The organism is Terrabacter sp. LjRoot27 (genome assembly GCF_964254175.1).
Taxonomy (GTDB): Bacteria; Actinomycetota; Actinomycetes; order Actinomycetales; family Dermatophilaceae; genus Terrabacter.
Window position 1 is genome coordinate 2,601,885 of record NZ_CAXUSS020000001.1, and the last position, 114,586, is coordinate 2,716,470.

Genomic DNA, 114,586 nt, shown 5'->3' on the forward strand with positions numbered 1-114,586 from the left:
GTCCTCGCGCGGGTAGCCCTCGGCCCAGCCGGCCCGCCTCTCCCCCGCGCGCATCGCCGCGGCCTCCTCGGACGTGACGGGCACGAGCCGCGCCTCACGCGTCTCGACCGGGCCGGGACCGATCGGCTGCGCCGGCGCGCCGGACCGGACCCAGTGCCGCAGGACCCCGTCCCGCTCGTCCTCCAGGACGCCGCCGCAGGAGGTGATGGTCCTCGCGGACGCCGTGTTCGTCGCGTCGCACGTCACGAGGACCGGGTCGATGCCGCGGGACGCGGCGAGGCCCAGTGCGAGTCCCAGCGCCTCGCGGGCGATCCCCTGCCGCCGCACAGCCGGCGCGACGGCATACCCGATGTGGCCGCCCTCGACGAGGAGGGACGGGGTGAGCGCGTGGCGCACGGCGATCGTGCCGACGACGCGACCGTCACGGACGATCCACCGGTTCGACGACGGCACCCGGCCCTCCGGGAGGGCCTCGTCGGAGCGCTCCATCCGCCCGAGCCAGTCGACCCACTCCTCGAAGGCCGTGCGGTCGCGGAGCAGCTCCCGGTCGCTCGAGCGGTAGCTCGAGCCGTGGACGGTCTCACCGCCGAAGTCGTCGACCATCTCCCACCACGAGTCCGACAGGTCGACGGTGGGGCGCACGAGCTCGATCACCGTCCGACCCTAGGGACCACGCACCGCCGGGTGCCACCGGATTCGACTCCCCCCGCGACCCTGAGAGGATGGGGCCCATGACGCGCCACGCCCAGTCCGAACGCCTCCAGCTCTGCGACGAGCTCGACCGGCTCGGCCCCGACGAGCCGACGATGTGCGGCGGGTGGGCCACCCGCGACCTGGCGGCGCACCTCGTGATCCGTGAGGGCCGGCCCGACCTCGCCGTCGGCACCCTGGTGCCGTTCCTCGCGGGTCGGCTCGAGAGGGAGCAGCGCCGGATGGCGCACGGCGACTACCCCGCCCTCGTCGAGCGCGTCCGCAAGGGTGCCCCGGTCTGGAACCCGATGGCGCACCCGAAGGTCGACGAGCTGACCAACCTCATCGAGTACTTCGTGCACCACGAGGACGTGCGCCGCGCCCAGTCCGGCTGGGAGCCGCGCGAGCTGCCCGCGGCGCTGCAGGGCAAGCTGTGGTCGGCGCTCAAGCGCTCCTCGCGCCTGATGTTCCGCAAGTCGGCGACGGGCATCGTCCTCATCGGCGAGGGGCAGGGCCGGTACGCCGCCAAGCTCCCGGACGAGCACGGCACCGTCGTGCTCCGCGGGACGCCCGCCGAGCTCGTCCTCTACGCGTACGGACGCAAGAGCGTCGCGCGGGTCGAGTTCGAGGGGGACGCCGACGACATCGCCGCCCTCCAGAAGGCCGAGCTCGGCATCAGCTGAGCCGGCCGGCCCTCACGCTCAGCGCACGGTCACGCCGGCTGCCCGCAGGGCGTCCTTGACCTCACCGACGGTGAGCTCGCGGAAGTGGAAGACGCTCGCGGCGAGCACCGCGTCCGCGCCCGCCTCGACGGCCGGGGCGAAGTGCTCGACGCGCCCGGCTCCCCCGCTCGCGATGACGGGCACCGACACGGCCGCACGGACGCGGCGGATCAGCTCGAGGTCGAAGCCGTCCTTCGTGCCGTCGGCGTCCATCGAGTTGAGCAGGATCTCGCCGGCGCCGAGCTCGGCGGCGCGCGCGCACCACTCGACGGCGTCGAGGTCGACGGGCGTGCGCCCGCCGTGCGTCGTCATGACGAAGTCGTCCGTGGGGCGGCCGTCGGCGCCGATGCGCCGGCGGACGTCGGCCGACAGGACGAGCACCTGCGCGCCGAACCGCGCGGCGATCTCGGCGATCAGCTCGGGTCGGGCGATGGCGGCGGTGTTGACGCCGACCTTGTCGGCGCCGGCCCGCAGCAGCCGGTCGACGTCGTCGACGGTGCGGACGCCGCCCCCCACCGTGAGCGGGATGAAGACCTGCTCGGCGGTCCGGCGCACGACGTCGTAGGTCGTCTCCCGGTCTCCGCTGCTCGCCGTGACGTCGAGGAAGGTCAGCTCGTCGACGCCCTGGTCGTCGTAGAGCTTCGCCAGCTCGACGGGGTCGCCCGCGTCACGGAGGTTCTCGAAGTTGACGCCCTTGACGACGCGCCCCGCGTCGACGTCCAGGCAGGCGATGACTCTCGTGGCGACCGGCATACGACAAATCTAGGGCAGCCCGGGTGACACCCCGGGTCGGTAGGGTCGCGCCCATGTGGGACGAGGTGACGCGGCCGCCGCGCGAGGAGCACGTCGCCGCCGTCGTGTCCCTCGCGCTCGCGGCCCAGGCCCGCTGCGGCGACGTCGTCGTCATCGCCATCGACGGGCCGAGCGGCGCCGGCAAGACGACCCTGGCCCGCGGCATCGAGCTCGCGCTGGCGCCGTCGGGCCCGGTCGCCGTCGTGCACATGGACCACCTCTACCCGGGCTGGGACGGGCTGGCCCAGGCACCAGGGCTGCTCACGACGCAGGTGCTCGAGCCGCTCTCGCGCGGCGCGCGGGCGGCCTACCGGATGTGGAGCTGGGTCCGCGAGGAGTGGTCGGGCACGCGCGAGGTGCCACCGTGCCGCTTCCTCGTCGTCGAGGGGTGCGGTTCCAGCGTCGAGCCGGCGGGGTCGTATGCCGCCGTGTCCGTCTTCGTCGACGCCGACACCGCCCTCCGGATGCGCCGCGGGATCGAGCGCGACGGCGAGGCCTACCGGCCCCAGTGGCAGCGCTGGGCCGACCAGGAGGCGGCCCTCTTCAGCGCCGACGCCACGAGGGAGCGCGCGGACCTCGTCCTCGACACATCTAGTCTCTGATGGTGCTTCGACGAGACCGACCGCTCCGCCCGCTCCCGCCCGTCTGGGTCATGGCCATGGCACTGGTCGCCGTCGCCGCCAACCTCCGGATCGCGATCACGAGCGTCCCCCCGCTGCTCGACGCGATCTCCGCCGACCTCGGCCTCAGCCACGCCGCCGCCGGGGCGCTCACGACGTTGCCGGTCCTCTGCATGGGCCTCTTCGCCCCGGTCGCGAGCCGCATCGCCCACCACATGGGGGCGGCCGCCGCGGTCCTCGGTGCCGTCATCAGCATCCTCGTCGGCACGGCCAGCCGTTTCGCGGGCGACCACGTCGTCGTCCTCTATGCGGGGACCTTCCTGTGCGGCGTCGGGATCGCTGTCGCCGGCACCCTGCTGCCCCGGCTCGTCAAGACGTTCTTCCCACCCGAGCGGACCGGGCTCGTCACGGGCCTCTACATGCTCGCGATGATGGGCGGCGCGGCCCTCAGCTCCGCGGTCGCCGTGCCCCTGGCCGACCGCTTCGGCAGCTGGCAGGCCTCGCTCGGGTCGTGGTCGCTCGTCGCCCTCGTCGGCGCGCTCGCGTGGGCGCCGTTCACGGTCCGGGCCAACCCGCACCACACCCCCGACGAGGAGGGTCCGGGCCGGTTGCCCTGGCGGCACCCGACGGCCTGGCTCGTCGCCGGCTACCTCACCCTGCAGTCCTGGTGCTTCTACTCGGCCGTCACGTGGCTCGCGCCGACCTACGTCGAGCACGGGTGGTCGCGGGGCTCGGCCGGCTACCTCGCGGCGGTCTTCAGCGGGGCCCAGATCGTGTCGGGCCTGCTCGGACCCGTCCTCAGCGACCGGACCCGGGACATGCGCCGCCTGCTGTGGCCGGCCGCCGTGCTCGGGACCATCGGGTCCCTCGGGATCTGGCTGTCGCCCCTCACGGCGCCCTGGGTCTGGGCGGTCGTCACCGGGCTCGGCCAGGGCGCGGCGTTCTCCCTCGCGCTCGTGCTGCTCGTGCGCTACGCCGTCACCCCCGAGGCGAGCGGGCGCCTCACCGGGATGGCCTTCCTCATCTCCTACGGCATCGCCTCGATCGGACCGCTCGCGATGGGGCTCGTGCGCGACGTCACCGGCAGCCTGTCGCTCGTGTGGGGCCTCCTCGCCGCGATCGGGATCGTCCAGATCGTCGTCGTCGTGCGCCTGCGCCCCGACCTGCGTCGCGTGGAGTAGCCCGCCGGACCACTGTGCCGACCCCTACATCTGGGGCTCGTGGTGCGTCTGGGGCGACCCAATTAGGGCGAAACGGCGTACAAGGGACGATTTGCCTGTGCAGAATGCTCGCCGGACGTGCTGACTGCAAGGAGACGGACGAATGCTGCCCCGCCCCACCCCGCTGACCGAGCGTCACCGCGACGTCGACCGCAGGACGACGACCGGGCGCCTGCTCTCCGTCCTCGTCGTGACCGCCCTCCTCGCCGGCGTGCCCGGGCTCGCGACGGCACCGACGGCGTCCGCGGCCGTGCTGTCGGCGGCCCCGTCGCTGTCCGCCGTCACCGGCACCGCCCCGACAGCCGTCAGCCTCTCGGTCGTGGCGGGACCGACCCGAGGCGGCACGACGGTCGAGCTGTCGGGCACCGGCGTGGGGGCGACGACGACGGCCTGGTTCGGCTCGACCGCCGTCACACGCATCACGAAGGTCTCGAGCACCCGGGTCCGCGTCGTCACCCCGGCACACCCCGCCGGCGTGACCGGCGTCCGCGTCACCACCCCGGCCGGCACGTCGCCCCTCTCGTCGCGCGCGAGCTTCGCCTTCGACGCCGTCCCGACCGTCACCGCCCTGTCGTCCCGCACGGCAACGACGCGTGGCGGCACCACCGTGACGCTGACCGGCACCGGCCTCTACCGCACGAGCGTCGTGCGCTTCGGCACCACGCCCGCGACGGGCCTCACCCGTCTGTCCGCCACGCAGGTCCGCGTCACGGTGCCGGCACACACGGCCGGCGCCGTCGACGTCCGCGCCACGACGCCGGGCGGCACCTCGCCGGCGACCGTGGCCACACGGCTCACGTACACGACCCCGCCGGTGATCACTCCGCCCACGGTCACCCGGCTGTCCGTCACCGCCGGCCCCGTGCGGGGCGGCACCGCCGTGACCCTCACCGGCACCCGGTTCACGGGCGCGAGCGCGGTGACCTTCGGTGCGACCGCGGCGCGGTTCACGGTGCTGTCGAGCACCCAGATCCGCGCGACGTCGCCGGCGCGACCGGCCGGGCTCGTCAACGTGCGGGTCCGGACCGCGGCCGGCACGTCGTACGGCTACTCCGCGAACGCCTTTGCCTACGAGTCAGTCCCGACCCTCACCGGGATCTCCTCCACGACGGGCCCCACGGCCGGTGGCGTCACCGTGACCCTGACGGGCACCGGTCTCGGCCGAGCCACCAGCGTCGCCTTCGGCTCCACGACGACGACGAAGGTCGTGCCGGTCTCGGCGACGACGCTGCGCGTCACCACCCCCTCGCGCCCGGCGGGCACCGTCGACGTCCGCGTGAACACACCGGGCGGCACCTCGGCCGTCACCTCGCGAGCCCGCTACGGCTACCAGGCGCCGCCTGCCGTCGCGTCCCTGTCCACCACGGCCGGGCCGGTCCGCGGTGGCACGGTCGTCACGCTCACCGGGGCGAGGTTCACGGGCGCGACCCGGGTCGCCTTCGGCGGCACGGCCGCCCGCTTCACCGTCCTGTCGGCCACGAGCATCCGGGCCACGGCGCCGGCCCACACGGCCGGGGTCGTCCCCGTCACGGTGACGACCCGCTACGGGACGTCGGCCCAGCACACGTCGAGCACCTTCGCGTACGTCCCGGTCCCGACCATCACGTCGCTGACCCCCCAGACGGGCCCACCGGCCGGCGGCACCGTCGTGACACTGACCGGCACCGACCTGGGCCGCGCCACCGCGGTCCGCTTCGGCACGGCCGCCGCCACCACCGTCGTGCGGGTCTCGGCGACGACCGTGCGCGCCACGACACCGCGCCACGCATCCGGCCCCGTCGACGTCCAGGTCATCACCCCGGGTGGCACGTCGGCCACCGGGGTCGGCGCACGCTTCGCCTACGGCTCTCCGCCGGTGGTCACGGGGCTGTCCATCAAGGCCGGCCCGCTGCGCGGCGGCACGGTCGTGACGATCTCGGGTGCCCACCTGGCCGACGCCACGTCGGTACGCTTCGGCGCCGTCGCGGCCACCGGTCTCGTCCGGCTCTCCGACACCAGCATCCGGGTCACCGCCCCGGCACAGGCCGAGGGAACCGTGGCCGTACGCGTCACCAACCCCAACGGCACGAGCCCCGAGAGCGCGACCGGCCGGTTCACGTACGTCGGCGTGCCCGCCGTGTCCGCCCTGTCGGTCCCGGCGGGTCCGCTCCGCGGCGGTGCCGTCGTCACGGTGACAGGCACCCGGCTGGGCCTCGCGACCGGCGTCGACTTCGGCGGCGTGGCCGGGACCGGGCTCGTGTGGGTCTCCGACACGACACTACGGATCACGGCACCCGCCCACGCCGTCGGCACGGTCGACGTCCGCGTCACGACCCCCGGCGGCACGTCCCCCGTCATCCCGGCCGGTCGCTTCACCTTCCAGGCCGTGCCGACCGTCGTCGCCGTCTCCCCCACCCTCGCCCCGACGAAGGGCGGCGGCACCGTCGTCCTCACCGGCACGGCATACGACCGCGTCTCGTCCGTGACGTTCGGCGGTGTCGCGGCCACGGCGGTGACCCGCCTGTCCGCGACCCAGCTGCGGGTCACCCTTCCGGCCCATGTCGAGGGGGACGTCGACGTGCGCGTCACGACCCCCGGCGGCACCTCTCCCGTCGTCCCGGCCGGTCGCTTCAGCTTCCAGGACCCGCCCGTCGTCGCCTCGGTCTCGCCGGCCGCGGGGCCGCTCGCCGGTGGCACGGTGGTCACCCTGCGCGGCACGTCGTTCACCGACGTGCGCGACGTCCTCTTCAACGGCGTCGCGGCGACCGCGTTCACCCGGGTCTCGGCGACGCAGCTGACCGCGGTCGTCCCGGCGCGGATCGCGACCGGCACCATCCCGATCCGGGTCACGACCCGGGCGGGAACCGTCGTGCGTACCGACGGGTTCACGTACATCGCGGGGGCCACCCTGCGGACCGGGCAGTACCTCTCCTCCGCCACGGCCCTGCGCTCCTCGACGGGCGCGTTCGTCGCGACCATGCAGGCGGAAGGCAACCTCGTCATCAGCACCTCGGCGGGCGTCCGTCGGTGGTCGAGCGGCACGACGGGCGCCGGCAACCGCCTCGCCGTCCGGGCCGACGGCAACGTCGTCATGCTCCGCACCAACGGCACGGTCGCGTGGTCGAGCGGGACCAACAGCTGGACGGGGGGCCTGCTCACCCTCACCAACGACGGCCTGCTCCAGGTGCGCCAGGGCACGACGACGGTGTGGGACCACCGCGGCTACCGCTACGACCGGATGCTGCCGGGACAGGTGCTGCGTTCCGGTGAGTCGATCCTGTCCACGAGCCAGGCGTGGCGTCTGACGATGCGCTCCGACGGCAACCTCGTGCTGACGTCCGCCGCCGGTGTGCGGGAGTGGGCGACCTTCACCACGGGGACCGGCAGCACGGCCACGATGCAGACCGACGGCAACTTCGTCGTGCGCAACTCCCGCGGTGTGACGCTGTGGTCGACCGGGACGAGCGGGAGCGGGTCGGTCGTGCGCGTCCTCGGCAACGCCAACGTCGCCGTCTACCGCTCCACGACCGTCACGTGGGCCATCACCGGCGGCCCCGCACCGTCGAGCTGGAAGTGCTACTCGCGCGCCACCCAGGACTGCATCGAGCGGTTCGGCTACTACGGCCAGCGCGCGTGGAACTACCCCGTCGACCCGTGGGGCAACAACTGCACGAACTTCTCCGCGTACCGGCTCTCGCGGGACGGGGTGAAGAACCCGGGCAACCTCGGCAATGCCACGAGCTGGGACACGAACGCCCGGGCCAAGGGCTTCGCCGTCGACCAGAAGCCCCGCGTCGGCGACATCGCCCAGTGGAACTCCAACCACGTCGCCTACGTGGACTGGGTCAGTGCCGACGGCGACACCGTCGCGATCTCCGAGAGCGGTTACGGCGGAACGGTCCTCGGGGCGACGTACACGTCGATGAGCGGTCGCCGCATCCTCGAGCGCGGCAGCTACTCCTGGCCCTCGAACTTCATCCACTTCCGCTGACGACGAGGCCTCGGGACCCCGGACGGTCCCGAGGCCTTGTCGTGCGGCGCGCCGGGTGGGAGCCTGCGACGATGACCCGGACCCTCTACGGCGCCGTCGGCGGGATGCCCGCGCTCGTCTCCCTCGCGCACGCCTGGCACGAGCGCTGCCTCGCCGACCCGGTCGTCTCGCACGCCTTCTCGCACGGCTTCCACCCCGACCACACCGCGCGGCTCGCGGCCTACTGGGCCGAGGCGCTCGGCGGCCCACGGACCTACACGGAGTCCGTGACGAGCGAGTCGGAGGTCGTGCGGATGCACTCCGGCAACGGCCCGCACCGCGAGATGGACGAGCGTGCGGTCACGTGCTTCGAGCGGGCCGTCGAGGACGCCGGCCTCGCCGGCGACACGGACGTACGCGATGCGCTCGTGGCGTACTTCACCTGGGCCGTGGGCTACATGGGCTCCTACCACGGCTCGGCGGGCGAGGTCCCCGACGACCTGACCGTGCCCCGGTGGTCGTGGGACGGGCTCGTCGACGGCACCGACGCCCGTCTCCCGCGACACACCGAGTAGGTCACAACCCACCGCAATCCGATCCCGGTGGGCTGTGACCTGCTCGGTGTGTTGGCGGCGTTGCGTCGTGAGCGGGGTGGCGCTCGGCGGGTGGGGTCAGCCCCAGTAGTCGTCGATCGTCTCGGGTCCCTCGTCGGTCCCGGCAGACGTGCGCCGCTCGGTGACCGTCAGACGCCCGCGGTAGAAGAGCATCGGCCGGCCGGACTCACCGTCCTCGAGGTCGAGCACCCGACCGACGACGACGTCGTGGTCACCGGCGACATGGACCTGCTCGACCGAGCAGTGCACGCGCATGAGCACACCGGGCAGGCTCGGACCACCGTGCTGCGACGGCTCCCAGTCCAGGGACTCGAACCGCGCGCCGCCCGCGGAGCCGAACCGTGCGATGAGGTCGTGCTGCTCGTGCCCGAGGACGTTGACGGTGAAGCGCCCGTCGTCACGCATCCGCGGCCACGACCTGCCGCGGTGGTCGGCACAGAAGAGCACGAGCGGCGGGTGCAGGGAGACCGACGCGAAGGACTGGCAGGCGAACCCGACCGGCTCACCGCCGTCGGCGAACCCGGTCACGATCGTCACCCCGGTGGCGAAGTGGCCGAGCGCGTGGCGCATCCGCTCCGGAGTCGGCTGATGCGTCATGCCGGATCCTGCGGACGGCCGGGCTCCCGCGCCTCGCCGAACGCCTGCACAAGGGCTGCCAGGCGGGATGCCTCCCGGCCGGCGAGCGGACCGTCGGCCTTCTGGATCGCCATGACGGCGACCGTGTCGCCGTCCTCCAGGTCGAGGGTGACCCAGGGCTCTCCCCCACCGAACTGAATACCGACGATCTCGGCCCACTCGAGCGTGCGGGTGAGCACGAGGTTGCGCACGACGAGACCGGCGCGGCTCGGCACCGCGCGGATCGACGCGTAGCGCCAGGCGAGGAAGGCGACCACGACACCGAGTCCGAAGAACATGAGACGGTCGCCGAGGCCCCACCGGCCGTCGACCTGCGCCGGCATGACGACGGCGATGATGCCGAAGACGGCGAGCGAGGCCCAGACGACGCCGAGCGCGACGGCGCGACCCCGCTTGGGCCGGAAGGGTGCCCACGCGGCGGAGTCCGCAGCCGGGTCGTGCTCCGGCCGGGAGGAGGGTTGCTGCGTCATGGGGTCACGTCCGTCGCCCACCGTTGCCCACCCTTGCCCACCCTTGCCGACCGTCACAGCCGGCAGGCGGCGATGTCGGTCACGAGGATCGCCCGCGCGCCCAGGTCGTAGAGCTCGTCCATGAGCCGGTTACGGCCGACGCGCGGCACCATGGCCCGCACGGCGACCCAGGCCTCGTCCTGCATCGGCGAGACCGTGGGCGACTCGAGGCCCGGCGTCAGCCGGCAGGCCCGGTCGACGAGGTCCCGGGGGCAGTCGTAGTCGAGCATGACGTAGGTACGGGCCGTGAGGACGCCGGCGACGCGTCGCTGGAGCACCTCGATGGCTTGGTCCTCGCCGGGGCGGTCGCCGCGGATGAGGACGGCCTCGGACTGCAGGATCGGCTCGCCGAACACCTCGAGCCCCTGCTGGCGCAGGGTCGTCCCGGTCTCGACGACGTCGGCGATGCAGTCGGCGACCCCGAGGGTGATGGCCGTCTCGACCGCGCCGTCGAGGCGCACGACCTCGGCCGACAGCCCCCGCGAGGCGAGGTCGGAACGGACCAGGCCGGCATACGACGTCGCGACGCGCCTCCCGGCGATGTCGTCGACGGTGGCCACGTGGCCGGGCTTGCCGGCATAGCGGAAGGTCGAGGCCCCGAAGCCGAGCGACATGACCTCGACCGCGCTCGAGCCCGAGTCGAGGAGCAGGTCGCGGCCGGTGACGCCGGCGTCGACCGTGCCGGAGCCGACGTAGACCGCGATGTCGCGGGGGCGCAGGTAGAAGAACTCGACGTCGTTCTCGGCGTCGGTGACGACGAGCTCCTTGGTGTCACGGCGCACGCGGTAGCCCGCCTCGCGCAGCAGCTCGACGGTCGCGTCGGAGAGAGAGCCCTTGTTGGGCACGGCGATTCGCAGCATGGGGATGGGAGTCCTCAGAGGTGGGAGTAGACGTCGTCGAGCGAGATGCCCTTGGCGAGCATGAGGACCTGCAGATGGTAGAGGAGCTGGCTGATCTCCTCGGCGGCCTCGTCGTTCGACTGGTACTCGGCGGCCATCCACACCTCGGCCGCCTCCTCGACGATCTTCTTGCCGATCGCGTGGACGCCGGCGTCGAGCTGCGCGACGGTGCCCGAACCCTCGGGTCGCGTCTGCGCCTTCTCGGCCAGCTCGGCATACAGCTGCTCAAAGCTCTTCACGGTGCCCCAGCCTACGGGCCGGGCAGCCGTGCCCCCGACGGTGCTCACGTCGTGGCGACGCCACGGAGGGCGACGACGGTCGCCACGGCCGCCGACGCGGCCTCGTGACCCTTGTCCTCCGCGGACCCGGGCAGCCCGGCCCGGTCGAGGGCCTGGGCCTCGTCGTCGCACGTGAGGACCCCGAAGCCGACCGGCGTGCTCGTGCGCACCGAGACATCCGTAAGGCCGACGGTCGCGGCCTGGCAGACGTAGTCGAAGTGGGGCGTGCCACCGCGGATGACGACGCCGAGCGCGACGAGGGCGTCGTAGCGGTCGGCGAGGCTCGCGCACGCGACGGGCAGCTCGAACGTCCCGGGGACGCGGACGACGTCGACGTGCGTGACGCCGGCGTCGGCGAGGCCGCGGCGCGCGCCGTCGAGCAGGCCGTCCATGACCTGCTTGTGCCAGCTCGCCGCGACGACCGCGACCCGCAGCCCCGTGCCGTCGGTGGTGATGGTGGGGGCGCCGTCCTTCATGCCGTCTCCTTGCCGTGCCGGTCGGTCGTGACCGGGATGTCGTGACCCATGCGCTCGCGCTTGGTCGTGAGGTACTGCTCGTTGTCCGCGCCCATCGGCCCGTGCAGCCGCTCGACCGCGACGACGTCGAGACCGAGGTGCCGCAGGGCCGAGACCTTGTTGGGGTTGTTCGTCAGGAGCACGACCTGCGTCGCACCGAGGTCGTGCAGGATGGCCGCGCCCGCGGCGTACTCCCGCGCGTCGACGGGCAGCCCGAGCGCCGTCTGGGCGTCGACGGTGTCGGCGCCCCGGTCCTGCTGGGAGTAGGCGCGGAGCTTGTCGACGAGGCCGACGCCGCGGCCCTCGTGGCCGCCGAGGTAGACGACGACGCCCCCGTCGCGCCCGACGCGCGCCAGCGACGCCTGCAGCTGGGGCCCGCAGTCGCAGCGCAGCGACCCGAAGGCGTCGCCGGTCAGGCACTCGGAGTGCAGGCGCGTGACGACGGGCCCGCTGCGGCCACGGCCCTGCAGCCCGCGCGGGCCGACGAGGGCGACGTGCTCGTCGCCGGTGAGCGTGTCGCGGTACCCGTGCGCGGTGAACGTGCCGTGGACGGTCGGGATGCGGGTCGTCGCGAGCCGCTCGACCCGGTCGAGGCGCTGGCGGTGGTCGATGAGCTGCTCGATGGTGATGACCGGGAGGCCGAACTCGCGGCCGAGCTCGACGACGGCGTCGAAGCGCATCATCGTGCCGTCGTCGTGGACGAGCTCGCCGATGACCCCGACGGGCGAGAGGCCCGCGAGCCGGGTCAGGTCGACGGCCGCCTCCGTGTGGCCCGGACGCGTCAGCACGCCGCCGTGGCGGGCACGCAGCGGCAGGATGTGCCCGGGTCGGATGAGGTCGGCGGGCGTCGAGTCCACGTCGGCGAGCACCCGGACGGTGTGCAGGCGGTCGGCCGCGCTGATGCCGGTCGTGACGCCCGAGGCCGCGTCGACCGACACGGTGTAGGCGGTGCGCAGCGGATCGCGGTTCTCGGCGACCATGAGCGGCAGCTCGAGCCGGTCCGCGATCTCGTCGGGCATCGGCGCGCAGAGGTAGCCGGACGAGTGGCGGATCGTCCACGCCATCCAGTCCTCGGTGGCCGTCTCCGCCGCGAGGACGAGGTCGCCCTCGTTCTCGCGGTCCTCGTCGTCGAGGACGAGGACCGGCCGGCCGGCCTGGAGTGCCTCGAGGGCCACCTCCACGGTGGAGAGGCTGGTCATGACTCGACCTCCTGTCGGTCGCTCCGTCGGTGGGTGAGGAGTCGCTCGACGTACTTCGCGATGACGTCCACCTCGAGGTTGACGACGTCGCCGACTCCCTTGTGCCCCAAGGTGGTCAGGTCGAGTGTCGTGGGGATGAGCGAGACGCCGAACCCGTCGTCGCCGACGTGGGCGACGGTGAGCGAGACGCCGTCCACGGTGATCGAGCCCTTCTCGACCACGTATGCCGCGAGGCCGGGCGGGAGCGTGAAGTCGACCGTCTCCCAACGGTCCCCGGGCGTGCGCGCCGTGATGGTGGCGGTGCCGTCGACGTGCCCCTGCACGACGTGACCGCCGAAGCGGCCGTCGGCCGGCATGGCGCGCTCGAGGTTGACGCGGTCGCCGGGGGCGAGGGCCCCGAGGCTGCTGCGGTCGAGGGTCTCGGCCATGACGTCGACCGTGAAGCCCGACGCGTCGTGCTCGGTCACGGTGAGGCAGACCCCGTTGACGGAGATGGAGGCGCCGTGCGTGGCGTCGCTGACGACGAGGGGGCCGTCGATGCGCAGCACGGCCGAGTCGGCGCCGTGCTCGATGGCCACGACGGTGCCGAGCTCTTCGACGATTCCGGTGAACATGTCTGTCTCCTCAGGGTTCTGCGTGCACTCGCTGGGTGGCGCCGTCCGGCTCGTCCCTGGTCAGGGCGTCTCCCGTCGCGCCGTCAGCGCTCGGCTCGTCGGCGGCGGGCACGGCGTGGATGCGGACGTCTCCCCCGACGACCGTCACGTCGACGAGGTCGAGGCGGCGGACGTCCGCGATGGTGGCGATGCCCAGGTCGGCCACCGCGGCCCGGCCCGAGCCGAGCAGCGCGGGCGCGACGTAGGCGTAGACGTCGTCGACGAGCCCGGCCCGGAGGAACGCTGCCGCCAGCGTGGGGCCGCCCTCGAGCCACACGTCGCGGACTCCTCTGTGCCACAAGCGATCCAGGGCCTCGCGAGGGTCACGGGTGGTCAGGTGCAGCACCTCTCCCGGCCCGTCGTGGAGACGCGCCCCGGCCGGCAGGGGGCGCTCTCCCATGACGACGCGGAGTGGCTGCTGCGGCGCGAGCGCGCCACCCGGCATACGCACGGTGAGGCGGGGGTCGTCGGCGAGCACGGTGCCGGTGCCCACGAGGACGGCGTCGCGGGTGGCGCGCAGCGCGTGCACGTCGGCGCGAGCCGCGTCTCCCGTGATCCACTGGCTGCTCCCGTCGGCCGCCGCACTCCTGCCGTCGAGGGTCGTCGCGAGCTTCCACGTGACGAGCGGTCGGCCGCGGGCCACGCTGCGCGCCCAGCGCTCGTTGAGGGCGGCCGCCTCGTCGGCGAGCACTCCCCCGGTCACCTGGACCCCGGCTGCGTGCAACCGTTCGGCGCCGCCGGCGGCGTCCGGGTTGGGATCGGACTGCGCGAAGACCACGCGGGCGACACCGGCCTCGACGAGGGCCTCCGCGCACGGGCCGGTGCGGCCCGTGTGCGAGCAGGGCTCGAGCGTGACGTAGGCGGTCGCCCCCCGTGCGGCGGCACCGGCCGCGCGCAGGGCCTCGATCTCCGCGTGCGGCGTACCGGCCCCGTGGTGGTGGCCCTCACCGACGACGGCGCCGTCCGCGGCCACGATGACGCAGCCGACCCGCGGGTTGGGGTCGGGCCACGGCCCGGAGGCGGCGAGCCGGAGGGCTCGTCGCATCCACGCCGGGGCAGCCGTGTCACCCATGGGTCAGCTCGACGTCCCGGTCAGCTGCGGCTCGACGTCGGGCTCGCTGACCCGCGAGACCTTGACCCACTGGGTGAAGCCGTAGATGACGAAGAGGCCGTAGAACGTGTACAGGACGCCGGTCGGCACGTAGTCGGTCGCGAAGGCGAACGGCACGCCGACGAGGTCGACGGCGATCCAGGCCAGCCAGAACTCGTTCCAGCCGCGCGCCATGGCGTACGTCGCGACGATCGATCCGACGAAGATCCAGGCGTCGCACCAGTAGAACCACCACTCGGGCGTGAAGAACGGGTTCGGCGAGAGGTTCCACAGCCAGACGAACGCCTGGTGCACGACGACGGTGGCGACGAGCCAGAAGGCGACGACGGCGACGCGCTCGCGGGTCGTGGCCCACCGCGGGGTGATCGCGACGCCGCTCGAGTCGCCGGCGTGGTTGAGCCGGCGCACCTGCGACCAGCGCCACCAGCCGTAGATGCTCGTGATGATGAAGAAGACCTGCCGGCCGGCCTGCCCGAAGAGCGGGATGCGCTCGTCGGCGCCGAAGACGGCGCCCAGGTAGACGAAGAACAGCATGATGTTCGCGAGGATCCCGACGGGCCAGGCCCAGACCCACCGGCGCATGCCGAGGTAGGCGGAGGCGAGTCCGATGAGGACGCCGATCAGCTCGAGCCAGTGCAGCTGGTAGGGCCCGATCGGGATGGTGGCGTCGATGGCCTGTTGGAAGACGTTCTTCGTCTGGTCGGCCAGAGCAAGAGCCTGCATGTGGTGTTCGTCCTTGGTCGTTCGTCGTGGCACGGACGAACTCCGGGGTAACTCCACACGCCAACGTGGTCGAGCCGGAACGGACGACGCCGACGGCCCAGGCCACGACGGCCTGTTTCGTGCTGCCTCCCATCCGGACTTTCACCGTCGGTCCCGGAATTTCACCAGGTCAACCGGCCGCTGGATGCGGTCGGGTCGCGGACTGTAACCGCCGGCTCGGAATTACACCGACCCCGGAGCACGTACAGCCAGTATGCACCCGCGTCCGTGGGCGACGCACGTCGCGCCCGCGTGACGGCCACCACGACAGGTCTGCTCACCGTCCGTGGGCGCCCGCCCCCCTGTTCAGCGCTGCTGCCCCCGCTGCAGTGCCAGATGGACGGTGGTCGGGTCACCGGGGTCCACGAGGGCGTACCGGGACCACGCGGGATGCGTGGTCGAGGTGCTCGCGCACCATCGGGATCCCTCGGTCACGCGAGGACTGCCGAGGGCGGCCATGACGTCGTCCGACACGTCGCGAGGCACCGCGACCGCGCCGCCGAGACCACCCTGCTCGCAGAACGCGGTCGCTGTCGACCGGTCGACCCGGAAGGCGAAGAGATAGCTCTCGGTACCGATCGGACCGCCGTGCGTCCCGACCTCGGTGACCGTGGCCGTGGCCGGCAGTCTGAGCCCGGACCGCTCGACCGCGTCGACGGGTGTGCCGACCGGCCTGCCGGACGCGTCCGTCGCGCCGAGTGGCGCGTAGGCGAACCAGCCGAAGCCGACGCCTCCGTCCGGCACGGCCGTCGTGCTGCCGCCCGGCTGGTTCGGGGTGCCGCACCCGGCGACGGCCGCAGCGGTGGCGACGGACACGAGCGCGGCCATGAGGACTCGTGGCCCGCGTGTCATGTCTCCCCCGTCCCGGCCATGTGTGTCACCGCCCTGGGCTCCAGTGTGGCGCGCCGCGTCCACCGACCACGGCAAAACAGGATCCTCGATCGTGTCGAAATCGCCGTCAGCCGTTCGTGTAGTAGGCATGACGCGGACAACAGGGTCCGCCGCACAGAAGGAGCCCGTCGTGGCCGAGTACCTCCTCTACTTCAACCAGCAGTGGGTCGGTGACCACTCCGAGGAGTGGTTCCGTGGTCGCGGACCGCTCGCGATGGCGGTCGTCAACGAGATGAAGGCCGCCGGCGTGTACGTCTTCGCGGGGGGCCTCGAGGAGGAGGACGGTCCCGTCTACCACGCCGACCCCACGAGCGGCAGCGTGATGGTCACCGACGGGCCGTACGTCGAGACCAAGGAGTTCCTCGGTGGCTTCGCCATCGTGAGGGTGCCCGACGACGAGACGGCGAAGATGTGGGCTGGTCGGATCGCCGAGGCGTGTGGCTGGGCGCACGAGGTCCGCCGCTTCAAGCCGCAGCCGAAGGTCGACTGACCGCGGCGGTCGCCGTGGCCGGCGTCGTCAGTGCCGGTGCGTGAGCGCCAGCGCGCGCAGCTCGTCGACGGCGGCCGCGGCGTCCTCGGCCCCGTAGACCGCGGAGCCGGCGACGAACACGTCGGCGCCAGCCTCGGCGCACTGCTCGATCGTGTCGGCGCTGACGCCACCGTCGACCTGGATCCAGATCTCGCCGCCGTGGCGGCGCACCGCCTCGCGCACCTGGCGCACCTTCGGCATCTGGTCGGCCATGAAGGACTGGCCGCCGAAGCCCGGCTCGACCGTCATGACGAGCACCATGTCGAGGTCGGGCAGCAGGTCCTCGTAGGGCGCGAACGCCGTGCCGGGCTTGAGCGCCATCGACGCCCGGGCCCCCGCCGCGCGCAGGGTCCGCGCCAGCGACCGGGGGTCGCGGGCCGCCTCGACGTGGAAGGTCACCGACTGGCAGCCGGCCTCGGCGTAGGCCGGCGCCCACCGGTCCGGGTCCTCGATCATCAGGTGCGCGTCGATCGGGACCGGGGTCACCCTCAGCAGCGCCTCGACGACCGGGAGTCCGAGGGTGAGGTTCGGCACGAAGTGGGCGTCCATGACGTCGACGTGCGCCCAGTCGGCGTTCGCGATGCGCCCCAGCTCCGACTCGAGGTTGGCGAAGTCGGCGGAGAGGATGCTCGGTGAGATCTGCACGCGCACAGCCTAGGGGCCGGTGGCCGGCGTCAGGCAGCACCCTTCGTCCACACCGACACGTGCGACTCCGACTCCGCGGTGAAGGGAGAGCGGTCCCAGTCCGCCCAGCGGTGCGTCAGGGTCAGGCCCGCGATGCGCGCCATGAGGTCGAGCTCCGACGGCCACACGTAGCGGTGCGCGGAGGCGGCATACCTCGCCACCTCCCGGCCCTGGGCGTCGTGCAGCCCCTCCCGGACGTAGTGGTGCGACACGCACTGCTGCGTGACCATGTCGACCGTGTCGAAGCCGACGTGGCGGCTCCCGACGTGGAAGGGCACGGCGGTCTGCCCGGGCGGCATCCGACGCAGCTGTGGCACGAAGACCTCGACGACGAAGCTGCCGCCGGGCGCGAGCTGCTTTGCGACGGTGCGGAAGCACTCGACCTGCTCGTCCTGGGTCAGCAGGTTCGTGATCGTGTTGTAGACGAGGTAGGCCACGCGGTAGCCGCTGCCGACGCGGGTCGTCGCCATGTCACCGATGGTGACGGGGATCCCGTCGCCGCCGGGCTTGCGTCGCAGCTCGGCGACCATCGCCTCCGAGACGTCGATGCCGTGCACCTCGACGCCGCGCTCGGACAGCGGCAGCGCGACCCTGCCCGTGCCGACGGCGAGCTCGAGCGCGGCTCCGTCGCCGGCGAGGTCGTGCAGCACGTCGACGGTCGGCCCGAGGACCGCCGGCGCGAACATGTGGGCCGACCCCGCGTCGTACGTCGGTGCCACCCGCTCGTCGAAGGGGGTGGGCTCGAGGTCGTCGATCGCGTATGCCGTCACGGCCCCACCCTGCCCACGGCTGCGCGGGCGCGCGAGCGCTTTTCGGGCGCTACCGCTTGCGGAGCAGGGCGAAGAACATCGCGTCGGTGCCGTGGACGTGCGGCCAGAGCTGGACGTAGGGCCCCTCGCCGAGACCCGTCAGCTCGCGACCGGACGCGTCGACGAAGAGCGGCCGTGCGTCGATGAGCTCCACGTCGTCGCGCCGCTTGAGGATGTCGGTGACGACGAAGCGTGTCTCGTTGAGGTGGGGGCTGCACGTGGCATAGCCGACGAGCCCTCCCGCCGCGGTGGCCTCGATGCCGGACTCGAGCAGCTCCCGCTGCAGCCCGGCCAGGGCCGCCACGTCTCCGGGGCCCCGCCGCCAGCGCGCCTCCGGACGACGCCGCAGCGCCCCGAGACCCGTGCACGGGGCGTCGATGAGGACCCGGCTGAAGCCGCCGGGCTCGAGCTCGCCGAGCTCGCGCCCGTCGCCGTGCCGCACCTTGAGGCTCGTGTCGAGCTCGCGCGCCTCGGCGCGCGCGGCCGCCAGGGTCTGCCAGACGAGGTCGGCGCGGTGCTCGCTGATCTCGTTGGCCACGAAGGGGATCCGGCGCTCGATGGCGAGGGCTGCGAGCAGCCCGGCCTTGCCGCCGGGTCCGGCACAGACGTCGAGCCACCGCTCGTGCTCGGCGGCCTCTCCCTCGGTGTCGGCAGCGGCCAGGGCGAGGACGAGCAGCTGGGAGCCCTCGTCCTGCACGGCCGCGCGACCGTCGCGCACGGCCGCGATCGCTCCGGGGTCGCCCTCGGGCAGCGTGGCACCCACGGGACTGAGCCCGGAGCGCTCCGCGCCGGCATCCTCGAGCTCGTCGAGCGAGGCGAGGCCCGGGCGCGCGACGAGCGACACCTTGGCGGCGGCGTTGTCGCTCTCCAGCAGCGCTGTCAGCGACTCCCCGACGTCGGTCGGTCCCGCGGCACCGTGCCCGATGAGCGCGGCCCTCAGGGCCTTGGCGATCCACACGGGGTGAGACGTGCGCAGCGCGAGGCACTCGACCGGGTCGGCGACGTCCCGGGTGACGAGGTCGGTCCACTCCTCCGGCTCGCGCTCGCTGATGCGCCGCATCACGGCGTTGACGAAGCCGGCGGCACCGGCGCCGTTGACCTGCCGCGCCAGGGCCACGGTCTCGTCGACGGCGGCGTGGCTGGGCACGCGCATGCCGAGCAGCTGGTGCGCCCCGAGGCGCAGCGTGTCGAGCACGTTGGCGTCGATCTTGTCGACGGGCCGACCGGCGGCCGACGCGATGATCGCGTCGTAGAGACCGGACAGGCGCGTGGCGCCGTAGACGAGCTCGGTGGCAAAGCCTGCGTCGCGGCCGCTGATCCGCTTCTCGCGCAACAGCTTCGGCAGCGCGAGGTTGGCGTAGGCACCGTCGGCGATCTCGCGCATCGCGGTGTAGGCGGCGAGCCTGGGCGCGTCGGTGCGCCGGGCCCGCTCTGACGGCCGCTGCTCGGACCGGTGACCGGCCGAGCGCTCCCGGGCCTGGGGCCGCTGGCGCTCTCCCCGGCGCCCGTCGCCCGGTCGTCCGTCGCCCTGTCGTCCGTCGCCCCGTCGCCCGTCACTCATCGCCGACCCGCTCCCCCGCCTCGATGCGCGTGCCTCGCGCCCAGTCGGCGGCCGGCATCGGCTTCTTGCCGTGCGCCTGCACCGTGCCGAGACGCACCGGCCCGGTGCCGGTGCCGACGAGGACGGCCTTCTTCGTCACCCGCAGCTCGCCGGCGCCGAGGGCGTCCACGGTGGACGCGTCGGCGCCGTCGGCGAGGGTCACCGGCGACACCTTGAGCCGCTCACCGCGGAAGGTGGTCCATGCGCCGGGCGCCGGCGTGCAGCCCCGCACCAACCGGTCGACGGCCGTCGCCGGACGGGTCCAGACGATGCGGGCGTCCTCGACCTCGATCTTCGGGGCGAGCGACACGCCCTCGGACGGCTGCGGCACGGCGACGAGGTCACCGGACTCGAGCCCGTCCAGGGTCGCGACGAGCAGGCCGGCCCCGGCTGCCGACAGCCGACCCAGCAGGTCGCCGGCGGTGTCGGTGGGCCGGATCGTCTCGGTCATGACGCCGAGGACGGGGCCGGTGTCGAGACCGCGCTCGATGACGAACGTCGACGCTCCGGTCACCGCGTCGCCGGCCATGATCGCGTGCTGGACCGGCGCCGCCCCCCGCCACGCGGGCAGGAGCGAGAAGTGCAGGTTGATCCAGCCGAGCCGCGGGATGGCGAGCGCGTCGGGCGGGATGAGGTTGCCGTAGGCCACGACGGGGCACGCGTCGGGCGCGAGCGCCGTGAGGGCCTCGAGGAAGTCGGGGTCCTTGACCCGTGCTGGGGTGAGCACCGGGATCCCGAGCTCGTCCGCCCGGCGGCGCACGGGCGAGGCCTCGAGCCGCCGGCCCCGGCCCGAGGGGGCGTCAGGGCGGGTGACGACGCCGACGAGCTCGTGGCCCGAGGCTGCGACGGCATCGAGGCTGGGCACCGCCGCCTCGGGGGTGCCTGCGAAGACGACTCTCATGTCACATCGCCCGGCCGAAGGTCGAGTGCGGGCTGATCCGCACCTCGGGTGGGTCCTCGGCGAACCACTCCGCTGCTCGGATGGCCCGCATCGCCTCGCGGCGTGCCTCGGGGTCGAGCCGGTCGAGGAAGAGGATGCCGTCGAGGTGGTCGGTCTCGTGCTGGACACAGCGCGCGAGCAGCTGGGTGCCCTCCAGCACGACGGGCTCCCCCCACATGTTCTGGCCCTTGGCGACGACGGACAGAGCGCGTCTGGTGTCGAACGCCAGACCCGGGATCGAGAGGCAGCCCTCGGGACCGTCCTGCTCCTCGTCGGAGAGGTCGAGGACGGGGTTGACGAGGTGGCCGAGCACGCCGTCGACCCAGTACGTGAAGACCCGCAGGCCGACGCCGATCTGCGGAGCCGCGAGGCCGGCGCCGGGGGCGTCGAGCATCGTGTCCTCGAGGTCCTTGACGAGCACGCGCAGCTGCTTGTCGAAGTCGGTGACCTCGGCGGCGGCGGTCCGCAGGACCGGGTCACCGAAGAGTCGGATGTCCTTGATCGACACAGGTCTCCAGGGGTCGGGAAAGGCGTGGGGCGCCGCCAGTCTAGGACCGCGGCGGCCCGTCGGCCTCGGTGCCGGCCGCAGCACCGGTCACGTCGCGGGTCGCGTCAGGCGTGGCTGCACCTCCGGGCGACCCGACCGCGGCCGGGTCCTCGCTGCTGCGCCCCAGCTCACGCACCGACCGCGACAGCAGCGCGGAGAGGGAGATGACGACGTAGACGGCGGCGCTGACGAGCATCAGCACCTCGGTGTCGACGGTCGTCGCGAGCCAGCCGTAGAGGAACGTCCCGATGGGGATGGCGACGAACGACCCGAGCGCGTCGTAGCTCGACACGCGTGAGAGCACCGAGACGGGGACGTGCTCGTGCAGGGCCGTGCTCCAGCCGACGCCGAAGACCTCCACGGCCGCGCCGGCGAGGAAGAACCCGATCGCGACGGGCACGATCGCCGGTGCGACGCCGAGGAGCACCATGGGGACCGCGAGCACGCAGATGGCGAGCATCCCGGCGCGCAGCGGTCTCCGCAGCTGCAGGCGCAGCATGACGATGGTCATCAGGACGGTGCCGACGGCCTCGGCACTGAGCACGACGCCCCACCCCGCCTCGCCGATCGAGGCGGACGACTTCGCGATGAGCGGACCGAGCACTCCGACGATGCCGGAGTGGATGGCGTTCGTCAGCCCGAAGACGAGGACGATGACCCACAGCCACTCGCGGCTCGTGAACTCGCTCCACCCCTCGCGCAGCTCACGCACCATCGAGTGCTGCGGGCCGCCTGCCTCCTGGGACCGACGGGGCAGACCGACGCGCGTCAGGCAGACGATCGCGACGACGTAGGTCAGTGAGTCGACGGCGAGGGCCCACCCGGGCCCGACACCGACGACGAGCAGGCCGGCGATCGCCGGTCCGATGATCGACAGACCACTGCGGCTGAAGGAGAGCAACGCGTTGGCCTGCTGGAGCCGTGAGCGGTCGACGACGAGCGGGACGATGCCCATCATCGCGGGCATCGTGAACGCCGACACCGCGCCGTTGACGCCCTCGATGACGGTCAGCTGGGTCAGCGTCGCGTCGCCGCTGATGATGAGGTACGCCGAGAGCGCCTGGGTGAGGCACGTCAGCACGTGTGAGACCTGGAGCACGACGATCCGCGAGAAGCGGTCGGCGACGACTCCCCCGACGAGGAGGAAGACGACCATCGTCAGGGTCCGCACGCCGAGCACCTGCGCGAGCGCCGCCGCCGACTGGTCGATGTGGAGCACGGCGAACGCGAGGGCGACGGGCACCATGACCGAGCCGGCCGTCGAGACCGTCCGGGCCGCGAAGTACCACGCGAACCTGCTGTCGGACAGGGCGCCCAGCGACTCCCGGACCTTCATGACGTCTCCTTCCCGTCGCGGAGGCGGAAGGCGGCCACGGACAGGGCGGTCCGGATGGTGCCCTCGGTGCGTGGCGGGCGTGCCGACGCGTGCAGCAGGGCGCTCGCCTCGTCGACGAGCGCCGTGACCTTCTCCCAGACCTCCGGCTCGACCCAGAGGTCGGCGTCGGTGAAACGGCTCTGCGTGCCGGGAGCGAGCTCGAGGAAGCGCCGCGGGATCATGTCGGCGAGCACCCGCACGTCGGCGAGCCGGTCCTCGTCCCGCGCGGCCTGCGGACGCACGACCGCGGCGTCCCACGGGTGGCGGTACTTCTTGGCCTTGCCGCCGCGCACCGTCTCCTCCCCCGCGACCTCGAGCAGGCCTGCGGCGTGCAGCAGGCGCAGGTGGTAGCTGGCGTTGGCCTGGGTGACGTCGAGCTCGCGTGCGACCTCGGCCGCGCTCAGCTCGGCGCCGGTCAGCAGCGAGAGCATCTGCAGCCGCAGCGGGTGGGCCGTGGCGCGGAGCTCGCTGATCCGCTCTTCCTCCAAAGACATGTTTGGGAGTATGCCGTCCGGCCGGGTCGACCGTCAAGCATTCCTTTGGAGGTCGTCCCGCGCTCGGTCCGAAGGCTTCAGCCCTGGCCGTAGGCGAGGTGCACGACGCCGCTGTCGTAGGCCTCGGTCTCGAGCAGTCGCAGCCCCGTGACGCCCTCGTCGGCGAAGAGCCGCTCCCCCGCGCCGAGCACGATGGGGAAGACGAAGAGGTGCAGGCCGTCGACGAGCCCGTCCCGCAGCAGCGCCCGGACGAGCGTGCCGCTGCCGCTGACGTAGAGCGACCCGTCCACCTCGTCGCGCAGGCCGCGGATCACGTCCGCGTCGTAGGGGCCCAGGACGCGGGAGTTGTTCCACTCGGGATCGCGCAGCGTCGAGGAGACGACGTTCTTGCGGGCGCCGTTGAAGAAGGACGCGCCGGGGTCGTCGTCGTCGCTGCGGGCCGACCAGGCGGGCGCGAACATCTCGTACGTCCGGCGCCCGAGGAGCAGCTCGGACCCGGTGCCGGTGAGGCGCGCGATGGCCTCGCCCATCTTCGGGTCGAAGGGGAACTCGGCCGTCCAGCTCGGGCTCTCGTACACCCCGTCGAGCGAGATGAACTCGTGGACCTCGATGCGTCCCATGCGCTGCCTCCTGTCGGTCGTGGTGCTCAGTCGGTGGGCTGGTCGTCGCGCTCGACGTCGAAGGTGAAGCCCTGCTCCCGCAGCCGCTCGACGAGGACCTCCCCGAGCGCCGTCGCGGGCGTGCAGACACCGCTCCGTCGCGGCAGTCCGTCGTCGAGGGCAAGGGCCAGGGCGGTCTGGCCGAGCATGACCGCCGTGCCGCCGTAGCCCGGGTCGTAGTCGGCCCCCACGCGGGTGCGGTAGCGCGCACCCGTCGTCGTCGTCGAGCGGATCTCGAGCCGGAAGCGGCCTGCGGCCTGAGCCTCCGGGCTGGGACCCTCGCCGGGCCTGGGCAGGAAGCGGTCGATGACGGCCCGGGTCGGACGGAACGCCATGCCTGCCACCACCCCGCCGAGCCCGACGGCCATGCCACCGGCGAGGACCGGCGACATCGGGCCGGAGCCGAAGTCGGTCGCCTCGCGGTAGCGCAGGTCGCGGCCGTAGGACCAGTCGGTGAGCGTGTTCGACAGCCGCACGATGCGCGTGTTGAACGACGCCATGACGAACGGCCCGGTCCAGCGACCGGTCGACGGGTCGCGGTCGACGGGCACGAGCCGACGGAGCCGACCGAGGACGCCGGTGGCGGGGCGACGACCCGAGGACGGCTCCTCGGAGCGTCGGGGGCTGAGCGCATACGAGTCGCCCAGCACGCGGCGGGCGCCTGCGTCGGCACGGGCCGTGATCGCCTGCTGGCGGGCGGAGTCGATGGTGCCGCCGGAGAAGCCGCCCTTGAGCGAGCGGACGAGCAGCGTCGTCTCCGCCAGGGTGCCCTCACCGTCCGCGGCCACGCGCTGGGCCGTCGTGAGGACGCCGAGGTCGGAGGGGATGGAGTCGAAGCCGCAGGCGTGCACGATGGCGGCGCCGGTCTCGCGGGCCCGGGCGTCGAGCTCGTCGAGGGACCACCGGACGAAGAGCACCTCGCCGGTGAGGTCGGCGTAGTGCGTCCCTGCCTCCGCACAGGCACGCGCGACCTCCTTGCCGTACGAGGCGTACGGGCCGACGGTCGTGGCGAGGACGCGCGTGCGCCCCGCCAAGGCGCGGAGGGCGGGAGCGTCGGTCGCGTCGACGGCCACGAGCTCCCAGCCGGCCGCGGCCCGGCCGAGCTCGATGCGCAGGGCCTCGAGCTTGGGGCGCGACCGGCCGGCCAGGGCGATCCGCACGTCCGGCCCGGCGTGGGCGGCGAGATGGGCGGCGGTCAGGGCCCCGACGAAGCCGGTGGCGCCGGAGAGGACGATGTCGAGCTCGCGTTCGGGCATGCCGTCACTCTGTCACGACGGCGTCCCCGTGACGCCACGGAGACGCCCGCGAGACGCCGGCGAGACATCACCGGAGACCCGACGGCGGGTCAGAACGTGTCGAGCGGGTCGACCCGCACCGCCACGACGTCCGCCTCCTTGCGCGCCGAGCGAAACGCCTTGAGCGCCAAGAGCGCCCGGGTCAGGGACTCCGTCTCTGAGGCAGGCACCCGCACGAGCACGTGGTGGTCGGCGACGGCACGCTCGGGCTCCCCGTCGACCGCGGATCGACGGGGCGGGGCACCCGCGTGCGAGAGGCGGACCGGACCGAGCACCTGGGCGGCTGCGGGGAGGTCGGCCTGCTCGAGCGCCTCCTCGAGGGCGCGCCGGCCACCGGTCAGCTGGGCCACGCGCACGGCCGGCGGGAGGCCGAGCTCACGCCGCTCCGCCAGCTCACGGGCCGCGAGCCACGCGGGGTCCCATCGCACGAGCGCCTCGACAGCAGGCAGCGCGACGGCCTCCGGGGCGCCGCTCAGCACGACGGCACGCCCTTCGCGGGCCAGCGCGGCCGCAGCCATCCACCGGCGCACCGCCTCGAGGGGCGCATCGAGCACGGGAAGGTCGAGGCTCGCCCACGCGTCGAGCAGCAGCACCGCGGTGTAGCCGCCGTCGGCGACCGGCTCGGCTCCCGGGGTCGCGATGACGAGGGACGGTTCGCGCCCGACGGCGGCGAGCACCTCACCGGAGCCCGACGTGTGGACCGGGAAGCCGGGGAAGGCGCGGCCGATCTCCTCGGCGGTGCGCCGGGCGCCCGTGACCGACGAGCGCAGGCGTCGCGACCCGCAGTGCCCGCACTCGAAGCCGTGTCCGGTCAGTGCCAGCCCGCACCACCGGCAGGCCGGGGCCGTGCCCGCGGCACCGAGGGCGACCGGGCCCTGGCATCGGACGCACCGCACCGGTGTCCGGCACTCGGCACAGCTGAGGGAGGGCAGGTAGCCCCGCCGCGGCACCTGCACGAGGACCGGTCCGTCGACGAGGGCGTCCTTGGCGACCCGCCACGCCCGGGAGGGGATGTGGGCCCGAGCCGCCGGGCCGTCGCGCTCCTCGTCGACGCCCTCACCCGCGATGGTGACGCGGGGGGCAGCTGCGCGCACGGTCGGGGCGTCCGCCTCGACGGGCACGAGGGCGCCCGCCTCGACGGCGACCTGGACGCGCAGGCTCCGCCCGAAGCCTCCGGTGAGCAGGGCCGCCCCCGTCGCGGCCGCCCGCAGCCCGAGCACGACCCCCACGTGGTGGTAGGGGGCACGCGGCTCGGCGAGCAGGTCGTCACCGTCGTCCCACCAGGCCACGAGCCCGAGGTCGTGCACGGGGGCGAAGGCGGCCGCGCGGGTGCCGACGACGACCCGGACGTGGCCGCGCAGCACCTTGAGCCAGGCGGTGTAGCGGGCCTGCGGGCCCTGGTCGGACGTCAGCCGAACGTGCCGTCCCTTGCCGAGGACGGCGGTCAGGGCCGCGTCGAGGCGGTCGACGTCGCGATGGTCGGGCACGACGACGACCGCGCCCCGCCCCGCGGCCAGCGCCGTGGCCACGGCGACGGCCAGGGCAGCCGGCCAGTCCGCGTCTCCCGCGCGTGCCGGCAGTGCGGCCCACGCCGCGGCGGGAGCCTCACCGGAGGCGACGCGACGCAGCCACGCCGGACCCGCCGGGTAGGCGGCCCACGGCCCGGGGTCCGGCGCGGCGAGCTCGTCCTGGGGCGGGCACTCCATCGCGAGGTTGCGCTCGGCCGTGGCGTGGCGCTTCGGCACCGCGAGGCGCAGGACGTCGCTCAGCGTGCCGGCATACCGGTCGGCGACGGCGCGGCAGAGGGCGAGGACCTCGGGGGTCAGCACCGGCTCGGGACTGACGACCCGGCGCAGCGGCGTCAGGCGGCCGTCGTGCTGCGGCCGATCCCGTCGCTCGACGACGAAGCCGTCGAGCTCACGGCCCGAGAAGCGCACACGCACCCGCGCACCGGGGACTGCGGTCGCGTCGAGCTCCTCCGGCACGGCGTACTCGAAGACGCGGTCGAGGTGCGCGAGCGGGGTCTCCACGACGACGGCAGCGACCGGCCGTCCGGCCGGTCGCTGCTTGGTCTCGTCGTCGCCCACGGGGGCGAATCTAGCCTCAGCGGGAGACGGCCGTGCGCAGGGCCTCGACGCGGTCGGTGCGCTCCCACGTGAACGGGTTCTCGACGCCGTCGGCCTTGGTGCGGCCGAAGTGGCCGTAGGCGGCCGTCGGGCGGTAGATCGGGCGGAGCAGGTCGAGCGCGTCGACGATGGCGGCCGGGCGCAGGTCGAAGACGTCGCCGATGGCCTGCTGGATCTTGTCGACCGGGACGGTCTCGGTGCCGAAGGTCTCGATGTAGAGGCCGACGGGCTGTGCCTTGCCGATGGCGTAGGCGATCTGGACCTCGCAGCGACGGGCCAGACCCGCGGCGACGACGTTCTTGGCGACCCAGCGCATGGCGTAGGCGGCCGAGCGGTCGACCTTGCTCGGGTCCTTGCCCGAGAAGGCGCCGCCGCCGTGGCGGGCCATGCCGCCGTAGGTGTCGACGATGATCTTGCGTCCGGTGAGACCGGCGTCGCCCATGGGTCCACCGATCTCGAAGCGGCCGGTCGGGTTGATCAGGGCCCGATAGGCGGAGACGTCGAGGTCGGTGCCGCTCTCGCGCAGCTCGGCGAGGACGGGCTCGATGACGTGGGCCCGGATGTCGGGCTCGAGCATGCCCTCGAGCGACACGTCGGGGGCGTGCTGGGTCGAGAGCACGACGGTGTCGAGGGAGACGGCGCGGTCGCCCTCGTAGGCGATGGTGACCTGCGTCTTGCCGTCGGGGCGCAGGTAGGCGAGCTCGTCGCTCTTGCGCACCTGCGTCAGGCGCTCCGAGAGGCGGTGCGCGAGGTGGATCGGCAGCGGCATGAGCTCCGCCGTGTCGTCGCACGCGTAGCCGAACATCAGGCCCTGGTCACCGGCGCCCTGCTTGTCGAGCAGGTCGTCGACGTCACCGGTGCGGTGCTCGTGCGCCGTGTCCACGCCCTGGGCGATGTCGGGCGACTGCGCGCCGATGGAGATGGAGACGCCGCACGTGCGACCGTCGAAGCCCTTCTGCGAGCCGTCGTAGCCGACCTCGAGGATGGTCTCGCGCACGATCTTCGGGATCTCGACGTAGGCCGTCGTGGACACCTCGCCGGCGACGTGGACGAGTCCGGTCGTGACCATCGTCTCGACCGCGACGCGCGCCTGCGGGTCGTCGGTGAGCAGCGCGTCGAGGATCGAGTCGCTGATCTGGTCGCAGATCTTGTCCGGGTGTCCCTCGGTGACGGACTCGGACGTGAACAGACGTGCGGACACTTGCTCTCCCTCGGTCGGGTGCGGAGTTGGTGCGGGTGGTTCGGCGGCCCCGGTCCTGCGGATGGCAGGCCATGCTGGGGCGAGAGTCTAGTGCTCAGTCCAGCAGGGGCGAGATGGTGTCCCACAGCGCGTCGGCGACGGCGTCCTTGGATGCCGGTCCGACCGTCGTCGCCTCGTCGTTGCCGCGGCGGAGCAGGTGCACCGTCGTGTCGTCCTTGCCGAACGTCAGGTCGGTGCCCACCTCGTTGACGACCTGCAGGTCGCTGCCCTTGCGGGCGAACTTCGCGCGCGCGTGGTCCATGACGCTGCCCCGGGCGTCGCCCGTCTCGGCGGCGAAGCTGACGATGAAGGGCGTGGCCTCTCCACGCGCCTCGCGTGCTGCGACGAGACCCCGGACGATGTCGGGGTTCTCGACGAGCTCGACCCGCAGGCCGGCGTCGGGGTCCGAGGACTTCTTGATCTTGCTCTCGCTCACGTGTGCCGGGCGGAAGTCGGCCGGCGCGGCAGCCATGACGACGACGTCGGCGTCGGCCGCCGCGTCCTCGACGGCGCGCTGCAGCTCGAGCGTCGTCTCGACACGCACGACGTCGATGCCCTCGGGCACCGGGAGAGCGACGTTGGCGGCGACGAGGGTGACCTTCGCCCCGCGGCCGGCGGCGGCGCGCGCGATGGCCACGCCCTGCTTGCCGGACGAGCGGTTGCCGAGGTATCGCACCGGGTCGAGGGGCTCGCGCGTGCCGCCGGCGGACACGACGACGCGGCGACCCTCGAGGTCAAGCGGCGGCTCGCCCGCCACGACGGCGCCGTCGCCCGACACGATCGCCAGGCAGGCGGCATACAACGCCTCGGGCTCGGGGAGCCGGCCGGCGCCGCTGTCCTTGCCGGTGAGGCGTCCGACGTCGGGGTCGATGACGTGCGCCCCGCGCGAGCGGAGCGTGGCGACGTTGGCCTGCGTGGCCGGGTGCTCCCACATCTCCGTGTGCATCGCCGGCGCGAAGGCGACCGGGCACCGGGCGGTGAGCAGGGTGTTGGTGAGGAGGTCGTCGGCGAGGCCGTGCGCGGCCTTGGCGAGCAGGTCGGCGGTGGCCGGGGCCACGACGACGAGGTCGGCGGACTGGCCGATGCGCACGTGCGGGACCTCGTGGACCGACGCCCACACCTCGGTGCTGACGGGCTTGCCCGAGAGGGCCGACCACGTCGGCGCCCCGACGAACTGGAGCGCCGCCGCGGTGGGGACGACGGTGACGTCGTGCCCGTGCTCGGTGAAGAGCCGGAGCAGCGAGCACGCCTTGTAGGCGGCGATGCCGCCACTCACCCCGAGGACGACGCGCATCGGCTGCTCCGGACCCGTCGGGTGGCTCAGGCCTCGGTGGGCGTCGAGGTCAGCAGGCCCTCGTTGATCTCGCGCAGCGCGATCGACAGCGGCTTCTCGTGGACCTCGGTCTCGACGAGCGGGCCGACGTAGTCGAGCAGGCCCTCCTGCAGCTGGGAGTAGTAGGCGTTGATCTGGCGCGCGCGCTTGGCGGAGTAGATGACGAGCGCGTACTTCGAGTCGGCGGCGGTCAGGAGGTCGTCGATCGGCGGGTTGGTGATGCCGATGGGAGCAGCCTGGGTACCGGACACAGTGATCTCGTTTCGTTGGTTTCAGCGGGCTTGAGGTGCGTGCCGCGACGTCGACGGCGGTGCGGTCGTATGCCGTCGGCTGGCACACATCACGTCGGGACTCACCGGTCGGCGCGTCCCGATCTCATCAATGATACGAGTTCTTCGCTGGCCCGACGAACATCGTCGTTGACGATGACCTCGTCGAACTCGCTCTGGGCGGCCAGCTCGGCCCGCGCGGTGGACAGGCGGCGCTCCCGCTCGGCCTCGTCCTCGGTGCCGCGGCCGACGAGCCGGCGGACCAGCTCGTCCCAGCTCGGCGGCGCGAGGAAGACGAAGAGCGCCTCGGGCCACGTGTCGCGCACCTGGCGGGCACCCTGCAGGTCGATCTCGAGCAGGGCGTCGCGGCCCTCGCGGATGACGCGCTCGACGGGACCCCGGGGGGTGCCGTACTTGGCGGCCCCGTGCACGACGGCGTACTCGAGGAACTCCCCCGCCTCGACGAGGCGGTCGAACTCGTGGTCGTCGACGAAGTGGTAGTGCACCCCGTCGACCTCGCCCGGACGCGGCCGGCGGGTCGTCATGGAGACGGAGAACCACACGCCCGGGAAGTGCGTGCGCACGTAGGCCGCGATGGTGCCCTTGCCGACGGCGGTCGGGCCGGCCAGCACCGTGAGACGGCCACGCCGGGGGCCGGCTGCGTCGTGCTGGGGCTCCGCGGGCGTCGTCGGGTCAGCCGACATCACGGCTTCTCGAAGCGGTGGAGCAGGGCTGCGACCTGGTTGGCCCCGAGCCCACGCACGCGGCGCGACTCGGCGATGCCGACCTCGGCCATGATCGCCTTGGCGCGGACGCGTCCGACGCCGGGCATCGACTCGAGCAGCTCGGTGACCTTCATCTTGCCGATGACCGGGTCGGCCTTGCCGTCCTCGAGGACCTCGGCGAGCGAGCCGCTGGAGTACTTGAGCCGGTTCTTGACCGCTGCTCGCTCCCGACGTGCGGCTGCAGCCTTCTCGAGTGCTGCGGCCCGTTGCTCAGGGGTGAGCGGTGGAAGCGCCACGGTCTTCGGTCTCCTCGCTGCCTGCGGGGAGCGCCCTGCGCCCCCTGCCGTTCTTCACGTCTCGCGTGTTGTCTCCGCCGAACCTAGCGATCCGGCCGTCCGCGCCGCAACGCGGGGGCCCAGCCCGACGGCCGCCCGTCCCGCTCTGCTCAGCTGCCGAGGTCGATCCCGCACGTCTCCTTGGCGTGGGTCTCGATCCGCTTGGCCGAGCTCTCGAAGCCCTGCATCTGCTTCGTCAGCGCCGTGAGGTCGGGCTGGTCCACCGTGAACTTCGCCACGAGGGCGTGCAGCGAGGCCCAGTCGGCCTTGACCTCCTCGGGGGCGCTCGCCTCGACCTGCGTGATGGTGGCGACGAACCGGGCCGCGGCGGCGGGGTCCTTGAGCGTCGCGCCCGCGTCCTTCCAGTCCGCCTCGGCGGTCGTCAGGGCGTCGCAGTAGGAGCCGGTCGACCCCGACGAGCAGGCGCCGAGGGAGGTCGCCGAGAGGAGCAGCGCGAGCGCCACCGAGGGGCCCCTGCGCATCGCGGTCGTTCGCATCCCCACACCGTATGCCGTGGGGTCGGCGCCGGTCCCGCGACTGCCCGAAGCGAGTCGCTCCGGCCGGTGGAGAGCCGGTGACGTTTGGAGCCACCCCCGGGGGCGTGGGGAGCCCGGGGGCCCGGGGTCAGGAGATGTCGAGGTTGCAGGTCGCCTTGGCGTGCGCCTCGATCTTCGTGCTGGAAGCGTCCATCTTCGCCGTCGCAGCGGTGACGGCGCTCTTGTCGCCCGACGCCGCGGCGTCGACGAAGGCGATGAGGTCGCCCCAGGCCTGCTTGACCTCGTCGGGTGCGGCGGCCTCGATCTTCTCGAGCACGACCTTGCCCTGCTCGAGGGCGGCCTTGTCGCTGATCTTCGACGACATCGACTCGAGCTCCCTCTGCCCGGACTCGAGCGCCGTGCAGTAGGCGGAGTCGGCTCCGGACGGGGCACTCGTCGTGCTCGGAGTCGCGCTCGGTGCCGAGGACGCGGATGACGAGCTGCTGCCGGCTGCGGTCGTCGGCGGGGCGCTGGAGCCGCACGCGGTCGCGAGCGGGATCGTCGCGGCGAGGGCGACGGTGGCGAGCAGTCGGCGTACGCGTGGAGTGTGAGTCATGCCACATCGCATACCCGGCTGGGAACGTGCTGTGACACGGCTGGGAACGTCAGGTCGACCGGAGCGTCTCGGCGACCTCCGCCGTCCGGGCGACGAGGCGGCGCGGATCGGGACCGGCGCCGAGGATCTCGCGGCTGGACGCGGCGAGCACCTGACCGCGGGCTGCGCCGAAGGTCGACGCGAGCGACTCGACGGTGCCGCCCTGGGCTCCGAAGCCCGGTGCGAGCACCGGCGTCGCGGCTTCCACGAGGTCGAGCCCGAGGTCGTGCACGGCCGTGCCGACGGTGGCGCCGATGACGAGTCCGATGCTGCCGAGCTCGCCCCGGCCTCGCGCCGGGGCGTTGTCGCCCGCGGCGCCGTCGACGACGGACGCGGCAACGGACCGGCCGTCGCGGACCGCGTGCTGGACTGAGGCGCCCTCGGGGTTCGACGTCAGGGCGAGGACGAAGAGCCCACGGCCCGTCTGCTCCGCGAGGTCGATCGCGGGACGGAGCGACTCGTAGCCGAGGTAGGGGCTCACGGTGAGGGCGTCCGGTGGGGCGACGGCGTCCGGGCCGAGGTAGGCCTCGGCGTAGGCGCCCATCGTCGACCCGATGTCGCCGCGCTTCGCGTCGAGGACGGTCAGGGTGCCTGCCTCGCGCAGCTCGGTGAGCACCCGCTCGAGCACGGCCAGGCCGCGGCTGCCGAAGACCTCGAAGAAGGCCGACTGAGGCTTGACGGCCGCGACCCGGCCGGCGAACGCCTCGACGCAGGTCAGGGCGAAGCGCTCGAGGCCGGCGACGTCGTAGGACAGGCCCCACGACTCCACGAGCCCCCGGTGGGGGTCGATGCCGGCGCACAGCGGCCCGTGGGTCTGCATGGCGTCGTGGAGGCGGGCCCCGAAGGCCTTGCTCATCGTCGGTCTCCGTTCACGGTGTCAGGTGGCTCGTCAGCGGCCGTGGGCCACGGCGACGGCATCGGTGAAGTGCTCGAAACCCTTGGCGTCGAGCAGCTCGCAGAGCTCGCGCAGGACGCGGACCGGCGCCGAGGGGTCGTTGAAGACCGCGGTGCCGACCTGGATCGCGCTCGCGCCGGCAGCGACGAGCTCGAGGGCGTCACGACCCGTGCGCACTCCCCCGACGCCGATGATCGGCACGGTGGGGATGCGCCCCTCGAACATCGCCTGGCGCACCTGCCAGATGGCACGGACCGCGACCGGCCGGATGCCCGGACCCGAGAGGCCGCCGGTGACCCCGCCGAGCTGCGGCCGCATCCGGTCGGTGTCGATGACCATGCCGAGCAGGGTGTTGATCATCGTCAGGCCATCGGCGCCGGCCTTGACGCAGGCGGCCGCGATGGCGGTGATGTCGGTGACGTCCGGGCTCAGCTTCGCGAACACCGGGATGTCGCGCGGGAGCTGCTCGCGCACGAGCGCGATGACCTTGGCCGAGGCCAGCGGGTCGCAGGCGAAGACCAGTCCGCGGTTGGCGACGTTGGGGCACGAGATGTTGACCTCGACGCCGATGACGGCGTCGAACGCCCGGCTCGCGCGCAGCGTCGCCGCGACGTGGGCGTACTCGGTGCTCGAGCTGCCGGCGATCGAGGGCAGCACGCGCGCCCCCACGGACTGGAGCCACGGCAGGTCCTCGTCGACGAACGCCTCGATGCCGGGGCCCTGCAGGCCGATCGAGTTGAGCATCCCCGACGGGGTCTCCGCCATGCGGGGCGTGCCCCGGCCGGAGCGCGGGTCGGCCATGACGGACTTCGTGACGAACGCGCCGAGGTCGGCGACGTCGAAGAAGCGGTGCAGCTCCCTGCCGTTCGCCGCGCAGCCGGAGGCGGTCATGAGCGGGTTGGGCAGCCGGTGGCCGCCCCCGAGGTCGATGGAGAGGTCCACCATCAGTGACCACCCACCTTCGGGGCGCCGACGGCATCGTCCGGGACGCGCGCATGACCTCCGTCGAAGGCGTCCCAGCGGACGCGGTCCCCGCGGAAGACGGGTCCCTCGACGCACGAGCGCACCATCCGGGTCCTGCCGTCGGAGCCGACGACGGGCATGACGCACGTCATGCACACGCCGACGCCGCAGGCCATCGACTCCTCGACGGCGACCTGTGCGACTGCGCCGTGCGCCTGGGCGACCCGGGTGATCGACTCGAGCATCCCCATCGGACCGCAGCCGTAGACGACGCCCGCCTTCGTGCGCTCGATGATCTCGGGCAGCGGGTCGCTGACCCAGCCCTGCTGACCGGCGGAGCCGTCGTCGGTCGTCACCGTGACGCCGTCGCAGCTGCGGCGTGCCTCGACGACGCCGAAGAGGCGGTCCTCGCTGGCGGCGCCCAGGACCATCTCGACGTGGCAGCCGCGCTCGCGCAGCTCGCCGGCGAGCCAGAAGAGGGGCGCGCTGCCGTAGCCGCCGCCGACGAGGACGCAGGCGACGGGCTCGGTGGGCAGCGGGAACGCCTTGCCGAGGGGGCCGACGACGTCGATGGTGTCGTGCGGCGCGCGGTCGACGATCCATCGCGTGCCGGTGCCCACCGCCGAGACGACGATCTCGACGGTGCCGCCGTAGGTGCCGCTCGGGCTGACCTTGTGGATCGAGAAGGACCGGCGCAGCAGGGTGCCGGACGTCTCGCCGCCGACGGCCAGCGCGACGAACTGGCCCGGGCGGGCGAGCTCGGCGACGCCGGGGGCGACGAGGGTGAGGTGCTGGTAGGCACCGACCCGCCGGGTCGCGATGACCTCCGCGACCTCCTGGGTGACCCGGGCCCGCAGCTGGCGCTCGCTCATGCGGTCGCTCCGGCCGTCGCCGTGGCTTCCGCCGATGCCGTCGGCGTCGCCGTGGACCGCGCCGTGGTCGCTGACGTGGTCGCTGACGTGGTCGCTGACGTGGTCGCTGAGGTGGTCGCTGCCGTGCCGCGTCCGTAGAGGTCGAGGTCGCGCGCGTGGTCCTGCAGCGACTTGACCCGGATCTCCTCGGTGAGACCCGCCTCGATGCCGAGGACGGCGGCGGCGAGCGTCGCGATGGTCGTGATGATCGGCTTGTCGGCGCTCGTCGTCGCGGCACGGATCGCGTAGCCGTCGGCACGCGCGTCCTGCCCCGACGGCGTGTTGACGACCATCTGGACCGTGCCCTCACGGATGAGGTCGACGATCGACTTCTCGCCCGGCGCGTCGCCGTCCCGCTCGGTGATCTTGCGGACCAGCGTCGCCGGGATGCCGTTGCGCTTGAGCACCGCGGCCGTGCCGCTCGTCGCGAGGATCGTGAAGCCGAGGTCGACGAGGCGCTTGACCGGGAAGAGCATGGCGCGCTTGTCGCGGTTGGCCACCGACACGAAGATCGCACCGGAGCGCGGCAGCGCCGACCCGCCGCCCTGCTGGGCCTTGGAGAAGGCAGAGCCGAAGTCGACGTCGATGCCCATGACCTCGCCCGTCGAGCGCATCTCGGGGCCGAGGAGCGAGTCGACCGCGACGCCCTCCTTGGTGCGGAAGCGCTTGAAGGGCAGGACCGCCTCCTTGCACGAGACGGGTGCGTGGTCGGGCATCCGGCCGCCGTCGCCGGTCGGGGGCAGCATGCCCTCCTCACGCAGCTCCTTGATCGTGGAGCCGAGCATGACCCGGGCCGCGGCGCTGGCGATGGGCACGCCCGTCGCCTTGGCGACGAACGGCACGGTGCGCGAGGCGCGTGGGTTGGCCTCGATGACGTAGAGGATGTCCTGGGCCAGCGCGAACTGGACGTTCATGAGGCCGCGGACGCCGATGCCCTCGGCGAGCTTGCGCGTCGCGATGCGCACGCGCTCGAGCTCGCCGTCGCCGAGCGTCGCCGGCGGCAGCGTGCACGAGCTGTCGCCCGAGTGGATGCCGGCCTCCTCGACGTGCTCCATGATGCCGCCGAGGTACATGTCCTCGCCGTCGAAGAGCGCGTCGACGTCGATCTCGATGGCGTCGTCGAGGAAGCGGTCGATGAGGATCGGGTGGTCGGGCGAGGCCTCGGTCGCCTTCTCGACGTAGGTCACGAGCGAGTCGTCGTCGTAGACGATGACCATGCCGCGGCCGCCGAGGACGTAGGACGGACGCACGAGCACCGGGTAGCCGATCTCTCGCGCGACGACGAGGGCCTCGTCCGAGCTGTAGGCCGTGCCGTGCTTCGGGGCGATGAGACCCGCCCGGGACAGGACCTGACCGAACGCACCACGGTCCTCGGCGAGGTGGATCGCGCTCGGCGACGTGCCGACGATCGGGACCCCCTCGTCCTCGAGCGCCTGCGCGAGACCGAGGGGCGTCTGCCCACCGAGCTGCACGATGACACCCGCGATCGGGCCGGCCTGGCTCTCGGCGTGGATGACCTCGAGGACGTCCTCGAGCGTCAGCGGCTCGAAGTAGAGACGGCTGCTCGTGTCGTAGTCGGTCGACACCGTCTCGGGGTTGCAGTTGACCATGACCGTGTCGAATCCCTTGTCGCGCAAGGAGAACGACGCGTGGACGCAGGAGTAGTCGAACTCGACACCCTGACCGATGCGGTTCGGGCCCGAGCCGAGGATGATGACGGCGGGGCGATCGCGTGGCGCGACCTCGGTCTCCTCGTCGTACGAGCTGTAGTGGTAGGGCGTCGTCGCGGCGAACTCGGCCGCGCACGTGTCGACGGTCTTGTAGACCGGGCGCACCCCGAGGGCGTGGCGCACGCCGCGGACCACGGCTTCCGGCATACGCCGGACGGACGCCACCTGCGCGTCGCTGAAGCCGTGGCGCTTGACGAGGCGGAGCAGCTCCGGCGTCAGCTGGGGGGCGTCGGCGAGCATCGTCGCGACGTCGTTGATGAGCGCGATCTGGTCGAGGAACCACGGGTCGATGCCGGTGGCGTCGTGGACCTCCTCGACGCTGCACCCGCCGCGCAGCGCCTGCTGCACGAGCACGATGCGGCCGTCGGTCGGGACCGTGGCCTCCTCGAGCGCCCGCTCGGCGGCGGCCTTGGTGATCTCGCCGTCCCAGTGGAAGCTCGCGCCCTTCTTCTCCAGCGAGCGCAAGGCCTTCTGCAGCGCCTCGGTGAAGTTGCGCCCGATCGCCATGGCCTCGCCGACCGACTTCATCGTCGTCGTCAGCGTCGGGTCGGCCGCCGGGAACTTCTCGAAGGCGAAGCGCGGCACCTTGACGACGACGTAGTCGAGCGACGGCTCGAAGCTCGCCGGGGTCTCGCGGGTGATGTCGTTGGGCACCTCGTCGAGCGTGTAGCCGATCGCCATCTTCGCCGCGATCTTGGCGATCGGGAAGCCGGTCGCCTTGGAGGCCAGGGCGCTCGACCGCGAGACGCGCGGGTTCATCTCGATGACGATGATGCGTCCGTCGTCGGGGTTGACGGCGAACTGGATGTTGCAGCCGCCGGTGTCGACGCCGACCTCACGGATGACGGCGATGCCGATGTCGCGCAGCCGCTGGTACTCGCGGTCGGTGAGCGTCAGGGCCGGCGCCACGGTGATGGAGTCACCGGTGTGCACGCCCATCGGGTCGAGGTTCTCGATGGAGCAGACGACGACGACGTTGTCGGCGTGGTCGCGCATGACCTCGAGCTCGTACTCCTTCCAGCCGAGGATCGACTCCTCGAGGAGCACCTCGGTCGTGGGGCTGTACTGGAGGCCGGCGCCGCCGAGGAGGCGCAGGTCCGCCTCGTCGTAGGCGAAGCCCGACCCGAGGCCGCCCATCGTGAACGACGGGCGCACGACGACCGGGTAGCCGAGCTCGTCGGCGGCCGCGAGCAGCTCGTCCATCGAGTGGCAGATGAGGGACTTCGCGGACTCCGCGCCGCACCGCTCGACGACACCCTTGAACTTCTCGCGGTCCTCGCCGAGCTGGATCGCCTCGACGTTGGCGCCGATGAGCGGGCAGCCGTACTTCTCGAGGACGCCGTTGTCGTGCAGGGAGATCGCGCAGTTGAGCGCCGTCTGACCGCCGAGGGTGGCGAGCACGGCGTCGGGACGCTCCTTGGCGATGATCGCCTCGACGACCTCGGGGGTGATCGGCTCGACGTACGTGGCATCGGCGAACTCGGGGTCGGTCATGATCGTCGCGGGGTTGCTGTTGACGAGGATGACGCGGATGCCCTCCTCGCGCAGCACGCGGCAGGCCTGGGTGCCGGAGTAGTCGAACTCGCAGGCCTGGCCGATGACGATCGGGCCGGACCCGATGACGAGGACGCTCTTGATGTCGTCGCGCTTGGGCATGTTAGTTGCTCCCGCTCTGCTCGTGGCTTGCTTCGCTCGCGTGTCCGGCGCTCTTGTGCGTAGCGCCTTCCCTCCTCGGCTCGCTCGCTTCGCTCGCATCGCTCGTCTGTCCGGGCGCTACGCGCGCCGGACCGTTCTGCTGGGTGGTCTTGCCAGTGCCGCCGGCTTCCATCAGCTCGATGAAGCGGTCGAAGAGGTAGGCGGCGTCGTGCGGTCCGGCCGCGGCCTCGGGGTGGTACTGGACGGAGTAGGCGGGACGGTCGAGGCACTCGAGACCCTCGACGACGTCGTCGTTGAGGCACACGTGCGAGACACGCACGCGGCCGTATGCCGTGTCGCTGTCCTCGTCGAGGGGCGCGTCCACGGCGAAGCCGTGGTTGTGGGCGGTCACCTCGACCTTGCCGGTCGTGCGGTCCATGACCGGCTGGTTGATGCCGCGGTGGCCGTACTTCAGCTTGTAGGTGCCGAAGCCGAGGGCACGCCCGAGCAGCTGGTTGCCGAAGCAGATGCCGAAGAACGGGATCCCCCGGTCGAGCACCTCGCGCAGCAGCGCGACCTCGCGCTCGGCGGTGGCCGGGTCACCGGGCCCGTTGGAGAAGAAGACGCCGTCGGGGCCGGACTCCCCCACCGCGAGGACGTCGTCGATCGTCGCGGTGGCCGGCAGCACGTGCACCTCGATGCCGCGCTGCGCCATGAGCGCCGGCGTCATCGCCTTGATGCCGAGGTCGACGGCCGCGACGGTGAACCGCTTGTCGCCGACGGCCGGGACGGCATACGGCTCGGTGGTGGTGACCTCAGCGGCGAGCGCGGCGCCCGCCATCTGGGGGCTCGTGCGGACCGCGTCGAGCAGCTCCGCCTCGGGGCGCGCGGCGGCGTCACCGCTGAAGATGCCGACCCGCATCGCGCCGCGCTCGCGCAGGTGGCGTGTCAGGGCACGCGTGTCGATGTCACAGATGCCGACGACGCCCTGGTCGACGAGCTCGTCCTCGAGGTCGCGGGTGGCACGCCAGTTGGACGAACGGATGGCGGGGTCGCGCACGACGTAGCCGGCGACCCAGATGCGGGTGCTCTCGTCGTCCTCGGTGTTGACGCCGGTGTTGCCGACGTGCGGGGACGTCATGACGATCACCTGCCGGTGGTAGCTCGGGTCGGTCAGCGTCTCCTGGTAGCCGGTCATGCCGGTGGAGAAGACCGCCTCGCCGACGGTCTCGCCCAGCGCGCCGTAGGACGACCCGCGGAAGGAGCGGCCGTCCTCGAGGACGAGGGTCGCCGCCACGCGAGTGCGGGTGGGCCACCCGTCACGGCTGGGCACGGTCAGGGGGGTCTGGGTGGTCACAGGTCTGCTCCCGAGGTCGTCGCGTTCGTCAGTTCTCGTCGGGTGCCCGCGCCGTTGCGGACGTCGTGGGTGACGCGTCCCGCGTGGACCGTCGCGAGGACGGCTCCGCGCAGGGTGCGCCCGTGCCACGGGTTGTTGCGCGAGCGGCTGCGGCTCGCGGCGGCGTCGACCGTGATCTCGCGGTCAGGGTCGACGAGGGTGATGTGGGCGGGGCTGCCGACGGCGAGCTCCCTTCCCTGGTGGGCGAGCCCGCCGATCCGGGCCGGGGCGGTCGACATGACGCGCGCCACGTCGGCCCAGTCGAGCAGGCCCGGTCGCACGAGGACGTCGCTGACGACCGAGAGGGCCGTCTCGAGGCCGAGCATCCCGAAGGCTGCGTCGACGAAGGCGTGCTCCTTGTCGTGGCGGGCGTGCGGCGCGTGGTCGGTGGCCACGGCGTCGATGGTGCCGTCGGCGAGGGCTGCGCGCAGGGCCTCGACGTCCTCGGTCGGGCGCAGCGGCGGGTTGACCTTGTAGACGGGGTCGTAGCCCAGGAGCAGGTCGGTCGTCAGCGCGAGGTGGTGCGGCGTGACCTCGGCGGTGACGTCGATGCCCTGGGCCTTGGCCCAGCGGATGACCTCGACCGTGCCGGCGGTCGAGACGTGGGCGACGTGGACGCGGGAGCCGGTGTGGCGGGCGAGCATGACGTCGCGCGCGACGATCGACTCCTCGGCGATGCCGGGCCAGCCGGGCAGGCCGAGCCGGCCCGAGACCTCGCCCTCGTGGCAGCAGGCCTCGCGGCCCGCGAGGCGAGGGTCCTGCGCGTGCTGGCTGACGACGCCACCGAAGGGCTTGACGTACTCGAGCGCCCGGCGCATGATCCGCGCGTCGTGCACGCAGTGGCCGTCGTCGCTGAAGACCCGCACCCTGGCCCGCGAGCGGGCCATGAGACCGAGCTCGGCGAGCTCGGCGCCCTCGAGGCCCTTGGTCACGGCGCCGACCGGGACCACCTCGGTGAGCCCGCAGGCGCGCCCGAGGTCGAGCACGCGTTCGGCCGCCTCGGCGGTGTCGGTGACGGGGCTCGTGTTGGCCATGGCGAAGACGGCGGTGAAGCCGCCGGCGGCCGCCGCGGCCGAGCCGGTGGCGATGGTCTCGGCGTCCTCGCGGCCCGGCTCACGCAGGTGGACGTGGAGGTCGACGAGGCCGGGCAGCGCGACGAGTCCGTCGGCGTCGAGCACCTCGGCGTCCGAGGGTGCCGAGACCGAGCCGACCTCGGTGATGACGCCGTCCTCGACGAGCAGGTCGGCCGAGTCGGCGCCGAGCAGGCGGGCGCCGCGGATCACGAGGCGGGTCATCGGACGGCTCCTTCACTGGGCGCGGTGGCGGCGGTGGCGGCGGTGGCGGCGGTGGCGGCGGTGGCGGCGGTGGCGGCGGGCACTGGCGCGGGCGTCTCCTCGCCGGCGAGCAGGTGGTAGAGCACGGCCATCCGGACCGCGACGCCGGCCGAGACCTGGTCAAGCACGACCGACTGCGGGGAGTCGGCCGCCTCGGGGGCGATCTCGAGGCCGCGGTTCATCGGGCCGGGGTGGAGCACGAGCACGTCGTCGTTGCGGGCGACGAGCCGCTCGAGCCGGTCGCGCGTCAGGCCGTAGCCGACGGTGTACTCGCGCGCCGTCGGGAAGTAGCCGCCGCTCATCCGCTCGCGCTGGACGCGCAGCATCATGACGGCGTCGACGGGGCCGTGCTCGCCCTCGCCGTCGAGGACGGGGTCGAGGTCCCAGCTCGTGGCGAAGCCGTCGGCCGCGCTCCACGCCCCGATACCGCTCGGCATGAGCGTGGGCGGAGCGACGACGGTGACGCGTGCGCCGAGGGTCTTCAGCGTGATGACGTTGCTGCGGAAGACCCGGGAGTGGGTCAGGTCGCCGACGATGACGACGTGCTTGCCGTCGAGGTCGCCGAGGCGGGTGCGCAGCGTGTAGGCGTCGAGCAGGGCCTGCGTCGGGTGCTCGTGGGTGCCGTCGCCCGCGTTGATGACGCTGCACCGGACCCACTGCGCGACCTGGTGGCAGGCGCCCGACGCGTTGTGCCGGATGACGAGGGCGTCGACGGCCATGGCGTCGACGGTCATGGCCGTGTCCCGCAGGCTCTCGCCCTTGCTCGTCGAGGAGCCCTTGGCCGAGAGGTTGATGGTGTCGGCCGACATCCACTTGCCCGCGATCTCGAACGAGCTGCGGGTGCGGGTCGAGTCCTCGAAGAAGAAGTTGATGATCGTGCGCCCGCGCAGGGTCGGCACCTTCTTGACCTCGCGTCGCTGGAGGTCGTGCATCGAGGCCGCGGTCTCGAGGATGTCCTCGACCTCGGCGCGGCTGAGGTCCGCGGAGGAGATGAGGTGCTTGGTCATCGCGCGTCACCCCCGCTGATCCGCACGATGTCGAGACCGTCGACCTCGGCGACCCGGACGTGGACGCGCTCGTCGCGGGAGGTGGGGAGGTTCTTGCCCACGTGGTCGGCGCGGATCGGCAGCTCCCGGTGGCCCCGGTCGACGAGGACCGCGAGGCGCACGGCGCGGGGACGGCCGAGCTCGGAGAGCGCGTCGAGGGCGGCGCGGATCGTGCGCCCGGAGTAGAGGACGTCGTCGACGAGGACGACGACCTGGTCGTCGATGCCGCCCGCCGGGATGCGCGAGCGGTGGGCCGTGCGCACCGGGTTGCGGCGCAGGTCGTCGCGGTGGAGCGTGATGTCGAGCTCGCCGACGGGGATCGCGGTCCCCTCGACCTCCTCGATGCACGCGGCGAGACGGCGCGCGAGCGGGACCCCGCGCGAGGGGATACCGAGGAGGACGAGCCCCTCGCTGCCCTTGTTGCGCTCGAGGATCTCGTGACCGATGCGCCGCAGCGCCCGGGAGATGTCCCCCTCGCTCATGACGTCGCGAGCGTCCTCGGGGATGCTCGAGCGATCTGTCGATGACTGGTCGGGTGCACTCAGGTCAGGGCAGGGCATCGCCGCTGGACCTCCTTCCCCGCCTCACAGGACGGTGGTTAAAGGATGTCTTCGCGAGGGAGTCTAACGCGGCCCCGCTCCCCGGCCGACACCGGTCCGCCCCTCGGCACGGCGCCACCCGCGGTGTCGGTCCGCGGAGCCCCTGCACCCGGGACGCCGCGAAGCCACCCGCGCAGGGGTGGCTTCGAGGAGTCGTGCAGGCACGGTCGGGCGTTCAGACGATGGTCGCCTTGACCTCGGCGATGCGCGCGAGCAGCCCGTTGACGAAGGCCGGAGACTCGTCGGTCGACAGGTCGGTGGCGAGCGCCACGGCCTCGGAGATCGCGACGCCGTCGGGGATCTCGTCGTTCCAGAGCACCTCCCACGCGCCGAGGCGCAGGATCGCGCGGTCGACGGCGGGCATCCGCTCGAGGGTCCAGCCCTGGCTGTAGTCGGTCAGCGCCGCGTTGATGTCGTTCCAGCGCCCGACGACACCGCGAACGAGGTCCGCGGTGTAGGGGTTGTTCGCCGCCCGGGACTCGCTGTCGCCCAGGCGCTCGTCGAGGAGCGTCTCGGCGTTGAGACCGCGCTGGTCCGCCTCGAAGAGGATGTCGAGCGCCCGCGTACGGGCCTTGCTGCGTGCTGCCAAGGGAATTCGCGTCCGCTCAGTCGTTGACGCGGCCGAGGTACGACCCGTCGCGGGTGTCGACCTTGACGCGGGTGCCGGACTCGAGGAAGAGCGGCACGTTGATCTGGGCACCGGTCTCGAGGGTGGCCGGCTTGGTGCCGCCGGTGGAGCGGTCGCCCTGCAGGCCCGGCTCGGTGTGGGTGATCTCGAGGACGACCGACGCGGGCAGCTCGACGTAGAGCGGCAGGCCCTCGTTGGTGGCGACGAGCGCGTTCTGGTTCTCGAGGAGGTAGTTCGCGGCGTCACCGACGACGGTCTCCGACACGTTCAGCTGGTCGTAGGTGTCGGTGTCCATGAAGACGAAGTCGGTGCCGTCCTTGTAGAGGTACTGCATCGTGCGCTTGTCGACGTTGCTCGTCTCGACCTTGGTGCCGGCGTTGAACGTCTTGTCGACGACCTTGCCGGAGAGGACGGCCTTGAGCTTGGTGCGCACGAACGCGGGGCCCTTGCCGGGCTTCACGTGCTGGAACTCGACGACGGACCAGAGCTGTCCCTCGATGTTGAGCACCATGCCGTTCTTCAGGTCGTTGGTCGAAGCCATCGTCACAAACCACTTTCGTATGCCGGCCGGTCGGGGCGCGCGCCTGCGGGCACGCCGGATCGCCGGGCGTTCACTGTCTTGGGGAGTTGCCGCACGAGTCTAGCCGTGCGGCCACCGGATCGCGGAATCGCGCCCGTCCGCGCGACCCCTGCGCGGTGTACCCTGATCCGTTCCCCCCGCCCCGCAACACACCGAGCAGGTCACGACCCACCGGCGTCCGATCCCGGTGCGCCCACACCTTCTCGGTGTGTTCCGCTGCAGAAAGGTCCTCGCGTGCCCTCGCCCGACCACGGACTCGCCACCGAACTCGCCCGGGAGCAGGCCTACCTCGACGACGCGCGCGAGCAGCTGGCGCGGATGCGCCGGCTCGCGGAGTCGCTCGACGCGTCGAAGGCGAGCGACGCGGTGTCGGGCGAGGTCCTCGGCTGGGTGCTGGCGCGACGCATCGCCTCGCTGCAGGACGACCCGCGCACGACCCTCTTCTTCGGACGCATCGACGTCGACCCTGCCGACGGGCCGGCCGAGCAGTTCCACATCGGCCGGCGGCACGTGTCGGACGAGGCGGGCGACCCCGTCGTCGTCGACTGGCGCGCCCCGATCTCGACCGCGTTCTACCGGGCGTCGCCGCTCGAGCCGATGGACGTCGTGCTGCGGCGACGGTTCGGCGTCGACCGCGGGCGCCTCACCGCCCTCGAGGACGAGCACCTGCGCGAGCCGGCGCATTCCGGCGGGACGGCCGGCTCGATCCTCGCCGCCGAGATCGAACGCCCGCGCACCGGCCCCATGCGCGACATCGTCTCGACGATCCAGCCGGAGCAGGACGAGATCGTCCGCAGCGACGTCGCCGTCAGCGTCTGCGTCCAGGGCGCGCCGGGCACGGGCAAGACCGCCGTCGGACTGCACCGGGCGGCCTGGCTGCTCTACTCCTTCCGCGAGCGGCTCGACCGCTCGGGAGTGCTCGTCGTCGGCCCCAACCGCGCCTTCCTCGACCACATCGGCGCCGTCCTGCCGTCGCTCGGCGAGGTGCGGGTCGGCCACGCGACGATCGAGAGCCTGCTCGACCACGGCCGGGTGCGCGCCGACGAACCGGCCGACGTCGCCACCCTCAAGGGCGACCCACGGCTGGCGGCGGTGCTGCGCCGCGCGGTGTGGTCGAGCATCGTGCGCCCGACGGAGGCGGTCGTGGTGCCGCGCGGCGTGCGCAAGTGGCGCGTACCGGCACACGAGGTCGCTGACGTCCTCGACGAGCTCGCAGCCCGCGGCGTGCGCTACTCCGCCGCGCGTGACCTGCTCCCCCAGCGGCTCGCCCACCACGTGCTGCTCGAGATGGAACGCGCCGGCGACGCGCCCGACGACCGGGTGCAGGACGCCGTCGCGAAGTCGGCCGCGGTCAAGAAGTACGTCTCGTCCGTCTGGCCCGCCCTCGACCCGCAGGGGGTGCTGCACCGGCTGTGGTCCGACGCCGACGCGCTGCGGGCTGCCGCCGGTGACGACCTCACCGAGCGGGAGCAGTCGATGCTGCTGTGGGACAAGCCCGCCCGCACCAAGGGTGCAGCCCGCTGGTCGCGCGCCGACATGGCCCTGCTCGACGAGCTCGACGACCTCCTCCGTCGCGTGCCGAGCCTCGGCCACGTCGTGCTCGACGAGGCGCAGGACCTCTCCCCGATGCAGCTGCGCGCCGTCGGCCGACGGTGCTCGACGGGGTCGGTCACCGTGCTCGGCGACATCGCCCAGGGCACGACGCCGTGGGCGACCGCGTCCTGGGACGACGCGATGCGACACCTCGGCAAGGACGACCACGACCTCGTCGTGCTCGACCGCGGCTTCCGCGTCCCCGCTGTCGTCATCGAGTACGCCGCCCGGCTGCTCCCCGTCATGGCGCCGGGGCTCGGCGCGCCGGTGTCGGTGCGCGACAACCCGGGGCGGCTCGAGATCCGGCCGGCCGACCCGAGCGCCCTCGACGCCGAGGTCGTGCTGGCGGTCGAGCGGGCTGCGAGCGCCGTCGGTTCGGTCGGCGTCATCGCGCCGGACGCCGACGTCGAGCGGGTCTCGGCCGCACTCGCGGCCGCCGGGGTCTCCCACGGTCGGCTCGACCGCGACCACGGCGACGACGAGGACCACCAGGTCGAGGTCGTGCCGGCGAGCGTCGCCAAGGGTCTGGAGTTCGACCGCACCGTCGTCGTCGAGCCGGCAGCGATCGCCGCGGCCGAGCCCGACGAGCGCACCGGCCTGCGACGCCTCTACGTCGTGCTGACCCGCGCGGTGTCGGAGCTGACGATCGTGCACGCCCAGCCGCTGCCAGAGGCTCTCGGCGCCGCCTGACGCCCGCTCAGCGGAGGCCCTGGTGGGCCGCCCACCTGTCAGCGGCTCGGTCCGCGGCGGCCGCGACGAGCGCCGCGAGCTCGGGTCGCTCCGGCACGGTGAACGACACGTAGGCCCCGCGTCCGCCCTCGACCGGTCGCCCGTAGGCCTTGGCCGCGAGGTGTCCGTCGGGGAGCATGCGGACGTTCAGGGTGTCGAGCCGGAACTCCTGTCCGCGGCGGCTGTCGGTCCAGCGCAGCGACTCGGGGATCGTCACGTTGATCGCCATCGCGCTGACGACGAGGTCCTCGTCCTCACTCATGGGAGCAGGTTCCCACGCGCCCGGGCCGGTCGGCGGGTCAGACGCCGATCGTCAGCGCTGCCGTGTAGCCGGACGTCGCGTTGCCCGACATCGTCGCGAGCTGGTGGATGCCGCCGTCGTCACCGAAGACGTTGTCGCGCTGGAGACTGACCTGCGAGAGGTTGCCGACGCTCTGCTCGTAGCCGCTCGTGGCATAGACCGTCTCGCAGGTGGCCTGGGGCAGGGCGATCTGCGAGGTCTTGACGATGGGGCCGCTCGACGTCGCGTCGCTCACCTTCGAGTAGACCTCGAAGTGGATGTGCGGCCAGCGTCCCGAGTAGCAGGCCGGGAAGATCGACGTGAACGTCGCCGTGCCCGAGTCGTCGGTGGCCTGCACGCCGCGCAGGTAGTTCTCGTCGGCCGCGCCCTGGCTGTACATCGAGTAGCGCCCGTCCCGGTCGCAGTGCCAGACGTAGACGGCAGCGCCGACGAGCGCAGAGCTCGTCGCGAGGTCCTTCACCGTCAGCGTGATGGTGAGGGGAACACCCTGGGCCGTCGTCGTCGAGGAGCCGAAGCTGCTGCGGATGTCGCGGCGCACGATCCCCGAGTCGTCGAGGACGTTCTGGCCGTTGGAGCCGTCGCCCGGGAAGGGCCCGGCCGTCTCGTCCGGGGCCTCGACGAGGTCGGCGTCGGTCACGGCGGCGGCTGGGGTCGTCGAGGTCGCGCCACTCGTCGTGACCGCCGAGGATGTGGCGCTCGTCGGGATGCCCGTCGAGCCGCTCGTCGCGACCGGTGCGGTGCCGGTTCTACATGCCGCGAGCGCGCCCGCGACGCCGAGACCACCGAAGAGGGACAGCGCCCGCCGCCGGTCGACGAGCGTCTGGAGGTCGTAGACGAGGCCTCGGTCGTGGTCCTCGATCTCCTTGCCGTGCTCGTCGAGCCACTCGTGCTCAGGAGCCGAGGGAGTGCGCGGTGCCATGGTCCGACCTTTCGTCGTGGGCCCGGCGGGCCCGTCTGGCAAGACTCTGGGAGCCAGGCCGTTGAGACAGCGATGCAGCGTCTGTGCGGTCGCTGTGAAGGGGACGGACCGCGCTCGGTGGACGGGCCGAGCCTGCCGGTGCTCTCATGATGAGGTGAGATTCGACCTGGAGACGCGAGCGTCACCGGGACAGGTGCGTCACGCCCTGACGGACTTCAGCGAGCACCGTCTCCAGACCTGGCGCCGGAGCCTGGACCCCAGGACGTATGAGCTGCGCGACCACTGGGAGGGGTGGGCGGTCGCCCGCGAGAGCAGCTCGGGATCGCCCGCCTGGGTCGTCTCCCGCTACGACTGGTCCGATCCCGACGTGGTCCGCTGGACGGTGGTGGAGAGCAGCTACGGGGGCGGTGGCGACGGGTTCGTCCGGATCACGCCACGCGAGGACGGTGGGAGCAGCCTGCACGCCGAGTGGAGCGCTGCGGACCCCACGCGTCAGAAGCTGCTCCTCTTCCTCATCCACCACGGCCCCATGAACAGGCTGATCGCCCGGATGTGGGCGTCCGCACTGGACGACGTAGCCACGGAGGGCACGCACTGACCGTGAGGTCATGAGCGCGCGTCCTGCGTCGACCGTCCCGGGTCGAGCGCACACTCCTTGAACCTCGAGGCCTCGGGAGTGTCGACCGTGGCGAGGTAGACGAACCAGCTGCCGTCGTGCTGCGCCGCGAGACGGCACGCTGTCGGCCAGCCCGACAGCCCGTAGACGGGTGACCGGGCCGGGATGAAGCCGGCCGAGTGCTCGGTCGCCTCCGGCAGCTCCGACTGCGTCAGCTCGTTGAGACTCGAGTACGTGCAGGAGACGCGGAAGACCTCCGGTCCGAGCCGGTCCGGCGTCAGAGCCTGCGACCGGTCCGGGCGCGAGCTGTACGTGACTCCGTCGTGCACCACGAAGTCCGTGAAGTCGATGAGCGCCCGCTGCACCGGCTTGACCACCACCGGCGGGCAGCCGGGCACCACCACGGTCGTCGACGCCGGGGCCCGGGCGGGCTGCGGAGACGGTTGGGCGCACCCCGACAGCACGGCCGCGGCGACGAGCACCGCGGTGCCGATGCCGAGCCGCCCCGCGTGGGTCACGTCAGCACCGTACGACGCCCCGTGGCGGTGAGGATCGGGACGGTCGGTCCCGTCACCACATCGTGACGGCCGTCGCCGGTCAGACGAGGGCGCGCAGGGCGAGCAGGTAGGACTGCAGGCCGAAGCCGGCCACGGTCCCGGTCGCGACGCCCGCGACGACCGACGTGTGCCGGAACTCCTCCCGCGCGGCCGGGTTGCTGAGATGCACCTCGACGAGGCTGCGACCGCTCGTCGTCACGATGGCGCACGCGTCGCGGACGGCATACGAGTAGTGCGTGAACGCGCCCGGGTTGAGCACGACGTCGGCGCCGACGTCGACGGCCTCGTGCAGCCAGTCGATGAGCTCGCCCTCGTGGTTGGTCTGGCGGCAGTCGGCGACGAGGCCGAGGTCACGCGCCTCGCGCTGCACGGCCGCGTGCACGTCGTCGAGCGTGTCGGAGCCGTAGACCTCCGGCTCGCGGGTGCCGAGACGGTTCAGGTTGGGGCCCGACAGGACGAAGACCGTGGGTGCCGTCATGCCCGCGAGTCTAGTGAGCGGACGCGTCGGGGCGCCGCGACACGAGGCCGTATGCCGCCTGGAGCAGTGCGTCGTCAGGCCCGGCCAGTCGGCTGGGCCGGCCCAACCCGTCGAGCACGACGAAGCGCAGCGTCGAGCCGCGGGACTTCTTGTCGCGGCGCATGGCCGTCAGCAGATCGTCCCATCGCCCGGCGGCATACGTCGTCGGGAGGCCGAGCGACGCGAGGACGGAGCGGTGTCTGGCCACGAGGGCGTCGCCCTCCGTGCCGGTGAGGTGACCGGTGAGCCGGGCGAGCTCGGCGACGTAGACCATCCCGACCCCGACCGCCTCTCCGTGCCGCCACGAGTAGTGCTCGACCTGCTCGATGGCGTGGCCGAACGTGTGGCCGTAGTTGAGGATCTCGCGCAGCGAGCTCTCGCGCAGGTCGGCCGCGACGACGTGCGCCTTGACCCGGACCGCGCGTTCGATGAGCTCGCGCAGGTGCGGGTTGCCCGCGGTGCGGGCCCGCTCCGCGTCGTCCACGACGGAGGACTCCACGAGGTCGAGGATGACGGGGTCGGCGATGAAGCCGCACTTGACGACCTCGGCGAGGCCTGCGACGAGGTCGGCCTCGGGCAGTGTCGAGAGCACGTCGACGTCGCACAGCACCCCGGCCGGCGGGTGGAAGGCACCGACGAGGTTCTTGCCCTCGGCGGTGTTGATGCCCGTCTTGCCGCCGACGGCCGCGTCGACCATGCCGAGCAGGGTCGTCGGCACCTGGACGACGCGCACCCCCCGCAGCCAGGCCGCGGCCACGAAGCCGGCGAGGTCGGTGACGGTGCCGCCCCCGACCCCGACGACGGCATCGGTGCGGGTGAAGCCCGCCCGGCCCAGCTGTGCCCAGAGGGCCGCCGCGACCTCGGCCGTCTTGGCGGCCTCCGCGTCGGGGACCTCGGCCACGTGAACGGCATACCCCTGCTCCGCGAGGGCAGCGGTCACCCGCGACGTGAGATCCGGCAGCGTCGGGGGGTGGACGACGAGGACGCGCTCGACGTCGTCGCCGAGGAGGCCACCGACCCGGTCGAGCACACCGGACCCGATGACGACGTCGTAGTCGTCGCCGACGGAGATCGTCGTCGGGTCGGTCGCAGCGCTCACGCGCGGGCCGCCTCGAGCTCGGCGACGACGACGTCGACGACCTCGTCGGGCGTGCGTCCCGCGGTGTCGACGCGCACGGTCGCCACGCGCTCGTAGGTGGGACGGCGGTCGTTCATCATCCGCACCCACGAGGCACGCGGGTTGACCGACAGCAGTGGTCGCGAACGGTCGAAGCCGATGCGCCGGCTCGCGTCGGCGATGGCGACGTCGAGGAAGACGACGGCGTGACCGGCGAGAGCCACCTCGGTGAGCGGGTCCATGACGGCTCCCCCGCCGAGCGAGACGACGCCCGGCTCCTCGCTCAGCGCGCGAGCCACCTCGGCGCGCTCGAGGTCGCGGAAGACCGACTCGCCGTCGTCGACGAAGATGTCGGAGATCGAGCGGCCCTCGGCGGCCTCGATCGCGGCGTCGACGTCGTGGAAGGCCACGCCGAGGCGCGCCGCGAGGGCCTGGCCGACGGTGGTCTTGCCGGCGCCGGGCGGCCCGACGACGACGGCGACCGGGCGGGTCACCTGCTCGTTCACCATGTGCGCAGCCCCTCCCGGATGCCGGCGAGGTATGCCGTGTGGTTGCGTGACGTCTCGGCCACCGAGTCTCCCCCGAACTTCTCGAGGCACGACTGCGCGAGCACGAGCGCGACCATCGCCTCGGCGACGACGCCGGCAGCCGGCACCGCACAGACGTCGGAGCGCTGGTGGATCGCGGTGGCGGCCTCGCCCGTCGCGACGTCGACCGTCGACAGGGCGCGGGGCACCGTGCTGATCGGCTTCATCGCGGCGCGGACGCGGAGCACCTGACCGGTCGACATGCCGCCCTCGGTGCCGCCCGCCCGACCGGTGCGACGGGTGATGACGCCGTCGACCATCTCCATCTCGTCGTGCGCCTCGGAGCCTCGACGACGGGCCGTCTCGAAGCCGTCGCCGACCTCGACGCCCTTGATCGCCTGGATGCTCATGAGGGCCTGCGCGAGCTGGCCGTCGAGCTTGCGGTCCCAGTGGACGTGTGACCCCAGGCCCGGCGGTACGCCGTAGGCCAGCACCTCGACGACGCCGCCGAGGGTGTCGCCGTCCTTCTTCGCCGCGTCGACCTCTGCCACCATGGCCGCCGAGCCCGACGGGTCGAAGGCCCGTACCGGGTCGGCGTCGAGACGCTCGACGTCGTCGGGCGTCGGCAGGGCGGCGCCCTCGGGCACGCCCGCCGTGCCGATCGAGACGGTGTGCGAGACGAGGCGGATGCCGTAGGACTGCTCGAGGAATCGGGCGGCGATCTCGCCGAGGGCCACGCGGGCCGCGGTCTCGCGGGCCGAGGCGCGCTCGAGCACGGGGCGGGCGTCCTCGTGGCCGTACTTCTGCATCCCGACGAGGTCGGCGTGACCGGGCCGAGGTCGGGTCAGCGGCTTGTTGCGCGCGACCTCCTTCTCGGCGTTGACGTCGTCGGAGGCGGCGTAGGCCTCGTCGCTGACGGCCTCGGGACTCATCACGGTCGTCCACCTGGGCCACTCGCTGTTGCCGATGCGCACCGCGATCGGCGAGCCGAGGGTCAGTCCGTGGCGCAGGCCGCCGAGGAACTCCACCTCGTCCTGCTCGAACTTCATCCGCGCGCCGCGGCCGTAGCCGAGACGGCGACGGGACAGGGCGGCCTGCAGGTCCTTCGCGCCGACCTCGACGCCGGCGGGGAGTCCCTCGATCATGGCGACGAGTGCGGGACCGTGCGACTCACCGGCCGTCAACCAACGCAACATGACCCGATCCTCCCACGCGGTCCGTCGTCGCCCCCGACCCGCCCGCTCCGCGGGACCGTGGGGCGGTGGCCGGCTCCGGCCGTCAGACGAGCGGGCGCACCTGGACGACGAGGGAGATGAGCAGACCGAGCAGCATCCACGGGCCGAACGCGATGTCGTCCTTGCGGGTGCCGCGTCGCAGCACGAGGCGGACGAGGCCGTAGACCCCCGCGAGGATGAACGCGGCGTACGAGGCGACGAGGGTCGTCGACACGCTGACGTAGCCCGTCGCGAGACCGACGAGCCCCGCGAGCGTCACGTCGCCGTAGCCGAAGCCGCTGCCGAGCAGCGCCGCCACGAGGGCGAGCACGAAGTAGATCGTCCAGAGGACGGCGCCGGCGACGGCCGCCCGGCGCAGCGCCTCCCAGTCGCCCGAGGCGAGGGACGCGAGCGCGAGCTGGGCGACGAGCAGGGGGTATGCCGGCCGCGTCAGTCCGCGCGGGAGGCGATGCACGTCCGCGTCGATCCAGGCGAGGGCGACCGCGACGAAGGCGAACGCGAGGTAGGCGGGCGTCAGCGCCCACTCCGACAGGGGTCCGAACCGCCAGCCGAGCAGCGCCCAGAGGACGGCGAGGGCGACCGGCACGACGGCCGACGGGACCCGCGGCAGCGGTCCGGTCTCGTCGTCGAGGCGGTAGCCACCCGTCGCGAGGCGACGCCGGAGCACCTCTCCGACGAGCCCACCGGCCACGGCGAGAGCGACGACGAACCACCACGGCGCCCCGGGCGCCCCGGCCCACATGAGCGGCGGGATCACGAGTTCTCGCGCCGTTCGCGCAGCGCCGCGCGGAGGGCGTCGGACATGGCGCCCAGCGGTGCCTCGCGACCCGTCATGAGGCGTACCTGCTCGGTGGCCTGGTGCAGGAGCATGTCGGTGCCCCGGGCGATGGCCCAGCCCCGCTCGCGGGCCGCGCGCTGGAGGGGCGTCTCGCCCGAGCCGTAGACGACGTCGAGGAGGACCGGCCGGCGCCCGCCGCCCTGCGACGCGGCGGGGAAGACCTCGAGGTCGGGCACCGACGTGGGTGGCACGGTGCTGACGACCGCGTCGACCTCGCTCGCTGCGGCCCACTCGCCCAGACCGACGACCTCGACGGCCAGTCCGGCGGCCTCGGCCTGTCGGAGCGTCTCCGGACGCACCCGGTCACGGACCATGAGCACGATGCGGCCACCGGGGGCCGTCACCGCCGCGACCGCCGAGCGCGCCGTCGCGCCCGACCCGACGACGAGCAGGCTCGCGGGGGCGGTGCACCCGGCGAGACGCAGTGCCGTGGTGAGGCCGTGGACGTCGGTGTTGTGCGCGGTCCAGCGGGACGGGTCGTCCGCGTCCCGGACCAGCGTGTTGGCCGCCCCCGTGGCCGCCGCGACCGGCGTCGCCGTGGTCGCGGCGCGCAGCGCGACCTCCTTGAGCGGCATCGTCAGGGAGAGGCCGACCCAGGTCTCGTCGAGCCCCGCGAAGGCGTCCGCGAAGCCGGCCTCGTCGACCTCGCGCCGCTCGTAGGACCAGCCGTCCAGGGCGAGGGCCGCATATGCCGCCCGGTGCAGCAGGGGCGAGAGCGAGTGCTCGATCGGGCTGCCCCACACCGCGCAGTGCCGGGCGACCCCGCGCCCCTCGCTCAGCACTTGCCCTTGTTGTCGGTGCACCACTTCTGGAACTGGGCCACGTTGCGCTGGTGCTCCTCGTACGTCGCGGCGAACTTCGTCTCGCCCGTGTCGAGGTTGACCGTCACGAAGTAGAGCCACGGCCCGGCCACCGGGCTGGCGGCCGCCTCGAGGGCGCTCTCGCCCGGGTTGGAGATCGGTCCGGGCGGCAGGCCGGTGAAGCGGCGCGTGTTGTAGGGGTTGTCGCTGTCGAGCATCTGCTGGGTGGGCACGCCACGCTTCTTGAAGATGTAGTTGACCGTCGAGTCGAACCCGAGCGACATCTTGGCCGCGAGCCGGTTCTCGACGACGCGCGCGACCTTGGAGCGGTCGGCCTCGATCTGGGCCTCACCCTCGACGAGGCTCGCGACCGTGACGACGCGCTCCATCCGGTCGGGCGTGATGCCGAGCGCATCGAGACGCTTCGTCGACTCGGCGACCATCTGCTTGAGCTGGTCGAGCGCCGTGGCCGTCGGGCCGAACTCGTAGCTGGCCGGGAAGAGGTAGCCCTCGAGGTTGCCCTTCGCCGACGGCGGCAGGCCGAGCTCGTCGACCTGCTTGGCCGCCGCGGTGTACTGCGCCACCGGGATGCCCGAGGACTTGGAGAGCTTGGCGTAGATCTCGCTCGCCCACAGCCCCTCGGGGATGGTGACGCGGGTGATGAGGCGGTTCTTGGGGTCCACGAGGATCGCGAGGGCGTCGGACGCCTTCATCTGCTTCTTCATCTCGTAGACGCCCGGCTGGATGCCGGCGCTCTTCGGGTCGTTGTTGGCGGCCTCGATGAAGGCCTTGCTCGACTTGACGACGTCCTGGTCGGCGAGGGTCTTGGCGATCGCGCTGCCGCCCGCGCCCTGGTCGACGGTCACGCGGACCTCTCCCGTGCCCGGCCCCGGGTAGTCGTTGGACTCGAGGAAGCCCTCGACGACGGGCCTCAGCGCCTTGTAGGCCACGGCCACACCGCCACCGATGACGGCGAGCGCCAGCACCATGACGACGAGCCTGCGAAAGACCGAGGGCTTGCCCTTCGGAGCGCCACTCTTGGTGTCCTTGCCGGACCGGCGGCCGCCGCGCTTGCGGGCGGCGAGCTCCTGCTCGCGCATCTCGCGTCGGCTCATCGGGGGCGCGGCGTGCGTCTCCTCGACGTGCTCGACGGTCTCTTCGTGGTCGCCGAAGATGGATGTCTCGAGATGGTCCTTCATCGGCGACGTTCCTTCTTCCGTTTGCCCCCCGGCGTGACGGTCTCCCCGGGCGGCCTGCCCGACAGCGCTTCCGTGTCGAGGGCCGACTGCAGGATGAGCACCGCAGCAGCCTGGTCGACGACGGCCCGTTGCCCCCGACCCGGGACGCCGCTGTCGCGTAGTCTGCGATGCGCATCCACGGTGGTCAAGCGTTCATCGACCATCCGCACCTCCACCGTACCCAGACGGGCCGCCAGCCGACCGGCGTAGTCGCGCGCGATGCGTGCGGCCTCGCCCTCCTGGCCCGACAGCAGCCGAGGCAGGCCGACGACGACCTCGATCGCGTCCAGCTCCTGCGTCAGGGCGACGATGGCCTCGACGTCGCTGTCGGCCTCGACGTCCCGGGGCAGGGTCCGCACCGGGTGGGCGAGCACCCCTGAGGCGTCCGACGCCGCGACGCCGACGCGGGCATTGCCCACGTCGACGCCGACGCGTGCACCGGGACGGGTGCGGGGTTCGGTCAAGTCAGGCGCCTCGGTTGCGGAGCTGGTCCTCGACGGTGCCGAGAGCCACCGAGACACGAGTCGCGTCGGTGCCTCCGCCCTGGGCGAGGTCGTCCTTGCCGCCGCCACCGCCGCCGAGTGCCTGGGCGGCGAGCTTGACGAAGGCGCCGGCCTTGAGGCCGATCTCACGGGCGCGCTCGTTCGTCGCGACGATGACGACGGGTCGACCGGAGGCGACGGAGGCCATCGACACGAGCACCGGCCGGTCGTTGCCGAGGCGGCCGCGCACGTCGGTGACGAGCTTGCGCAGGTCCTCGCCGGTGACGCCCTCACCCGCGTCGTGGCTCACGAACGTCACGCCGGCGATGTCGCGAGCCGACTGGACGAGACCGGACGCGGCCCCGAGCACCTGGCTCTGGCGCACGGCGGCGATCTCCTTCTCGGCCTCGCGCAGCCGGCCGAGGATGCCCGCGATGCGGTCGGGCAGCTCGTCCCGACGGACCCCGAGGGTGTCGGTCAGCTGGCTGACGATCGTGGCCTCGCGCGCCAGGTGGGTGTACGCGTCGGCACCGACGAGCGCCTCGACGCGCCGCACGCCGGAGCCGATCGAGCTCTCACCGAGCAGCTTGACGACACCGATCTGGCCGACGCGGGGCGTGTGCGTGCCGACGCAGAGCTCGCGCGACCACTCGCCGATGGACACGACGCGGACCCGCTCGCCGTACTTCTCGCCGAAGAGCGCCATGGCTCCGAGCTTCTTCGCCGCATCGATGTTCATGACGTCGGCCGTGACGGGCAGGTCGTCGAGCAGCACGGCGTTGATCCGCCCCTCGATCTCGCCCATCGCCGCGGCCGGGACGGCCTGGAGCGACTTGAAGTCGAAGCGGAGCCGGCCCGGGGAGTTCTCCGAGCCCGCCTGCGTCGCCGTGTCACCGAGCTCGTCGCGCAGGGCCTGGTGCACCATGTGCGTCGCGGTGTGCGCGCGCGAGATCGACCGGCGGCGCACGACGTCCACCTCGGCCTCGGCGTCCTCGCCCACTCCCGCCTCGCCCTCGAGCACCGTCGCGCGGTGGACGACGAGCCCGGTGATGGGCCGCTGGACGTCGGTGACCTCGATGAGGGCGCCGTTCGCGAGGCGGATGTGGCCGTGGTCGGCCTGCTGGCCACCGGACTCGGCGTAGAGCGGCGTCCGGTCGAGCACGATCTCGACCTCGTCGCCGGGGCCGACCCGGTCGACGACGACGCCGTCGCGGATCAGGCCACGGATGCGGGTGTCGGTCTGGGTCTGGTCGTAGCCGGTGAACTCGACGTCGTGGCCGATGGTGTCGGACAGCTGCCGGTAGACGCTCGTGTCACCGTGCGCCGACTTCTTCGCCCTCGCGTCGGCCTTGGCGCGGTCACGCTGCTCACCCATGAGCCGGCGGAATCCGGGCTCGTCGACCTGCAGGCCCTGCTCCGCGGCCATCTCGAGGGTCAGGTCGATCGGGAAGCCGTAGGTGTCGTGCAGCGCGAACGCCTCCGCCCCACCGAGGGTCGTCGCCCCGGACGACTTGGCCCGCGCCACCGCCGTGTCGAGGATGGTCGTGCCCGAGCTCAGCGTGCGCCGGAAGGCCTCCTCCTCGGCGTACGCGACCTGGCTGATCCGGTGGAAGTCGGTCTCGAGCTCCGGGTAGGAGGCCTTCATCCGCTCCATGCTGACCGGCAGCAGCTGCTCGAGGGTGGGCGCGTCGACGCCGAGCAGGCGCATCGAGCGGACCGCGCGGCGCAGCAGACGGCGCAGGACGTAGCCGCGGCCCTCGTTGCCGGGAGTGACGCCGTCACCGATGAGCATGAGCGAGCTGCGCACGTGGTCGGCGACGACGCGGAAGCGCACGTCGTCCTCGTGGTCGGAGCCGTAGCGACGGCCCGTCAGGTCCTCCGCGGCCGCGATCACCGGGAAGACCTCGTCGGTCTCGTAGATGTTGTCGACGCCCTGGAGCAGGAACGCGACGCGCTCGAGCCCCATGCCGGTGTCGATGTTGCGCTTGGGCAGCTCGCCCGCGATGTCGAAGTCCTCCTTCGACCGGACGTTCTCGAGCTCGTACTGCATGAACACGAGGTTCCAGAACTCGAGGTAGCGGTCGCCCGCCTCCCAGTCGCCGTCGGCGCCGAACTCGCGACCGCGGTCGAGCAGGATCTCGGAGCAGGGGCCGCCGGGACCGGCGACGCCCATGTTCCAGTAGTTGTCCTTGCGTCCGAGGCGCACGATGCGGTCGTCGGAGAGGCCCGCGATCTTCTTCCAGAGCGCGATGGCCTCGTCGTCCTCGTGGTAGACGGACGCGTAGAGGTCCTTCTCCTCGAAGCCGAGACCGCCCTCGGCCTGGCTGCGCGTGATGAGCTCCCACGCGAGCTCGATGGCGCCTTCCTTGAAGTAGTCGCCGAAGCTGAAGTTGCCGTTCATCTGGAAGAACGTGCCGTGCCGGGTCGTCTTGCCGACCTCCTCGATGTCGAGGGTCCGCACGCACTTCTGCACGCTCGTGGCGCGCGAGAACTGCGGGGTCTCCTGACCGAGGAAGTAGGGCTTGAAGGGGACCATGCCGGCGTTGACGAACAGCAGGTTGGGGTCCTCGTGCACGAGCGGGGCGCTCGGCACGACGGTGTGGCCGCGGCTGCCGAAGTACGAGAGCCAGCGACGCCTGATCTCAGCGGTTTCCATGATGAGTCCTTGGGGTCGACGGGTGTGGTCTGCGGGAGGCCCGTCGCACGTGCGGACGGGCAGGCGGGGCGGGGTCAGCGAGGCGCCTCACTCGGGCGCGGCTGACCCCCGGGGAGCTCGCCTCGCCGGCTGCAGGCCACCGCTGCGGGTCGGCCTGGGTCCCTTGTGGGCCACGGTCATCGTCCTTCGGTCGTCGGCGCACGCTCGCGCCGAGGTGGTTCAACCCTAACGGACCGCGTGAGACTCGTCCCACCACCTTTGACCGGGTATGCCGCTGGGCCGGCTCCCCCGTGCGGGAGCCGGCCCAGCGGCATACGTCATCGGGCAGCAGCGCGTCGCTCAGGCGAAGTCTCTGCCCGCCTGAGCCGAAGCGGCGCTCCGCTCCTCCCTCGCTGGCGCTCGGTCGATGCTCACGCCTCGGCTCAGGCGGTGTGCTCGACCTCCGCCACGAGGTCGGTCTTGACCTCCGGGAAGTGGCACGCCTGCAGGTGCACGCCGGCCTCGCGGTACGTGCGGGTCGACTCCTCCGAGGTCGCCGAGACGAGCGGCGGCTCCTGCTGGGCACAGATGTCCTGGGCCTTCCAGCAGCGGGTCCGGAAGCGGCAGCCGCTCGGCGGGTCGATCGGGCTCGGCACGTCGCCGACGAGGCGGATGCGCTCCTTGGGGGCGATGCCGCGCGCGACGTTGATGTCGGGCGCCGCCGAGAGCAGGGCCTGGGTGTAGGGGTGCTCCGGCGCCTCGTAGATCTTCTTCTTGTCGCCGTACTCGACGATCTTGCCGAGGTACATCACCGCGACCTGGTCGCAGAAGTGGCGCACGACGCCGAGGTCGTGGGCGACGAAGATGAACGCGAGGTCGAGCTCGTTGCGCAGCTTGGCGAGCAGGTTCATCACCTGCGCCTGGATCGACACGTCGAGGGCCGACACCGGCTCGTCGGCGATGATCAGCTTGGGCTCGACCGCGAGGGCGCGGGCGATGCCGATGCGCTGGCGCTGACCGCCGGAGAACTCGGACGGGTAGCGGTTGATGTGCTCCGGGTTGAGGCCGACGAGCTCGAGCAGCTCCTGCACGCGGGCCTTCTCCTTGCCCTTGTGCAGGCCGTGCACGCGCAGCGGCGTGCTGAGGATCGCCCCGACCGTCTGCCTCGGGTTCAGCGAGGAGTACGGGTCCTGGAAGATCATCTGCACGTTGCGACGGATGTCGCGCAGCTCGTGCTCCTTGAGGTGCGTGATGTCACGCCCCTCGAACTCGACCGTGCCGCCGGTGGGCTCGTCGAGCCGCGTCACGAGCCGCGACGTCGTCGACTTGCCGCACCCGGACTCGCCCACGAGGCCGAGGGTCTGGCCCTCGTTGACCGTGAAGCTGATGCCGTCGACGGCCTTGACCGTCGCCTTGACCATCCGCAGGCCCTGGACCTCGCGGAACGGGAAGTGGCGCTGGAGGTCGGTGACCTTGAGCAGCGTCTTGTCGCTCATCGGGCTCCCTCGTCGTGCTGCAGCGTGGCCACGGGGTCGGCCAGGTGGCAGCGGATCTCACGGTTGGACAGACCCGGTGTCGGACGCCACTCAGGGAGCTGCGTCCAGCACGCGTCACCCTCGACCTGCGTCTTGAACTCGCAGCGCGGGTGGAACGAGCATCCGGTGGGCAGGTTGAGCAGGCTGGGCGGCGTGCCCTTGATGGCCTTGAGCTCTGCGAGGTCCTCGGAGTGGGAGGGCAGCGACTGGAGCAGACCGTAGGTGTAGGGGTGCGACGGCTGGGCCAGCACCTCCTTGGCACTGCCCTTCTCGACGCCGCGACCGGCGTACATCACGAGGATGTCGTCGGCCGTCTCGGCCACGACCGCGAGGTCGTGCGTGATGAGGATGACCGCCGAGCCGAACTCCTTCTGGAGGTCGTTGACGAGGTCGAGGATCTGCGCCTGCACCGTGACGTCGAGAGCCGTCGTCGGCTCGTCGGCGATGAGCAGCTTCGGGTTGTTGACGAGGCCGAGCGCGATCATCGCGCGCTGGCGCATGCCGCCCGAGAACTCGTGCGGGTAGGAGTTGGCGCGTCGCTGCGGGTTGGGGATGCCGACGAGGTCGAGCATCTCGACCGCGCGCTTGAGCGCGACCTGCTTGCTCACCTTGTTGTGGGCCTGGTAGGCCTCGGCGATCTGCTTGCCCACCTTGTGGAACGGGTGGAGCGAGCTCTGCGGGTCCTGAAAGACCATCGCCGCCTTCGTGCTGCGGATCTTCTGGAAGGTCGAGTCCGGGGCACCGACGAGCTCGATGCCGTCGAGCTTGATGCTGCCCGTGATCTGGGTGCGCTTGGGGTTGTGCAGGCCGAGCACTGCCATGCTGCTCACGGACTTGCCGGAGCCGGACTCGCCGACGATGGCGAGCGTGCGCCCCAGGCGGGCCTGGTAGTTGAGGTTGGAGACGGCCCTGACCACGCCCTCCTCGGTGGGGAAGGCCACCGAGAGGTCGCTCACGTCGAGGACGACGTCGCCGGCGTTGCGGGCTTCGGCGCTCTGGGTCGAGATGGTGTTGACGGTCGCGGTCACGAGAGCCTCACTCGCGGGTCGATGAAGGAGTACGCGATGTCGACGACGAGGTTCATGACCACGACGACGACGGCTCCGATGAGCACGGTGCCCATGATGACAGGCAGGTCGAAGGACCTGAGGGCCGCGAGGCCGCGACGGCCGATGCCGTCGACACCGAAGATCTGCTCGGTGATGAGCGTCCCGGTCAGCAGCGCGGCGATGTCGAGGCCCAGGATCGTGGCGATCGGGCTCATCGCGGCGCGGAAGCCGTGCTTGAACAGGACGGTGCGCTCGTTGATGCCCTTGGACCGTGCCGTACGGATGTAGTCCATCGACAGCGTCTCGATCATCGAGTTGCGGGTGTAACGGACGTAGGACGACGCCGTGACCAGCCCGAGGATCAGGGCCGGGGCGAGCATGCCCATGAAGTAGGGGCCGACTCCGGCGGATATGGAGGAGTACTGCGGAAGGATGTTCCACAGGATGACCGGGTAGAGCGCGACGAGCAGCGCGAGGACGTAGTAGGGGATCGAGCCGAGCACCTGGGAGGCACCGACGAGCCCGCGGTCGCTCGCCGAGCCGCGGCGGACCGCGGCGACGATGCCGAGCGTCACGCCGACGGTCACGAACACGACGGCGGCCATGAGGGCCAGCACGACGGTGTTCGGGAAGCGGGTGAAGAGCTCCTCGTTGACGGAGCGACGCGTCACGAACGAGAAGCCGAGGCAGGGAGCACCGCAGTGGACGGTGTCACCGGCGTAGACGAAGTCGCGGCCGACGAAGAGTCCCTTGAAGTAGGTGAGGAACTGCTCGATGAGGGGCTTGTCCAGCCCGATGCTCTTGGTGATGGCCTCGAGCCGTGCGGGGTTGCACTTGGTCTCGGGGCACATGGCCTGGGCGGGGTCGGCGGGGCCCGCGAAGAAGAGCAGGAACGCCGAGACCAGGGTGGCCATGATGACGCTCAGGGCGAGAGCCAACCGCCTGAGGATGTACGTGAGCACGTTTTGCCTTCCAAACGAGGTGGGCGCCGGTGGTGGGGGCCCGGGAAACCCGGACCCCCACCACGGCTTCAGTTCAGATCTTGCTCTCCCGGAGGAGAACTGTCACTGACGACTTACTGGTCGAGCCACACGTCGGTGAGGTCCGGCATACCCTTGTTCGGGTTGTTGTGGACGTTCATGACCTTCGTGCCGAAGACCGAGTTGCCCTTGTCGTTGTTGTCCGGGATGGCCAGCAGGTAGTTCTCCGTCAGCCACTTGTCCATCTTGCCCCACTCCGGGCCCTGCTCCGTGATGGAGAGGTTCTGGATGCGCTTGATCTCGGCGTCGATCTTGGCGTCGGAGAAGTTACCGAACGTCGTGCTACCACCCGAGAGGGCGATCGTGCCGAAGGTGGGCGGGATGATCGAGTCGGCGGACGGCCAGTCGAAGCACCATCCACGCGGCGACTGGAGCATGTTGTACTTGCCCTTGGGGTCGCCGACGATCTTGCGACGCTCGGCTCCGGGGACACCGATGTCCTGAACCTTGAAGCCCGCGGCCTCGAGCTTCTGCTTGCGGACCTGGTTGACCTTCTGCGCGATGTCGTCGTCGTTCGTGTAGTAGTAGATGAGCTCGAACGGCTTGTCGGGGCCGTAGCCGGCCTTGGCAAGCATGTCCTTGGCCATCGTCGGGTTGCCGTCGCCCTGGCCGTTCATCTTGACGCCGGGGGCAGCCTCGGCCTCGTAGTCGAGGTGGCCCGGGATCTGCGGCGGGATGATCGTGCTGGCGGGCGAGAACGAGTGCGTCGTCTCACCGCCGGCCTTGTGGATCGAGTCGAAGGGCCACGCGACGGCGATGGCCTTGCGGATCTCGAGCGGGATCTTGCGGGCGTCAAGGTTGACCATGAGCACGCACGAGGAGGGGCCCTCCTCGAACTGGGCCTTCTTGTCGCCCTCGATCTGCGGGATGAGCGAGGAGTCGATCGGGTCCCAGTTGAGGCTCGTGGCGTCGTCGCCGTTGGAGGCGAGGATGGCCGTCTGCGTCTTGATGGTGTCGACGCCCCACTTGAAGTGGAAGCCGTCGGGGTAGGCGTTGCGCGCCGGGTCGGTGGCCGGGTCCCAGTTGGGGTTGCGCTTGAGGACCAGCTCGGTGCCGGGGGTGTACTTGTCGAACATGTACGGGCCGGTGGCGAGCGGGTGCAGCTGGTAGTCGGCCTTCTTGTCCTTCGCCTCGGGGATCGGCGTGAACTGGTTGAAGGAGACGAAGTAGGGCAGCGTCTCGAAGCGCTTCTCGAGGTGGAAGATGATGGTCTTGTCGTCGGGAGCCTCGACACCCTTCCAGGCCTTGTCGCCCTTGTAGGGGCCCTGGTAGTCGGCGCCACCCTTGAAGAACTCGCGCTGGTACGTCGGACCGTTGGCCGCGAGGTCGGGGTCGAAGGACCGCTTGGCAGCGAAGACGATGTCGGCGGCCTTGACCGGCGAGCCGTCTTCGTACTTGATGCCGTCCTTGAGCGTGAACGTCCAGGTCAGGCCGTCCTCGGACGCCTTGCCGAGGTCCGTGGCGAGGTCCGGAACGAGGACCTGCTTGCCGTCACGGCTGACGTAGGTCGTCAGGGCGCGGTGCGTCAGCGAGAAGATGACGGCCGTGTCCTGGTAGAACTGGTCGCTCGGGTCCATGTTGGCGGGCGTCGAGGCGTAGGGCACCGTGAGGATGCCACCCTTCTTCGCACCCGGGATCTCGGGGGCGGGGCCCTTGGCGTTCGGGTCGAGGGCGGCACCCGCCTGGTCGACCGGCGCGTTTCCGCCGTTGGTGCCGTTGCCGGCACCGCCGTTGTTGGCTGCGGGGGCGCCGCAGGCCGCGACGAAGCCGAGGGAAGCCGCGGCTCCCACGGTCAGGACTTTGGTCCAGCGCATTGTTGTTTGCTCCCTTTTGTGCTTGTCCCGGCGCTTTGCCGAGAACATCTGGTGACCGTGACCCGGTGGGGTCAGCGGCGGCTGGTGGGGTCGAAGGCGTCGCGGATCGAGTCGCCGAGCAGGCTCAGGGCGAGCACGAGGAGCGACAGGCCGATGACCGACGGCCAGAGCCACAGGGGGTACGTGGCGAAGAGGTTCTGCGCGTCGGCGATCGTGCGCCCCCATGACGCGGTGGGCTCGACGAGGCCGGCACCGAGGTAGCTCAGCGTCGCCTCGTAGGTGATGTAGGCCGGGACCGCGATCGACGCGGAGACGATGATCGGGCCGACGAGGTTGGGCAGGATCTCACGGAAGAGGATCGAACGCGTCGGCACGCCGATGGCGCGGGCGGCCTGGACGAACTCGCGCTCGCGCAGGCTCTTGACCTCACCGCGCACGAGGCGCGCCAAGCCCATCCAGCCGAACACGACGAGGATGACGATGAGGACCCAGAAGCGGATCATCGAGGTCTCCTCGGGGGTCAGGTCACCGCCGGCGGCGATGCGCTTCTGCATGATCGGGATGATCGCGAGGACGAGCAGCAGGATCGGCAGCGACAGGAAGAAGTCGATGACCCAGGAGATGACCTTGTCCGAGGCGCCACCGAGGTAGCCGCCGATGAGGCCGAGGGCCACGCCGATGAGCGTCGAGGCGAAGGCCGCGACGAAGCCGATGATGAGCGAGGGCCGGGCGCCGTAGGCCCAGCGGGCGAAGAGGTCGCGTCCGAGGCGCGGCTCGACGCCGAGCCAGTGGGCCGAGCTCGCCCCGACGGTCGGCAGGCCGTTGAAGTCGACGAGCTCGGTGTGCACCGTGCTGGGGTCGGCCTTGGCCCCGGTGATGGGGTCGACGGCCTCGAGCGAGACGAGGAACGGAGCGAAGATCGCGACGAGCAGGAAGAAGAGGATGATGGCGGAGCAGACGATCGCGACCTTGTCCCGCTTGAGCCGGGCCCAGGCCACCTGACCGGGAGAACGGCCGGTGCGCACCTCCTGGTGCTCAGGCGCGGTGGTCGAAGCCTTCTCCTCGGATTCCTCTGTCAGCGTGGCTGCTGAGGGCTCCGGCATTGCGTTCAACGCGTTGTCTCCATCCTTGTGGGATCACATCCGACCCGGGGATTCGTCACCCGAGCCGCCCTCGGGAGCACACCAGATGATCCGGATGCCACCCCCGCCGGGACGACGCGAGCCTGCCACACAGTTTCGCGCTGTCCAAGCATCGAGACGTGCATGGATGACAAATCGTTACCGAGCACCACGTCCCGCCACACATTGTCCGTTCATGCCGCGCAGGCCCGAAACAATCCCCGACGACGCACGGGCCGACCGGTCCCTCCGGTCACTCTCCGCGCGTGCGCCCCAGCCGTCCCGAGAGCCATTCCCAGCGCGCCCGGAGGCGCTCCTCGAAGCCGCGGTCCGTGGGGCGGTAGTAGCTGACGGCGTCGTGGAGGTCGTCCGGGAGGTACTGCTGCGCAGCGACCCCGTCGGGCTCGTCGTGGGCGTAGACGTACCCCTTGCCGTGGCCGAGCCGCTCGGCCCCGGCGTAGCCGCTCCCCCGCAGGTGCGCGGGGACGACGCCACCACGGCCTGCGCGCACGTCGGCGATCGCCTCGTTGATCCCGAGGTATGCCGCGTTGGACTTCGGTGCCATGGCGTTGTGCACGACCGCCTGGGCGAGGATGATCCGCGCCTCCGGCATGCCGATCTGGGCCACCGCGTGCATCGCGGCGACGGCCGTCTGCAGGGCGGTCGGGTCGCCCATGCCGACGTCCTCGCTCGCCGAGATGACGATGCGACGGGCGATGAAGCGGGGGTCCTCCCCCGCCTCGAGCATCCGCGCGAGGTAGTGCAGGGCGGCGTCGACGTCGCTGCCCCGCATCGACTTGATGAGGGCGCTCGCGACGTCGTAGTGCTGGTCTCCGGCGCGGTCGTAGCGGACGGCCGCCTGGGCGACGGCCTGCTCGACGTGGGCGAGGGTGATCTCGACGGGGTCGTCGGACACGCGACCGGCAGGCTGCGCGTCGAGCGCGACGCCGGCGGCGGCCTCGAGGGAGGTCAGCGCCCGGCGGGCGTCGCCGCCGGCGATCCGCACGAGGTGCTCGGTGGCGTCGGCGGCCATCGTGTGGGCGCCGCCGAACCCCCGCTCGTCGGTGAGGGCCGCGGCGAGCAGCTCGGCGATCTCCTCGTCGGACAGCGACTCCAGCGTGACGAGCACCGACCGCGACAGCAGCGGCGCGATGATGCTGAACGACGGGTTCTCGGTCGTGGCGGCCACGAGGATGACGGTGCGGTTCTCCACCCCGGGCAGGAGCGCGTCCTGCTGCGCCTTGGTGAAGCGGTGGATCTCGTCGAGGAAGAGCACCGTCTGGCGGGCGTAGAGGTCGCGCTCGCGCACGGCCGACTCCATGACCGAACGGACGTCCTTGACCCCGGCCGTGACGGCCGACAGCTCGACGAAGCGGCGTTCGGCGGCCGTGGCGACGAGGTGGGCGAGGGTCGTCTTGCCCGTCCCGGGAGGGCCCCAGAGGATCGCCGACAGCGGGCCGGCGGCACCGCCCGAGCCCTCGATGAGCCGGCGCAGCGGACTGCCGGGACGCAGCACCTTGGCCTGGCCCCGCACCTCGTCGAGGGAGCGGGGGCGCATCCGGACGGCGAGCGGGGCGACGCCGGCCGACGCCGGCTGCTCGCCGCGCTCGGCGGCGGAGGCCGCACCGAAGAGGTCCTCCGTGCTGTTCGACATCACTGTGGAAGGCTATCCGCGTGCAGAACCCCTCACCCGCGGGCCCGGCGCCGCGCACCCGTCTGGCTCGTCTCGGTGCACTCATCGCGCGGCACCCGCGCTCCTGGGTCGCCGCCTGGGCCGTCGCCGCGATCGCGTGCTTCGCCGTCGCCGTCGGCGGCGTGACCGGGGAGTCGCTCTTCGAGCGGCTGCACTCGGGTGCCCCGACCGTCGAGTCGGAGTCGTCGCAGGCTCAGGAGATCATCGCCGAGACCCAGCCGGCGCTCGAGACGCTGACGATGCAGGTGAACGGAGCCGACCTGGCCGATGCCGCGACGGTGCAGGCCGGGGCGTCGGCGACGCGCGAGGTGGCGCAGGTCCCCGGGGTCAAGAGCGTCCGCTCTCCCCTGCTCGCGCCGGCGGGCCTCACCGACCCGTCCGTGGCGCCCCTGCTCAAGGGCGGGACCCCGACGGCGGGCGGGTTCGTCACCGTCGTCGACTTCGAGCCGGGGCTCGACAAGGCTGCGCAGGACTCGGCCGAGACCCAGGCCGAGACGCGACTGCTCGCTGTCGCCACCGCCATGGACGCCCAGGGGTCGGTGGGCAGCACGAGCAAGGTCATCCAGGCCATCACGAGCACCGTCGAGCGCGACCTCCTCCGCGGCGAGGGCATCGCCCTGCCACTCACGTTCATCGTCATGTTCTTCGTCTTCGGCGGCTTCGTCGCGGCGGGCATGCCCATCGTCGGGGCGATCGTCTCGATCGGTGGTGCGCTGCTGTCGCTCTTCGGCTTCTCGCACGTCGTCGAGCTCGACGCGACCGTCGTCAACATCGTCACCCTGCTCGGTCTCGGGCTCTCCATCGACTACGGCCTGCTCACCGTCAGCCGCTTCCGCGAGGAGCTCGCGCACCGGGAGCACGAGGTCCCGACCCGCGAGGAGGTCGCCCACGCAGCCGAGCGGACGGTCGCGACGGCCGGACGCACCGTCCTCTTCTCCGGCCTGACCGTGGCGATCGCCCTCGCGGGTCTGCTGATCTTCGAGGCGTCGATCATGCGCGCCATCGGGGTGGCCGGGGTCAGCGTCGTGCTCGTCGCGATGGTCGTCGCCATCACGCTGGTGCCGGCGCTGTGCGTGGTGGGAGCAAAACGGTTGTCCCGCAAGGCAGTCGAGAAGCCGTCCGACGTGGGCCTCTTCTCGCGCCTCGCCGTCGGCGTGCAGCGGCGCCCGGTGGCCGTCATCATCGGTGTCGTCGTGGTGCTCGTCACGCTGGCGCTGCCCACCCTGTCGATGAAGCTCACGTCCTCGGGCACCGAGCTGCTCCCGAAGGACGCCCCGCAGCGGGTCTTCTTCGAGCAGCTCGACCGTGACTACCCGGCCCTGTCCGCCCCGGAGGTCACCGTCGTCGCCCGCACGGCCGACACCGCCGCCGTCACGGCGTGGGCCGAGCAGTTCCGCACCCGACCGGGGGTCGAGGGTCTCGTCGTGCGCCCGCTCGGCAGCGGCGACCAGCGCGTCGACATCCGGGTCGCCGGACGTCCGACCTCCGACGAGGCGCAGGACCTCGTGTCGACCATCCGCGGGACGAGTGCCCCGTTCGAGACACTGACGACGGGCCAGGCCGCAGGACAGATCGACTTCCTCGACTCGATGTCGGACCGGGCGCCGTATGCCGTGGCGCTGGTCGTGCTCGGGACGTTCGTGCTGCTCTTCCTCATGACGGGGTCCGTCGTCCTACCGATCAAGGCGTTGCTGCTCAACGTCATCTCGCTCGGGGCCGCGCTCGGCGTCGTCGTGTGGATCTTCCAGGAGGGCCACCTCGAGGGCCTGCTCGGCTTCACGTCGGTGGGCGCCCTCGAGTCGATGGTGCCCTTCCTCGTGCTCGCCTTCGGGTTCGGGCTGTCGATGGACTACGAGGTGTTCCTGCTCTCGCGGATCGTCGAGTTCCACCGGCACGGCGCCGACAACGACCGCGCCGTCTCCCTGGGCCTCCAGCGCACGGGCCGCATCATCACGTCAGCCGCACTGCTCATCGTCATCGTCTTCGGCGGCTTCGTCGCCGGCGACATCCTCATCATCAAGCAGATGGGCGTCGCGCTCGTCGCAGCCGTCGTCATCGACGCGACACTCGTGCGGATGCTGCTCGTCCCGGCGACGATGACGGTGCTCGGCCGGTGGAACTGGTGGGCACCGGCGCCGCTGCGTCGCCTGCACGACCGGTTCGGGATCACGGAGTGACGGCCGTCGTCACGGCGCACGGCCTCGACGACCTGCTCGACGCGACCGGTCGCCACCCGTTCGTCCGCTGGGAGGTCACCGACGACCTCGCCGCGACGTGGTGGGCCTCGTCCGACGCCGTCGCCTTCCAGCGCACCCGCAAGGCCGTGCACCGCACCGTGAACGTCCTCGGCGACGACGACGGGGTCACGACGCTGCTCGACCACCTGCCGGAGATCGCGGCGACCGTCTCCCCCGCGCGTCGCGCCTTCTCGGTCAGCGTGCCGCAGCACCTCGAGCCGCGGCTCCGGGAGCGCTACCGCGTCATGGACGGCGGCGACTGGGAGTGGTTCCACACGACCTCCGCCCCCGACGAGCACCCCTCGTACGAGCGGGTCGTGGTCCTCGACGACGTCGCGCGCGCCGACGAGGTGAAGGCCTTCCTCGAGGCGCACTCCCCCACCGCCGACACCGTGCCGGGACAGGGAGAGCGCTGGTTCGCCGTCGAGGCTCCCGACGGTTCCCTCCAGGCCGTCGCGGCGTGGGGCACCACGCGGGGCGGCGCACCACACCTGTCGTCCGTCGCCGTCGACACGGGCCTGCGCGGGCACGGTCTCGGACGCACGATCGTCGGCGCGGTCACGAGGAGGGCCGTGGCCGAGAGCGGCGTGTGCACGCTCGGGATGTACTCCCACAACGACGTCGCGCGCGGGCTCTACCTCTCGCTCGGATACGACCGGCTGTGTGCGTGGGCGAGCCGCCCGGTCGTCATCGACCGCTGACCGGGCGGCGCGCCGCGTCGCGCGTCAGGCGAAGTCGGCTGCGGTGACGGTCCGGTCGGCCGGTTCCACGAGGACGACCCAGTTGCCCGAGTTGTCGCGGCACACCGCCTCGGTGCCGTAGGGGCGGGCCGACGGCGGCTGGAGGAACTCGACGCCCTTGGCCGACAGGTCGGCATACGTCTGCTCGCAGTCGTCGACGGTGAGGCCCAGCCCGTTGAGCCCGCCGGCGTCCTGCGCCCGCTTCATGGCGGTGACGAGCTCGTCGGGGAAGGGCGGCCCGGGGATGGCGAGGCTGACCTGCAGCTCCGGCTGGCTGGGGTGCACGACCGAGCACCAGCGGTAGCCGTCGCCGAGCGTGATGTCGTCCTTCTCCTCGAAGCCGAGGACGTCGACGTAGAAACGCTTGGACTCGTCGATGTCCTTGACGAAGACGCTGACGATGGAGATGTTCGTGATCATGCGACCACGCTAGGCCGGGTCCGGCGCCTCGCGCTTCTCCTGGGTTGCGGAGCCCTCCACGAGCCCCCACATGAACAGGACGCAGCCGGGGATGTGCGGCGCGCCTGTCGCGGCATACCTCGCCTGGAAGTCGCTGGGGCTCTCGCCCACGACCGACCGGAAGCGGCTGCTGAAGGAGCCGAGGCTCGAGAAGCCGACCGCGTGGCACACCTCGGTGACGGTGAGGTTGGTCGCGCGGAGCAGGTCCTGGGCGCGCTCGATGCGGCGGCGCGAGACGTACTCGGCCGGCGTCACGCCGTACGTCGCGCGGAAGAGCCGGAGGAAGTGGTACTTCGAGAGGCGCGCCTCGGCGGCGAGCCCGTCGAGGTCGAGCGCCTCGGCGTAGTTCCGGTCCGCGTGGTCGCGAGCGCGGCGCAGGTGGACCAGCACGTCATCGGGCGCGCGTCGCTCCGTCGTGGTCACCCGCCCATTGTCGCTCTCCGCGCCTCAGCCGACGGTATCCGTGACGAAGGTGCCGTTGACGGCGCGCAGCCGGTGGTCCCAGGACGTCGCGGGCCGGCCGAGGACCTTCTCGCTCAGCGTGGCCCGGGCACTCGTGTCGGCGGTCGCGTGCCGCTGGTCACGCGGCACCCCGTAGATCCAGCTCGCCTGCCCGTCGTAGGACGAGGTCTCCGACCTGCTCGACAGGCGCGCAGCACCGCGCGTCAGCGAGTCCTGGCGCGACCACGTGATGGCCAGGTCGCCCGTGACGTCGTACGCACCGGCGACGTCACTGCGCGGGTGGAAGCCGAGGACGCCGTCCTTGTCCCAACGGTGCTGGGTGCGCTCGACGGTCGGGGTCGCGTTCCCGTGGCCGGTCGCCACCTCCTGGGTGTCGGTCCACGACGCCGCGAGCGTGTCGTCGGCCTCGTCGTCGGTCCACGAGTGTCGCGACGTGTTCTCGAGCCGGCGCGTGACCGTGGTCGTCACCGGGCCTCGTGACGTGGACAGGGTCCCCGTGACGCGGAGCTGACGTCTCGCGTCCAGATCGACGTGGCCCGCCTGGTCTCCGGCACCCGACACGGTGCTCTCGACGACAGGGTCACCTGCGTATGCCGTTCCGGTCGTCCCTGCCACGACGCTGCGGCCCGTGTCGCGCCAGACCCGAAAACGTGGAGCGAGCGTCCAGCCGCCCTGCCCGGCCGGCAGTCCTACGACCGAGATGCGCACCTCGTGGGGGCGACCGTCGTTGAGGCGCCCGAGGTAGGGGGTGAGGTCGTAGCCGAGCGAGGGGATGTCGAACGCCTTGGGCGAGGGGATCGTGTACCAGAGGAAAGGGTTGCTCCAGCCGCCGGTGTAGACGACGGGGTACGGCGCCGCGATCCCGGCGAGCTGTCCGTCGATGCGGACGTCGACCTCGCGGTACGGCAGTCCGTCCGGACACGAGTAGCCCGTGCTCGCAGGGGCGCTCGTGTCCCAGAACTCCTCGCAGCCACCGCCGGACCCGGTCGCGAAGACGTCCGCGAGCAACCGCGTCGAGTTGCGGGGCACCGTCAGCGTGCCGACGAGGTCGGTGCCGTCGCGGGAGGTGTCGGAGAGGGGAAGGACCGCGTCGGACGTCCGGGCCGCCGGGGCGTCGCGGCCCGTGGTGTAGAAGTCGAGGTCGACCGTCACGTGGATGACTCCGGTGTACGTGGAGTCGACGACGTTGCCGATGAACGCCTGCACCTGCTGCGGGTCCGCGAGCAGCGGTGCAAGGTCGGTGACGTCCTTCTCGACGTGCCACCGGATCCCGTCGACACTCGGCTCCGGCGTCGAGAGCGTCAGCATGCGCACTCCCCCGACGTCGACGTAGCCGATGCGGTCGAACTGCCTCCCGGCCACCGAGCCCTCGAGCCGCATGACCACCGTGGACCACGGACCCGCGCACCCGGCGGGCGGGGTGTAGCCCCGTGTGTGGACGTCGAAGTCGTCGAACGCGTCGTCGACGACTCGCACGGTGCAGTGGCGTGTGGCCGGCACGGGGACGGGCGGCTCCGGCGTGCGCGGGTCGTCCCAGTCGGTGCCGAACTCCGGTGGCGGCGCGGCGGCGGGCACCACGGACGGGCCGGCAGTGGGGGCGGCGGAGGGAAGGCCCGAGGCCGCGGTCGCACCGGACAGGACGAGGACCGTGCCCAGGAGCACCGCTGTGACCGGACGCCGACGTGGTGTGCGCATGGCTCCGACCGTAGGACGGCGCAGGTCAAGGATGGGCAAAGCGCATGGCAGGTGACGGCATACGTGCGGAGGGGCTGTCGTCACCGAGGTGACGACAGCCCCTCCCCGGGCACGGGTGCCGAGGTCAGCTCTGCTTCGGGTTCACCTCGGGGGCGCCCTGGGCTGCCGGTGCGGAGGCCGCCGGCTTCGCGTCGACGCCGGCCTCCTTGCGCTGGGCGGGGGTGATCGGCGCCGGGGCCGCGGTCAGCGGGTCGTAGCCGCCACCGGACTTCGGGAACGCGATGACGTCGCGGATCGAGTCGGTGTGCGCGAGCAGCGAGACGATGCGGTCCCAGCCGAACGCGATGCCGCCGTGCGGCGGGGCACCGAAGGCGAAGGCGTCGAGGAGGAAGCCGAACTTCTCCTGCGCGTCCTCCTCGGACAGGCCCATGACCTGGAAGACGCGCTCCTGAACGTCGCGGCGGTGGATACGGATCGAACCGCCACCGATCTCGTTGCCGTTGCAGACGATGTCGTAGGCGTAGGCGAGCGCCGGCCCCGGGTCGGTGTCGAAGGTGTCGAGGAACTCGGGCTTGGGCGAGGTGAAGGCGTGGTGGACGGCCGTCCACGCGCCGGCACCCACGGCGACGTCGCCCGAGGCGACGGCGTCGGCCGCCGGCTCGAAGAGCGGGGCGTCGACGACCCAGAGGAAGCTCCAGGCCTCCTCGTCGATGAGCTCGCAGCGACGGCCGATCTCGAGACGGGCGGCGCCGAGGAGGGCCCGCGACGGCTTGGCCGCACCGGCGGCGAAGAAGATGCAGTCGCCCGGCTGGGCGCCGACGTGCTCGGCGAGGCCCGCGCGCTCGGCGTCGGTGAGGTTCTTGGCGACCGGGCCGCCGAGCTCGCCGTCCTCCTGGACGAGGACGTAGGCGAGGCCACGGGCGCCGCGCTGCTTGGCCCACTCCTGCCACGCGTCGAGCTGCTTGCGCGGCTGGCTCGCACCACCGGGCATGACGACGGCACCGACGTAGTCGGCCTGGAAGACGCGGAAGGTCGTGTCGGCGAAGTAGCCGGTGCACTCGACGAGCTCGTTGCCGAAGCGCAGGTCGGGCTTGTCGGAGCCGTAGCGGGCCATCGCGTCGGCGTAGGTCATCCGCTGGAACGGGGCGTCGAGCTCGACGCCGATGAGACGCCACAGGGCCTGGACGATCGACTCGCCGAGCTCGATGATGTCGTCCTGCTCGACGAAGCTCATCTCGATGTCGAGCTGGGTGAACTCCGGCTGGCGGTCGGCGCGGAAGTCCTCGTCGCGGTAGCAGCGGGCGATCTGGTAGTAGCGCTCCATGCCGGCCACCATGAGCAGCTGCTTGAACAGCTGCGGGCTCTGCGGCAGGGCGTACCACGAGCCGGGCGCGAGGCGCGCGGGCACGAGGAAGTCGCGCGCGCCCTCGGGTGTGGAGCGAGTCAGGGTCGGCGTCTCGATCTCGACGAAGTCGCGGGCGCCGAGCACGGCTCGCGCCGCGGCGTTGACCTTGGAGCGCAGGCGGATCGCGGCGCCCGCCGAGCTGGCACCGGGTCGGCGCAGGTCGAGGTAGCGGTGCTTGAGGCGCGCCTCCTCGCCGACGGTGACGCGCTCGTCGATCTGGAACGGCAGCGGGGCGGCGGGGTTGAGGACCTCGAGCTCGCTGACGATGACCTCGATCTCGCCCGTGGGCAGGTCGGGGTTGGCGTTGCCCTCGGGGCGCTCGCGCACCTCCCCGGTGACCTTGACGCAGAACTCGTTGCGCACGTCGTGGGCACCGCCCTGGGCGAGCACCTCGTCACGCGCGACGACCTGGGCGACACCCGAGGCGTCGCGCAGGTCGAGGAAGGCGACCCCGCCGTGGTCTCGACGCCGCGCCACCCAACCGGTGAGGGTGACGGTCTGGCCTGCGTGGTCGGCGCGGAGAGTGCCGGCCTCGTGAGTGCGGAGCACGGAGGGTCCTTCCGGGACGTGGTTCCCGCGGCACGAGGGCCGCCGGGGCTCAGCGAGGTGGTGAGCGAGGTGGTGAGCGAGTGTCGTGAGCAGGTGCCTGGCCGCTGGTCGGCCGTGGGCACCGAGGACCAATCCTAGACCGCCTGCACCTAGGCTCTTCGCCGTGCAGCACTCCCGCAACCGCGACCTCGACGGCGTCCGAGGTCTCGCGATCCTCCTCGTCGTCGCCGCCCACTCCGGGCTGCCGGTGCGCTGGGGCGGGCTGTCCGGGGTGACGCTCTTCTTCGTCCTGTCCGGCTACCTCATCACGAGCCTGCTCATCCGGGAGTGGGACCGCTGGGGCTCGGTGAGCCTGTGGCGCTTCTGGGGACGTCGGGCCCTGCGCCTGCTGCCCGCCCTCGTGCTCCTGCTCCTGCTCGCTCCCGTGCTGCTGTGGGCGACCGGCGACGACCGGCTCTCGACCTACCCGACGGCGGCGCTCGCGTCCCTCTTCTACGTCGGCAACTGGGTGCGCATCGCCGGGACGGACCTCGGGGTGCTCAACCACCTGTGGTCGCTCTCCGTCGAGGAGCAGTTCTACGTCGTCTGGCCGGCGATCTTCATCGTCCTGATGACGTGGCTACGCAGCCGGGCGCTCGCGGTCGTCCTCAGCCTCGCGGCGCTCGCGACCTTCTACTCGGTGTGGACGGTCGGCAGCGCGATCCGCCTCGACATCTCGACCGAGACGAACGCGTTCGCGCTGCTGCTGGGCGTGGCGCTCGCCTTCGCGCTGGCGGCTGTGCAGTCCCGGGGCTGGGAGCTGCCGGCCACGAGCCCCCTCGTCCCGTTCGTCGTCATGGTCGCCGTCTCGGCCTTCCCGGGCCACGGGCTCGCGGTCGACCACCCGCTCTTCCGCCCCCTCGGGACCGTCTACGCCGTCGTCGGGGTGTGGCTCGTGTATGCCGCCGTGTCGGGTCACTCGCGGGTCGTGGGCTCCCGCTTCATGGTCTTCTTCGGCACCATCAGCTACGCGCTCTACCTGTGGCACCAGACGTTCATCAACAGCCTGCTGCTCGGTGAGCACACGACGCCCCGCAACCTGCTGCTCATCGCGGCCGCGGTCCTCGTGTCGTGGCTGTCGTGGGTGCTCGTCGAGCGTCCCGTCGGTCGGCTGCGCGGGCGTCTTCGCCTCGACCAGCCCTCTCGACGCCAGCAGCAGTTCGCCGAGGCGTGCGACGTGCCGGCCGGTCCGCGCGCCACCCCGACGGCGTAGGGAGGGGTCCCGCAGGGCGGGGACCTTCGTTCCTGAGAGCTCCCATGCGGGCTCGGCCGTCGTCGGCTTCGTCGTCGGCACGGCCCACACGGTCCGGTCACTGTCCTGAGAGGGGCCGGAGATCCCGAGAGGCTTCTGCCGCAAGGCAGTCCACGGCCACGGTCAGCGCGGGACTCGCCGTCATGGTGCGCCGCCAGACGAGGCTCACGGTGCGCTCGGAGACCGGGTCGACGATGGGGACGGCGACGACACCCGCGGGCAGCGGTCCCCGGCCGAGGCGGGGCACGAGGGCGATGGCCTCCCCCGCCGCGACGAGGGCGACGTGCGTGGCGAACTCGAGCGCGACATGGGCGATCCGGGGAGCCCGGCCGACGTCGGCATACATCTTCTGGAGCCACTGGTGGCAGATGGAGCCGGGCGCGACGCTGGCCCAGTGCTCGTCGAGCACGTCCCTCACGCCGATGCTCCGTCGCGTGGCGAGGGGGTGGTCCTCGTGGACGAGGACGTCGGCGCGGTCCCGGCCGAGGTGGCGCACGTCGAGGTGGTCGGGGATGGCGAGCGGCAGCGGCTCCCAGTTGTGCACGAGGGCGAGGTCGTGGGTGCCGGCCGCGACGGCATCGACGGCGTCCCAGGGGTCGATCTCGTCGGGCCGCAGCACCACCTCTGGCGCGGCCTCCCGCAGGCGACCGATGGCGCCGACGACGACACCCCGGTAGGCCGTGGCGAACGTCGCGAGGCGCACCGTGCCCACGGTCTCACCACTGGCGCCGTGGAGGCCGGCCTCGAGTCGCTCCATGTCGGCCAGCAGGCCCCGCGCGGCCCCGGAGAGCGTGCGACCGGCCTCGGTCAGCAGGACGCCGCGCCCCTGCCGCTCGAGCAGCTGCACCCCCGTCTGGGTCTCGAGGCGCTTGATCTGCTGGGACACCGCGCTCGGGGTGTAGTCGAGCGCGGCCGCGGCCGCGCCGACGGAGCCGTGGGCCTCGACGGCGACGAGCGAGCGCAGCGCGACCGGATCGATCATGCAGTGATGCTACACATTCGACGCCAGAACAGTTTGATGGACGTGAACAGTTCCGGGCCGCGACGATGAGGACATGCGCCGCCGTGACACCGCCCTCGCCGTCCTCGTCGCCCTCATCTGGGGCACGAACTTCGTCGCCATCCGCACCGGCATCGACTCGGTGCCGCCGCTGCTCTTCCTCGCGGTGCGCTTCGTCGTCGTCTGCGTCCCCGCGGTCTTCCTCGTCCGGCGCCCGGGCCTCCCCTGGCGCGACCTCGCGCTCATCGGGCTCTTCACGAGCCTCGGACAGTTCGCCCTCATGTACCTCGCCCTGCACCTCGGCATGCCGCCCGGGCTCGCCTCGCTCGTGCTCCAGGCGCAGGTGCTCCTCACCGTGGTCATCGCCGCGGTCTGGCTGCGCGAGCGTCCTTCGACGGCGCAGCGCCTCGGCGTCGCCCTGGGCGGGGCGGGACTGCTGACGATCGCGGTCGGGCGCGGGTTGTCGGCGCCGCTGCTCCCCCTCGTCGTGCTCGTCCTTGCCGCCGTGTCGTGGGCCGTCGGCAACGTGCTGACACGCCGAGCCGGAGCCCTCACGGGTCCGGGAGCCGGCCTCGGGGTCACCGTCTGGTCCGGCCTCGTCGTGCCGCTGCCGGCTCTCGCCCTGTCGTTCGTCTTCGAGGGACCCGATGCCATCGGGGCCGCTCTGGGCCATCTCCAGTGGCAGGCCGTGGCCTCGACCGCGTTCACGGCCTACCTCTCGTCACTCGTCGGCTACGGCATCTGGAACACCCTGCTCAGCCGCCACCCCGTCGCGAAGGTGACGCCGTTCGCGATGCTCGTCCCGGTCTTCGGCATGGCCGCCGCGGCCGTCGCCTTCGACGAGCGGCCCAACGCCCTCGAGCTGACCGGCGGGCTGGTGCTGCTGGCGGGCGTCGCCGTCGCCGTCATCCGCCGACGCGGTGACGTGACGGCTCCTGCGCCGACCGTCCCCGCGGACGGGTCACCCGTGCTCGCCGTCGACGTAGAGCCAGCGGCCACCCCAACGGCCGAAGCGGCTCACCTCGTGCAGCTCGCCCCGACCCACGGTCCCCGCTGACGGCTCGGCCCACCGGGCCACGAACTCGACGACGCCGTCGACGTCATCGGGCCCGCCGCGCTCGGTGCGCAGCACCGTCAGGCCCGTCCAGCGGGTCTGGGGGTCGAGCCCCACCCGCTCGGGCCGCGTCCGCGGGTGCCAGGTGCGCAGGAGGTACGCCTCGTCCCCCACGACGAAGGCCGTGTAGCGCGAGCGCATCAGCTCGTCCGCGGTCCCGGCCGGACGGTCGCCCGCGTGGAGCGGACCGCAGCACACGGCATACGCGAGCCCCTCGGTGCCTCCTCCGCACGGACACGTTCCGGAGACCCCGGGGCCGAAGGGCCCGCTCACGACCGCTGGGCGCGCTGCGCCTCGCGGGCGGGCCACGGCGCGTCGTGCGGCCGCAGGGTCGACCAGCCACGCCCGCGGGACAGCCCCGCGGACAGCAGGCCGACGAGCGTGGCCGAGTTGCTGATGCGTCCGTCGAGCGCCGCGTCGACGGCGTCGTCGAGGGACACCCAGAGCGGCCGGATCCCCAGCTCCTCGGCGGTGCGCTGGTGGGCGTCGGCGGCGGCGACCTCGTGGAGGCCACGAGCGAGGAAGATCCGCACCGTCTCGGGGAAGGCCCCCGGCGACGTGACGTCGTCGGCGAGCACGTGCCACTCGTCGGCGGTCAGGTCGACCTCCTCGACGAGCTCGCGCGCGGCAGCCTCCCACGGCGGCTCACCGTCGACGTCGAGCAGGCCCGCGGGCAGCTCCCACACGTGGCCGCCGCTCGCGTGGCGGTACTGCCGGATGAGCAGCACGTGCGGGCTCCCGTCGAGCTCGCGCAGGGCGAGCACGGCGACGGCGCCGGGGTGCGTGACGAAGTCACGCGTCACGACACCCCCGGCGCCGAGGTCGACGCGCTCGCGCACGACGTCGAAGATGATCCCCTCGAAGGGCGTCGACGACTCGACCACCGGCTCGGCGGTCCAGTCCTCGACGAGGTCGGCTCCAGTGCCTCGCGGCGCGTCCAGGCTCACCCGCGGCTCAGTCGGCGTCCGGGCCGGCACCCGACGCGGACACCGAGGCGAGCTCGTCGTGCGCGGCCCGCGCGCTCGCGTCCCGCTCGACCTGGCCGGCGTCGACGGCGGCACGGTGGCGCTCGACCTCGACGAGACGTTCGCTGCGCTGGCGTTCCAGGGCGGCCCCGACGAGACCCGCGAAGAGCGGGTGCGCGCGGTTGGGGCGCGACAGGAACTCCGGGTGGGCCTGGGTCGACACGTAGTACGGGTGGACCTCGCGCGGCAGCTCGACGAACTCGACGAGGCTGCCGTCGGGCGAGGTGCCGGAGAAGACGAGACCCGCCGTCTCGAGGTCGGCCCGGTAGGAGTTGTTGACCTCGTAGCGGTGGCGGTGGCGCTCCTTGACCTCGGCCTCGCCGTAGGCCTCGCGGATGACACTGCCCTCCTTGAGAGCGGCCGGGTAGAGGCCGAGGCGCATCGTGCCACCGAGGTCGCCGGCGCCCTCGACGAACGCCTTCTGCTCCTCCATCGTGGCGATGACGGGGTGCTGCGTCTCGGGGTCGAACTCCGTGGAGCTCGCGTCCTGGTTGCCGAGGACGCTCCGGGCGTACTCGATGACCATGCACTGCAGGCCGAGGCAGATGCCGAGGGTCGGCACCTGCTTCTCGCGGGCCCACGTCAGCGCGCCGAGCTTGCCCTCGATGCCGCGCACCCCGAAACCGCCGGGCACGAGGACGGCGTCGACGCCGCCGAGCGCCTTCTGGGCGCCCGCCGGGGTCTGGCACTCGTCGCTGGCCACCCAGCGGATGTTGACCTTCGCGTCGTGGTGGAAGCCGCCGGCGCGCAGCGCCTCGGTGACCGAGAGGTAGGCGTCGGGCAGGTCGATGTACTTGCCGACGAGGGCGATCTCGATGTCGTGCTCCGGGTCGTGGACCCGCTCGAGCAGCTCGTCCCACTCGGTCCAGTCGACGTCGCGGAAGTTGAGCCCGAGCCGGCGGATGACGTAGGCGTCGAGACCTTCGCGGTGCAGCACCTTGGGGATGTCATAGATGCTCGGGGCGTCGACCGCCGCCGCGACGGCGGTGACGTCGACGTCGCACATGAGCGAGATCTTGCGCTTGATGGGGTCGGGGATCTCGCGGTCGGCGCGCAGCACCAGGCCGTCGGGCTGGATGCCGACCTGGCGCAGCGCGGCGACGGAGTGCTGGGTCGGTTTCGTCTTCAGCTCGCCGCTCGGCGCGAGGTAGGGCACGAGCGAGACGTGCAGGAAGAAGCTGTTGTCGCGACCGATGAGGTGGCGCACCTGGCGCGCAGCCTCGAGGAAGGGCAGCGACTCGATGTCGCCGACCGTGCCGCCGATCTCGGTGATGATGACGTCCGGGGCGTCCGGACCTCCCGTGGCGAGCGCGCGCATCCGGGCGACGATCTCGTTGGTGATGTGCGGGATGACCTGGACGGTGTCACCGAGGTACTCGCCGCGGCGCTCCTTGGCGATGACGTTGTTGTAGACCTGCCCCGTCGTCACGTTGGCGCTGCCGACGAGGTTGACGTCGAGGAAGCGCTCGTAGTGGCCGATGTCGAGGTCGGTCTCGGCCCCGTCGTCGGTCACGAAGACCTCGCCGTGCTGGAACGGGTTCATCGTCCCGGGATCGACGTTGATGTAGGGGTCGAGCTTCTGCATCGTGACCCGCAGGCCCCGCGATCTGAGAAGTCGTCCGAGGCTCGAGGCGGTGAGCCCCTTGCCGAGCGAGGAGGCGACGCCCCCGGTCACAAAGATGTGCTTCGTCGTATCCACCACGGGCTTTGAGTCTACGTCACTCAGCGGGGGTCCGTGACGTAGCGTTCCACCCACCGGCGCGTCTCGTCGTCGGGAGTGGGCCACCCGGCCGCCCGGGCACGTCCCGCGGCGCCCTCCCTGAGCCGGGCGTCGGCGTCGGTGAGCAGGCGGTCGACCTCGGCTGCAACTGCGGCCGGGTCCCCCACGGGGACAAGGGATCCCGTGTCACCGACGAGGTCGGGCAGACCGCCGGTGCGGGTCACCACGACCGGCACGCCGGCGGCCATGGCCTCCTGCACGACGAGCGCCCGGGCCTCCCAACGGCTCGTGAGGACGAACACGTCGGCCGCTCGGAGCCATTCCGACACATCGGTGCGCGCCCCCACGAAACGGACCTCCGCCCCCGCGCCCTCCCCCTGTCGTATGCCGTCCGCCTCCTCCTCGAGCCGCGCGCGGAGCCGCTCGTCCCCGCTTCCGATCACGACCCACGTCGCGACGGTGCGGGAGAGCCGGGCGGCCTCGACGAGCGTCGGAAGGTCCTTCTGGGGCGCGAGGCGCGACACCGTGAGCACGAGCGGACGGTCGGTCGGCACGCCCGCCCCGGCGAGGAGCTCGGCCCGCTCAGCCGGTTCGAGAGCGTGACGGTGGAGCAGGGCGGCGACGGCGGAGGACGGCACGAGGGCCAGCTCGGTCCGCCGGGCCCCGAGCGCGTCGGCGAGCGAGACGAGGTCGGCGCTCGCACCCGTCACGAGGTCGGCGCGCCGCAGGGACCACGCGAGCAGTCGCCGGGCGGCGGACCCCCCTGCGCGTGCGGCCGCCGAGCGGGAGACCGGTGGGAGGTCGTTGTGGAGCGAGACCACGAGCCGCGGCCGGGGCCGCGCCCGGGCGACGGCCACGGCGGCGACGACCGCACCCTGGTGTCCGTGCGCGTGGACGACGTCGACCGTGCCCGCGAGGCGCATGATGCGGTGCCAGTCGATGAGGCCGCGAGGAGCGCGCAGCCCCCCGTGGACCGGCCAGAGGCGATGGGCGTCGGCCCAGCCGAACGTCCGCGCCGTCGAGTCCGCCGTCACGACCTGCACGTCGTGACCGTGCTCGCGCAGCCCCGACACGAGGGTGTCGACGTGCGCGCCGACACCGCCTGCGGCGCGGCCGAGGACCATGAGCACCCTCATGACGTCTCCGAGGGCCCGGCCGCGCGGGGGTCGGACCCTCCGGTCGGGGCAGACGTGGACGCGGCGTCGTCGGCCGGACCCCGACCCGGCGAGGTCGGTGAGGTCGGTGAGGTCGGTGAGGTCGGTGAGGTCGTGGCGGGCGTGGTCGACGTGGTCGTGGTCGACGAGGGCCGGCGCAGGCGGGTGAGGACCGAGCGGTCGAGGAGGAGGACGACGACGACGAGCGTCACCGCGGCCGCGAGCGCCACGGCGAGGCCCTGCGCTGCGGCGACGAGCAGTCCGTCCGCGGTCCAGAGGCCGCCGAGCCACCAGCCGAGGACGGCTGCCGACGCGGCGCCGGCCAGCCCGGCGAGGACGGGCCGGGCGGGGACGGCCAGCGCCGCCGCGCCCCAGCTCCGCGCGACGAGGACCGCGAGGGCGAGCGCCCCGGCCACGAGCCCGACGCTGGTGCCGAGGGCAAGGGTGCGCACGGTCGCCGCGGGTCCGGGCGCGCCGTCGAGGGCCAAGAGCGGGACGACGGTCGTCGCGAGCCACGCGACGGCGACCACGGCGCCGGCGACCCGGGCACGGCCGCGCACGTACGACGCCCGGGTCAGCAGGCCGATCACGCAGAGCCCCACGATGCCCGGCGCCACGAGCACGAGAGCGTCGGGGATGGCGGACAGCGCGTCGGCTCCGTCGCCGTCCGCGCGCCCCGCGTCGAGCAGGGCGAAGAAGGCGCCGACCGGGCGGGCGACGGCCACGAGCAGGCCCCCGGCCAGCAGTCCGGCCAGCAGGGTGGCGAGCCACGTGCGCCGCAGCACGTCCGCGGCAGCGGGCCCCGGCTCGGACCCCACGGGATCGCGCTCCGGGCCCCGGCGGCCGGCCTCCGCACTGCCCGCCAGCGTCGGGAACGCCGCGGTGGCGAGCGGGACGGCGAGGACGGCATACGGGAGCAGGGAGACGGCTTGGACATAGGTGTAGACGTTGAGCGTCCCGGGCCCGCCGCGGTCGTTGGCGAGGCGGATGAAGACGAGGGTCGCGAGCTGCTGACCGGCCACGGCGAGCAGCCCCGCCACCGCGAGCCGCCGGACGCGGGCGGCCACGCCGTGCGGGAAGCGCGTCGTCACGGTGAGGTGGACCCCGGCGCGACGCACCGGCACGAAGAGCGGCAGGGACAGCGCGACGACTCCGAGGGTCGTGCCCACGGCGAGCACCGTCGTCGCGGACGTCGGGACCTCCGCGATCGGAGCGGCGGGGTCGGTGGCGACGGCGGCGTAGGCGACGTACGTCGCGATGACGACGAGGCTGGACAGGAGCGGTGCCAGGGCCGCCGCGACGAAGCGGTGGTGCGACTGGAGCACCCCACCGAGCACGATGCCGATGCCGTAGAGCGGGATCTGGATCGCGAACACCCTCAGGAGGTCGGCGCCGAGACCCACCGCGCCGGGACAGGCGTCTCCCGCTCCGAGCAGACCCCGCGCGATCGGCTCGGCGGCGAGGGCGACGAGCAGGCCCAGCGGCACGAGGACGACGACCACCCACGTGAGCAGGGCGGAGGCCGTGTGGTCGGCCTCGACCCGGTCGCCCCGAGCCAGGGCGCCAGCGACGAGAGGCACGGCGACGGCCGCGAGCACTCCCCCGGCCGCGATCTCGAAGAGCACGTTGGGCACCGCGTTGACCGACTGGTAGACGCTGCCGACGCAGGTGGCGCCGACCGAGTGCGAGAAGACGAACCACCGTCCGAAGCCGACGACCCGGGCGACGAGCGTGATCACCGCGATGGTGCCCGCGGCGGCGAACATCCCGCGGCGGGAGACGGGCCCGGTCCCCGGGGTCCGGTCGGTCATCGGAGGTCCCGGCCCCACTCGTCGAGACGGCGCAGGACGGGGTGGGCCTCGATGACGCGGGTGAAGCTGATGCGCTCCGAGGCGATCGTCAGGGCCGCGAGGCCGGCGAGCGCGACGGCCCGGCCGGCGAGCCCGGTGCGCTCGACGATCGCGAGACCGACGATCGCCCCCGCGGCGTTGGCGCCGGTGTCGCCGAGCATGGCGGTGGCCCGGAGGTCGTCGCGGACGACGCCGAGCGAGGAGCCGACGGCGGCCGCGGCCGGCAGCCCGCCCACGAGCGGGAGGCCGGCGGCGACGGTGACCTTGAGCGCCCGTCCGGGACGCAGGTCGAAGAGGTTGACCGCGTTGGCGGCCCCCGCGACGACGGCACCGCCGACGAGCGTGGCCAGCACCCCCGGATGGGAGGGACGGGTCGCGTCGGAGAGCGCCGCACCGATGAGACCGGCGGCGCCGAGACCGACGATCTTGACCGTGCCGGTCGTGACCTCGCCCCGCGCCAGGGCGCCGAGGTGGCCCTTGAGGCCCTTGTCCGATGTCCCGCCCGCGAGGTCGTCGAGCGCCCCTAGAGCGCCCGCGGCCACCGCGACCACGACCGCAGAGCGCGCCGACCCCCGGACGGGTCCGCCGGGTCCGCCGGGTCCGACGGGTCCGCCGGCCAGACGTGACGCGGCGGCTCCGGCGACGGCCCCGGCGACGGCACCGCCGACCCAGGCGGGACCCTCGAGCAGGGTGACCGGGTGGCCGGCGTGGTTGATGCGCTCCCAGGGCTCGCGGAGGGAAGGTGCCCCCCTCCGGCCGAGGCGCAGGAGGGCCCAGGACGCCGCCGCCGAACCGAGGAGGGCAGCCAGCGACGCGACGGCGGACGAGCCCCCGCGCTGGCTTGGCGTCACGGAAGCACCCGCGGGACGGTGGCCGTGGCTCCTGCGGCGACGCCGTAGTGTCCGACGCGCTCGTCGAGGACACCCTCGATCGCGAGGACCACGGTCGCCGGACCGTCACCCGCCCGGGCGTGGTCGACCGTGGAGGCGATCCCGGCCGTCTCGGACTCCTCGCGGACGGCCTGAACGGCGTTCGACGTCACGGGCTGGCCCGCGGCCGCGGCCGTCTCGCCGCCGGCGACGACGGTCGCCCGGGTCGAGCCCGCGAAAGACGTGACCAGGGCGCGGACGGCGTCGGAGCGCGCGTTCACGACGGACTCGGTGCCGGCGTAGTCGCCGGACACGACGACGGCGAGGTCGGCGGGCGCGAGATCGGCCACCGAGCTGTCGACGAGGTCCGCGTCGACGAGCACCTTGAGGGCGGCGGTGCGCTGTGCCGAGGTGCCGGTGTCGCTCGTCGAGACCGTGAGGTCGGTGAGCACCTGCACGAGCAGGTCGTCGCCCGTCGCGGTCGACTCGACGCCGTATGCCGACGCGGCCTCCTTGGCGGCCTGCGCGCGGTCGGCGGCCTGGGTGGGGTCGAACCAGTCGGGGCTGAGCGTGACCGTCCCGGTGAGGACCGCGCCGCTCTGCGTGACGACACCCTCGAGGTTCGTGACCATCGTGCCGTCGGCGGACGGCAGCACGACGACGACCGTGCGGTGACCGGACAGCCGACCCTTGACCACCCGCTGCTGCACGGCGGTCGCGTACTCGTCGGACGCGTCCACGAGCTTCTCGCTCGTGGCCAGCTTGTCGTTGAGGGTCTGCTTCTCGGTGCGCAGGGCGGCGACCTGGTCGCTCAGCTGGTCGCCGAGGTTGGCCTGCAGGGGCCCCGCCCCGAGGACGATGCCCACCGCGAGCGCGAGGAAGACCGAGATGATCGAGACGAGGTGGTAGCGGAAGTCGATCACGTGAAGATCCCAACGATGGCGGTCCAGAGGTCGTCCCAGCGGGCGGCGAGGACCTGCAGCCACGCCTGACCGGCCGGTGTCGACGCGAGGGCTGCGAAGAAGGCGAGGACCCCGGCGAGCAGCATCGTCACGAGCAGCCGGCCCGGGATGCGGGCGCGGTAGAGCTGGCTGACGCCCTTGGCGTCGACGAGCTTGCTGCCGACGCGCAGGCGGGTGAGGAAGGTCGACGCCTGGCCGTCGCGCCCCTTGTCGAGGAACTCGACGAGCGTGACGTGGGTCCCGACGGCGACGATGAGCTCGGCACCGGAGTCGTCGGCCAGGAGCATCGCGACGTCCTCGCTCGTGCCCGCCGCGGGGAAGACGACGGGAGTGATCCCGAGGGCCTCGACCCGCGCGAGGCCCGGGGCGCGCCCGTCACGGTAGGCGTGCACGACGATCTCGGCGCCGCAGCGCAGCGCCTTGTCCGAGACGGAGTCCATGTCGCCGACGATGAGGTCGGGCTGGTGACCGGACTCGAGGATGGCGTCGGCGCCGCCGTCGACCCCGATGAGGATCGGACGGTACTCGCGGATGTAGGGCCGGAGGGTCTCGAGGTCCTCGCGGTAGTGGTAGCCGCGCACGACGATGAGGCAGTGCCGGCCGTCGAGCTGGGTGGTGATGGGTGGCACGCCGATGCCGTCGAGGAGCAGGTCGCGCTCCTTGCGGATGTACTCCATCGTGTTCGTCGCGAAGGCCTCGATCTGCACGGCGAGCCCGGCCCGAGCCTCGTGCATCTGGGCCTGGACGGCCTCGGCGTCGAGCAGCGTGCCCGTCGCGACCCGGGTCTCGCCCGCCCACAGGTCGCCGCCGTCGAGGCGCACGGTCTGGCCCTCGGTGAGAGCCATGACCTCGGGCCCGGCGGCGTCGAGCACGGGGATGCCGGCCTCGACGAGGATCTGCGGACCGAGGTTCGGGTAGCGACCGCTGATCGAGGCGCTGGCATTGACCACCGCGGCGGGGCGGACGGTGACGAGGGCGTCCGCACTCACCTTGTCGAGGTCCGCATGGTCGATGACGGCGATGTCGCCCGGCTGCAGCCGCTTCGTCAGCGCCTTGGTGCGCCGGTCGACACGCGCGGGGCCGACCACGCCGGGACCGGTGTCCCGGGCGTGCGAGCGACGTCGGATGGAGAGGGCCATGATGGCCTCAATCGTGCCACGTCGGAGGATCGGCGACCCCATCGGTCCGGGCCGTGGCGCGGCGCTCGGGACGCCACTCGGAACGGCGGTCCGACCGATGCTCGGAGGCGTGTCCCGGGATCAGGCGCGGGCGCCGCTGCGGGCGGTAGGACGCGTGCCGACCCGGGCGCCGCTGGTCTGCTCGAGCAGGTCACCGGCGTGGGCCAGCCCGGCCTCGGAGTCGGGGTCGCCGCCCATCATCCGGGACAGCTCCCGCAGCCTCGCGTCACCGTCGACGACGGTGACGCTGCTCGAGGTGATGCGGCCGTCGTCGGCCTTGTGCACGACGAGGTGGCGGTCGGCGAAGGCCGCGACCTGGGCGAGGTGGGTGACGACGATGACCTGGGCGTGCTCGGCGAGAGCGGCCAGTCGCGCACCCACGTCGAGAGCCGCCCGACCGCCGACCCCGGCGTCGACCTCGTCGAAGACGAACGTGGGCGGTCCGCTCGCGGCCTCGCCCGACGCGCTGCGCGAGCCGACGACCTCGAGCGCGAGCATGACGCGGGAGAGCTCACCGCCCGAGGCGGCGCGGGCGACGCTGCGCGGCGTCGCTCCCGGGTTGGCCGCGAGCAGGATCTCGACGTCGTCGATGCCGTGTCGGGCCAGCCGCACGCGGTCGCCGTCGGGCAGCGCCACGCCCTCGGGGTCGGTGCGGCGGCGCAGCTCCACGTGGACGACCGCCTTGCCCATGGCCAGGTGCGAGAGCTCGTCGGAGACGCGGGTGCCGAAGTCGTCCCCCGCGGCGCGACGGGCCTCGGACAGCGAGACGGCGGCCGCGACGACGGCGGCCTCGAGCTCGGCCACCTCGGCGCCCAGCCGCTCGACGCGGTCGTCGGCGGTCACGAGCTCGTCGAGTCGAGCAGCCCCTCGACCCGACCACTCGAGGACCTCGTCGACGGTCTCGCCGTACTTGCGGGTGAGGACCCCGAGCGCCGCCCGACGCTCCTGGACGTAGCCGAGCCGCTCCGGGTCGAGGTCGACGTCCTCGAGGTATGCCGTGAGGTCGGCGGACAGGTCGGTGACGAGCGTGCTCACCTCGTGCAGACGCTCGTCGAGGCCCGCGAGGGCCTGGTCGTGCGCCGTGGCCGGACCGAGCGCACCGCGCGCCGAGCCGATGAGGTCACGGACGTTGGGAGCCGGCTCGGCGGCATACTCGTCGCCGCTGAGGTCGGCGAGTGCCTGGGCTGCGGCCAGGCGGAGGGTGTCGGCGTGCGCGAGGCGCTCGTCCTCGGCACGCAGGGCCGCGTCCTCGCCCGGCTGGGGGTCGACGGCCTCGATCTCCTCGAGCGAGGCGGTGAGCGAGTCGATCTCACGGGCACGCTCGCGCGCCTCCGAGACGAGTCGCTCGTGCTCTCGAGCCGACTCGCGCCAGCGGTCGTAGAGCTCGCCGACGCGGTCGCGGAGCGCCGTGAGGTCGGGCCCCCCGAAGTCGTCGAGCACCACCCGGTGGGCGTCACCCTGCTTGAGCCGCCACTGGTCGGCCTGCCCGTGCACGGCGACGAGCATCTGGCCGAGCTCGGCGAGCACGGAGACGGGCGCCGTGCGACCACCGACGTGCGCGCGCGACCTGCCGGCCGCGGCGATGGTGCGGGCGATGACGAGCTCGCCGTCCTCGTGGTCGGCGCCCGCCTCGTCGGCCCGGACGAGGGCCGGGTGGTCCAGGGGCAGCTGCACGACTCCCTCGACGAGAGCCGAGGCGGATCCGGTGCGCACGAGGCCGGAGTCTGCTCGCTCACCGAGCAGCAGTCCGAGACCCGACACGACCATGGTCTTGCCGGCGCCGGTCTCACCGGTGAGCACGTTGAGCCCGGGGCTCAGGTCGAGGACGGCGTCGTCGATGACACCGACACCCCGGATCCTCATCTGGCTGAACACGGGTCCACCTTAGGGCCGGGCACCCTCACCGCCGTCGACGTCGTCCACGGGCGGGGCGGTGTCGCCGTTGCCGCGCCACCCGGCGACCGAGAGGTTGAACTTCGCGACGAGGCGGTCGGTGAACGGTGCGCTCGTCAGCCGGGCGAGGCGCAGCGGACGCAGCCCGCGGCGTACCTCGATGCGGGCACCCGGCGGGAGGTCGACGTGGCGCCGGCCGTCGCACCACATGACCCCCGCTCCCTCGGTGGCCGCCTTGATCTCGACGGCCAGGTGGGTGTCGGGACCGAGCACGAGCGGCCGGGCGAAGAGGGCGTGGGCCGCGCTGGGGACGAGGAGCATGGCCTCGACCTGTGGCCACACGACCGGCCCACCGGCCGAGAAGGCGTATGCCGTCGAGCCCGTCGGCGTGGAGACGATGACGCCGTCGCAGCCCCAGCTCGACAACGGTCGACCGTCGACCTCGACGGTGACCTCGAGCATGCGCTCGCGGGCCGCCTTCTCGACGCTGACCTCGTTGAGGGCCCAGCTGCTCGCGATGAGGTCGCCGTGCAGCTTGGCGTCGACGTGGAGCGTCATGCGCTCCTCGACGGCGTAGTCGTTGCTCGCGATGTGCTCGACCGTGGCGTCGAGGTCGTCGCGCTCGGCCTCGGCGAGGAAACCGACGTGGCCGAGGTTGACGCCGAGCAGCGGCACGTCGACGCTGCGCGCGAACTCGGCGCCGCGCAGGATGGTGCCGTCGCCGCCGAGCACCACGACGAGGTCGCACCCCTCCGCGACCTGCTCCTCGGCCGACGCGACGTGCACGCGCGAGCTGTCCTTGAGGTCGAGGGCCTCGGCCTCGTCGGCCTGGAGCGACACGTCGATGCCGAGGTGCGTGAGGCGTTGCACGACGCCCTTGGCGACCGTCAGCGCCTCGGGGCGCCTCGGGTGGGCCACGAGCAGGATGCGGCGCGTCACGGGGCTCCTTCCAGGTCGACGGCCTCCAGCATGTCATCCACCGCCGTCACGGAGGCGCCCGGGACCGGTCTCGGCGCGAGCCAGAGGAGGAACTCGCGGTTGCCGTCACCGCCCGCGATCGGGCTGGCCGTCGCGCCGTGCAGGTGCAGGTGCAGGTCGGTCGCGACCTGGACCACGTCCCGCAGCACTCGGCGGCGCTCGTGCGGCGAGGTGACCACGCCCGTGCGGCTGAGCCGCTCGCGCCCCACCTCGAACTGTGGCTTCACGAGGACGACGACGTCGCCCTCGTCGGTGACGAGGGGTCGCATGGCGGGCAGGGCGATGGCGAGTGAGATGAAGCTGAGGTCGGACACGACGAGGTCGAAAGGGCCTCCGAGCATCTCGGCGTCGACGTCGCGGATGTTGGTTCCGGGCAGGTCGCGCACCCGCGGGTCGGCACCGATCGACGCGACGAGCTGGTCGTGGCCGACGTCGAGCGCGGTCACGTGAGCGGCGCCGCGCTCGAGGAGCACCTGGGTGAAGCCGCCGGTGCTCGCCCCGACGTCGAGGCACCGCCGGCCCTCGACGGCGACCGGCCACGTGTCGAGGGCGTGGAGCAGCTTGACGGCCGCGCGCCCCACCCAGCGGTCGGGCTCGCGGGTCAGCTCGACGGTCGACGAGTCGTCGACGGGCAGGGCTGGCTTGCTGGCCTGCCGGCCGTCGACGAGCACCACACCGGCGGTGACGAGCTCACGGGCCTGGGTGCGCGACCGGGCCAGGCCACGGGCGACGAGCTCGACGTCGAGACGACGCGTCACGCGCCACCCAGACCGCCGAGGCGGCTCTGCAGGCTGCGGTGGGCGTGCTCGCCCGACTCGATGCGTTCGGCGAACGACCCGGCCTGCGACTCGGCCAGGCGCATCATCGCCTCGTCTACCGCCTGGTCACCCGTCAGGGGCGGGGTGGGCACGTCGGGCGTCGCGTCGAGCGGGGCATAGGGCACCTCGGCCGTCGCGGTGTCGGCGTCGCGGGCGTCGTCGGACGGGTCGTCCTCGTCGTCCTCGTCGTCCTCGTCGGTGAGGTCCTCGAGGTCGTCTCCGGACACGTCCGCATCGCTCGCGTCGTCGGACTGGTCGTCGGAGTCGTCCCACTCGTCGGTGGTCTCGTCGCCCGCGTCGGTGTCCGAGTCCATCGGGTCGAGATCCTCGGCGACCTCGAGCGGTTCGCCGGACCCGAGGTCGTCGCGCCGAGCGTCACTGTCGCCGAACATGTGCTGCCTCCGTGCCGAGTGGTTGGTTCGCTGCGGTCACGCTACCGGGTCGGGGTCGCCGAGTCGTCGACCAGGCGGTCGAGCGTCGCTGCCTCGCGGCGCAGCTGCTCGCGCGGCACTCCCTCGCCGCGCGCGTCCAGCAACGCCGCCAGGCCGGCCCGCACGAGCTGAATGCCGCCCGCACCCCGCCGCTCGATGACGAGGTCGTCGCCGTTGCGGGTCACCCGCGCCGCACCGCACCGCCAGCCTCCGGCGTCGGCCACCGGGGCGGCATACGGCATGAGCAGCTCGGCCAAGGAGGCGATGACGTAGGTCGGTGACGACTCGCTCACGACGAGGTCGGAGGGTCGGTCGACGCCGGTGAGGACCCACGCCGAGTCGAGACCGGTCGCCTCGGCGCCGACGATGTCGGTGCCGATCCGGTCGCCGACCGCCAGCGTCCTGGCGGCGGTGGTGCCGAGACGCTCGAGAGCGAGGCCGTAGAGCGGCGGGTGCGGCTTGCCGACGACGTGTGGGCGACGCCCGAGTGCGGCGGCAAGCAGGTCGACGTAGGCACCGTTCCCCGGGGACTGGCCCCACGGCAGCGGCAGGGTGGCGTCGTCGTTCGTCGCGACCCACGGCAGGCCGGTCGTCAGGAGTCGCGTCGCCCTCTCGAAGTCGCGCACGCGCAGGTCCTTGCCGAAACCCTGCAGCACGGCATCGACCTCGTCCGGGCCGGGTCCCTCGTCGTCGCCGACGACGACGGGCGTGAGGCCGGCATCACGCAGCGCCTCGACGACACCCTCTCCCCCCAGCGCGAGGACGGCAGCGCCCGACGGGAGGTCGTCGGCGAGGCGGGCAGCGCCTGCCTGCGCACTCGACACGATGTCGGATGCCGTCGCTGGAGCGCCGAGGCCGGCGATCTGGGCGGCCACCTCGGTCGGGACCCGGGAGGCGTTGTTCGTCGCGTAGACCACGCGGATCCCGCGAGCCACCAAGTCCTGCAGCGCTTCCGGCGACCCGGGAACGGCGTCCGCACCTCGGTACACGACGCCGTCGAGGTCGCACACCACTGCGTCGTAGCCCGCGATGAGCGGCTGCGCCGGCGCCTCCGTGGCTGTCTCCGTGTCCATGCGACCTCCTGCGCCAGACCCTACGACGAGCGGTGGGCAGGCACGCCAGTCGGTCCGGAACGCAGAACGGGCCCGACCGCGGCGGTCGGGCCCGTTCTGCGTTCACCGCTTGGTGATCAGCGCTCGTCGGCATCCTCGTCGGCGTCGGCGTCGGCGTCGGCGTCGTCCTCGTCGGCGTCGTCCTCGTCGGCGTCGTCCTCGTCGGCGTCGTCCTCGCCGTTGTCGTAGGACTCGAAGGCGTCGTCCTCGTCCTCGTCGCCGAGCAGGTCGGTGACATCGACTCCGTCGAGCTCCTCGAGACGTTCCGCAGCGTCGGTGGTCAGCTCGTGGTCGGCGTCCGCGGCCCGTGCGAACCAGTCACGCGCGACCTCGAGGTCACCGGCGGCGAGCTTGGCGTCCGCGTAGGCGTAGAAGAGCCGCGCTGCCGAGGGACGGTTCGGGTTGATCCGCTTGACCAGGTCGCTGAGGCCGGCGACAGCGGCATCGAGCTGACCGAGGTCACGGCGGATGCCGGACACCACGATCGCCAGCTCGACGCGGTCGTCGATCGCCAGGTTGGCAGCCTCGTCGGACTGGGCGAGCTCGAGCGCCTTGTCGTGACGACCGAGGGCTCGCTCGCAGTCGACCATGAGCGGGAGCAGATGGCTCGACCCGGAGAGACGCCGGACCGTGCGGAACTCCCCCAGCGCCCGAGCCCAGTCGCCGAGGCGGTAGGCGACGAGACCCAGTGACTCCCTGGCCGCCGGGACACGGCCGGCGCGGCGCACCGCGGTCTCGGCGTGGGCGAGCGCGGCCTCGGGCTCGACGTCGAGCAGCTCGGCCACCATGACGAGGTGCTGGGCGACGCCCTCGGCGTTCTCCTTGGAGAGCGTGCGCAGCTGGTTCTTGACGCCTCGGTCGACCTCCTGGCCGGTGACACCCTCGCGGATGGCAGGCTCCGGCTTCCTCGGCGACTTCGGCGTCAGACGAGCACCACCGCGCCGCTCGTCGTCCTGAGGACGGCCGGACCCGCCGCGCGGCCGGTCGTCGAAGCGACGCGGGCCTCTGTCGTCACGACCGCCACCGGAGCGACGGTCATCGGACCGGTAGCCGCCACGGTCGCTGCTGCCACCGCCGGAGCGACGGTCATCGGACCGGTAGCCGCCACGGTCGCTGCTGCCGCCGCTGGAGCGACGGTCGTCAGAGCGGTAGCCCCCACGGTCGCCGCCGCTGCTGTTCGAAGGGCGGTAGCCCCCGCGGTCGCCGCCGCTGCTGTTCGAGGGGCGGTAGCCGCCACGGTCGCTGCTGCCGCCGCTGGAGCGACGGTCGTCAGAGCGGTAGCCCCCACGGTCGCCGCCGCTGCTGTTCGAAGAGCGGTAGCCCCCACGGTCGCCGCCGCTGCTGTTCGAAGGGCGGTAGCCGCCACGGTCGCTGCTGCCGCCGCCGGAGCGACGGTCGTCAGAGCGGTAGCCCCCACGGTCGCCGCCGCTGCTGTTCGAAGGGCGGTAGCCGCCACGGTCGCTGCTGCCGCCGCCGGAGCGACGGTCGTCAGAAGGGTAGCCACCACGGTCGCCGCCGCTGCTGTTCGAGGGGCGGTAGCCACCACGGTCGCTGCTGCCACCGCCGGAGCGACGGTCATCGGACCGGTAGCCACCACGGTCACTGCCGCCGCTGGAGCGACGGTCGTCGGGCCGGTAGCCACCACGGTCACTGCCGCCGCCGGAACGGCGGTCGTCGGGCCGGTAGCCACCACGGTCACTGCCGCCGCCCGCACGGCGGTCGTCAGACCGGTAGCCCCCACGGTCGCCGCCGCCGCTGTTCGAGGGGCGGTAGCCACCACGGTCGCTGCTGCCGCCGCTGGAGCGACGGTCGTCAGAGCGGTAGCCCCCACGATCACTGCCGCCGCTGGAGCGACGGTCGTCAGACCGGTAGCCCCCACGATCACTGCCGCCGCTGGAACGGCGGTCGTCAGACCGGTAGCCCCCACGGTCATCTCGACGCGGTCCCGCTGAACGGGGGGCGCCCGACCGGGGAGCCCCCGAGCTCCGGCCGGCGCCGCTGCCACGTGCGGGACCTCGCTGGCCGCCGTCGCGGTCGCGTCGGTCGCCTCGGCTGTCGTTGCCGTCCTGGTCACTCATGTTGTTCATCCTTCCGCGCCGACCGCGGTCGGCGCCACCTCTGGTGTCGTCGAGCACAAAAAGAAAGAGCGCCCCAGTCGGATCAATGAAGTTCCGTCTGGGGCGCTCTGACAATGTGTGTCCGGCTGCGTCCTACTCTCCCACACCGTCACCAGTGCAGTACCATCGGCGCTGAAGGGCTTAGCTTCCGGGTTCGGAATGGAGCCGGGCGTTTCCCCTTCGCTATGACAGCCGAAACTCTATGGAGATATCAATTCAGTGGGTGTTGGTGTCCCGTTTGTATCTCGGGAACCGCACAGTGGACGCGTAGCATCTTTGTAAGTCAAGTTATCGGCTTATTAGTACCGGTCAGCTCCACACATTGCTGTGCTTCCACATCCGGCCTATCAACCCAGTAGTCTAGCTGGGAGCCTCTCGCCCTCGCGGGCCTGGAAACCTCATCTTGAAACGTGCTTCCCGCTTAGATGCTTTCAGCGGTTATCACTTCCGAACGTAGCTAATCAGCGGTGCTCTTGGCAGAACAACTGACACACCAGAGGTTCGTCCATCCCGGTCCTCTCGTACTAGGGACAGCCTTTCTCAAGTTTCCTACGCGCACAGCGGATAGGGACCGAACTGTCTCACGACGTTCTAAACCCAGCTCGCGTACCGCTTTAATGGGCGAACAGCCCAACCCTTGGGACCTACTCCAGCCCCAGGATGCGACGAGCCGACATCGAGGTGCCAAACCATGCCGTCGATATGGACTCTTGGGCAAGATCAGCCTGTTATCCCCGGGGTACCTTTTATCCGTTGAGCGACGGCGCTTCCACAAGCCACCGCCGGATCACTAGTCCCGACTTTCGTCCCTGCTCGACATGTCTGTCTCACAGTCAAGCTCCCTTGTGCACTTACACTCGAAACCTGATTACCAACCAGGCTGAGGGAACCTTTGGGCGCCTCCGTTACCTTTTAGGAGGCAACCGCCCCAGTTAAACTACCCACCAGGCACTGTCCCTGATCCGGATCACGGACCGAGGTTAGATATCCAGAACGACCAGAGTGGTATTTCAACGTTGACTCCACCATCACTGACGTGACGGCTTCACAGTCTCCCACCTATCCTACACAAGCCGTACCGAACACCAATACCAAGCTGTAGTAAAGGTCCCGGGGTCTTTCCGTCCTGCTGCGCGTAACGAGCATCTTTACTCGTAGTGCAATTTCGCCGAGTTCGTGGTTGAGACAGTGGAGAAGTCGTTACGCCATTCGTGCAGGTCGGAACTTACCCGACAAGGAATTTCGCTACCTTAGGATGGTTATAGTTACCACCGCCGTTTACTGGCGCTTAAGTTCTCAGCTTCGCCGTGAGGCTAACCGGTCCCCTTAACGTTCCAGCACCGGGCAGGCGTCAGTCCGTATACATCGTCTTGCGACTTGGCACGGACCTGTGTTTTTAGTAAACAGTCGCTTCTCCCTGGTCTCTGCGGCCGATCACGCTCAGCCAGCTAGTGGCGTCACGATCAGGGCCCCCCTTCTCCCGAAGTTACGGGGGTATTTTGCCGAATTCCTTAACCACGATTCACTCGATCGCCTTGGTATTCTCTACCTAACCACCTGAGTCGGTTTGGGGTACGGGCGGCTCGAACCTCGCTAGAAGTTTTTCTCGGCAGCATAGGATCACCCTCTTCCCGCATTCGCGGTCACTATCAGGTCTCAGGCTTCATGCGATCCGGATTTGCCTGGATCGCGCCCTACACCCTTGGACGTGGACAACCATCGCCACGCGGAGGCTACCTTCCTGCGTCACTCCATCGCTTGACTACTACCAGATCGGGTCGTGCGCTCCACACACCCGATGGACCCGAAGGTCCGGTGGGCGTGCTTCAGGCACTTAGCATCACTGGGTTCATCATGGGCGGTTCTTCGCCGGTTCCGGAATATCAACCGGATGTCCATCGACTACGCCTGTCGGCCTCGCCTTAGGTCCCGACTTACCCAGGGCAGATTAGCTTGACCCTGGAACCCTTGGTTATTCGGCGGACGGGTTTCTCGCCCGTCATTCGCTACTCATGCCTGCATTCTCACTCGTGTGGCCTCCACGGCTGGTTCACACCGCCGCTTCCCTGGCCACACGACGCTCCCCTACCCATCAACACGCCTGGACACCGAACCCGCAGGTGTCGGTGCCGAGCAGTATGTCAATGCCACAGCTTCGGTGGTGTGCTTGAGCCCCGCTACATTGTCGGCGCGGAATCACTTGACCAGTGAGCTATTACGCACTCTTTAAAGGGTGGCTGCTTCTAAGCCAACCTCCTGGTTGTCACAGCAACTCCACATCCTTTCCCACTTAGCACACGCTTAGGGACCTTAGCTGGTGATCTGGGCTGTTTCCCTCTCGACTACGGAGCTTATCCCCCGCAGTCTCACTGCCACGCTCTCACTTACCGGCATTCGGAGTTTGGCTAACGTCAGTAACCTGGTGAGGCCCATTAGCTATCCAGTAGCTCTACCTCCGGCAAGAAACACGTGACGCTGCACCTAAATGCATTTCGGGGAGAACCAGCTATCACGGAGTTTGATTGGCCTTTCACCCCTACCCACAGCTCATCCCCTCAGTTTTCAACCTAAGTGGGTTCGGTCCTCCACGCAGTCTTACCTGCGCTTCAACCTGGCCATGGGTAGATCACTCCGCTTCGGGTCTAGACCCAGCGACTCAAACGCCCTATTCGGACTCGCTTTCGCTACGGCTTCCCCACACGGGTTAACCTCGCCACTGAGCACTAACTCGCAGGCTCATTCTTCAAAAGGCACGCTGTCACCCCACACGCCCAACGGCGGGAGGCTCCAACGGATTGTAGGCACACGGTTTCAGGATCTATTTCACTCCCCTCCCGGGGTACTTTTCACCTTTCCCTCACGGTACTTGTCCGCTATCGGTCACCAGGGAATATTTAGGCTTAGCAGGTGGTCCTGCCAGATTCACACGGGATTTCTCGGGCCCCGTGCTACTTGGGAAATCCACCGGGAGTCCACACCATTTCGTCTACGGGGGTCGCACCCTCTATGCCGAGCCATTCAATGCTCTTCGACTATGACGCAGATTTCTTACTCCCTACCAGCATGTCAGCACTGGATGGCGGGTCCCACGACCCCGAACGTGCAACGCCTGACAGCTATCACACACGCCCGGTTTAGCCTCATCCGCTTTCGCTCGCCACTACTCACGGAATCACATGTTGTTTTCTCTTCCTGTGGGTACTGAGATGTTTCACTTCCCCACGTTCCCTCCACACACCCTATATATTCAGGTGCGGGTGACTGGACTTGCCTCCAGCCGGGTTTCCCCATTCGGAAATCCTCGGATCACAGTCTGGTTATCGACTACCCGAGGCTTATCGCAGATTCCTACGTCCTTCTTCGGTTCCTGGTGCCAAGGCATCCACCGTGTGCCCTTAAAAACTTGACACTACAAAGATGCTCGCGTCCACTGTGAAGTTCTCAAAATACAACCGGCACCCCACACCCACCACAAGCACAGCTCGCGATCTCGGCAGGGCCCACAACCAGAAAAACCAGCCCACACACACCACCCGAGCCAACCAGACCCCGAAAGGGCCAGGCCAGCTCGAGCCGGCGCGTGTCGTCCGATCCTTCAGGACCCAACAACGTGTCAGACACCGCACCCGCCATCCCCCACGTTCCACTGCCGTTCCCCGAAGGGACGCAGGCCCCCGCGAGGGAGCTGCCGGCTTGTACTAGTGAGAGACACCAGGACGGTGTCAAGTAATCGATGTTCCACCCTTGAGCACCCCCCACCGAGCATTCGTCGGTGGCGAGGCCACTGCGCCACAGACCATGACGGCCTGGGCGAGTTGCTCCTTAGAAAGGAGGTGATCCAGCCGCACCTTCCGGTACGGCTACCTTGTTACGACTTAGTCCCAATCGCCAGTCCCACCTTCGACGGCTCCCCCCACAAGGGTTGGGCCACCGGCTTCGGGTGTTACCGACTTTCGTGACTTGACGGGCGGTGTGTACAAGGCCCGGGAACGTATTCACCGCAGCGTTGCTGATCTGCGATTACTAGCGACTCCGACTTCATGGGGTCGAGTTGCAGACCCCAATCCGAACTGAGACCGGTTTTTTGGGATTCGCTCCACCTCGCGGTTTCGCAGCCCTTTGTACCGGCCATTGTAGCATGCGTGAAGCCCAAGACATAAGGGGCATGATGATTTGACGTCATCCCCACCTTCCTCCGAGTTGACCCCGGCAGTCTCCTATGAGTCCCCACCATGACGTGCTGGCAACATAGAACGAGGGTTGCGCTCGTTGCGGGACTTAACCCAACATCTCACGACACGAGCTGACGACAACCATGCACCACCTGTACACCAGTCCGAAGACGCACCCATCTCTGAGTGATTCCGGTGTATGTCAAGCCTTGGTAAGGTTCTTCGCGTTGCATCGAATTAATCCGCATGCTCCGCCGCTTGTGCGGGCCCCCGTCAATTCCTTTGAGTTTTAGCCTTGCGGCCGTACTCCCCAGGCGGGGAACTTAATGCGTTAGCTGCGGCACGGATCTCGTGGAATGAGACCCACACCTAGTTCCCAACGTTTACGGCATGGACTACCAGGGTATCTAATCCTGTTCGCTCCCCATGCTTTCGCTTCTCAGTGTCAGTAATGGCCCAGAGACCTGCCTTCGCCATCGGTGTTCCTCCTGATATCTGCGCATTCCACCGCTACACCAGGAATTCCAGTCTCCCCTACCACACTCTAGTCTGCCCGTACCCACTGCAAGTCCGAGGTTGAGCCTCGGATTTTCACAGCAGACGCGACAAACCACCTACAAGCTCTTTACGCCCAATAATTCCGGACAACGCTCGCACCCTACGTATTACCGCGGCTGCTGGCACGTAGTTAGCCGGTGCTTCTTCTGCAGGTACCGTCACTTGCGCTTCTTCCCTGCTGAAAGAGGTTTACAACCCGAAGGCCGTCATCCCTCACGCGGCGTCGCTGCATCAGGCTTCCGCCCATTGTGCAATATTCCCCACTGCTGCCTCCCGTAGGAGTCTGGGCCGTGTCTCAGTCCCAGTGTGGCCGGTCGCCCTCTCAGGCCGGCTACCCGTCGTCGCCTTGGTGAGCCACTACCTCACCAACAAGCTGATAGGCCGCGAGTCCATCCCAGACCGAAAAACTTTCCACACCATACCCATGCGGATTGGTGTCATATCCGGTATTAGCTCCGGTTTCCCGGGGTTATCCCAGAGTCTGGGGCAGGTTACTCACGTGTTACTCACCCGTTCGCCACTGATCAGACCAAGCAAGCTTGATCGTCACCGTTCGACTTGCATGTGTTAAGCACGCCGCCAGCGTTCGTCCTGAGCCAGGATCAAACTCTCCGTTGATGTTCAAACACCCACCACCAGGCCCGAAGACCCAAACAGTGAGCAAACTTTGAACCCGTTGAAGGGCTCGAAAACCCGACTGAAGTCGAACAACCAGCTCAAAAAGAGTTGATCATTCAGTTTCAACCAAAGGATAATTCGTTCCGAAACAGACACAGACACCACCAAACAGTGGCACCGCGCCAACCCCGGGACGAGGTAATTGGCATCGATTTTTGACACGCTGTTGAGTTCTCAAGAATCGGACACACACCATCAACCACCTCAACGAGGAGGCCTCCGGGGCAACCCTTCAAACTTACCCGCCGCAAGCTTGGGAGTCAAACCCGCGAACCGTCCTTCAGGACGACCGGATCCGACCCGCTTGGTGTCAGCGGTCCTGCTCTCCGAGACTACCCGATGAGATCGAGTGCCGCGGACCTTCTGCCACCCCCGGGACCGGCCTGCTTCGCGTCGCGATCACTCGCTCTGCGGTGGTGTCCGGTGCTCCCTGTCGGGCTGACGAAGAGAACATTAACCCGGCCCTCCGGGGAAACACAAATCCGCCTCCCCGAACGGAGCGGGCAGGCACAGAAGGGGCGGATCCCTTTGTGGCCCAACGGACTCCGCCCCTGTGTGCGCTTGCAGACGCGTGGTTCGAGCCCAGGTGGGTGCCGATCCACGCCCGGTCTCAGGCGCGTCGCGCCGCCGCCAGGTTGCGCCGACCTCGCTTGAGGACGGCCACGCTCCCCTGCAGGAAGTCGCCCTCCCCCAGCACCTGCTCCGGGTCGGTGACCTTGACGTTGTTGAGCGAGGCTCCACCGTCGCCGATCGCCCGCCGCGCGGCGTTGCGCGAGTCGACGAGACCGACGGCCACGAGGGCGTCGACGACCGATGTCCCGACCGACACCGCGGCCCCCGGCAGCTCGGCGGTGGCGTCCCGCAACGTCGATGCGTCCAGACCGGCCAGGTCGCCCTTGCCGAAGAGCGCCTCGGAGGCCGCCTGGACCGACGCCGTGGCCTCGGCTCCGTGGACGAGGGTCGTGACGTCGGCGGCGAGCGCCTTCTGGGCAGCCCGCCGGAACGGCTCCTCGGCCACCTGCCTCTCGAGCTCCTCGATCTCCTCGCGCGAGCGGTCCGAGAGCGCCTTGAGCATGCTGACGACCGAGGCGTCCTCGACGTTGAGGAAGTACTGGTAGAAGACGTACGGGCTCGTCATGTCGGCGCTGAGCCAGACGGCGTTGCCCTCGGACTTGCCGAACTTGCGCCCGGTGGAGTCGACGAGCAGCGGCGTCGCGAGCGCGTGCACGGACGTGCCCTCGACCCGGTGGACGAGGTCGACGCCGGCCGTGATGTTGCCCCACTGGTCGCTGCCACCGATCTGGAGGGTGCAGCCGCGGCTCCGGTGCAGCTCGAGGTAGTCGAGCGCCTGGAGCATCTGGTAGCTGAACTCCGTGTAGGAGATCCCCTGGTCGCTCTCGAGCCGGCGCGCCACCGCCTCCTTGCGGATCATCTGGTTGACGCGGAAGTGCCGGCCGACGTCGCGCAGGAAGTCGAGCGCGCTCATCGGCGCCGTCCAGTCGAGGTTGTTGACGAGCACCGCGGCGTTCTCGCCCTCGAAGTCGAGCAGCGGCCCGACGAGCTGCTGGATCCGGCTCACCGCAGCAGCGATGGTGTCCTTGTCCTGCAGGACGCGCTCGGCGTCGGGCTTGGGGTCACCGATGAGTCCCGTCGATCCCCCGACGAGGCAGATGACGTGGTGGCCGGCCGCCTGCATCCGGCGCATGACGGACAGCTGGACGAAGTTGCCGAAGTGCAGCGAGGGCGCGCTCGGGTCGAAGCCGCAATACAGCGTGAGGGGTCCCTCCGCGAGTGCTTCGCGCAGCGCCGCCTCGTCGGTGGTCTGTGCCACCAGGCCGCGCCACTGCAGCTCGTCGAAGATGTCCGTCACGGGTATCGGTGTCCTCTCGTTCCGGTGGGCTCCCTGCCCACCGGCACACAGCCTGCCGTATGCCGCCGCGCGCGGGCCACCGAGTACCGCCGGGTCCCGCATGGCGGGCGTCACGGACGTCGCCGACGGGCGCCCGGTCGGTAGGCCGAGACGGTGGGGTCACCGTCGAGCCAGAAGCGCCACGGGAAGGCGGTCCCGTCTCCCCCGGGACCGCTGACGCCCACGCGCGGTCCGGTCCGGACCGAGCGCCTGTGCACCACGTCGCCGTCACCGTCGCCGTGCACGTCACCGAGCGCGTCGCCGTGGCCGAGGACGAGTGGCGATCCCGTGCGGCAGACGTCGACCCCGGAGATCGAGCCCGTCACCGCCAGAGCGCTCGTCAGCCGGCCCGGGCCACGGCACCAGTCGCGCTCACGCACGCCCGCGCGGCGAGCGGCGGCGACCTCGTGGCCGGCCACGACCTCACCCGCGCGGAGCAGGACCACCTCCGGCACGCCCTCGTCGCCCGTCGCGACGCAGAGCATCCAGTGGTGGCCGTAGGTGACGTAGACGAAGGCGTGTCCGGGCGGCCCGAAGACCGGGGCGTTGTGAGGGGTCGGCCGGCTGAGCACGCGTGACGCGGGGTCGACGAGACCGGCATACGCCTCGGTCTCGGTGACGCGCACGGTGACCCCGCCGTGCTCGACGTGCCGGCCGAGCAGGTCGGGTGCCACGTCGAGCACGGGGCGGGCGAAGAACGACCGCGACAGCCGACTCACGGACGTCGGCGCCGCACGACGCCGGGACGGTAGGTCGAGACGAACGGGTCGCCGTCGACCCAGAAACGCCACGGGTATGCCGTCCCGTCGCCCCCGGGCCCGCTGACCCCGACCCGGGGTCCCACGCCCACGCGCGCCGCCGCGACCGGCTCGCCCCCGGACACGACGAGGTCGATCGGCTCCCCCACCGGCGGGCGGCAGAAGTCGAGACCGGTGTGCTCCTTGGTCATCGCGAGCGCCTGCCCGAGCCGGCCCGGGCCGCGCGCCCAGTCACGCTCTCGCACCGGCCCCCGTCGGGCCCGGACGAGGTCGTGACCGGCCACCACCTCACCGGCCCGCACGAGGACGGCCGAGGCGGCGCCCTCCTCGCCGACGACGAGGTTGACGCACCAGTGGTGGCCGTAGGTGAAGTAGACGTAGGTGAACCCGGGAGGCCCGAACATCGGTCGCGTGCGCGGCGTCTCGCCCCGGTAGGCGTGCGACCCGGGATCGAGGGCACCGGCATACGCCTCGAGCTCGGTCAGGCGCAGCACGACGCCACCGAACGCCAGGTGCCGACCCAGCAGGTCGGGGGCGACCTCGACGGACGGCCTGGCGAAGAACGCGCGCGGCAGGCGGGTGTCGTCGGGGCTCACGGACGACACGCTAACGGCAGGGTCAGACGGTCGCCGACGTCCAGGTGCGGGCGTCGGCGAGACGCTCGCGCGCGGCCGTCAGCTGCTCGGTGACGCGCACCGGGGCAGTGCCGCCGAGGGCGTCGCGCGACGCGAGCGACCCCTCGACCGACAGGACGGATCGCACCTCGGGGGTCAGGTGCTCGCTGATCCGGGCGAAGTCCTCGTCGGTGAGGTCCCACAGCTCGATGCCGCGCGGCTCGCACTCGCGGACGCACGCACCGGCGACCTCGTGAGCGACCCGGAACGGGACCCCCTGGCGCACGAGCCACTCCGCGATGTCGGTGGCGAGGGCAAAACCCTGCGGCGCGAGCGACGCGAGGCGCTCGGTGTCGAAGGTCAGCGTGTCGACCATCCCGGAGAAGGCCGGCAGGAGCACCTCGAGCGTGTCGACGGCGTCGAAGACGGGCTCCTTGTCCTCCTGCAGGTCGCGGTTGTAGGCGAGCGGCAGGGCCTTGAGCGTCGTCATGAGGCCCGCCAGGTCGCCGACGAGACGACCTGCCTTGCCGCGGGCCAGCTCGGCGACGTCGGGGTTCTTCTTCTGGGGCATGATGCTCGACCCCGTGGAGTAGGAGTCGTGCAGCGTGACGAAGGAGAACTCCTTGGTCGCCCAGATGACGACCTCCTCGGCGATCCGGGAGATGTCGACCGCGGTCATCGCCGACACGAAGGAGAACTCGGCCACGAAGTCGCGCGAGGCGGTGCCGTCGATGGAGTTCTCGACCGCATGGGCGAAACCGAGGTCGTGGGCGACGGCCTCCGGGTCGAGCCCCAGGGAGGAGCCGGCGAGGGCGCCGGAGCCGTAGGGCGAGGCGTTGGCACGGACGTCCCAGTCGCGCAGCCGGTCGACGTCGCGCAGCAGCGCCCACGCGTGGGCGAGCAGGTGGTGCGAGAGGAGCACGGGCTGGGCGTGCTGCAGGTGCGTGCGCCCCGGCATGGCGACACCGAGGTGGCGGTCGGCCTGCGACACGAGGGCGTCGACGACGTCGAGGACGAGGCCTCCGACCACGCGCGCGTGCTCGCGCAGGTACATCCGGAAGAGGGTCGCCACCTGGTCGTTGCGGGACCGCCCGGCGCGCAGCCGTCCGCCGACGTCGGTGCCGACGCGCTCGAGGAGACCGCGCTCGAGCGCCGTGTGGACGTCCTCGTCGTCCTCCGCCGGCGCGAAGTCGCCCGACAGCACGTCGGCCTCGAGCCGGTCCAGGCCCTCGAGCATCGCGGTGAGGTGCTCGTCGGAGAGCAGCCCGGCGGAGTGGAGCACACGGGCGTGGGCGCGGGACCCGGCGATGTCGTGCGGCGCGAGACGCCAGTCGAAGTGGGTGCTCTTGGACAGCGCCGCGAGCGCCTGGTCGGGACCGCCGGCGAAGCGTCCGCCCCACAGGCTCACCCGCGCGGCCGGTGTGCCCTCCGTGCCCTCCGTGCCCGGCGCGCTCTCCGGGCCGTCGGTGGAGCTCGGGTGGGTGGGGTCGGTCATCGCGGGGTCTCCTCGTGCGTGGGTCTGGTGGTGCTGCGTCGGTGCCGGCAGGTGCCGGAGGTCTCAGTCTCGCGTGCCGGAGAGCGCCTGGAGCCGCTCGGCCACGGCGCTCGCCTGCTCGGGGCTGCCGGTCACGAGCAGGATCGTGTCGTCACCGGCGATCGTGCCGACCACCTCGGGGTCGCGGGTCTGGTCGATGGCCGACGCGAGGTAGTTGGCGGCGCCCGGAGGGGTGCGCAGCACGACGAGGTTGACGGCGGCTGCGGCCGACACGAGCAGCTCCTCGCAGGTGCGCCGCAGGCGCGCCGAGGCCGCGTCGCCGATGGACCCGACGGCGGCGACCTCGCCGCCCTCCCCCGGGACGGCATACGCCAGGGCGCGGCCCCGCCTCACCTTGACGGCGCCGAGCTCGACGAGGTCCCGCGAGAGGGTCGCCTGGGTCACCTCGGTGCCCTCGGCGGCGAGGAGGTCGGACAGCTCGCCCTGGCTGTGCACCTCGTGAGCGCCGAGCAGCTCGACGATGCGGCGTTGTCTCTGGGTGCGGCTCACGGCGTCGCCTCCCCCGCCGCGCGAGCGGCCTCGAGGATCGAGGGCAGAGCGTCGAGGAAGCCCTGGAGCTCGTCCGTCGAGATGACGAGCGGCGGCGCCAGGCGCAGCGCGGTCGGGGTCACCGCGTTGACGATGAAGCCCGCGTCGCGGGCGGCCGCCATGACGGCCGGAGCAGGTATGCCGTCCAGCTCGATCGCCCGCAGCAGGCCGCGTCCGCGCGTGCCGCTCACGCCCTCGACCTCGACGTCGTCGAGCAGCGCGGCGACGTCGCGGACGTGCTCGAGCAGGTGGTCGCGCTCGATGGTGTCGAGGACGGCGAGGCCCGCTGCGCACGCGAGCGGGTTGCCGCCGAAGGTCGTGCCGTGCTGGCCGGTGCTGAGCAGGGCGGTGACCTCGGGGCCGAACGTCACGAGCGCGCCGATCGGCACGCCACCACCGAGACCCTTGGCCAACGTCATGGCGTCCGGGACGACGCCCGACCGCTGGTGCGCGAACCAGTCGCCGGTGCGGCCGATGCCGGTCTGGATCTCGTCGACGACGAGGAGGGCACCGTGGGCCGAGGTCACCTCGCGGGCGAGGCGGAGGTAGTCGGTCGACAGCTCGCGGACGCCTGCCTCGCCCTGGACCGGCTCGACGACGACCGCTGCCGTCGTGTCGTCGACGGCCGCACGCAGGGCGTCACCGTCGTTCGGCGGGACGAAGACGACCTCGGGGATCAGTGGCTCGAACGGCTCGCGGTAGGCGGCCTTGTGGGTCAGGGCCAGCGCCCCCGTGGACCGGCCGTGGAAGGACCCCTCGAGCGCGACGATGCGGGTGCGACCCGTGCGCCGCGAGAGCTTGATCGCGGCCTCGGTGGCCTCGGTGCCGGAGTTGGCGAAGAAGACGCCGGAGCCCTCCGGCGCCGCCGCGACGGCGAGGATGCGCTCGGCGAGCGCGATGGCCGGCTCGGACGTGAAGAAGTTGGACACGTGGATGGCCGACTCGGCCTGCTTCGTCACGGCCTGCACGAGCGCCGGGTGCCCGTGGCCCAGGGCGTTGACGGCGATGCCGGAGAGCAGGTCGAGGTAGCGCTTGCCGTCGACGTCGGTCACCCAGCAGCCGTGGCCGGAGGCGAGGACGAGCTGGGGCGTGCCGAAGACCTGGACCATCGAGCCGGCGTAGCGGCCGAGCAGGTCGCTCCCTGCGGTCATGAGACCTCCTCGGTCGTGGCGGGTGCGCGCGGTGTCGTCGGCTCGGAGCCGGTGATGTCGGGCAGGACCATGGTGCCGATCCCCTCGTCGGTGAAGATCTCGAGCAGGATCGAGTGCGGCTTGCGGCCGTCGACGACGTGCGTCTGGGGCACGCCGCCCTCGACGGCGCGGATGCACGCCTCGAGCTTGGGCACCATGCCGTGGTCGACGCGCGAGAGCAGCTCCCGCGCCGCGCTGACCGTGATGGTCGAGAGCAGCGACCCGCGGTCGGGCCAGTCGGCGTAGATGCCCTCGACGTCGGTGAGGACGACGAGCTTCTCGGCACCGAGAGCGACGGCGATCGCCGCAGCGGCGGTGTCGGCGTTGACGTTGAGCACCTGTCCCTCGACGTCGAGGTCCGGCGCCACCGTCGAGACCACCGGCACGCGGCCGGCGTCGAGGATGTCGATGATCGCGGACGGGTTGACGCTCTCGACGTCTCCGACGAGCCCGAGGTCGACCTCCTCGCCGTCGACGACCGTGCCGCGACGTCGCGCGCCGAGCAGCGCGGCGTCCTCGCCCGACAGTCCGACCGCGATCGGGCCGTGCTGGTTGAGCAGGCCGACGAGCTCGCGCCCGACCTGACCGGTGAGCACCATCCGGACGACGTCCATGACCTCGGGCGTCGTGACTCGCAGGCCGCCCTTGAACTCGCTCTGGAGCCCGACCCGCTCGAGCATGGCCTTGATCTGCGGACCGCCGCCGTGCACGACGACGGGGCGCAGGCCGGCATACCGGAGGAAGGCGATGTCCTCGGCGAAGGCGGCCTTGAGGTCGTCGTCGACCATGGCGTTGCCGCCGTACTTGACGACGACGAGGGCGCCGCGGAAGCGCTCGAGCCACGGCAGTGCCTCGACGAGGGTCGCGGCCTTGCCGGCGGCGACACGGAGGGCCGCGGCGTCGATGAGGCCCCGCAGGTCGGCGGGCTGGTCGGGACGCGTGCTCGTGCTGCTCATGTGCTGTAGGCCGAGTTCTCGTGGACGTAGTCGTGGGTCAGGTCGTTGGTCCAGATCGTGGCGGCCTCGGGGCCGGCATGGAGGTCGACGAGGACGTGGACCTCGCGCGGGGCGAGATCCACGAGGCTGCGGTCCTCCCCGACCCCGCCGGCGCGGCACACCTGGACACCGTTCATCGTCACGTCGAGCGTGGCCGGGTCGAACGCCGCCTTCGTCGTGCCCACGGCCGCGAGCACGCGCCCCCAGTTGGGGTCGTTGCCGAAGATCGCGCACTTGAAGAGGTTGTTACGGGCCACCGAACGCGCCACCTCGAGCGCGTCGTCGATGCTCGCCGCGCCGACGACCTCGATGGCGACGTCGTGCGCCGCGCCCTCGGCGTCGGCGATGAGCTGGCGGGCGAGGTCGGAGCAGACGGCGGTCAGGCCCTCGGTGAGGTCGGCCCGGTCGACGGTGACACCCGAGGCCCCGGAGGCGAGGACGACGACGGTGTCGTTGGTCGACATGCAGGCGTCGGAGTCGATGCGGTCGAAGGAGACGGCGGTCGCGGCCCTCAGCGCCGCGTCGAGGTCGCTCTGGTCGACGACGGCATCCGTCGTCACGACGACGAGCATCGTCGCGAGTGCCGGCGCGAGCATGCCGGCGCCCTTGGCCATGCCGGACACCGACCAGCCCGCGCCCGTGTGGGTCGACACCTTGTGCACCGTGTCGGTCGTCTTGATCGCGACCGCGGCCGCCTCGTGCCCGTCCGGCGACAGGGCTGCGGCCGCGGCATCGACGCCGGCCGTGACCTTGTCCATCGGGAGCAGCTCGCCGATGAGGCCGGTCGAGCAGACGACGACGTCACCGGCCGAGAGGCCGAGCGTGCCGGCGACGTGCTCGGCGGTGCGGTGGGTGTCGAGGAAACCCTGGGCGCCCGTGCAGGCGTTGGCGCCACCGGAGTTGAGGACGACGGCGTCGACCCGGCCGTCGGCGACCACCTGGCGCGACCACGTGACCGGAGCCGCCTCGACACGGTTGGTCGTGAAGACCGCGGCCGCGTGGTGGTCGGGACCGTCGTTGACGACGAGCGCGAGGTCGGGGGTGCCGCTCGCCTTGAGGCCGGCGGTGACTCCCGCGGCACGGAAGCCCGCGGGCAGCCGGACGGGCGGGTGGACGGGCGGGTGGCCACTCACGGTGCGACTCCTGCGATCGGGAGGCCGAGGGTCTCCTCGAGGCCCAGGGCGAGGTTGGCGCACTGCACGGCGGCGCCCGCCGTGCCCTTGGTGAGGTTGTCGATGGCCGACACGACGACGACGCGACCGAGGCGCTCGTCGACCGCGACCTGGAGCTGCACGTGGTTGCTGCCCACGACCGATGCCGTGGCGGGCCACGAGCCCTCGGGCAGCACGTGGACGAAGGGCTCGTCGGCGTAGGCCGTCTCCCAGGCGGTGCGCACGGCTGCTGGGTCGGTGCCGGGGCGCAGGCGAGCCGTGCACGTCGCGAGGATGCCGCGCGGCATCGGGGCGAGCGTCGGCGTGAAGGACACCGTGACCGCCTCACCGGCGGCCCGGGAGAGGTTCTGCTCGATCTCGGGGGTGTGACGGTGCACGCCGCCGACGCCGTAGGGCGACATCGAGCCCATCACCTCGCTGCCGAGCAGGTGGGGCTTGAGGGACTTGCCGGCACCGGACGTCCCGGAGGCGGCCACGACGACGACGTCCTCGGCCTCGAGGAGCCCGGCCGCGAAGCCGGGAGCCAGCGCGAGCGAGATGCCCGTCGGGTAGCAGCCAGGCACGGCGATCCGGCGCGCGCCGGCGAGGCGTTCGCGTTGCACCGAGCCCGCCGGCCCGGGGAGCTCGGGGAGGCCGTAGGGCCACGAGCCGGCATACGCCGTGTCGTAGAAGGTGGTCCAGGCCGACTCGGACTCGAGCCGGAAGTCGGCCCCGCAGTCGATGACGACGACCGAGTCGGGCAGCTGCGCGGCGAGCGCGCCCGAATGGCCGTGCGGCAGCGCGAGGAAGACGACGTCATGGCCGGACAGCGTCTCGAGGGTGGTCACCTCGAGCACGCGGTCCGCGAGAGGGACCAGGTGCGGGTGGACGCCCCCGAGTCGTTCACCCGCACTGCTGGCCGCCGTGACGGCGCCGACCTCGAACTGCGGATGGGCGAGCAGCAGCCGGAGGATCTCTCCTCCGGCGTAGCCGCTCGCCCCCGCCACTGCTGCCCTGATCACGATGCATGACTATACACGGTCATGCATATTCGTGCATTCAAGGTCTCAGCGCTGCACGGCTCCCGTGGCCGAGGCGGCCGCCGCGACGGCCGCGTCACGGAAGTCGTTGACCTCGTCGGTCGTCAGCGTGCGGTCGGGTGCCCGGAAGGTGAGGCGGTAGGCCAGCGACCGGTGCCCGGCCTCGATGCGCTCCCCCTCGTAGACGTCGAACAGCACGACCGACTCGAGCCACTCCCCCGCGCCGGAGCGCAGGGCGGTCTCGACGTCTGCGGCGGGGACGTCGGCCGCGACGAGCAGCGCGATGTCGGTCATCGCCGGCGGGAACGTCGAGAACGGCCGCGCCTGGACGGGCTCGGCGCTGGCGGCGACGAGCACGTCGACGTCGAACTCGGCGGCCACCGTGCGTGCCGGCAGCTCGAGGGCGGCGACGACCTTGGGGTGCAGCTCGCCCGCGTGACCCACGAGCGTGCCGTCCTCGAGCGTGATCCGCGCGCACCGGCCGGGGTGCCACGGGGCGTGGCCGGGGTCGTTGGCCACGAGGATCGGCACCGCGAGCGCGGCGGCGACGGTCTGCACGGCGGCGACCATGTCGCTCCAGTCGGCGGCGCGGCCCGGGCCCCACCAGCCGGCCTGCTCCGCCTGACCCGTCGCGAGGATGCCCGCGCGACGCGGCTGGGGGGGCACGGCGGCATACAGCTGCTCGAGCGTCTCGGCGTCGGGTCGCTCGGAGACGCCCGGGATCGGTGCGGTGCCGATCGGGCCACCGGGACGGAAGACGAGACCGAGCTCGTAGATCGCGACGTCCTTGAGACCGCGGGCGAGGTTGCGTCGCAGCGGGTCGACGAGGCTCGCGAGGACCGACGTGCGCAGCAGGGGCCGCTCCTCCGACAGCGGGTTGGCCAGCCGGACGGCGTGGCGACGGTCGTCGTCGGCGGGCAGCATCAGCTGGTCGGCGAGCTCCTCGGACACGAACGGGTAGCTGAGGACCTCGGTGAGACCCGCGCCGGCGAGCGCGTCGGCGACGACCCGACGGGCCTTCTGCGCATGGGTGAGGCCTCGGCCGTCGCTCGGCGTCGGGGTGATCGACGGGATGTTGTTGTAGCCGTCGATCCGTGCGACCTCCTCCGCGTAGTCGGGGGCGTCGACGAGGTCGGGTCGCCACGACGGCGGGGTCACGAGCACGTGCGTGCCGTCGGCACCCTCGCCGGACTCGTCGACGACGCAGCCGAGGTCGCGCAGGATGCCGACGACCCGCTCGCGGGGGTAGTCGACGCCCACGATGCGCGCCGGCTCCGTGACGTCGAGCAGGTATGCCGTCCGGTCAGTCGTGCGGTCGACGTCGGTCACGGCGTCGTCGACCGTGCCGCCACCGTGCTCGACGAGCAGGTCGACGGCGAGCTGGGCGGCCGCCGCGGTCACCTTCGGGTCGACGCCGCGCTCGAAGCGCTTGGACGCCTCGGTGACGAGGCGGTGCCGGCGCGACGAGCGCGCGACGGTCGTCGGGTCGAAGTGCGCCGCCTCGATGAGCACGTCGGTCGTCGTGTCGGAGACCTCGGAGGAGGCACCACCCATGACACCGGCGATGGCGAGCGGCTGCTCGCCCCCGTCGGTGATGAGCAGGTCGTCGGCGTGCAGGGTGCGCTCGACGTCGTCGAGGGTCGTCAGCACCTCGCCCGAACGGGCCCGCCGCACGACGATCGAGCCCGAGAGCCGGTCGACGTCGAAGGCGTGGAGGGGCTGGCCGACCGCGAGCATGACGTAGTTGGTGACGTCGACGGCGAGCGAGATGGGACGCATGCCCATCTGCGTGAGGCGCCTGCTCATCCACGGCGGCGAAGGCCGCGTCGGGTCGATGCCGCGCACGATCCGCGCGACGTAGCGGTCGCACCCCTCGTTGCCGTCGATGGGAGAGTCGTCCTTGAGCTCCACCGGGTAGCCGCCCGGCGTGGCCGCCGGCGTCGCGACGTCGGCCGGGTCGCGGTAGCCGCCCTCGGGGCTGCCCTGCGCGTGCCAGTACTCACGGGCCAGGCCGCGGACCGAGAAGCAGTAGCCGCGGTCGGGCGTCACGTTGGTCTCGACGATCTCCTCGCCCAGGCCGAGGAGCGCGATCGCGTCGTCGCCCGGCTGGAGGGTCGCCGCCTTCTCCTCGCCGAGCAGGCGGCTGAGCACGATGATGCCCTCGTGGTCCTCGCCGAGACCGATCTCGTCCTCGGCACAGATCATCCCGTGGGAGACGTGGCCGTACGTCTTGCGCGCGGAGATCGCGAAGCCCCCGGGCAGCACGGCGCCCGGCAGCACGCACACGACGAGGTCGCCGACCTCGAAGTTGTGGGCGCCGCAGACGATCTCCTGGTGCTTGCCCTCGGTCAGCATCTGGCCGTTGTGGCCGACGTCGACGGTGCACCAGCGGATCGTCTTGCCGTTCTTCTGCGGCTCGAGCTCGAAGGACAGCACGCGCCCGACGACGAGCGGACCGACGATGTCGCCGCCGTGGAGGTCCTCCTCCTCGAGACCCACGCGGACGAGGCTGGCGGCCACGTCGGCGCCCCGGGTCCCGGGCGCGAGGTCGGTGTACTCGGCGAGCCAGCTCAGTGGCATACGCATGTCAGACCCCCATCCCGAACTGCCGCGAGAAGCGGACGTCGCCCTCGACGATCTCGTGCATCCCCTGGACCCCGTGACGTAGCTGGAGCGCCCGCTCGATGCCGAGCCCGAAGGCGAAGCCGGAGTAGACGTCCGGGTCGATGCCGCACGTCCGCAGCACCTTGCGGTTGACCATGCCGGAGCCGCCGAGCTCGATCCACCCGGAGCCGCCGCACGTGCGGCACGGCTCGGCGCTGCCCCACGTCTCCTCGCCGTGGCAGGCGAAGCAGAGGAAGTCGGTCTCCATGCTCGGCTCGGTGAACGGGAAGTAGTTCGCGCGGACGCGGGTGCGCGTCTCCTCGCCGAACATGATGCGCACGAACGCGTCGAGCGCGCCGCGCAGGTGGGCCATGGTCAGGCCCTTGTCGATGGCGAGGCACTCGATCTGGTGGAACACCGGCGTGTGCGTCGCGTCGAGGTCATCGGTGCGGAACACCTTGCCGGGCGCCACGACGTAGATCGGCGGCTCCTGCTCGAGCATCGTCCGGATCTGGACCGGTGACGTCTGCGTGCGCAGGACGAGACCGGAGTCGACGGGGTCGAGGAAGAAGGTGTCCTGCATCTGCCGGGCGGGGTGGTCGGGCCCGAGGTTGAGGGCGTCGAAGTTGAGCCACTCGCTCTCGAGCTCCGGGCCCTCCGCGACCTCCCAGCCCATGCCGACGAAGGCGTCGACGAGGCGCTGCGAGACGAGCTCGATCGGGTGGCGTGCTCCGGGCTCGCGACGGAGCGCCGGGAGGGTGACGTCGACGCGCTCGTCGACGAGGATGCGCTCGTCACGCTCGGCCTCGAGCTCGGCCTGTCGGACGGCCAGGGCCTGTCCGACGCGACCCCGGGCCTGTCCGACGCGCTTGCCGGCCTCGGCCTTGGCGCTCGGCGGCAGGGCGCCGATCTCGCGGTTGGCGAGGGCGAGCGGGCTCTTCTCGCCCTGGTGGGCGATGCGGGCGGCCTTGAGGTCGTCGAGGGACGCGGCCGCGCTGATCGCGGCGAGGGCGTCCTGCACCGCTGCGTCGACGTTCGCCGGGTCGAGCGCGGAGACCTCGACCGGGTCGTAGTTCGTGTTGGGTCCGGACATCGGCGTGCGTTCGCTGCTCTCGCTCGGGTTCACGGGGTGGCTGTCGTGCGGGTGCCCAGTCTAGGGGCGGCGTCGAACCGGCGTGCCGGCCCATCCGCCCAGCGGAGGGTCAGCTGCCGACGACGTCGGGCAGCCCCGCCGGGAGCGTCACGACGAAGCGCGCGCCGCCGGCGTCGTTGTCGCTGACGAGCACCGAGCCGCCGTGGGCCTCGACGAGACCCCGCACGACGTAGAGACCCAGGCCGGTGCTCGCGTTGGAGGGGCCGTGCCAGAAGCGCCCGAAGATCTTCTCGCGGTCGGACGGGGGTATGCCGTCCCCCTCGTCGTCGACCTCGACGACCACCGACTCCGGCGCCTCGCCGAGGGCACCGCCGCGGTCGAGGGTCACCGTGACCTTGCCGGCGCCGTGCAGCAGGCCGTTCTCGATGAGGTTGAAGAAGATCTGCTCGAGGCGGTCGGTGTCGGCCCACATCTCCGGCAGCCCGTCGGCGAGGGCGGCCTCCCCGAGCCCGAGCTGGACGACCCCGGACGAGCGACCGAGCTCGTAGCGCACGACGTGCGTCGTCAGCAGGGCGTGAAGGTCGACGGGACCCCGCCGCAGGTTGAGGCTGTCGGAGTCGAGGCGCGAGATGTCGAGCAGCTCCGTGATGAGCCGGGTCAGGCGGGTGGCGTCGGCCTCGATCGTCTCGATCATGAGGCGCTTCTGCTCGTCGGTGAAACGGTCCCAGCGGCGTAGGAGGCTGCTCGTGAAGCCGGTCACCGACGTCAGCGGGGCGCGCAGCTCGTGCGCCACGGTGGACAGGACCGTCGCCTGGTCGCGCTCGGCCCGCTGCCGCGCCTCGGCGTCACGCAGCCCGAGCATGACCCGCTCGACCGTGCCGCCCGGCTCGGACCGCACGTAGCGCGCCGTGACGAGGACGTCCTGGCCCTTGGGTGCGACGAGCAGCTTCTCGCGATGGCCGGGCCGCGTGGCCAGGCCGTTCCAGGGGTCGGTGTGCGCCCACCAGTCCCGCCCGTACTTGTCGGTGAGCGGCAGCCCTTCGTGGAGCGTGCGACCGACGACGTCGGCGTGGTCGCAGTCGAGGATGCGCAGCGCCTCGGCGTTGGCGAACCGGATGTGCCGGTCGCCGCCGATGACGACGAGCCCGTCGGGGAGCAGCTCGCCCAACATGGCGACCGGGGCCGTCGCGCCCGCCGATCCGGGCAGCTGCGCACCGGTCCCGTCGACGGAGGTCATGGCCCGAGGATAGCCATGAGGCTGCCGGGAGGGGTCGGTCAGCGGCTCGTGCGGCGCGCCTCGGCGGAGGCGTAGAGACAGATCGTCGCGGCCATGGCGAGGTTGAGCGACTCCGCGTGGCCGTGGATGGGGACACGGACGACGTCGTCACAGGCGTCGCGCACCTCCTGCGGCAGTCCCCACGCCTCGTTGCCCATGACCCAGGCGTGGGCCCCGGAGAGGTCGGCGTCGTGGAGCAGCGTCGTCCCCGCCCCGTCGGCGGCGAGCAGCCTGACCCCGCGCTCACGCAGCGCCGCGAGGATGTGGGGCACGGACGCGCCGAGGCTGAGGGGAAGGTGCCACAGGGACCCGACGGTCGACCGGACGACCTTGCTGTTGTAGACGTCGACGCTCGCGTCGCTGACGATGACGGCATCGGCGCCGGCCGCGTCGGCGCCCCGGATGACGGTGCCGGCGTTGCCGGGGTCACGGACGTTCGTCAGGACGCACACGAGCGCGTCCGGCGGCAGGTCCGCGAGGACGGCGTCGAGCGGCACGTCGAGCACCCGGCACACGGCGGCGATCCCCTGCGGGGACTCCGTGTCGCACATGGCGGCAAGGACCTCCGGGGTCACCTCGTGCACCCAGAGCTCGGCGGAGCGGGCGGCCTCGACGATGGCGGGGTGCCGCTCGGCCGCCTCGGGCGTCACGTAGACGTCGTGGACGAGGTCGGGACGGAAGGCGACCGCCTCACGGACGGCCTGGGGCCCCTCGGCGAGGAACTCACCCGTGCGCGAACGCACCGAGCGCCGGGACAGCGCCCGCACCGCCTTGACCCGATCGGATCGGGTGTTGGTCAGCACGGGGGTGTCCCGGCGCTCGTGATGCTGGTGCGTCGTCGGTCGACGTCGCTCAGGCGGCGTCGCCGGCGACCTTCGCCTCGGCTGCGTTGACAGCGGCCGGGACGTTGGCGCGGGAGAGCTCGACGAGCGCGGCGAAGGCCGGCGCGTCGTTGACGGCGAGGTCCGCGAGGATCTTGCGGTCGACCTCGACACCGGCGACCTTGAGGCCCTGCATGAACCGGTTGTAGGTCATGCCGTTGGCGCGGGCCGCGGCGTTGATGCGCTGGATCCAGAGGCGGCGGAAGTCACCCTTCTTGGCGCGACGGTCACGGTAGGCGTAACCCAGCGAGTGGGTGACCTGCTCCTTGGCCTTGCGGTAGAGGCGCGACCGCTGACCGCG

At 71.7% G+C, this 114,586-nt stretch carries 102 protein-coding genes, 3 rRNA genes and 1 riboswitch (2 of these 106 only partly in view); of the genes, 12 read left to right on the forward strand and 93 right to left on the reverse strand.

Annotated elements, in window-relative coordinates; all coding sequences use genetic code 11:
• Positions 1-654: the 5' portion of a GNAT family N-acetyltransferase gene (locus ACSQ2D_RS12190; protein ID WP_435986207.1), read on the reverse strand. 402 nt of this gene lie to the left of the window's left edge; the window shows 654 of its 1,056 coding nt (coding positions 1-654); the start codon lies at positions 652-654; its stop codon lies off the left edge, out of view.
• A 77-nt stretch (positions 655-731) separates the two neighbouring features.
• Here ACSQ2D_RS12190 and ACSQ2D_RS12195 point away from each other — a divergent pair, with 77 nt between their 5' ends.
• Positions 732-1,373, forward strand: a complete 642-nt coding sequence (locus ACSQ2D_RS12195) for a TIGR03085 family metal-binding protein (RefSeq protein ID WP_435986208.1) — start codon at positions 732-734, stop codon at positions 1,371-1,373.
• Between the two features lie 18 nt (positions 1,374-1,391).
• On the opposite strand, the gene hisF is transcribed toward ACSQ2D_RS12195, so the two are convergent.
• On the reverse strand, positions 1,392-2,165 hold the full coding sequence (gene hisF / locus ACSQ2D_RS12200; RefSeq protein ID WP_435986209.1) for an imidazole glycerol phosphate synthase subunit HisF: 774 nt from the start codon (positions 2,163-2,165) through the stop codon (positions 1,392-1,394).
• Positions 2,166-2,218: 53 nt separating this feature from the next.
• Here hisF and ACSQ2D_RS12205 point away from each other — a divergent pair, with 53 nt between their 5' ends.
• The 4 genes from ACSQ2D_RS12205 (at position 2,219) to ACSQ2D_RS12220 (ending at position 8,568) form a co-directional block, all read left to right on the forward strand.
• A complete protein-coding gene (locus tag ACSQ2D_RS12205) occupies positions 2,219-2,806 on the forward strand; it encodes a uridine kinase family protein (RefSeq protein ID WP_435986210.1) in 588 nt (195 codons plus the stop codon).
• 56 nt (positions 2,807-2,862) lie between these two features.
• Positions 2,863-4,005 (forward strand): MFS transporter, encoded by a 1,143-nt coding sequence (locus tag ACSQ2D_RS12210; RefSeq protein WP_435986211.1) that lies wholly within the window; start codon positions 2,863-2,865, stop codon positions 4,003-4,005.
• Positions 4,006-4,147: 142 nt separating this feature from the next.
• The gene (locus tag ACSQ2D_RS12215; RefSeq protein ID WP_435986212.1) at positions 4,148-8,014 is read left to right on the forward strand and encodes an IPT/TIG domain-containing protein; all 3,867 of its coding nucleotides are present in this window, start codon (positions 4,148-4,150) and stop codon (positions 8,012-8,014) included.
• Between the two features lie 71 nt (positions 8,015-8,085).
• Positions 8,086-8,568, forward strand: coding sequence for an oxidoreductase (locus ACSQ2D_RS12220; protein WP_435986213.1), 483 nt, complete (start codon positions 8,086-8,088; stop codon positions 8,566-8,568).
• A 96-nt stretch (positions 8,569-8,664) separates the two neighbouring features.
• On the opposite strand, the gene ACSQ2D_RS12225 is transcribed toward ACSQ2D_RS12220, so the two are convergent.
• The 10 genes from ACSQ2D_RS12225 to ACSQ2D_RS12270 form a co-directional block, all read right to left on the reverse strand.
• On the reverse strand, positions 8,665-9,204 hold the full coding sequence (locus ACSQ2D_RS12225) for a flavin reductase family protein (RefSeq protein WP_435986214.1): 540 nt from the start codon (positions 9,202-9,204) through the stop codon (positions 8,665-8,667).
• Complete coding sequence (locus tag ACSQ2D_RS12230) at positions 9,201-9,713, reverse strand: PH domain-containing protein (RefSeq protein WP_435986215.1); 513 nt, start codon at positions 9,711-9,713, stop codon at positions 9,201-9,203. Before ACSQ2D_RS12230 ends, ACSQ2D_RS12225 begins: the two co-directional genes overlap by 4 nt.
• 53 nt (positions 9,714-9,766) lie before the next feature.
• On the reverse strand, positions 9,767-10,612 hold the full coding sequence (hisG, locus tag ACSQ2D_RS12235; protein ID WP_435986216.1) for an ATP phosphoribosyltransferase: 846 nt from the start codon (positions 10,610-10,612) through the stop codon (positions 9,767-9,769).
• 14 nt (positions 10,613-10,626) lie between these two features.
• The gene (locus ACSQ2D_RS12240) at positions 10,627-10,890 is read right to left on the reverse strand and encodes a phosphoribosyl-ATP diphosphatase (RefSeq protein WP_028785574.1); all 264 of its coding nucleotides are present in this window, start codon (positions 10,888-10,890) and stop codon (positions 10,627-10,629) included.
• A gap of 44 nt (positions 10,891-10,934) precedes the next feature.
• Positions 10,935-11,405, reverse strand: coding sequence for a 6,7-dimethyl-8-ribityllumazine synthase (gene ribH / locus ACSQ2D_RS12245; RefSeq protein ID WP_435986217.1), 471 nt, complete (start codon positions 11,403-11,405; stop codon positions 10,935-10,937).
• Positions 11,402-12,643, reverse strand: a complete 1,242-nt coding sequence (gene ribB, locus ACSQ2D_RS12250) for a 3,4-dihydroxy-2-butanone-4-phosphate synthase (protein WP_435986218.1) — start codon at positions 12,641-12,643, stop codon at positions 11,402-11,404. Before ribB ends, ribH begins: the two co-directional genes overlap by 4 nt.
• Positions 12,640-13,257, reverse strand: coding sequence for a riboflavin synthase (locus ACSQ2D_RS12255; RefSeq protein ID WP_435986219.1), 618 nt, complete (start codon positions 13,255-13,257; stop codon positions 12,640-12,642). Before ACSQ2D_RS12255 ends, ribB begins: the two co-directional genes overlap by 4 nt.
• Before the next feature lie 10 nt (positions 13,258-13,267).
• The gene (gene ribD / locus ACSQ2D_RS12260) at positions 13,268-14,368 is read right to left on the reverse strand and encodes a bifunctional diaminohydroxyphosphoribosylaminopyrimidine deaminase/5-amino-6-(5-phosphoribosylamino)uracil reductase RibD (protein ID WP_435986220.1); all 1,101 of its coding nucleotides are present in this window, start codon (positions 14,366-14,368) and stop codon (positions 13,268-13,270) included.
• Positions 14,369-14,371: 3 nt separating this feature from the next.
• On the reverse strand, positions 14,372-15,130 hold the full coding sequence (gene pnuC / locus ACSQ2D_RS12265) for a nicotinamide riboside transporter PnuC (RefSeq protein WP_435986221.1): 759 nt from the start codon (positions 15,128-15,130) through the stop codon (positions 14,372-14,374).
• Positions 15,131-15,246: 116 nt separating this feature from the next.
• A riboswitch (FMN riboswitch) is annotated at positions 15,247-15,375 on the reverse strand.
• A 100-nt stretch (positions 15,376-15,475) separates the two neighbouring features.
• Positions 15,476-16,021, reverse strand: a complete 546-nt coding sequence (locus tag ACSQ2D_RS12270) for a hypothetical protein (protein ID WP_435986222.1) — start codon at positions 16,019-16,021, stop codon at positions 15,476-15,478.
• Between the two features lie 169 nt (positions 16,022-16,190).
• Here ACSQ2D_RS12270 and ACSQ2D_RS12275 point away from each other — a divergent pair, with 169 nt between their 5' ends.
• Positions 16,191-16,550, forward strand: coding sequence for a YciI family protein (locus ACSQ2D_RS12275; RefSeq protein WP_435986223.1), 360 nt, complete (start codon positions 16,191-16,193; stop codon positions 16,548-16,550).
• Between the two features lie 27 nt (positions 16,551-16,577).
• Here ACSQ2D_RS12275 and rpe read toward each other — a convergent pair whose 3' ends face one another.
• The 27 genes from rpe to efp form a co-directional block, all read right to left on the reverse strand.
• Entirely contained in the window at positions 16,578-17,234 is a 657-nt protein-coding gene (rpe, locus tag ACSQ2D_RS12280) for a ribulose-phosphate 3-epimerase (RefSeq protein ID WP_435986224.1), read from the reverse strand.
• Between the two features lie 29 nt (positions 17,235-17,263).
• Complete coding sequence (locus ACSQ2D_RS12285) at positions 17,264-18,043, reverse strand: methyltransferase domain-containing protein (RefSeq protein ID WP_435986225.1); 780 nt, start codon at positions 18,041-18,043, stop codon at positions 17,264-17,266.
• A 49-nt stretch (positions 18,044-18,092) separates the two neighbouring features.
• Positions 18,093-19,643 carry an RsmB/NOP family class I SAM-dependent RNA methyltransferase gene (locus ACSQ2D_RS12290; protein ID WP_435986226.1) on the reverse strand — a complete coding sequence of 517 codons (1,551 nt, stop codon included), beginning with the start codon at positions 19,641-19,643 and terminating at the stop codon, positions 18,093-18,095.
• Positions 19,636-20,583, reverse strand: coding sequence for a methionyl-tRNA formyltransferase (fmt, locus tag ACSQ2D_RS12295; protein ID WP_435986227.1), 948 nt, complete (start codon positions 20,581-20,583; stop codon positions 19,636-19,638). Before fmt ends, ACSQ2D_RS12290 begins: the two co-directional genes overlap by 8 nt.
• A 1-nt stretch (position 20,584) precedes the next feature.
• Complete coding sequence (def, locus tag ACSQ2D_RS12300; protein WP_435986228.1) at positions 20,585-21,130, reverse strand: peptide deformylase; 546 nt, start codon at positions 21,128-21,130, stop codon at positions 20,585-20,587.
• A gap of 40 nt (positions 21,131-21,170) precedes the next feature.
• Positions 21,171-22,505 carry an MFS transporter gene (locus ACSQ2D_RS12305; RefSeq protein ID WP_435986229.1) on the reverse strand — a complete coding sequence of 445 codons (1,335 nt, stop codon included), beginning with the start codon at positions 22,503-22,505 and terminating at the stop codon, positions 21,171-21,173.
• Entirely contained in the window at positions 22,502-23,038 is a 537-nt protein-coding gene (locus tag ACSQ2D_RS12310) for an ArsR/SmtB family transcription factor (protein WP_435986230.1), read from the reverse strand. The genes ACSQ2D_RS12305 and ACSQ2D_RS12310 overlap by 4 nt, the downstream gene beginning before the upstream one ends.
• A 77-nt stretch (positions 23,039-23,115) precedes the next feature.
• Positions 23,116-23,658 (reverse strand): dihydrofolate reductase family protein, encoded by a 543-nt coding sequence (locus ACSQ2D_RS12315; protein ID WP_435986231.1) that lies wholly within the window; start codon positions 23,656-23,658, stop codon positions 23,116-23,118.
• Positions 23,659-23,684: 26 nt separating this feature from the next.
• Positions 23,685-24,953: a saccharopine dehydrogenase family protein gene (locus ACSQ2D_RS12320; RefSeq protein WP_435986232.1), complete on the reverse strand. Its 1,269-nt coding sequence runs from the start codon at positions 24,951-24,953 to the stop codon at positions 23,685-23,687.
• A gap of 89 nt (positions 24,954-25,042) precedes the next feature.
• On the reverse strand, positions 25,043-27,079 hold the full coding sequence (locus ACSQ2D_RS12325) for a primosome assembly protein PriA (RefSeq protein ID WP_435986233.1): 2,037 nt from the start codon (positions 27,077-27,079) through the stop codon (positions 25,043-25,045).
• Positions 27,080-27,095: 16 nt separating this feature from the next.
• A complete protein-coding gene (gene metK / locus ACSQ2D_RS12330) occupies positions 27,096-28,319 on the reverse strand; it encodes a methionine adenosyltransferase (protein ID WP_435986234.1) in 1,224 nt (407 codons plus the stop codon).
• 94 nt (positions 28,320-28,413) lie between these two features.
• Positions 28,414-29,652: a bifunctional phosphopantothenoylcysteine decarboxylase/phosphopantothenate--cysteine ligase CoaBC gene (coaBC, locus tag ACSQ2D_RS12335; protein ID WP_435986235.1), complete on the reverse strand. Its 1,239-nt coding sequence runs from the start codon at positions 29,650-29,652 to the stop codon at positions 28,414-28,416.
• A 26-nt stretch (positions 29,653-29,678) separates the two neighbouring features.
• Positions 29,679-29,942: a DNA-directed RNA polymerase subunit omega gene (rpoZ, locus tag ACSQ2D_RS12340; protein WP_020143994.1), complete on the reverse strand. Its 264-nt coding sequence runs from the start codon at positions 29,940-29,942 to the stop codon at positions 29,679-29,681.
• 101 nt (positions 29,943-30,043) lie between these two features.
• Positions 30,044-30,664: a guanylate kinase gene (gene gmk / locus ACSQ2D_RS12345; RefSeq protein WP_435986236.1), complete on the reverse strand. Its 621-nt coding sequence runs from the start codon at positions 30,662-30,664 to the stop codon at positions 30,044-30,046.
• Positions 30,664-30,981: an integration host factor, actinobacterial type gene (gene mihF / locus ACSQ2D_RS12350; protein ID WP_435986237.1), complete on the reverse strand. Its 318-nt coding sequence runs from the start codon at positions 30,979-30,981 to the stop codon at positions 30,664-30,666. The genes gmk and mihF overlap by 1 nt, the downstream gene beginning before the upstream one ends.
• Positions 30,982-31,130: 149 nt before the next feature.
• Entirely contained in the window at positions 31,131-31,517 is a 387-nt protein-coding gene (locus ACSQ2D_RS12355) for a hypothetical protein (protein ID WP_435986238.1), read from the reverse strand.
• A 127-nt stretch (positions 31,518-31,644) separates the two neighbouring features.
• Positions 31,645-32,112: a hypothetical protein gene (locus ACSQ2D_RS12360; protein ID WP_435986239.1), complete on the reverse strand. Its 468-nt coding sequence runs from the start codon at positions 32,110-32,112 to the stop codon at positions 31,645-31,647.
• Positions 32,113-32,161: 49 nt separating this feature from the next.
• The gene (gene pyrF, locus ACSQ2D_RS12365; protein WP_435986240.1) at positions 32,162-33,007 is read right to left on the reverse strand and encodes an orotidine-5'-phosphate decarboxylase; all 846 of its coding nucleotides are present in this window, start codon (positions 33,005-33,007) and stop codon (positions 32,162-32,164) included.
• A gap of 33 nt (positions 33,008-33,040) precedes the next feature.
• Entirely contained in the window at positions 33,041-33,991 is a 951-nt protein-coding gene (locus tag ACSQ2D_RS12370) for a dihydroorotate dehydrogenase (RefSeq protein ID WP_435986241.1), read from the reverse strand.
• Positions 33,991-34,881, reverse strand: a complete 891-nt coding sequence (locus ACSQ2D_RS12375) for a dihydroorotate dehydrogenase electron transfer subunit (RefSeq protein ID WP_435986242.1) — start codon at positions 34,879-34,881, stop codon at positions 33,991-33,993. The genes ACSQ2D_RS12370 and ACSQ2D_RS12375 overlap by 1 nt, the downstream gene beginning before the upstream one ends.
• Positions 34,878-38,306 carry a carbamoyl-phosphate synthase large subunit gene (carB, locus tag ACSQ2D_RS12380; protein WP_435986243.1) on the reverse strand — a complete coding sequence of 1,143 codons (3,429 nt, stop codon included), beginning with the start codon at positions 38,304-38,306 and terminating at the stop codon, positions 34,878-34,880. The genes ACSQ2D_RS12375 and carB overlap by 4 nt, the downstream gene beginning before the upstream one ends.
• 1 nt (position 38,307) lies before the next feature.
• On the reverse strand, positions 38,308-39,642 hold the full coding sequence (carA, locus tag ACSQ2D_RS12385) for a glutamine-hydrolyzing carbamoyl-phosphate synthase small subunit (RefSeq protein WP_435986244.1): 1,335 nt from the start codon (positions 39,640-39,642) through the stop codon (positions 38,308-38,310).
• The gene (locus tag ACSQ2D_RS12390; protein WP_435986245.1) at positions 39,639-40,976 is read right to left on the reverse strand and encodes a dihydroorotase; all 1,338 of its coding nucleotides are present in this window, start codon (positions 40,974-40,976) and stop codon (positions 39,639-39,641) included. The genes carA and ACSQ2D_RS12390 overlap by 4 nt, the downstream gene beginning before the upstream one ends.
• Positions 40,973-42,022, reverse strand: coding sequence for an aspartate carbamoyltransferase catalytic subunit (locus ACSQ2D_RS12395; protein WP_435986246.1), 1,050 nt, complete (start codon positions 42,020-42,022; stop codon positions 40,973-40,975). Before ACSQ2D_RS12395 ends, ACSQ2D_RS12390 begins: the two co-directional genes overlap by 4 nt.
• On the reverse strand, positions 42,019-42,621 hold the full coding sequence (gene pyrR, locus ACSQ2D_RS12400; protein ID WP_435986247.1) for a bifunctional pyr operon transcriptional regulator/uracil phosphoribosyltransferase PyrR: 603 nt from the start codon (positions 42,619-42,621) through the stop codon (positions 42,019-42,021). The genes ACSQ2D_RS12395 and pyrR overlap by 4 nt, the downstream gene beginning before the upstream one ends.
• Positions 42,622-42,835: 214 nt before the next feature.
• The gene (nusB, locus tag ACSQ2D_RS12405) at positions 42,836-43,249 is read right to left on the reverse strand and encodes a transcription antitermination factor NusB (protein ID WP_435986248.1); all 414 of its coding nucleotides are present in this window, start codon (positions 43,247-43,249) and stop codon (positions 42,836-42,838) included.
• Positions 43,250-43,265: 16 nt separating this feature from the next.
• Positions 43,266-43,829 carry an elongation factor P gene (gene efp / locus ACSQ2D_RS12410; protein ID WP_020143980.1) on the reverse strand — a complete coding sequence of 188 codons (564 nt, stop codon included), beginning with the start codon at positions 43,827-43,829 and terminating at the stop codon, positions 43,266-43,268.
• Positions 43,830-44,102: 273 nt separating this feature from the next.
• On the opposite strand from efp, the gene ACSQ2D_RS12415 reads away from it, so the two are divergent.
• Entirely contained in the window at positions 44,103-46,151 is a 2,049-nt protein-coding gene (locus ACSQ2D_RS12415; protein WP_435986249.1) for a HelD family protein, read from the forward strand.
• Positions 46,152-46,158: 7 nt separating this feature from the next.
• On the opposite strand, the gene ACSQ2D_RS12420 is transcribed toward ACSQ2D_RS12415, so the two are convergent.
• Positions 46,159-46,452, reverse strand: coding sequence for a hypothetical protein (locus tag ACSQ2D_RS12420; protein ID WP_435986250.1), 294 nt, complete (start codon positions 46,450-46,452; stop codon positions 46,159-46,161).
• Positions 46,453-46,489: 37 nt separating this feature from the next.
• A complete protein-coding gene (locus ACSQ2D_RS12425; RefSeq protein ID WP_435986251.1) occupies positions 46,490-47,410 on the reverse strand; it encodes an intradiol ring-cleavage dioxygenase in 921 nt (306 codons plus the stop codon).
• A 154-nt stretch (positions 47,411-47,564) separates the two neighbouring features.
• On the opposite strand from ACSQ2D_RS12425, the gene ACSQ2D_RS12430 reads away from it, so the two are divergent.
• Complete coding sequence (locus tag ACSQ2D_RS12430) at positions 47,565-48,008, forward strand: hypothetical protein (RefSeq protein ID WP_435986252.1); 444 nt, start codon at positions 47,565-47,567, stop codon at positions 48,006-48,008.
• Positions 48,009-48,016: 8 nt separating this feature from the next.
• Here the strand turns inward: ACSQ2D_RS12430 and ACSQ2D_RS12435 are convergent, their stop codons facing one another.
• The 16 genes from ACSQ2D_RS12435 to ACSQ2D_RS12510 all read right to left on the reverse strand — a co-directional run bounded on the left by ACSQ2D_RS12435 (position 48,017) and on the right by ACSQ2D_RS12510 (position 66,185).
• Positions 48,017-48,544 carry a hypothetical protein gene (locus ACSQ2D_RS12435; protein ID WP_435986253.1) on the reverse strand — a complete coding sequence of 176 codons (528 nt, stop codon included), beginning with the start codon at positions 48,542-48,544 and terminating at the stop codon, positions 48,017-48,019.
• Positions 48,545-48,623: 79 nt separating this feature from the next.
• Complete coding sequence (gene aroQ / locus ACSQ2D_RS12440) at positions 48,624-49,061, reverse strand: type II 3-dehydroquinate dehydratase (protein ID WP_142178275.1); 438 nt, start codon at positions 49,059-49,061, stop codon at positions 48,624-48,626.
• Positions 49,062-49,071: 10 nt separating this feature from the next.
• On the reverse strand, positions 49,072-50,199 hold the full coding sequence (gene aroB, locus ACSQ2D_RS12445) for a 3-dehydroquinate synthase (RefSeq protein ID WP_435986254.1): 1,128 nt from the start codon (positions 50,197-50,199) through the stop codon (positions 49,072-49,074).
• Entirely contained in the window at positions 50,196-50,726 is a 531-nt protein-coding gene (locus ACSQ2D_RS12450; RefSeq protein ID WP_435986255.1) for a shikimate kinase, read from the reverse strand. The genes aroB and ACSQ2D_RS12450 overlap by 4 nt, the downstream gene beginning before the upstream one ends.
• Positions 50,720-51,940, reverse strand: a complete 1,221-nt coding sequence (gene aroC / locus ACSQ2D_RS12455; protein ID WP_435986256.1) for a chorismate synthase — start codon at positions 51,938-51,940, stop codon at positions 50,720-50,722. Before aroC ends, ACSQ2D_RS12450 begins: the two co-directional genes overlap by 7 nt.
• An 82-nt stretch (positions 51,941-52,022) precedes the next feature.
• Positions 52,023-52,736 carry a prepilin peptidase gene (locus ACSQ2D_RS12460; protein ID WP_435986257.1) on the reverse strand — a complete coding sequence of 238 codons (714 nt, stop codon included), beginning with the start codon at positions 52,734-52,736 and terminating at the stop codon, positions 52,023-52,025.
• Positions 52,733-53,599: a shikimate dehydrogenase gene (locus ACSQ2D_RS12465; RefSeq protein ID WP_435986258.1), complete on the reverse strand. Its 867-nt coding sequence runs from the start codon at positions 53,597-53,599 to the stop codon at positions 52,733-52,735. The genes ACSQ2D_RS12460 and ACSQ2D_RS12465 overlap by 4 nt, the downstream gene beginning before the upstream one ends.
• Positions 53,593-54,816: an endolytic transglycosylase MltG gene (gene mltG, locus ACSQ2D_RS12470; protein WP_435986259.1), complete on the reverse strand. Its 1,224-nt coding sequence runs from the start codon at positions 54,814-54,816 to the stop codon at positions 53,593-53,595. Before mltG ends, ACSQ2D_RS12465 begins: the two co-directional genes overlap by 7 nt.
• Complete coding sequence (gene ruvX / locus ACSQ2D_RS12475; protein WP_435986260.1) at positions 54,813-55,319, reverse strand: Holliday junction resolvase RuvX; 507 nt, start codon at positions 55,317-55,319, stop codon at positions 54,813-54,815. The genes mltG and ruvX overlap by 4 nt, the downstream gene beginning before the upstream one ends.
• Before the next feature lies 1 nt (position 55,320).
• Entirely contained in the window at positions 55,321-57,993 is a 2,673-nt protein-coding gene (alaS, locus tag ACSQ2D_RS12480; protein WP_435986261.1) for an alanine--tRNA ligase, read from the reverse strand.
• A gap of 422 nt (positions 57,994-58,415) precedes the next feature.
• Positions 58,416-59,468 (reverse strand): ABC transporter ATP-binding protein, encoded by a 1,053-nt coding sequence (locus tag ACSQ2D_RS12485; RefSeq protein WP_435986262.1) that lies wholly within the window; start codon positions 59,466-59,468, stop codon positions 58,416-58,418.
• Positions 59,465-60,535 carry an ABC transporter ATP-binding protein gene (locus ACSQ2D_RS12490; RefSeq protein ID WP_435986263.1) on the reverse strand — a complete coding sequence of 357 codons (1,071 nt, stop codon included), beginning with the start codon at positions 60,533-60,535 and terminating at the stop codon, positions 59,465-59,467. The genes ACSQ2D_RS12485 and ACSQ2D_RS12490 overlap by 4 nt, the downstream gene beginning before the upstream one ends.
• Positions 60,532-61,518, reverse strand: coding sequence for an ABC transporter permease (locus ACSQ2D_RS12495; RefSeq protein ID WP_435986264.1), 987 nt, complete (start codon positions 61,516-61,518; stop codon positions 60,532-60,534). Before ACSQ2D_RS12495 ends, ACSQ2D_RS12490 begins: the two co-directional genes overlap by 4 nt.
• Positions 61,519-61,631: 113 nt before the next feature.
• The gene (locus tag ACSQ2D_RS12500; protein WP_435986265.1) at positions 61,632-63,410 is read right to left on the reverse strand and encodes an ABC transporter substrate-binding protein; all 1,779 of its coding nucleotides are present in this window, start codon (positions 63,408-63,410) and stop codon (positions 61,632-61,634) included.
• Between the two features lie 71 nt (positions 63,411-63,481).
• Positions 63,482-64,435, reverse strand: coding sequence for an ABC transporter permease (locus ACSQ2D_RS12505; protein ID WP_435986266.1), 954 nt, complete (start codon positions 64,433-64,435; stop codon positions 63,482-63,484).
• A 349-nt stretch (positions 64,436-64,784) separates the two neighbouring features.
• Entirely contained in the window at positions 64,785-66,185 is a 1,401-nt protein-coding gene (locus ACSQ2D_RS12510; protein ID WP_435986267.1) for a replication-associated recombination protein A, read from the reverse strand.
• 20 nt (positions 66,186-66,205) lie between these two features.
• Between ACSQ2D_RS12510 and ACSQ2D_RS12515 the strand changes: the two genes are divergently transcribed.
• Complete coding sequence (locus ACSQ2D_RS12515; protein WP_435986268.1) at positions 66,206-68,401, forward strand: MMPL family transporter; 2,196 nt, start codon at positions 66,206-66,208, stop codon at positions 68,399-68,401.
• Positions 68,398-69,162: a GNAT family N-acetyltransferase gene (locus ACSQ2D_RS12520; RefSeq protein WP_435986269.1), complete on the forward strand. Its 765-nt coding sequence runs from the start codon at positions 68,398-68,400 to the stop codon at positions 69,160-69,162. Before ACSQ2D_RS12515 ends, ACSQ2D_RS12520 begins: the two co-directional genes overlap by 4 nt.
• A gap of 24 nt (positions 69,163-69,186) precedes the next feature.
• On the opposite strand, the gene ACSQ2D_RS12525 is transcribed toward ACSQ2D_RS12520, so the two are convergent.
• From ACSQ2D_RS12525 to aspS, 4 genes are all read right to left on the reverse strand, one after another.
• Positions 69,187-69,621 carry a VOC family protein gene (locus ACSQ2D_RS12525; RefSeq protein ID WP_435986270.1) on the reverse strand — a complete coding sequence of 145 codons (435 nt, stop codon included), beginning with the start codon at positions 69,619-69,621 and terminating at the stop codon, positions 69,187-69,189.
• A gap of 9 nt (positions 69,622-69,630) precedes the next feature.
• Complete coding sequence (locus tag ACSQ2D_RS12530; protein ID WP_435986271.1) at positions 69,631-70,083, reverse strand: helix-turn-helix domain-containing protein; 453 nt, start codon at positions 70,081-70,083, stop codon at positions 69,631-69,633.
• A gap of 24 nt (positions 70,084-70,107) precedes the next feature.
• Complete coding sequence (locus ACSQ2D_RS12535) at positions 70,108-71,817, reverse strand: peptide-N4-asparagine amidase (protein WP_435986272.1); 1,710 nt, start codon at positions 71,815-71,817, stop codon at positions 70,108-70,110.
• 124 nt (positions 71,818-71,941) lie between these two features.
• The gene (aspS, locus tag ACSQ2D_RS12540) at positions 71,942-73,771 is read right to left on the reverse strand and encodes an aspartate--tRNA ligase (RefSeq protein WP_435986273.1); all 1,830 of its coding nucleotides are present in this window, start codon (positions 73,769-73,771) and stop codon (positions 71,942-71,944) included.
• A 163-nt stretch (positions 73,772-73,934) separates the two neighbouring features.
• Here aspS and ACSQ2D_RS12545 point away from each other — a divergent pair, with 163 nt between their 5' ends.
• Positions 73,935-75,023, forward strand: a complete 1,089-nt coding sequence (locus tag ACSQ2D_RS12545) for an acyltransferase family protein (RefSeq protein ID WP_435986274.1) — start codon at positions 73,935-73,937, stop codon at positions 75,021-75,023.
• A 97-nt stretch (positions 75,024-75,120) separates the two neighbouring features.
• On the opposite strand, the gene ACSQ2D_RS12550 is transcribed toward ACSQ2D_RS12545, so the two are convergent.
• The gene (locus ACSQ2D_RS12550) at positions 75,121-76,044 is read right to left on the reverse strand and encodes a LysR family transcriptional regulator (protein WP_435986275.1); all 924 of its coding nucleotides are present in this window, start codon (positions 76,042-76,044) and stop codon (positions 75,121-75,123) included.
• 73 nt (positions 76,045-76,117) lie between these two features.
• On the opposite strand from ACSQ2D_RS12550, the gene ACSQ2D_RS12555 reads away from it, so the two are divergent.
• On the forward strand, positions 76,118-77,119 hold the full coding sequence (locus tag ACSQ2D_RS12555; protein WP_435986276.1) for an EamA family transporter: 1,002 nt from the start codon (positions 76,118-76,120) through the stop codon (positions 77,117-77,119).
• Here ACSQ2D_RS12555 and ACSQ2D_RS12560 read toward each other — a convergent pair.
• From ACSQ2D_RS12560 to rplT, 31 genes are all read right to left on the reverse strand, one after another.
• Entirely contained in the window at positions 77,024-77,449 is a 426-nt protein-coding gene (locus ACSQ2D_RS12560) for a YchJ family protein (protein ID WP_435986277.1), read from the reverse strand. The two genes, ACSQ2D_RS12555 and ACSQ2D_RS12560, sit on opposite strands and share 96 nt — an antisense overlap.
• On the reverse strand, positions 77,446-78,123 hold the full coding sequence (locus ACSQ2D_RS12565) for an NUDIX domain-containing protein (protein WP_435986278.1): 678 nt from the start codon (positions 78,121-78,123) through the stop codon (positions 77,446-77,448). Before ACSQ2D_RS12565 ends, ACSQ2D_RS12560 begins: the two co-directional genes overlap by 4 nt.
• 7 nt (positions 78,124-78,130) lie before the next feature.
• The gene (locus tag ACSQ2D_RS12570; RefSeq protein WP_435986279.1) at positions 78,131-79,903 is read right to left on the reverse strand and encodes a CTP synthase; all 1,773 of its coding nucleotides are present in this window, start codon (positions 79,901-79,903) and stop codon (positions 78,131-78,133) included.
• Between the two features lie 20 nt (positions 79,904-79,923).
• Positions 79,924-81,057, reverse strand: a complete 1,134-nt coding sequence (locus tag ACSQ2D_RS12575) for a glycosyltransferase family 4 protein (RefSeq protein ID WP_435986280.1) — start codon at positions 81,055-81,057, stop codon at positions 79,924-79,926.
• Positions 81,054-82,886: a lipid II flippase MurJ gene (locus ACSQ2D_RS12580; protein ID WP_435986281.1), complete on the reverse strand. Its 1,833-nt coding sequence runs from the start codon at positions 82,884-82,886 to the stop codon at positions 81,054-81,056. Before ACSQ2D_RS12580 ends, ACSQ2D_RS12575 begins: the two co-directional genes overlap by 4 nt.
• The gene (locus tag ACSQ2D_RS12585) at positions 82,883-83,776 is read right to left on the reverse strand and encodes a hypothetical protein (RefSeq protein ID WP_435986282.1); all 894 of its coding nucleotides are present in this window, start codon (positions 83,774-83,776) and stop codon (positions 82,883-82,885) included. Before ACSQ2D_RS12585 ends, ACSQ2D_RS12580 begins: the two co-directional genes overlap by 4 nt.
• Positions 83,773-84,717: a copper transporter gene (locus ACSQ2D_RS12590; RefSeq protein ID WP_435986283.1), complete on the reverse strand. Its 945-nt coding sequence runs from the start codon at positions 84,715-84,717 to the stop codon at positions 83,773-83,775. The genes ACSQ2D_RS12585 and ACSQ2D_RS12590 overlap by 4 nt, the downstream gene beginning before the upstream one ends.
• On the reverse strand, positions 84,714-85,895 hold the full coding sequence (gene steA / locus ACSQ2D_RS12595) for a putative cytokinetic ring protein SteA (RefSeq protein ID WP_435986284.1): 1,182 nt from the start codon (positions 85,893-85,895) through the stop codon (positions 84,714-84,716). The genes ACSQ2D_RS12590 and steA overlap by 4 nt, the downstream gene beginning before the upstream one ends.
• Positions 85,896-86,015: 120 nt before the next feature.
• Positions 86,016-87,809, reverse strand: coding sequence for a DNA repair protein RecN (gene recN, locus ACSQ2D_RS12600; RefSeq protein ID WP_435986285.1), 1,794 nt, complete (start codon positions 87,807-87,809; stop codon positions 86,016-86,018).
• A 9-nt stretch (positions 87,810-87,818) separates the two neighbouring features.
• Positions 87,819-88,766, reverse strand: coding sequence for an NAD kinase (locus ACSQ2D_RS12605; protein ID WP_435986286.1), 948 nt, complete (start codon positions 88,764-88,766; stop codon positions 87,819-87,821).
• Positions 88,763-89,563 (reverse strand): TlyA family RNA methyltransferase, encoded by an 801-nt coding sequence (locus ACSQ2D_RS12610; protein ID WP_435986287.1) that lies wholly within the window; start codon positions 89,561-89,563, stop codon positions 88,763-88,765. Before ACSQ2D_RS12610 ends, ACSQ2D_RS12605 begins: the two co-directional genes overlap by 4 nt.
• Positions 89,560-90,015 (reverse strand): hypothetical protein, encoded by a 456-nt coding sequence (locus ACSQ2D_RS12615; protein WP_435986288.1) that lies wholly within the window; start codon positions 90,013-90,015, stop codon positions 89,560-89,562. The genes ACSQ2D_RS12610 and ACSQ2D_RS12615 overlap by 4 nt, the downstream gene beginning before the upstream one ends.
• A gap of 41 nt (positions 90,016-90,056) precedes the next feature.
• Complete coding sequence (locus ACSQ2D_RS12620) at positions 90,057-91,127, reverse strand: HAD-IIA family hydrolase (RefSeq protein ID WP_435986289.1); 1,071 nt, start codon at positions 91,125-91,127, stop codon at positions 90,057-90,059.
• Positions 91,128-91,243: 116 nt separating this feature from the next.
• Positions 91,244-93,244 carry a tetratricopeptide repeat protein gene (locus ACSQ2D_RS12625; protein ID WP_435986290.1) on the reverse strand — a complete coding sequence of 667 codons (2,001 nt, stop codon included), beginning with the start codon at positions 93,242-93,244 and terminating at the stop codon, positions 91,244-91,246.
• Positions 93,245-93,363: 119 nt separating this feature from the next.
• A 5S ribosomal RNA gene (rrf, locus tag ACSQ2D_RS12630) occupies positions 93,364-93,480 on the reverse strand.
• Between the two features lie 82 nt (positions 93,481-93,562).
• A 23S ribosomal RNA gene (locus tag ACSQ2D_RS12635) occupies positions 93,563-96,692 on the reverse strand.
• 417 nt (positions 96,693-97,109) lie between these two features.
• Positions 97,110-98,631: ribosomal RNA gene (locus ACSQ2D_RS12640) — 16S ribosomal RNA — on the reverse strand.
• The 16S, 23S and 5S rRNA genes sit together here, the layout of an rRNA operon.
• Positions 98,632-99,301: 670 nt before the next feature.
• On the reverse strand, positions 99,302-100,561 hold the full coding sequence (tyrS, locus tag ACSQ2D_RS12645) for a tyrosine--tRNA ligase (protein ID WP_435986291.1): 1,260 nt from the start codon (positions 100,559-100,561) through the stop codon (positions 99,302-99,304).
• Between the two features lie 110 nt (positions 100,562-100,671).
• Positions 100,672-101,319 carry a DNA-3-methyladenine glycosylase gene (locus ACSQ2D_RS12650; protein WP_435986292.1) on the reverse strand — a complete coding sequence of 216 codons (648 nt, stop codon included), beginning with the start codon at positions 101,317-101,319 and terminating at the stop codon, positions 100,672-100,674.
• Positions 101,316-101,954: a DNA-3-methyladenine glycosylase gene (locus ACSQ2D_RS12655; RefSeq protein WP_435986293.1), complete on the reverse strand. Its 639-nt coding sequence runs from the start codon at positions 101,952-101,954 to the stop codon at positions 101,316-101,318. Before ACSQ2D_RS12655 ends, ACSQ2D_RS12650 begins: the two co-directional genes overlap by 4 nt.
• Positions 101,955-101,976: 22 nt before the next feature.
• A complete protein-coding gene (argH, locus tag ACSQ2D_RS12660) occupies positions 101,977-103,467 on the reverse strand; it encodes an argininosuccinate lyase (protein WP_435986294.1) in 1,491 nt (496 codons plus the stop codon).
• Between the two features lie 63 nt (positions 103,468-103,530).
• Positions 103,531-104,016: an arginine repressor gene (argR, locus tag ACSQ2D_RS12665; RefSeq protein WP_435986295.1), complete on the reverse strand. Its 486-nt coding sequence runs from the start codon at positions 104,014-104,016 to the stop codon at positions 103,531-103,533.
• Positions 104,013-105,206 (reverse strand): acetylornithine transaminase, encoded by a 1,194-nt coding sequence (locus ACSQ2D_RS12670; RefSeq protein ID WP_435986296.1) that lies wholly within the window; start codon positions 105,204-105,206, stop codon positions 104,013-104,015. Before ACSQ2D_RS12670 ends, argR begins: the two co-directional genes overlap by 4 nt.
• Positions 105,203-106,201 carry an acetylglutamate kinase gene (argB, locus tag ACSQ2D_RS12675; protein WP_435986297.1) on the reverse strand — a complete coding sequence of 333 codons (999 nt, stop codon included), beginning with the start codon at positions 106,199-106,201 and terminating at the stop codon, positions 105,203-105,205. The genes ACSQ2D_RS12670 and argB overlap by 4 nt, the downstream gene beginning before the upstream one ends.
• Positions 106,198-107,373 carry a bifunctional glutamate N-acetyltransferase/amino-acid acetyltransferase ArgJ gene (argJ, locus tag ACSQ2D_RS12680; protein WP_435986298.1) on the reverse strand — a complete coding sequence of 392 codons (1,176 nt, stop codon included), beginning with the start codon at positions 107,371-107,373 and terminating at the stop codon, positions 106,198-106,200. The genes argB and argJ overlap by 4 nt, the downstream gene beginning before the upstream one ends.
• A complete protein-coding gene (gene argC / locus ACSQ2D_RS12685) occupies positions 107,370-108,416 on the reverse strand; it encodes an N-acetyl-gamma-glutamyl-phosphate reductase (RefSeq protein ID WP_435987853.1) in 1,047 nt (348 codons plus the stop codon). Before argC ends, argJ begins: the two co-directional genes overlap by 4 nt.
• 42 nt (positions 108,417-108,458) lie before the next feature.
• Positions 108,459-111,017 carry a phenylalanine--tRNA ligase subunit beta gene (gene pheT, locus ACSQ2D_RS12690; RefSeq protein WP_435986299.1) on the reverse strand — a complete coding sequence of 853 codons (2,559 nt, stop codon included), beginning with the start codon at positions 111,015-111,017 and terminating at the stop codon, positions 108,459-108,461.
• Between the two features lies 1 nt (position 111,018).
• Positions 111,019-112,128, reverse strand: a complete 1,110-nt coding sequence (gene pheS, locus ACSQ2D_RS12695) for a phenylalanine--tRNA ligase subunit alpha (RefSeq protein WP_435987854.1) — start codon at positions 112,126-112,128, stop codon at positions 111,019-111,021.
• Between the two features lie 109 nt (positions 112,129-112,237).
• On the reverse strand, positions 112,238-113,365 hold the full coding sequence (locus tag ACSQ2D_RS12700) for an ATP-binding protein (RefSeq protein ID WP_435986300.1): 1,128 nt from the start codon (positions 113,363-113,365) through the stop codon (positions 112,238-112,240).
• A gap of 38 nt (positions 113,366-113,403) precedes the next feature.
• Complete coding sequence (locus tag ACSQ2D_RS12705) at positions 113,404-114,207, reverse strand: TrmH family RNA methyltransferase (RefSeq protein ID WP_435986301.1); 804 nt, start codon at positions 114,205-114,207, stop codon at positions 113,404-113,406.
• Between the two features lie 49 nt (positions 114,208-114,256).
• On the reverse strand, positions 114,257-114,586 hold the 3' portion of the coding sequence (gene rplT, locus ACSQ2D_RS12710; RefSeq protein WP_435986302.1) for a 50S ribosomal protein L20. It continues 72 nt past the right edge of the window; 330 of the gene's 402 nt are visible here — the last part of the coding sequence; its start codon lies beyond the right edge, outside the window; its stop codon occupies positions 114,257-114,259.

What these genes read in the sequence shown, in the direction of transcription:
- ACSQ2D_RS12550 (WP_435986275.1), bottom strand. Translation starts at nt 76,044, where the DNA reads ATGATCGATCCGGTCGCGCTGCGCTCGCTCGTCGCCGTCGAGGCCCAC.
- steA (WP_435986284.1), bottom strand. Translation starts at nt 85,895, where the DNA reads ATGGCCCTCTCCATCCGACGTCGCTCGCACGCCCGGGACACCGGTCCC.
- ACSQ2D_RS12575 (WP_435986280.1), bottom strand. Translation starts at nt 81,057, where the DNA reads ATGAGGGTGCTCATGGTCCTCGGCCGCGCCGCAGGCGGTGTCGGCGCG.
- fmt (WP_435986227.1), bottom strand. Translation starts at nt 20,583, where the DNA reads ATGAGAGTCGTCTTCGCAGGCACCCCCGAGGCGGCGGTGCCCAGCCTC.
- ACSQ2D_RS12220 (WP_435986213.1), top strand. Translation starts at nt 8,086, where the DNA reads ATGACCCGGACCCTCTACGGCGCCGTCGGCGGGATGCCCGCGCTCGTC.
- ACSQ2D_RS12370 (WP_435986241.1), bottom strand. Translation starts at nt 33,991, where the DNA reads ATGGTGGACCTCTCCATCGACCTCGGGGGCGGCCACCGGCTGCCCAAC.
- hisG (WP_435986216.1), bottom strand. Translation starts at nt 10,612, where the DNA reads ATGCTGCGAATCGCCGTGCCCAACAAGGGCTCTCTCTCCGACGCGACC.
- ACSQ2D_RS12270 (WP_435986222.1), bottom strand. Translation starts at nt 16,021, where the DNA reads ATGACACGCGGGCCACGAGTCCTCATGGCCGCGCTCGTGTCCGTCGCC.
- ribD (WP_435986220.1), bottom strand. Translation starts at nt 14,368, where the DNA reads ATGGGTGACACGGCTGCCCCGGCGTGGATGCGACGAGCCCTCCGGCTC.
- ACSQ2D_RS12355 (WP_435986238.1), bottom strand. Translation starts at nt 31,517, where the DNA reads ATGCGAACGACCGCGATGCGCAGGGGCCCCTCGGTGGCGCTCGCGCTG.
- ACSQ2D_RS12450 (WP_435986255.1), bottom strand. Translation starts at nt 50,726, where the DNA reads ATGGTGAACGAGCAGGTGACCCGCCCGGTCGCCGTCGTCGTCGGGCCG.
- pheS (WP_435987854.1), bottom strand. Translation starts at nt 112,128, where the DNA reads ATGTCCGGACCCAACACGAACTACGACCCGGTCGAGGTCTCCGCGCTC.
- pnuC (WP_435986221.1), bottom strand. Translation starts at nt 15,130, where the DNA reads ATGCAGGCTCTTGCTCTGGCCGACCAGACGAAGAACGTCTTCCAACAG.
- ribH (WP_435986217.1), bottom strand. Translation starts at nt 11,405, where the DNA reads ATGAAGGACGGCGCCCCCACCATCACCACCGACGGCACGGGGCTGCGG.
- aroC (WP_435986256.1), bottom strand. Translation starts at nt 51,940, where the DNA reads ATGTTGCGTTGGTTGACGGCCGGTGAGTCGCACGGTCCCGCACTCGTC.
- ACSQ2D_RS12310 (WP_435986230.1), bottom strand. Translation starts at nt 23,038, where the DNA reads ATGTCTTTGGAGGAAGAGCGGATCAGCGAGCTCCGCGCCACGGCCCAC.
- ACSQ2D_RS12625 (WP_435986290.1), bottom strand. Translation starts at nt 93,244, where the DNA reads ATGAGTGACCAGGACGGCAACGACAGCCGAGGCGACCGACGCGACCGC.
- ACSQ2D_RS12615 (WP_435986288.1), bottom strand. Translation starts at nt 90,015, where the DNA reads ATGTTCGGCGACAGTGACGCTCGGCGCGACGACCTCGGGTCCGGCGAA.
- ACSQ2D_RS12555 (WP_435986276.1), top strand. Translation starts at nt 76,118, where the DNA reads ATGCGCCGCCGTGACACCGCCCTCGCCGTCCTCGTCGCCCTCATCTGG.
- argB (WP_435986297.1), bottom strand. Translation starts at nt 106,201, where the DNA reads ATGAGCAGCACGAGCACGCGTCCCGACCAGCCCGCCGACCTGCGGGGC.
- ACSQ2D_RS12670 (WP_435986296.1), bottom strand. Translation starts at nt 105,206, where the DNA reads ATGACCGCAGGGAGCGACCTGCTCGGCCGCTACGCCGGCTCGATGGTC.
- pyrF (WP_435986240.1), bottom strand. Translation starts at nt 33,007, where the DNA reads ATGAGCAAGGCCTTCGGGGCCCGCCTCCACGACGCCATGCAGACCCAC.
- ACSQ2D_RS12315 (WP_435986231.1), bottom strand. Translation starts at nt 23,658, where the DNA reads ATGGGACGCATCGAGGTCCACGAGTTCATCTCGCTCGACGGGGTGTAC.
- hisF (WP_435986209.1), bottom strand. Translation starts at nt 2,165, where the DNA reads ATGCCGGTCGCCACGAGAGTCATCGCCTGCCTGGACGTCGACGCGGGG.
- efp (WP_020143980.1), bottom strand. Translation starts at nt 43,829, where the DNA reads ATGGCTTCGACCAACGACCTGAAGAACGGCATGGTGCTCAACATCGAG.
- ACSQ2D_RS12700 (WP_435986300.1), bottom strand. Translation starts at nt 113,365, where the DNA reads ATGACCTCCGTCGACGGGACCGGTGCGCAGCTGCCCGGATCGGCGGGC.
- ribB (WP_435986218.1), bottom strand. Translation starts at nt 12,643, where the DNA reads ATGACCAGCCTCTCCACCGTGGAGGTGGCCCTCGAGGCACTCCAGGCC.
- ACSQ2D_RS12305 (WP_435986229.1), bottom strand. Translation starts at nt 22,505, where the DNA reads ATGAAGGTCCGGGAGTCGCTGGGCGCCCTGTCCGACAGCAGGTTCGCG.
- ACSQ2D_RS12535 (WP_435986272.1), bottom strand. Translation starts at nt 71,817, where the DNA reads ATGCGCACACCACGTCGGCGTCCGGTCACAGCGGTGCTCCTGGGCACG.
- coaBC (WP_435986235.1), bottom strand. Translation starts at nt 29,652, where the DNA reads ATGCGCGTCGTCCTCGGGGTGAGTGGCGGCATCGCCGCCTACAAGGCG.
- aroQ (WP_142178275.1), bottom strand. Translation starts at nt 49,061, where the DNA reads ATGACGGCACCCACGGTCTTCGTCCTGTCGGGCCCCAACCTGAACCGT.
- ACSQ2D_RS12500 (WP_435986265.1), bottom strand. Translation starts at nt 63,410, where the DNA reads ATGCGCTGGACCAAAGTCCTGACCGTGGGAGCCGCGGCTTCCCTCGGC.
- gmk (WP_435986236.1), bottom strand. Translation starts at nt 30,664, where the DNA reads ATGTCGGCTGACCCGACGACGCCCGCGGAGCCCCAGCACGACGCAGCC.
- ACSQ2D_RS12205 (WP_435986210.1), top strand. Translation starts at nt 2,219, where the DNA reads ATGTGGGACGAGGTGACGCGGCCGCCGCGCGAGGAGCACGTCGCCGCC.
- ACSQ2D_RS12580 (WP_435986281.1), bottom strand. Translation starts at nt 82,886, where the DNA reads ATGACCGACCGGACCCCGGGGACCGGGCCCGTCTCCCGCCGCGGGATG.
- ACSQ2D_RS12225 (WP_435986214.1), bottom strand. Translation starts at nt 9,204, where the DNA reads ATGACGCATCAGCCGACTCCGGAGCGGATGCGCCACGCGCTCGGCCAC.
- ACSQ2D_RS12420 (WP_435986250.1), bottom strand. Translation starts at nt 46,452, where the DNA reads ATGAGTGAGGACGAGGACCTCGTCGTCAGCGCGATGGCGATCAACGTG.
- ACSQ2D_RS12525 (WP_435986270.1), bottom strand. Translation starts at nt 69,621, where the DNA reads ATGATCACGAACATCTCCATCGTCAGCGTCTTCGTCAAGGACATCGAC.
- ACSQ2D_RS12485 (WP_435986262.1), bottom strand. Translation starts at nt 59,468, where the DNA reads ATGAGCGACAAGACGCTGCTCAAGGTCACCGACCTCCAGCGCCACTTC.
- ACSQ2D_RS12375 (WP_435986242.1), bottom strand. Translation starts at nt 34,881, where the DNA reads ATGAGCGAGCGCCAGCTGCGGGCCCGGGTCACCCAGGAGGTCGCGGAG.
- ACSQ2D_RS12215 (WP_435986212.1), top strand. Translation starts at nt 4,148, where the DNA reads ATGCTGCCCCGCCCCACCCCGCTGACCGAGCGTCACCGCGACGTCGAC.
- ACSQ2D_RS12320 (WP_435986232.1), bottom strand. Translation starts at nt 24,953, where the DNA reads ATGCCCGAACGCGAGCTCGACATCGTCCTCTCCGGCGCCACCGGCTTC.
- ACSQ2D_RS12425 (WP_435986251.1), bottom strand. Translation starts at nt 47,410, where the DNA reads ATGGCACCGCGCACTCCCTCGGCTCCTGAGCACGAGTGGCTCGACGAG.
- ACSQ2D_RS12195 (WP_435986208.1), top strand. Translation starts at nt 732, where the DNA reads ATGACGCGCCACGCCCAGTCCGAACGCCTCCAGCTCTGCGACGAGCTC.
- pheT (WP_435986299.1), bottom strand. Translation starts at nt 111,017, where the DNA reads ATGCGTATGCCACTGAGCTGGCTCGCCGAGTACACCGACCTCGCGCCC.
- ACSQ2D_RS12290 (WP_435986226.1), bottom strand. Translation starts at nt 19,643, where the DNA reads ATGAGTGACGGGCGACGGGGCGACGGACGACAGGGCGACGGACGACCG.
- mltG (WP_435986259.1), bottom strand. Translation starts at nt 54,816, where the DNA reads ATGAAGGACCATCTCGAGACATCCATCTTCGGCGACCACGAAGAGACC.
- alaS (WP_435986261.1), bottom strand. Translation starts at nt 57,993, where the DNA reads ATGGAAACCGCTGAGATCAGGCGTCGCTGGCTCTCGTACTTCGGCAGC.
- argH (WP_435986294.1), bottom strand. Translation starts at nt 103,467, where the DNA reads ATGACCGACCCCACCCACCCGAGCTCCACCGACGGCCCGGAGAGCGCG.
- carB (WP_435986243.1), bottom strand. Translation starts at nt 38,306, where the DNA reads ATGCCCAAGCGCGACGACATCAAGAGCGTCCTCGTCATCGGGTCCGGC.
- ACSQ2D_RS12510 (WP_435986267.1), bottom strand. Translation starts at nt 66,185, where the DNA reads ATGTCGAACAGCACGGAGGACCTCTTCGGTGCGGCCTCCGCCGCCGAG.
- ACSQ2D_RS12255 (WP_435986219.1), bottom strand. Translation starts at nt 13,257, where the DNA reads ATGTTCACCGGAATCGTCGAAGAGCTCGGCACCGTCGTGGCCATCGAG.
- pyrR (WP_435986247.1), bottom strand. Translation starts at nt 42,621, where the DNA reads ATGCCCTGCCCTGACCTGAGTGCACCCGACCAGTCATCGACAGATCGC.
- ACSQ2D_RS12390 (WP_435986245.1), bottom strand. Translation starts at nt 40,976, where the DNA reads ATGACCCGCCTCGTGATCCGCGGCGCCCGCCTGCTCGGCGCCGACTCG.
- ACSQ2D_RS12230 (WP_435986215.1), bottom strand. Translation starts at nt 9,713, where the DNA reads ATGACGCAGCAACCCTCCTCCCGGCCGGAGCACGACCCGGCTGCGGAC.
- ACSQ2D_RS12210 (WP_435986211.1), top strand. Translation starts at nt 2,863, where the DNA reads ATGGCACTGGTCGCCGTCGCCGCCAACCTCCGGATCGCGATCACGAGC.
- ACSQ2D_RS12360 (WP_435986239.1), bottom strand. Translation starts at nt 32,112, where the DNA reads ATGACTCACACTCCACGCGTACGCCGACTGCTCGCCACCGTCGCCCTC.
- ACSQ2D_RS12620 (WP_435986289.1), bottom strand. Translation starts at nt 91,127, where the DNA reads ATGGACACGGAGACAGCCACGGAGGCGCCGGCGCAGCCGCTCATCGCG.
- ACSQ2D_RS12395 (WP_435986246.1), bottom strand. Translation starts at nt 42,022, where the DNA reads ATGACCAAGCACCTCATCTCCTCCGCGGACCTCAGCCGCGCCGAGGTC.